Here is an 87,334-nt window from a genome sequence, read left to right as displayed (position 1 = left end):
GAGCCCCAGCTCGATCCGTTGTCGTGCGTCGTCGCGTAGACGAGGTGCTTGCCGTTGTAGACGACGTTGGTGAAGTCCTTCAGCGAGACCCACCCGGACCTCGGCGTCGCCAGCGCACCGGTCGAGCTCCAGCGGTACGTCGACGGGAGATCACAGGTGCCGCCGGGCGGGGGCGTCGGGGAGGCCGTCGGGGAGGGCGTCGAGCCGCCGCCGTGGACGGTCCACTTCTGGTTGGCGCCGCCCCAGCAGCTGTAGAGCTGGATCTGACTGCCGTTGGAGGTGCCGGCGCCGACGACGTCGAGGCACAGCCCCGACTGGACGCCCACGATGGAGCCGTCGGAGTTCTGGCGCCACTTCTGGTTGGTCTGGCCGTTGCAGGACCAGATCACGACCTTGGTGCCGTTGGTGGTGCCCATGTTGTAGGCGTCCACGCACCGGGTGCCGTTGAACGTCCGCAGCTCACCGGAGGAGGTGAACTCGAATGCCTGGTTCGCCTGCCCGTTGCAGTCCCAGATCTGCAGAGCGGTGCCGAGCGCGTCGGTGTTGCCCGACACGTCCAGGCACCGCCCGGACGCCGCGCTCACCAGCGGCGCCGCCGCCGCCGACGCAGGCGCCGACCACGTCACGACGGACGCCAGCACGGTCGTCAGCACTGTGGCCAGGACCGCCACGAGGCGCGTGCGGGCCGGCGAACGACGCCGGCCGCTCGTCACTCGGATGGGGGGTGAATCCATTGTTTCGTTCTCCTTGGGATGAAGGCGTGGCGGGCCACGCCGGGAAAGCGGAGCCGGGCACGGCCGGGCGGCCCATCGGCTGCACCGCGGTGCCCTCGCGCGCCGTTAGCGCTAACATTCAGCGACTGGTTCGGCTCCTCTCCCTCGATGGCGTGGAGTAGTGGTGCACGTATGACCCGGGCGTAAGCCCGTTAAGAATGCGCTCCTTGTCGGCGCCGGCCACGCCCGGGACGCTCCGGGGTGGCGCGCGGCGGCGGACCGTCTCCGATGATGGAGATCCCTCCTTCCCGAGCCGGGGCGTGTTAGCGCTCACATTTCTTGCCGTACGGGAGGTCGCTCCCGCAGGTGTCGATTCCGGTGGCAATCGCGGAGCAAACCCGCATTCACCGGGTCGCGTCAAGAGGGCGACCGATAGCCCGGGTCCGCAGAGAGCTTCCGTAACGCGTCCACCTGGCGACATCGCCCGCGCCCGCACCGTCGGCAGAGTGCGCGCGATGAAACATTCACGACATCTGGGGAGCGGCGATGGCGGCGGCCGCCCGGCCGAGGGCGAGCGATTCGTTCAAGACCGGGGCGGTCTCGTGGTGCGAGCCTGCCGGACATGACCCGACAGGCGTTCACCCCCGCGCTGGGACGCTTCGCGCCCACGCGTTTCTACGATCCCGTCGTCATGCTGACCAGGGAACGGCTGTGGCGGGCGCTGACCGTCATGCATGCCGCTCCGCGTCCGTACGAGGTCATCGTCGACGTGGGGTGCGGCACCGGGTCCACGGCGCTGCTGCTGCACCGCATCGAGCCACGTGCCCGGGTCGTGGCGGTGGACCCGGACCGGGAGGTGCTGGCGATCGCCCGGCGCAAGGCCGAGGCCGCCGGCGCGACGGTGCGGTGGGAGACCGGCATGGGCGACGCGCTGCCCGAGATCGTGGGCCCCGGCGCGGCGGACACGGTGGTGTCCACCCTGGTGTTGCACCAATGCCCGGTTGCGACGAAGCGGGCCGTCCTCTCCTCGATGCACGCGGTGCTGCGGCCGGGCGGCAGGCTCGTCATCGCCGACTATGGGCTGCAGCGCACGCGGCTGATGCGGCTGGGCTTCCGGCTGGTGCAGTTCGCCGACGGCGTCGAGGACACCCGCCCGAACGCCGAGGGCCTGCTGCCCGCGCTGATGACCGAAGCCGGTTTCCGCGAGGTGCGGGAGGCCGAGGTGGTGTCAACGGTCACCGGGTCGATCTCAGTCTACGTCGCCTCGCGTAAGTGAATCGCCTCGCGTAAGTGAGTCGCCTCGCGCACGTGAATCGCCTCGCGCAGGTGAGCCGCCTCGCACGGCTGAGCCGTCTCGCGTAGGTGAACCGCCCCGCGCACGTGCGTCGCCTCGCACGGCTGAGCCGTCTCGCGTAGGTGAACCGCCCCGCGCACGTGCGTCGCCTCGCGCGGGTGAGTCGCCTCGCGCGGGTGAGTCGCCTCGCGCGGGTGAGTCGCCTCGCGCGGGTGAGGGGCGCAGCACCGGCAGCACGGCGGCCGGGGTCAGCCCCACCATCTCCCGCATCCATCGCGTCAGATGCGCCTGGTCGGCGAAGCCGCTCACGGCCGCCGCCTCTGCCGGCGTCCGTCCCGCCCGCAGCTCCTCCACCGTACGGCGAAGCCGGCCCCAGACCCGCCAGCGCGTCAGCGGCATCCCCAGCTGGTCGCGGGCCAGGCCGCGCAGCCGTTGCGGGGATATGCCCACCCGCGCGGCCAGATCCCGCATCGAGATCGGCCCGGCGGTCAGCGCGTCCATCGCGGCGAGCAGCCGGGGGTCGAGCTCGCCGGACGGTCGCGCACCCGCGAGGCGGACGTCGTCCTCGGCGAGCTCGCGCAGGTGAGGAGCCGCGTTGATCCCGGGCCCGCAGCGCTCACGCAGCCGGTCGGCGAAGGCGCACTGCGGTTCCACGAAGAAGACCCGCAGATCCGTCGTCACCGGCATCCGATGCCGCACCATGGGCGGCACCACGAGCGCCACGGCGCGGTGCCGGACCCCGGCCGCGTCCACCAGGGCGGTCTCTCCTTCGAGGGCGACGACGATCTGGAACGCCGCATGACGGTGAAAGCCGCTGTCCCACGACGGTCCCTGATAGAGCGCACAGCCATGGCCGACCTCGAAACGCGGCGTCGCCGCCCGGGCGGAGGCGTCGGCGGCGTTCACGAGGCCGCCCTCTCGTCGTCCGCCTGCGAGCACGGGTCGTACGTCTCCTCGTCAGGCGGTGCGGGCATGGAAGGTGTCGCGGTAGGTCTGCGGGGCCACCCCGAGGATGCGCCGGAAGTGCGGGCGGAGTGCGACGCCGTTGCTGAAGCCGACCCTGCGGGCGATGGCGTCCACACTGAGGTCGGTGGTCTCCAGCAGCCGCTGGGCCTGCATGATCCGCTGGGCCAGCAGCCATTGGAGCGGGGAGGTGCCGGTGAGCCGGCGGAATCGGCGGTCGAAGCTCCGGCGGCTCATCAGGGCGTGCCTGGCAAGGGCGTCCACGTCCAGGCCGGGGTCGTCGAGGTGGCGGATGGCGTGGCTGAGGATCTCGCCGAGCGGGTCGTCGGTGCCCGGGTCGGGCAAGGGGTGCTCGATGTACTGCGCCTGGCCACCGCTGCGTTGCGGAGGCACGACCATGCGGCGGGCGATGGTGTTGGCGACCTGGGCGCCGAACCTGCACCGCACCAGATGCAGGCAGGCGTCGATGCCGGCGGCGGTTCCGGCCGAGGTGATCAGGTCGCCGTCGTCCACGAACAGCACCGAGGCGTCCACCCGTACGTCGGGGTAGGCGGCGGCGAGGGCGGGCGCGAAGAGCCAGTGGGTGGCCGCGCGGCGGCCGTCCAGCAGCCCGGCGGCGGCCAGCACGAACGCGCCGAGACACAGCCCGACGACGGTCGCTCCGTCGGCGTGCGCGGCGCGCAGGGCGTCGAGCACCGGTTCCGGAGGGCGCTGGGCCGGGCTGCGCCAGCTCGGCACGACGACGACGGCGGCGTCGGCCAGCGCGTCCAGCCCGTACGGCGCGTCCAGCCGGATCCCGCCGGTGGTGGTGAGCGGGCCGGGGTCGCCGCCGACCGCACGCAGGTCGAAACGGGGGACGCCCGTGTCGCTGCGGTCCCCGCCGAACACGCTGATCGGGACGCTGGTCTCGAACAGCGGCGCCCGGTCGAACATCACCACCGCGACGGTCAGCGGGTCACGTCGGCTCATCGGTCCCCCTTCGGCTGGCTTGAACCTATCGCAGGACGGCTTTCACGCCACTCTCTCTCCGAGGGCCGTACGGCCGACGATCGTGCGGAGGCGGTCCGCACCGGAACGGCCGCCGGCACCAACACTCCGCACACGAGGACTGTCATGACCAACGCATCGCAGATCAGCGTCCACGCCCTCGGCGGGCCGACCGCGATCCTGGAGATCGGCGGGCTGCGCCTGCTCACCGACCCGACCTTCGACGCTCCCCGCGAATACGTGGCGGGCCCGGGACGGGTCCTGGTCAAGACCGCGCCCACCGCGCTGACGCCCGCGGAGATCGGCCCCGTCGACGCCGTGCTGCTCTCCCACGACCAGCACGTGGACAACCTCGACATCGGTGGTCGCGCCTACCTCGGCCAGGTGCCGCTCGTGCTCACCACCGCGAGCGCGGCGGGCCGGCTGGGCGGCGCCACCCGCGCCGTGCCCGTCTGGGAGCACGTGGACCTGCCCCGGCCGGACGGCTCGGCGCTGCGCGTCACCCGGGTGCCCGCTCTGCACGGCCCCGAAGGCAGCGAACCCCTCGTCGGGGAGGTCGCCGGATTCGTGCTGTCCGGCCCAGAGGCACCGACCGTGTACGTCAGCGGCGACAACGCCTCCCTCGACCTCGTCGCCCGGATCGCCGAGCGGTTCGCCGTCGACGTCGCCGTCCTGTTCGCCGGAGCGGCGAGGACCCCTCTCGTCGGCGACGCCTACCTGACCCTCACCAGCGCGCAGGCGGCCGAAGCCGCCCGGATCCTCGGCGCGTCGCACGTCGTCCCGCTGCACTTCGACAGCTGGGGCCACTTCACCGAAGGGGCCGACGCGCTCACGAAGGCGTTCGCGCAGGCCGGGCTCACCGACCGGCTCACCCTCCTGCACCCGGGCGAGCGCGCCGCGCTCACGACCACCTGAACGGCAGCGGCGGACCGCGACGGCTCGGGACGGCTCAGGGACGGTTCGGGACGGCTCAGGGACGGTTGGCACGGCCCGGGACGGTTCGGGACGGTTCGGGACGGTTCGGGACGGCTCAGGGACGGTTCGAGGACGCTTCAGGAGCCGAGGCAGCGCAGGACGGCCGGCACCCGGCGGCTGTAGCCGGTCGTGTGCGACAGCGCGAGCTTGTCGAACAGGGCGTTGACGTGCTTTTCCACCGCGCTCTGCGACACGTGCATCGACTGGGCGATCGAGGCGTTGGTCAGGCCCTGGGCCATGAGTTCGAGCACCTGGCGCTCGCGGGCGGTGAGCCGGGCCAGCGGGTCGGCACGGCTGGTGCGCGCGAGCGGCCGGCGCACCACCTCCGGGTCGAACGCCGTCCCGCCCTCGCCCACCCGCTCCAGCGCGTCCAGGAAGTCGCCGACCTGGGCCACCCGGTCCTTGAGCAGGTAGCCGACCCCGTCGATGCTGCCGCTCATCAGCTCGGTGGCGTACTTCTTCTCGACGTGCTGCGACAGCACCAGCACCTTGACCTCGGGGCGGCGCCGCCGGATCTCCAGCGCGGCGCGCAGGCCCTCGTCGGTGTGGGTGGGCGGCATCCGCACGTCGACCACCACCGCGTCGGGGCTCTCGCCGTCCACCGCCTCAAGGAGCGCGTCGGCGTCGCCCACCGCGGCCAGGACGCCGTGGCCCTCCTCCTTGAGCAGCCGCACCAGGCCCTCGCGCAGCAGCGCCGAGTCTTCGGCCAGCATCACGCGCACGGCGACCCCGCCTCGATCACGGCCGGTCCTCTCCTGGCGACATCGCCGTCCTTCACTCGCACGATGCCCACGCTGCCTCCCCGGCGTGCCTGTACGCGTGGCAGCGGCAGATGATGTCCGAATCTCAAATCGATTCGTCCCCTGTGACCTGCTGAAAGCGACCGGGCCATCGTGTGGCCCCGGATTCGCCCGCATGGATTCCCCATATAGGGGGAAGGTCTCCCCAATCCCACGAAAGAGGCACGGTTTGGCAACGAAATCGCCGGTCGCTTCGCGTGGGTGCCGGGGCACCCCGCTCCGGCACGACCGCCGCACCGTTCGGCGGAGACCATCGGATCGAAACGATACGGAGGAACGGTGATGCCGACCAACCCCCACCGCCTGAAAAAGGGACCGATGTCCACACCAGGCGGGCAACGCCGGCGTATCTCCCCACCCATGATCCTCGCGACCACGCTCGTACTGACGGCGTCCGGCGGCATCGGAGCGACGGCCGCGGCCGCCTCCTCCGCTCCCGTCAGCCCGCCCGGCGAGACCGCCGATCCCGTCGTGACGGCCACGGTGACGATCACGCCGCCGGCCGACCAGGCCGAGCCCCCTGCCGACGCTTCCACGGACGCCCCTACGACGGCGCCCACTCCCGAGGTGCCCATGGTGGGCCCGTTCCTCGGCGCGCTGCACGGCGAGGTCGTCGTGCCGACCAAGGATGGGTGCGGCACCGTCACGGTGTTCACCCAGACCGGGCAGGCCGTCGCCGTGACGGACGACTCGATCACTGTCAGGAGCCAGGACGGCTTCGAGCGGTCGTACGCGATCGGCGACTCCACTCGGGTGCTCACCGCCCGCAGGGGTGGCGAGATCCGTCAGGACGCCTGGATCTCGGTGATCGCGACCATCCAGCCCGGCACGCCGACGCCCACCCCACCGGTCCCGACGCCGGTGCCGTCCGCCCCGCCGTCGGCGCCCGAAGCCACACCACCCGAAGCCACACCACCCGAGGCGACACCACCCGAGGCGACACCGACGGCACCGGAGACCACACCCTCGGCTCCTCAGGACACACCGACGCCTCCCGAGGCCTCGCCGACGCCCCCAGAGGAAGGCACGCCGCCGTCCTCCGAGAGCACGCCGACGCCTGCGGAAAGCACCCCCGCCCCTCCGGCCGAGACCACGACGGCTCCCCCCGGCGAGGCGAGCTCCACTCCCCCGCAAACCGAGGAGACGACACCCGCCGCCCCTCAGGGGGAGACGGCGGCGGCCGCCTACGTCTTCGACCTCTCGCGGCCGAGCAAGCGGCTGTGGTATCTCGGCAAGAGTTCCCCGTACTCGCTGAAGTGGCACTCGGGGAAGCCCACCTGGCGCGCGCCCAAGCCGTGCCCGACGCCGACGTTCGTCCCCACAGAGCCGCCGGCCACGACGCCCACGGAAACCCCCACGGAGACCCCGGCTCCCACCGAAAGCGCGGTCCCCACGGAGAGCGCGACGCCCTCCACCGAGCCCACGCTCACGGACACGCCGGCCCCGGCTCCCAACTCCTGACCACTTCCGACTCCTGACAGTGCGGCCGGCCCCAGCCTCCCGGCGAGGGCCGGCCTCTCACTGCTCGAACCGCGCGTCAGGGAACCGCCGCACGAGGCGAGCGCCGACGGCTTATTGCAAATAATTCGCAATAGCAAGAGGATTGCGTTCCATCCGAAGTCGTGGCGAGCCGATGCCGCTCGCCACGGCGTACGGCCGGTCGGTCTTCCCGGAGGAACGCATGGACGAGCACGCGGGCGCGGCCCCGCTGCGCCGGATACTCGCGCTCGCCGCGCCCGCGCTCGGAGTCCTGGCCGCCGAGCCGCTCTATCTGCTCGTCAACACGGCGATGGTGGGCCATCTCGGCGCGGTGCCGCTCGCGGCACTGTCGGTCGGCGGCATCGTGCTGGCGCAGATCTCCTCGCAGATGACGTTCCTGTCCTTCGGCACGACCGCCCGCGCCGCCCGGCTGCACGGCGCGGGCCGCCGGGCCGACGCCGTGGCCGAGGGGGTGCAGGCGACCTGGCTCGCGGCGGTCGCCGGGCTGGTGATCACCGTGGCGGGACAACTGCTCGCCACGCCGGTCGCCCATCTCCTCACGGGTGACGGCCGGGTCGCCGACGCCGCGGCGAGCTGGCTCAGGATCGCCCTGCTCGGTGCCCCGCTGATCCTGATCACGATGGCCGGGAACGGCTGGATGCGCGGCGTGCAGGACATGCGGCGCCCGCTGCGCTACGTGCTCGTGGGCAACGCGATCTCCACGGCGCTGTGCCCGGCGCTGGTCTATGGGCTCGGCTGGGGCATCGACGGCTCGGCGGTCGCCAACGTGGCCGGGCAGGCTGTCTCCGCGATCCTGTTCGTGCGGGCGCTGCGGACCGAGGGCGTGCCGCTCGCTCCGGCGCCGGCCGCGATGCGGGCCCAGCTCGGTCTGGCACGCGACCTGGTGCTGCTCGGCCTGGCATTCCAGGCGTGCTGGGTGTCGGCGACGGCGGTCGCCGCGCACACCTCCGCCGCGGCGGCCGGTGCGCACCAGGTGGTGTTCCAACTGTGGATGTTCCTGGCCTTCGTCCTCGACGCGCTGGCCATCTCCGCGCAGGCGCTGGTCGGGGCCGCGCTCGGCGCGAACGACGCGGAACGGGCGCGCCGCCTGGCCTGGCAGGTGACCGGCTGCGGGCTGGTCTTCGGCACCCTGCTCGGCGTGGTGTTCGCGGCGCTGGCCGGTCTCCTCCCCCGCGTGTTCACCGGCGACCCGACGGTGCTGGCCGAGATGCCCGGCGCCTGGTGGTTCTTCGTCGCGCTGCAGCCGGTCGGCGGTGTCGTGTTCACGTTGGACGGGGTGCTGCTCGGCGCCGGGGACGCGGCATATCTCCGCACGGCGACGGCGAGCGGGGCGGTGCTGGGGTTCCTGCCGGTGGTGTGGGCCTCGCTGCGATTCGGCTGGGGACTCGTGGGGATCTGGTCGGGGTTGTCGGCCTTCCTGCTGATTCGAATGATCACCGTGCTGGCCAGGCTGCGCTCCGGCCGCTGGGCGGTGCTCGGCGCCGTACGGTGATCCACCCGCCCCGGCGGACGCGGTCTCGGGGGACGCAGGCTCGGGGGACGCAGGCTCGGCAGACACAGTCCCGGTGGGCACAGGCTCGGCAGACACAGTCTCGGCAAACACTGGCTCGACGGACGCGGTTTCGGCGGATACGGGCCGCGGCCCGGGGACGGCCTACGCGCCCCTCCACGCACACCGCGTACGCGCCGTCGTGGAGGGGCAGGTCGTTCCGCAGGCCGTCAGACCGTCTTCTCGCCGACTCAGCCGAACGATGCGGGGAAGGCGCCGCCACAGTGGCCCGCGACGCAGACGTCCCAGAGGATGTCGTCGAGGTCCGCGCTGGAGCAGCCCCGGGAGCAGCCGCTTCCGAAGGAGTCGGTCAGGAAGGGCGCCGTGTGGAAAGCGGAGTTTTCGAAGGTGTTGTTGAACCCGGCGTCGAATTCGTTGGACGGGTTGCTCCAGCCCCAGCCGGTCGGGGTGGTCGAGGCGCTCGCGGCCGTGGCGCCCACGGCGAGGGCACCACCACCGAGCGCGGTGGAAAGGGCGAGTCCGGCGATGACCTTCTTGAGCTTGGGCATTCAGTCCCCCTCTAAAGGATCAACTGCCTAATATGTGCGCCATTCCTGAATTGATAGGAATAGCGCTTAATGACCGTTAAGCGGTCATTGCCCCACGGCGTCATTGTTTCCGGACAGAACGGGCGACAAACGGCGATCTACGGTATTTAATGCCTATTGTCCCATTCAGGGCCTTCATGGCGCGCTCATGCCGCATTTGTCCCTTAATGTCCGATTTTGTGAGCAGCCTCCGCCGGAGGATGGCAGGCGTCGTCCGATCGCAGCCTGCCGTTCAGCGCGTCCCTGAGCGCGTCGGAGAAGTAGCGGAAGTCGGGCGCCGCGCCCGACGTGGTCGTCGCCACCGGGAGCAGGCAGGATCGGAACACCTGGCTGAACGTCGCATAGTAGGCGGACATGGGACGCGGCCTCGCGTGCTCCACCGCCTGGCGGACCTCACCGGCGAACCTCGCGAGTTGACCACCCGTGATCTCGGTGTCCCGCTCGGCCTGGCGGGCCGCGCCGTCACCGCCGTCGGCCGTGAGCTGCCCGCAGGTCCGCGCGGTCCCCGAGCTCTCGTATCGCTCGTACAGCGCCGTGACCACCGGCGGATAGCCGGCGCAGGCGAACAGCCTCTCCTGGACCTCCTCGGAGATCAGGTAGTAGATGAGCTCCCTGGCCTCCTCCTTGTGCGGCGAGTCCTTGGCGATGGCGAGGTCGACGCCGCCCAGCACGCCGGTGCCCGGGAACGAGAGCACCTGGAACTTCAGCGACCCGTCGTCGTCGCGCATCAGCGGGTCGGCGGCCAGCCGGTTGAAGGCGAACGGCCAGTTGCGCATGTAGCCCACGAGGCCCGTACGGAACGCCTGCAGGCTGCTCTCCTCCCGTAAGACGCTCTCGTTGCTCGGCGTCCGCGCACCGTCGCCGGCCGTGAACAGCGCCTCGCGCCAGGCGCGGAGCGCGTCCATCACCTTCTCGCCGTTGCCGTCCTGGTCGAGGACGACGTTTCCCTTGTCGTCGAAGACGACGTCGTCCCGCGACGCCTTCCCGCTCCGGGCCGAGAAGATCGCTTCGAGCAGGTTGACGGTGCCGCCCTCATAATCGTCGAACTGCGCCGCATAGCCGTGCGCCTTGGCCAGTTCGAGGAACCTCTTCGTGTCCTGCGGCGGCGCCGGCACGTCGGTGCGCCGGTAGAGCAGCGGAGCGTCGGCGGCGAACGGCACCGCGAACTGCTCTCCGTCGACCCGGCCGGTCTCCAGCGACTCGCGCAGGAAGTAGCGCTCCGGGAGGGCGCCCAGCTTGCCGGGATCCAGCTCGAACTTCTCGAGATAGCCGTTCCTGGCGAACTCGGTGATGTAGGCGACATCCAGGAGGAGCACGTCATAGGCACAGCGCTTCGACTGCGCCGCCGCGGCCAGCTCGGAACGCTGCTCGTCGGACGACTCGGAGATCTCGACCAGCGTCGCCTTCAGCGGCTTCGTCTTGAGCTTGCGCTGCTCGTCGTTCCACGCCTTGATCACGTCGTGGCGTACGCCGCCGGCACCGATCTCCGCCCCCGTCCCGATGATCAGGTCGTCGGGGCGCCCGGGGCAGGCGCCCTGCGCGGACGGCGCCCCGGAGTGCTGGCTCACCACGATCACGAACACCGCGCCCGCCAGGAAGCAGGCCGCGGCGAGCCTGAGATGGAACCTCGTGAAGCGTTCGTACCAGCGGCTCCAGAACGACCCGGCGGGACCCGCCGCCATCACGACCACTCCCTGAACTGGAAGATCATCCGTCCGAGCGCTCCCGCGACGTCCGTACCGGCCGTGTCGTCGCACACGACGTGTTTCACGACTGGTTCGGACGGCCCGGAGGTGTCGTTGGACGGCCGCATGGAGCGAGGGGTCTCCAGTCCGTCCGGGCACCTCCCGCCGAACGTGAGGATGTAGAGGTTCGACACGTCCGCGGCCTTCTCCAGTGCGCGCCTGATGGACCGTGCCGCGTTCCCCGGGCCGGGCTCGTCGTTGAACGGGCCGCCGTCGGTGATGACGGCGAGCGAGTTCGCCGGACGGCTCAGCCCGCCGATCAGCGCGGAGATGGGCTCGTCGAAGCCCGACTGCCTGTCGTCCGCGATCCACCGGAGGACCTCGCCGTAGCCCCCCGGGCCCTCCCCGCCGCCGCCGTCGCCCTCCCCCGCCATGGGCGCCTTCGAGGTCCCCTTGTCGTCGGCGAAGAACTTGCCCGCCGAGACCTGGTCGGTGTCCGTCAGGATCTGCCTGACCTCCGCCAGGGCGTCGTGCAGGGCGGAGGCGGACGCCGTGGGAGAGCGGGCCATCGATCCCGATCCGTCGATCATGATCTGGAGATCCACCCGGTGACCCGGCCGGGCGGCGTCCGCGGATATCCGGGCCGGGTACGACGGCTGCGGTCCCTCTCCCGAGGGCTCGAACAGCTTGTTGTGCGCGAGCCACGTGACGAAGGCGTCCAGCGCCGCCCGCCGGGCCGGGTCGTCCGACCAGTTGATCTCCACGAACGGATAGTCGAGCGTGGGCAGGTCCACTGAGGAGACCGCCGTCAGCGCCGCCCGGCCCGCGAGCGGGTTGTGCGCGCATCCCTCGATGCCCATGTCGCCGCCCCGGTTGTATTCGTCGGCGGTGTGCGACGGGACCAGCGCCACCAGCTTCGCCCAGTCGCCGGCCTCCTCCTGGCCGGCCTTCAGATGGCACAGCAGGGCGTTGGCGCTGTTGTCGAACGTCGCGCGCAGTCCGGTGCCGCCGGGCTCGGGTCCGGCCCGGCTCAGCGTCGTGGCCACGATCGCGCCCGAGGTGGAGAACGCGGGCTGCGGATAGACGAGCGACATGCCCTTGCTCCGGGCCCGCTGCACGATCTCGGCGAGCGGATAACCGGCGCTCTCCAGCTCGCCGGTGAGAAGGTCGTTCTTCGCGGCGCCGAAAACGGCGATCGCCATGTGGTCCGTCCCCACCTGCTCGTCCCTCTTGTGCAGGAGAGAACGCAGGCTGCTCGTTTTCCCCGGTACACCGCCGTTTTTCGTCGTTTCCTCGACCGACACGTCCTGGACGACGAGGTCGAACTCCGCGGAACTGGTGGGAATCCACGCGTCCGGAGTCAGGCCGAGCATCCGGCGATAGGGTTCGTCATTCTGCAGCGAATCGTCTCGTAGCCATTCATTGCGAAAGCCGTACCGCATTTCCTCGATCGTGGGTGCGGCGCCGACCGCGATCCGGACCGGTGCGCACCCGTCCGTCCGCTGCTCCTTCGTGTACGCCTCGGCCCTTTCCCGCAGCGCCGTCACGTTCTCCGGAGCGGTGATGACGCGCAGCTCTCGCGGAGGCTCGCACGCGCCGGACGGCGTCACCACCTTGACGACCACCAGCCCCACCAGACCGGTGAACGCGCCCAGGCACGCGGCGATGTAGCCGACCGCGAGGGGCACCAGCAGCCGGCCCGCCCAGCTACGCAGCCCCTGGGGCCACTGGATCCGGTGGAAGGGCCACAGGGCCACCGCGGCGACGGCCGCCGCCCACCGGCCCGGTGTCCTGACCCTGCCCCGCCACAGCGGATAGCAGCAGATGATCACGATCGCCCCGACGGACGCGGGAACGGTGATGAGCGGAGACACCGGCGCCTGCTCGATGAACCTCTGCAGGCTGTTGGAGAAGGGCGCCGCCGCCGCCGTCGCCACCAGCGTCGCCACGGAGGTGACCGCCGCGGTCAGCGCCGTGGTGACCAATCCGGATCGACTGTTGGAGTGCCGATCCTGCTTGTTCCGCTTTTCTTCGTCTATATCCGGACTTTCTCCAGAGGATCGATCCGGAGTTTCTCCTGATGGGGGCACGGGGGCGGACATGAGGACGAGCCTGTTCGACGGGCTGGACGATCCGGCCCGGGCCGGATCACGAAAGATCGACCCCTATTGTGCGCGGCGCTGTCAGGAAATGTAACCCCTTCCTTACAAACAGCCACCGCATCGCTGCTCAGCGTTGTGCGGATCGAGGTCTTCAGCCCGCGCGCAGGAGGGTGACGAGCTCCTGCGCGACGTCGAGGAACCGCTGCCGCGAAGAGGTCGTCGTCTGCACGTCGACGAACGCCTCATGGGCCCCGGCCTCGGCCAGGGTGAGCAGATAGTCGGCGACCTGCCGTACGGTGCCCACACGCGGCACCTCGTCGGCGGGCGCCGGGGAGTCGGTGATCTGCGGGTTGACCCGCACCACCATGCGCAGCGCGGACAGGTCGCGGCCCGCGCCGGACGCGGCCCGCAGCGCGATGTCCCACAAGGCGGTCAGGTACGGCATGGGCATGGCCGTGCCCAGCCAGCCGTCGGCCCGGCGGCCGACCCGGTCCAGCGCCGGAGGCGTGAAACCGGCGAGCAGGACCGGCGGACGCGGCCGCTGGCAGGGCTTGAGGTCGATCCGCGACGGCGGCACCGTCCACAGCGCGCCCTTGTGCTCGACCACCTCACCGGTCCAGACGGCCTCCAGCACGTCGAGCGTCTCCTCCAGCCGGGCTCCCCTCCCCCGCCAGGGCACCCCGGCCGCGGCGTACTCGTCACGAAGCCAGCCGAGACCGATGCCGACATCCAGCCGTCCGTGGCTGAGCAGGTCGAGCGAGGTCAGCGTACGGGCGAGCAGGACGGGCGGCTGCCACAGCGCGTTGAGCGTGCTGGTCCCCAGCCGGATCTCGCGCGTGCCGACCGCGGCCAGGGTCAGTGCGGTGAGCGGGTCGAAGAACGTCCCGAACGCCTCGGGGATCGTCCCTCCTCCCGGGTACGGGTCGCTGGGCGCCAGCGGAAGCAGGATGCGGTCGCCCGCCCACAGGCTGTCGTAGCCCATCACTTCGAGTGCCGTGCTCGTCTGCCGGATGAAATCCGGATCGGCGAACGCGCCGTACTGGGGGACCGCGTATCCGAGTCGCATGAGCGCATCCTTCGCATCGCGCCGGTTGAGGTTCGCCCTCGTCGGGCGTCGGCGGAGACGCCGGGAAAGCCCGCCTGCGGAAAACCGGGCAAGACCGGCTTGTGCCCACGAGCGCCCCACGACTGGGGGTTACCTGTGGCCCGTTGCCGAAACCGGCGGGGTGCAGGTTCCTGCCCGCCGCTCCGCGTACCGCTCCGTGGGCCGCTCTGTGCGCCGCTCCGCGTACCGCTCCGTGGGCCGCTCTGTGCGCCGCTCCGCGTACCGCTCCGTGGGCCGCTCTGTGCGCCGCTCCGCAGGCCGCTCTGTGGGCCGCCGCGCGTGTCAGTCGTCGACTGTCGCAGCGGTCGGGGCGGCGGGCGTACGCCCGGCCCGGCGGCCTGTCGCGAAAGCCGACCGGGCCGGAGCGAGGCTCGATCTTGAAATATCGCAATAAAACGTCGTGAGCGTTCGCCGGGGCATCCGGCGAGCACGCCGGCGGCGGCCTGGAAGACCCATGGCCACGCCGGTCCGCGCTCCAGACGCTCCGGCGAACGCTCCGGATGCTCCGGCGAACGCTTCGTGTGCGCGGCGTGTGCGGCTCAGACGCCGGCGGTCGCCTCCGCGCGCGGGGCGGCCTGCTCCGCGACCTTCTCCGCGGCTTCCGCCACGGCCGCCTCGGCGGCGGCGTCCTCGGCAGCATCCTCGGTGGAGGCATCAGGGTGCGCCGCGATGAACTGCTCGATGACCTCGTCGGCCATCTTCCCCCGCGCGGGCACGTCGAGCCCCTGCTCGCGGGCCCATTCGCGTACGTCCGTCAGGGTGTAGCCGCGCAGCCGCGGGGAGGTGTCGGCGGCCTTCTTGGACCGCGACGCCTGCTTCACCTCACGGGCGTTCTCCAGCACTTCCTCGATGAACGCGAGAGCCTCGCTCAGCCGCTGGTGGTTCGCGTCGGACAGGTCGATGGCGAAGGTCCGGTTCAGCAGCGGGAACTCCCGTCTCGCCACATCGTCGCCCTCGGAGTGGTCGAGGTCGTCAACCAGTATTACCTTCTGCGCCACGTGCAGCCCTTCCAGGGTGGATCTCCGTCTATCTGGACCGTGGCATCCTACTGGTGCTCGCGTCACCGGCCCGCGTTTCCGGCCGCCTCGGCCCCAGCACGAGCGCCACAGCGGCGATGCCATACGCGACGTCGCGAGCACTGCCAAGGGCAGCCATGCGGTCGAGGTCATGGGCGTTCCACTCGGCCACCCAGGTCTCGGCGAAGGCGTGCGCCCGGTCAAGATCCATGACCTGATCCAAGCACATGCCGACGCCTCAGCGTCTGCGCCTCCGCCCGCCCGTGCGGCCCCCGGGCACCGGGTCGCCCTCGGCCACGCGGCGGAGGGTATCCGTAGCTGCGCGAACCGCACGAGGAAAGGCCAAGGCTGTGGATAACCGGCCGAGGAGACGGCGTTCAGGCGACAGCGCTCAGGAGCCGGTATGCAGGCGGCGGTGCAGTGCGCGGACCTCGTCCACCAGCGCGGGCACGGGCCCGGCGACCCGCACGCCGGGCGCGACCTCGTTGACCGGGAGCGTCCGCACCGGCGGGGGCGGCACGTCCCACTCGGCCAGCCATCGGGCGAGCTGCGCCGACGACGCCACGTAGGCGATCCGCCCCAGCCCCACCCACGCGTGCGCCGCCGCGCACATCGGGCAGTGCTCGCCGGAGGTGTAGACGGTGGCCTTCGCGCGTTCCTCCGGCGTCATGTTCGCGGCGGCCCAGCGTGCCAGCTCGAACTCGGGGTGCCGCGTGTGGTCGCCGCCCGCCACCCGGTTGCGGTCTTCGGCCAGCGCCTTCCCGTCCCCGGAGACCAGGACCGAGCCGAACGGCTCGTCGCCGGCCTCCAGCGCCTCCTTCGCCAGCTCGACACAGCGGCGCAGGTGCCGCAGTTCCTCAGAAGTCGGCTCGTACGTCATGATCGAAACGGTAGCTCCGGGCGGAGCGGATAGGCGAAAGGCATGCCGGAGGGGCATCTGGTCCACCGCTACGCGGACGAGCAGCACGAGGCGCTCGCCGGGCGCGTGGTCAGGGCCACGAGCCCGCAGGGCGGGTTCGACGCACGGCCGTACGACGGCAGGGTCGTGGAGGGCGTCGAGGCGCTGCTCTTCCTCACCGGCCTCGATCCCGGCGCCCGCGACATCGGCGCCGAGGCCGCCGGGCGGCTGTGGGACACCGCGGTGCGCCATCTCGCGCTCGGCCGGGACGCGGGGCAGGTGGTCAGCGACCCCGGCGCGCCGGACGGGCGGTGGGTCTACAAACGGGAGCGCTGCCGCCGCTGCGGGGCCGCCGTACGGACCTGGACGCTGGCGTCGAGAACGGCGTACGCGTGCCCGGCCGACCAGCACCTGCATGCCATCTGACCTGGGAAGTCATGCGTTCGACAGGGTGTTATATCCAGGTGAACGAAGGCCGGAGACTGCTGGACATCCGCCGCATCTACGTCGAGCCCGCCGCGGCCGAGCTGCCGCGCGGCAAGGAGATCCTGGAGCGGTTCCCCGAGGCCGAGCGGATCGAGATCGAGGCCCACCACCGCATCCCCGAGCTGTACGGGGACGAGGCGAACGTGGCACGCTGGGTCAGGATCAAGACCGAGGCGCTGGTCCTGGGGGTCAAGAAGTCGCTCACCGCGCGGCCGAACGGCCGGTCGAGCGACTTCATCGCGCCCTCGACGGCCAACGGCTGCGCGATGGCCTGCGCGTACTGCTATGTGCCGCGCCGCAAGGGCTACAGCAACCCGATCACGGTGTTCGCCAACATCGAGCAGATCACGGGCTATCTCGCGCGGCACGCCCGGCGGCAGGGGGTCAAGCCCGAGCCCGACCAGGTGGACCCGCACGCCTGGGTCTACGACATCGGCGAGAACTCCGACTGCTCGGTGGACGCGACCGTCTCCGACAACGTGCGCGATCTCGTCGATCTCTTCCGCGAGCTGCCGAACGCCAAGGCGAGCTTCGCCACCAAATACGTCAACCGCGATCTGCTCGGCTGGGATCCGCGAGGCCGTACGCGTGTCAGGTTCAGCCTGATGCCCGCCGCCGACGCCAGGCTGCTGGACATCCGCACCTCGCCGGTCGCCGACCGCATCGCGGCGGTCGGCGACTTCGTCGAGGCGGGATATGAGGTGCACGTCAACTTCAGCCCGGTGGTCGTCCGCGACGGCTGGCTGGAGGACTGGGCCGAGCTGCTCGGGCAGCTCGACGACGCGCTGAGCCCGGCCGCCCGTGCCCAGCTCGCCGCCGAGGTCATCTTCCTCACGCACAACGACCGGCTGCACGAGGTCAACCTCGGCTGGCATCCCAAGGCCGAGGAGGTGCTGTGGCGTCCCGACCTCCAGCAGCCGAAGCGCTCGCAGACGGGCGGCTGGAACGTCCGCTACAAGACCGGCCACAAGGGCCGCTACGTCACCACGCTCACCGGCCTGATCGCCGAGAAGATCCCGTACTGCCGGGTCCGCTACGCCTTCTGAGCGCGGCCGTCATCCGGGGGTCACCGTCGCGTCGCGGTCAGCACCACCGTGACGTACGACATCGTGAAGCCGCCTCCCATCGCGTCGATCGCGGCCCCGACACCGGCGAGCACCTCGGGCAGCGCGTCGGGCGGAAGCCGCGTGAGGGCGCCGGACGTCGGCATCTGGTCCAGCCACTCGTCACGCGTGTAGTAGCGCTGCCAGTCGTAGTGCCACTCCTCGACGTCGCCGAACGCGCCCGCGTCCCCGATCCCGTCTGCGGCCTTGGTGAACAGCGGCCGGTAGCCGTCGAGGGCCGACTTCACCGGCCGGTCCTGCGACGGGAAGCCGGACATCACCCGCCGGAAGACCTCGGCGTTCGCCTCCGCCACGACCGCCGGGGGCTCGAACACGTGCCAGAACAGCGCCAGCCGGCCGCCGGGACGCAGCACCTCGGCCGCCTTGGCCGCACCGGCGACCGGATCGATCCAGTGCCAGGCCGTCGCGGCGACGACCGCGTCGAACGTACGGGCGGCGGGCTCCCATGCCTCGAAGGTCGCCACCTCGACGTCGAGCCCCCTGCGGCGGGCGAAGTCGGCCATCCGCGCGTCGGGTTCGACGCCGAGCACCGTGCAGCCCGCCGCCTGGAACTGCCGGGCCGCGATGCCGGTGCCGCAGCCGACGTCGAGCACGTCGGGTCCGGGGCTCTCGGCGACGATCCGTTCGATCATCGTGTCGGGATAGGGCGGCCGGGTCCGGTCGTAGCGCTCGGCGTCCACGCCGAACGACTCCGCCATGTCTCTGGCCTTGTGTGATTCGTTCTCGGAAGCTGAAGTGGGCATGCGCCCACTATGAGTGGGCAAGTGCCCACTCGTCAATTCGGATAATCTCGACGCACGGACAGGAGGGATGGAACGGTGCCGACAGGGGTTGCCCTCCGCGACGCGCGGGAGCAGTTGTTCGAGGCCGCGGAGCGCGTCCTGCTCCGCGACGGGGTGAGCGGGCTGACCAGCAGAGCGGTCACCACCGAGGCTGGCTGCGCCAAGGGCGTCCTGCACCGGCACTTCGCCGACTTCGACGCCTTCCTCGCCGAGCTCGTGCTCGACCGCATCGCCAGGCTCGACGCCGAGGCCGACGCCCTTCGCCGCGCCGCCGGGACAGGCACCGTGATCGGCAACCTCACGACCGTGCTGACCGACCTGTTCGGGTCGGTCGCCATGGCGGTCGTCGGCCTGATCATCTCCCGCGACGCCCTGCGCGCCCGGCTGCGTCAGGCCAGGCCGGGCCCCGGCCTCCCGCTCCTGACGGAGGCCGCGGCCATGCTGGCCTCCTACCTCGCCGCCGAGCGCGACCTCGGCCGCATCGCGGCGGACGCCGACGTCGACACGCTCGCCCCCACGCTGCTCGGCGCCTCACACCTGCTGTTCGCCGACCGGGACGGCGGCCCGCCGCAGGCCGACGCCGTACACAAGATGGTCACCACGGTCGTCGCCGGCGTCGTACGGACCGGGTCTCGGGCGTAGGAAGCCACCCCCTTCTCCGACAAGGTCACCGCGAACCGGGCTCGAACTCCCCGGCCCTGACGCCGCCGAGCAACGCGGCCCACCCGGCCGGAGCAGCGGCAACGCCTCCACGCGGACAGCGTCGAACACTTCCGCGGCGGCAACGTCCTCCCGATCGCTCGTGGTCAGCCCCCCGTACGGCCGTCTCCACGTACGCCGCCTCGGGCGGGTAGCGTGATCAGACGTGACGAGGCTGGCGCTCTTCGATCTGGACAACACACTGGTCGACCACGACGAGGCATTCCGCCGGTGGGCCGAGGAGTTCGCGGACGACCACGGCCTGGACGCCGAGGCGGTCGAGCGGCTCGTCGCCCTCAACGGGCACGGCTACCTGCCACGCGAAGCGCTCTTCGCGCAGGTGAAGGAGGATTTCGGGATCGACGGCCAGGTCGAGGACCTTTACGCCGCGTACCGGCGCCGGATGCCGCGCCTCGCCCGCTGCCCGCAGCAGGTGCGCGACGGCCTGACCCGCCTGCGTACGGCGGGCTGGCGGGTGGCCATCGTGACCAACGGGCGCGCGGACAACCAGCTCGGCAAGATCCGGAGCACCGGCCTCGACGAGGTGGTCGACGCGTGGGCCGTCTCCGGGGCGGAAGGCGTCCGCAAGCCCGAGCGGGGGCTGTTCGAGATCGCCGCGACCCGTGCGGGCGCGAGCCTCGGCGCGGGCGGATGGGTGATCGGTGACCACCCGGTGATGGACGTGGCGGGGGGGCGGGCCATCGGGTTCGCCACGATCTGGATCGACCGGGGCACCTGGGCGGGCCAGGAGCCCGCACCGGACCACACCGTCACCGACGTGACCGAGGCGATCGGCATCCTGCTGTCCGGCGTGGAACACCCGATAGCAGAACGCCGATAGCAGAAGCTCGGCCCTCTGTGACCGGACGCGGCCCCGGCTCTCGGGATCGCCCGGCCTCGCCCGGACGAGGGCCGGCCCAGCAGCAGGCGCGCGCCGCTTCCTGCGGCCGGACAACGGCCCGGCTGCCGGAATCCGGCTCTGGGTCAGCCCAGCAGCGGTGCGAGGGCCGTCTCCAGGTCGGGCAGGCCGGTGAACAGGACGGCCGTCATGCCGAGCGCCCTGGCCGCTTCGACGTTCTCCGCACGGTCGTCCACGAACAGGCATCGCCCGAGCGGCACACCCGCACGCTCGGCGGCGATCTCGTAGATGCGGGGGTCGGGCTTGACCACGCCGACCCGGGCGCTGCTGACCACCTCGTCGGCGAAGTGGCTCAGGCCCAGCCAGGCGAGATCGTCCTCCAGGTCCAGCGTCGCGTTGGTGACCAGCACGACCGGCACGTGCGCCTGGGCCCGGCGCAGCAGGTCGAGCACGTCCTCGTCCGCCCGGGCGGGCGCCTTGATGAACGCCGTGACCAGCGCGCGGGCCTGTTCCCGCGGCACCTGGAGGGCAAGGGCGGCCTCGGCCGCCTCCGTCCACTGCTCGACGGTGATCTGTCCCAGCAGCGCGGGCCGGTCCACCTCGGGCGCGAAGACGACCTTCGCGGTGGTGCCTTCGGCCAGGCCCATGGCCCGTTCCAGCTCGGTCAGCTCCGACTGGTCGTGGAAGCGGATGACACCGTCGAAGTCACACAGCACCGCGTCGTACGGCCGGGGGTTCGTCACCGCCCATCCATACCACGCGTGGGCCGAACCCCGAATGACATGATCGATGGGTGACGGTCAGACGGCTGCCCCTCCTCGTCCTGTGCGCGGTGCTGTGCGGAGTCCTGTGCACGGCGCTGTCGGCCTGCGGCCTCGTCCACGCCGGCGCGGGCGGCGAGGGCATGCTGGGCGCGGCGGACCTGTACGGCGCGTGGCCCTCCGAGGTGTCCGGCGCGCACCCGCCGCTCGTGCCCGCGCCCTGCCCGGACGAACCGCTCCGCAGCGACGACGACCGCCTGGACACGCGGGCGATCACCGCGAGCATGGCTCCCGGGGGCGGCGACCGCCGCTTCCAGATCTACGACTACGTGGCCGCCTACCGCCCCGGCGGCGCGCAGACGTACCTCGACGAGCTGGGCGAACGGCTCGGACGCTGCCAGGACGAGGAGGATCATTACTCCCTCGTCGCCAGGGACATCGGCGTGCCCGGCACGATGCTGGTGCAGCACGACCGCCTCAATGACGGCACGGAGACGACGGGCGTCTACCTGGTCGGCCGGGCCGGCGACCAGATCGTCTCCGTCCTGGAGAGCACGGGCGGGGACGCCACGCTGGTGAACGAGCTCGGCGTACGGGCGCTGCGCCGCGCTGGCGCGACCGGGGAGGCCACCCCCTCGATCGTCACGCACGAGGACACCACCCGCTGGGTCACCTACGCCGTGTCCACGGTCACCGAGGTACGCGTCTCGCGCGACGGCAGGGTGCTGACGCTCGACGCCCGGGTGCCCGACGGTCCCGACGGCTGCCTGCGGGGGCCGACCGGCAGGCTGGACGGCTTCGAGCCGAAGCTGGTCCGCGTCGACATCCGCTTCGAGTCCCGGCTCCTGATGGCCGGGAACGGCTGCCCCGGCGAGCGTACGGTGCCGGTGGAGGTGCCGCTGCCCAAGCCGCTCGGCGAGCGCGACGTGGTCGTCAACCTCGACCAGCTCTACACCCTCGACCGGCCGGGCCTGCTGCGCCGCTGCGGCGAGCCGGGCTGTCACCCGGCGCCGACGGGCTGCACCTCCGACTCCTACTACCGGGCGGCCAGGGACGCGGACGCGCCGGAGCACAGCTATCACCATGAGCGGGGATGCGACGGGAAGTGGCTCGTCATGGACATCTCGATCAGCGGCGGGCCGGGGTGCGAGAGGCCGGGCGAGTGTGCGGGCGCGTCCCGGACGACCCGGGACTTCTACCGCGCGACGCCCACCGGCCGGCGGGTGATCGCGGGCACGACCAAGCCCGGGTGCGGCGACGTGCTCACCGCGGAGCCGCGCTTCCCGCGCGAGCTCTGCGCGGCGCTCACCGCACCGTGACCTCGGCCGACCCGGGCAGCCCCGGCCTGAGCACCCATGGACCCGGACGCTCCGACCTGGCCATCCTTGACGACCACACGACCACACGACCACCCCGGCCGCCTCGACCGTCTCGACCACGAGGCCCCGGAGGCCCCCGTAGGCGGCCGGAGGGCAGGCTCCGTCAGCGCAGCATGTCGAGGGACCGGGCGGTGCCGAGGGAGTCATCGGCCGCCGTGTGCCGGGGCTCGGCCTCTCCGCGCAGCACCTCGTGGATGTGGCGGATGCCCCAGGAGAACGCGGTGCCCTCGCCCGGCTCGTGCCGGGCGACCAGACGCCCGTCACGCCACACTTCGAGCCCGTCGTGCGGCCCGGGGTGGAACGGGTTGGTCACCCGGATCTCTCCGCCGGTGCCGACCAGGCGGGGGTACGTCGTGAACGGCAGGGCGAAGCTGCAGCTCATCATCAGCCGGCCGGAGTCGAACTCCAGGACCCCGGCGGTCTCGATGTCCACCCCCGCCTCGCCCTTGACCGAGACGGCGTGCCCGGCCACGGCGTCGCCGCCGAACAGCAGGTGCGCGAGCCGTACGGGATAGCAGCCCACGTCATAGAGCGCACCGCCGCCGAGGGCGGGGTCGAGCCGGATGTCCTCGGTGCCCTCCATCGTGAAGGTGAACGACGACCAGATCTCCCGCAGTTCGCCGATCGCGCCGTCGGCGAGCAGGCCGCGCAGCCGGGCCGTCTGCGGGTGGAACGGGAAGACGAACGCCTCCCAGAGCGGCCGGGCCGAACGGCGCGCCACCTCGATGACGTTCCCGGCCTCTTCGGCCGTGAGGCACAGCGGCTTCTCGCACAGGACCGCCTTGCCCGCTTCCAGGGCGGCGATGGTCCACTGCGCGTGCAGGGCGTTCGGCAGCGGGATGTACACCGCGTCGATCGACGGGTCCTCGATGACGGCCTCGTAGCCGCGTACGGCCCGGGTCACGCCGTTCCGCGCGGCGAACTCCTCGGCCCTGGACAGATCACGGCCCGCCACCACAGCGGCCGTGCCCCCGCCGGCCTCACGCAACGCGGGCAGGAACGCCCGCGCGGCGATGCCCGCCGTCCCGAGGACGCCCCACCGGACAGCCCCACTCATACCGCACCCACTCCTTGCCGCCGTTGCCGACATTTCGCCATTCACCGGGGAATGCCTGCCGGGACCGTAGCACAGCGGTATTGATGGGAACTTTTGCCTCCAAAGTCCGATATCGGGAAGCCTGCCGGGTACGTGACCCGCCGACCGGGACGCCGGCGAGCGGATGAGGGACGCACGAAAATGAGCGAGGAAACACGGCGATTCGCCCATCTGCCAACTGATCGGGCGCCCGGACCCGACTACTCGGGGCCCGGAGTCGAGGCGGAGCTCACCGGCCGGATGCCCGAGGGCCGACCCGCCGAGCGACCCCAGCGGCCAGAACGGCCCGAGCACTTCGAACGGCGCGGCGGATCGTATGACGACCTCTACACGGCCCGGGCCTCGTCCGCGCACGGCACGGTGACGTCGGACGACGGCATGCTCGACGTCCACGTCAAGGCGCCGGGCGAGCTGGGCGGCCCCGGCGGGGCGACCAACCCCGAGCAACTGCTCGCCGCGGCGTACGCCTCCTGTTTCCACAACTCGCTCGCGCTGGTCGCCGGGCGGCAGGGCGTCAACACCTCCGGCGCCACCGTGGACACCGCCGTCACGCTGCGCAAGCGCGGCACCGCCGACGACTACACGATCGCCACCGACCTGGCCGTACGCCTGCCGGGGGTCGAGCCCGAGACGGCCCGCAGGCTGGTGGAGCAGGCCCATGGCGAGTGCCCGTATTCGCGGGCCTTCACGCAGGGCGCCGAGGTGCACGTCCACCTCGCTTGACCACCCGCTACCCGTCCCGGCCGCGGCCGGGACGGGTGCGGAGAGCGGAACGCGCCGCCCTCTGTCTCAGATCCTCTGCCACAGGGCGGGGACGTTCGGCGGCTCCCAGCCCGCGAGCGCCGTGTGGGCCTGGATGCACCGGTACGTCGCACCGCCGTAGGTGACCTGGTCACCCACCTTGTACGCCGTACCGGCGGCCCAGGCGCCCTTGGGAACGGTCGGTGTGGGCGTGGGCGTGCGCGTCGGCGTGGGAGACGGGGTCGGAGTGCGCGTCGGAGTCGGGCTCGGAGTGGGCGTCGGGCTGGGCGTCCCGCCCCCGCCGACCTGGAGGTCGACACAGGCGTAGAACGCGTTGGCGGTGTCGGCGACGTTCCAGATCGCCAGCACCTTCTGCCGGCCCGTCCGTCCGCCCAGGTTCACGGAGTGGCTGACGGTGGCCGGGGGCTGCGCCCCGTGGTCGTCGAAGACGGCGATCCGGGTGCCTCCGATGTAGTACTCCCACGTGCTGGTCGAGTGGCGGGCGGTCAGCGACCACGTGAAGGTGACGGTGTTGCCGACACTGGTGGCCGGCCAGGGCTTGCTCTCGTCGTCGAGCTGGGCGAAGCGGGCGTTGCCGCCGCTGCAACTGCGCAGCCCCTTCGGTCCTTCCACGCTCTGGGGCTCGTAGATGATGTCGCCGCAATTGGGCACGCGGCCCTGGGCGCACATCGCCTGGCGGCTCGCGGGCGACGAGATGTATCCGTGCGCCTGGGCCGGTGAGGCGATGAACACCGTGGCGCCGATACCGATCGTCGCCGTCGCGAGGAAGGTCAGCGTCCTTCGCATGTGTGCTCCTCACTGCTGGGGGGTGGCGCAAATATAAAAGAAAGTTTCCTAACAGTGAAGGCCCAATGACAACGGGAGTCAGGAAGCGGAGGCGGGCCGGCCCAGCATGACGAGGCGACTTGGCAGGGCCCCGAGGGGCTTCCCGCATGCCCTCGTGGTGCACTGAGTTCAGGGGGATGTGCGCCATGTTCAGGGGGATGTGCGCCATGTTCAGGGGGATGTGCGCCATGCCGCGACGTTCGAGCACGGCCCTGCCGGCACCGGTCAACGGTGTCGCCGCCGTGCCGCCGTGTCCGGCGGCGACGTCGATGTGGCTGTTCGCGGATCACCCACTGGCCACCGGCCCGCCCCCGCACAACGACCACACGCCGTGTCCACCCCCACACAAGAGCCGAGCCCCGCATGATGGCCCGCCCCCGCACAAAGGCCGGGCTACGCACAAGCGCCAGGCGCTGTGCCCACCCCCGTACAAGAGCCGAGCCCCGCACGACGGCCCGGCCCCGCACGACGGCCGGGCTACGCACGAGCGCCAGGCGCTGTGTCGGGCCCTGCACAAGGGCTGGGCGCTGTGCAGGACGCCGCACAAGGGGCGGGCGCTGTGCCGGACGCCGTGTCAGCCACCGTGCCTGCCACCGTCTCGTCCACCGCGTCAGACGCTCTGCCGGACGCTGTGTGCGCTCCAACTTGTGCCGGTGCTCCCGGCGTACGGGGACCCGGTGGTGCTCCTGGCGCTGATCTGCGGGGTGCTCCTGCTGGCCGGGACGGTCGCGTATCTCGGCCTCCGCCTGACCGGCCGAATGATCTCGCCGTCACCGGCGCCCCGGACCGAGCCGGACGAGGGTGAGGAGGAGGGCTCGCAGCGGCCGGCCCCGGTGCCCGACGAGGCCGACTGCCTTGCACCCGGCATGAACCGTACGCTCGGGCAACTGGAGGAGGCACTGGAACGGCAGCGCCGTTTCAGCTCCGACGCCTCCCATGAGCTACGCACCCCGATGACCGCCATGCGTACGCAGATCGAGGACGCGCTTCAGGCACCGCAGGAGACCGACGTGACCACCCTGGCCATGGCGCTGCTGCCGAGCCTCGACCGGCTGCAGCGGATCGCGACCGACCTGCTGGCGCTCTCGCAGTTGGAAAGCGACGCGCTGCCCGTCCGGCGGCAGCGGGTGGATCTCGGCAAGCTCGCCGAAGGCGAGCTACAGATGCTGCCCATCACGAAGCGGCTGGTCCCCCTGCTCGACCCGGACGTCGTCGTGCTGGGAGACCCCCACTCGCTCGGCAGCCTCATCAGCAACCTCATCGGCAACGCGCAGCGGCACGCCGCCAGCACGGTCACGGTCACCGTGTGGCGCGAACCACGAGAACCGCGCGAACCCGGGGGATCACCGGACAGATCGCCGGATGCATCACTGAACGGAACGGCCGTGCTCGAAGTGGCCGACGATGGCCCCGGGATCCCCAGCGAGCAGCGGGAGAAGGTCTTCCAGCGGTTCACGCGGCTCGACGCGGCCCGCAGCAGGGACGCGGGAGGAGCCGGGCTGGGGCTGGCCATCGCCCGCCAGGTCGCCCAGAACCACGGCGGCCGGCTGACCATCGAAGACAGCGCCGAGGGGGCGCGCTTCGTGCTGCGGCTGCCGCTCGCCCCCTGAACCCCCGAACCCCCGTATCCCCGCACCCGCCGAACCCCGGAGCCCCAGCACCCGGAATCCCCGAACCGCCGACTTCCGACCCCCGCACCCCATACCCCCGTATTCCCGCACCGCGGAACCCCGGAGCCCCCGAAGCCCCGAACCGCAGAGCTCCGAAGCTCCGTGGCGGGTTCGGCAGAGAACGACCGGGAACGCGTTGACATGACGCGTCCGCGACCTACACTCAAACGAGTGAACGATCGTTCAAGTGTTGTGGATCTCGCGACGGCCGACTCCTGCGCGCTCCCGGTGGTGGACGCCCACCGGGTGGAGACGGTCAGGAGGGCCATGCCGTCCCATGGGACGGTGGAGGACCTGGCACAGGTCTTCGGCCTCCTCGCAGATCCCGGGCGACTGCGGCTGATCGCGGCGCTACTCGAGGGCGGCGAGATGTGCGTCTGCGATCTCGCCGCGGCGACCGGCCACAGCATGTCCGCAGCGTCGCACGCCCTGCGCCTGCTCCGAGTCCACAACGTGGTGAAGGTGCGGCGCGCGGGAAGGATGGCCTATTACCGCCTCGCGGACTCGCACGTGCGGCTGCTGTTCGACCTGGCGATCACGCACATCGGACATGAGGAGAAGGACCGCGACGATGGGTGAAGCCGGTAGGGAGCACGGGCACCACACCGGGACGGGCGACGACCGCGAGCACGGGCACGCGCGCGACCATGACGACGCGCACGGCCGCGGCCGCGGCCGAGACCATGCGCGCGGTGGCGCTCGCGGTCGCGGTCATGGTCATGGTCATGGTCATGGACACGGTCACGGGCACGCGGTCAGCGCCGAGGCCGACCGGCGGCTGCTGACCGGCGCGCTGGCGCTCATCCTCGGTTTCATGGCGGTCGAGGTCGTCATCGGCGTCATCGCGCACTCCCTGGCCCTGGTCTCCGACGCCGGGCACATGCTCACCGACGCCATCGCCATCGCCTTCGCGATCATCGCGATGCGGATCGCCGCCCGCCCGCCGCAGGGCGGCTTCACCTACGGCCTGAAACGCGCCGAGATCATCAGTGCCCAGATCAACGGCATCACGCTGCTGCTGCTCAGCGTCTACTTCGTCTATGAGGCCGTATGCAGGCTGATCGAGCCGCCCGAGGTCCACGGCGCGTACGTCGTCGCGACCGGCATCGCCGGAATCGTCGTGAACCTGGCCGCGACCTGGCTGCTGAGCAGAGCCAACCGCGGCAGCCTGAACGTCGAGGGCGCCTTCCAGCACATCCTCAACGACCTGTTCGCCTTCGTCGCCACGACCATCGCCGGCGCGGTGATCTGGCTGACCGGCTGGGGCCGGGCCGACGCCCTGGCCGCCCTGGTCGTGGCCGCCCTGATGCTGAAGGCCGGGTGGGATTTGGTGCGCGAGTCCGGCCGGGTCTTCATGGAGGCCGCCCCCGCCGGGATGAACCCCGCGGAGATCGGCCGCAAGGCCGCCGCACTGGAACACGTGGTGGAGGTGCACGACCTGCACATCTGGGAGGTCACCAGCGGCTACCCCGCCATGTCGGCGCACATCCTGGTCGCGCCCGGCGCCGACTGCCACGCCGTACGGCAGGCCGCGCAGCGGATGGTCCACGACGAGTACGGCATCGCACACACCACGCTGCAGGTCGACCACGCCCCGCCCGAGCTTCTCGCGATCGGCGAGACGGCGGCCGGGGCGGCCGAGCCCCACTGTGCGGACGCGCACGGCCCCGCGCACGTCAACGGGCAGACGGCGGCCGGGGAGAGCCGTCCTTCGCAGAGCTGCGCCGCCCGCCGCTACATCAGGTTCCCCAGCGCGAGACGCCTCTCCTGACCCCGGCCCCTCAAGGCTGCCCACCGCCCCGCCGATATATCAGGGTTCCCGAGCGCCGGACGCCTCTCCTGACCCCGGCCCCTCAAGGCTGCCCCCCGCCCCGCCGATATATCGGGGTTCCCGAACGCCGGACGCCTCTCCTGACGGACCCCCGGCCTCTCCCAGGGCCGCACCGCCGCCACATCAGGTCTCCCAGCGCTGGATGCCTCTCCTGACCGTCGCCCCTTCCGTCCTCGGCGGGTGTGGTGCTCTAGCCAACTGGGGCGAGGGACATGGCGGAATCCGGACGGCAGGCGGAGGCACGGGGAACGGGAGTGCGGACGGTGCGGCCGATTCCCGGACGGCCCTCATCGGGGGGGCTGCGCGCGGGCTTCGGCTGACGGGCTCCGTTTGCCAACCGACCTCAGGGGTATCAGGCGCGCATGTTCGCCCCGTCCGACCCGGACGTTCTCGTGCCCACCAGGGGCCTCCCGGGCGCGCCGGCCGTCACGTCGGCCGCCCTCGCGGCGCAGACCGTGTCAGAGACGGCATGGGCGCGCTGATCGAGGGCGTACGCCGCGTCGCGGTGCTGCGGGCCAACGCCCTGGGCGACCTGGTGCTCGCGATGCCCGCCCTGGAGTCGCTCCGCCGGGCCTACCCGGGGGCCCGGCTGACCCTCCTCGGCACCCCCTGGCACGCCCGGTTCCTGGACGGCAGGCCGGGGCCGGTCGACGACGTCATCGCCCTGCCCCCGATCTCCGGGGTGTCGACGACGGACGGCGGCTACCCGGCTCCGGAGACGCTGTTCAAGGAACTGCGCGAGCACCGGTTCGACCTGGCCGTACAGATCCACGACGGCGGGCGCCACTCCAACCCCTTCGTCAAGGCGATCGGCGCCCGCGTCACGGCCGGTCTGTGCACGCCGGACGCCGTACGGCTCGACCGGTGGGTGCCGTACGTCCACTACCAGCACGAGACGCTGCGCTACCTGGAGGTGGCCGCGCTGGTCGGCGGGACGGCCGAGGCGTACGAGCCGAGCATCGCGGTGACCGACGCCGACCACGCCGAGCTCGCCCGCGTGTACGGCGAGCCGCCTCCCGGCCTGGTGGCGCTGCATCCGGGGGCGAGCGACCCCCGGCGGCGCTGGCCGGCGCGGGCCTTCGCGGAGGCGGCCGACCGGCTCGGCCGCCCGGTCGTGATCACGGGCGTCGAGAGCGAGCGGGAGGTGGTCGAGGAGGTCGCGGCGGCGATGCGGCGGCCCGCCGTCACGGCGGTCGGCACGCTCGGCATCGGCGGCCTCGCCGCCCTGTACGAGCGCTGCGACCTGGTCATATCCAACGACACCGGCCCCCGCCACCTCGCCGCGGCGGTCGGCACGCCCACAGTCGGCATCTTCTGGTGCGGCGATCTCATCAACTCCGGGCCCTTCGGCCGGGCTCTCCACCGGCCGCTGGTCTCCTGGACGGAGCGGTGCCCGGTCTGCGGCGTGAACGGCCACGATGCGCGGCCGCCGCGGTGCCCGCACGACGAGTCGTGGGTGGCCGACGTTCCGGTCGACGACGTGGTCGAGCAGGCGGAGGACCTGCTCCGCCACCAGAGCCGGACACCCTGACGACCAGACGACAAGCGGACGCCTCCGCGACCGGCAGGACGCCTCGAATCAGCGGGACCGCCCCGGCAATTCAGCAGGACGCCTCGGGTCAGCGGGACCGCCCCGGCAAACCAGCACGACGCCTCGGGCCAGCGGGACGCCGTGACGACCAGCGGGGCTGCCCCGACAACCAGCGGGACACCGGAGGCTCCCGGTGGCGAAGACGACCCGCGCCGCGAGGAAGCCGATCCGGCTGTCGTCGGACGGCCGGATCACGCCGGTGGACGTCAATGTCTGCGTGTACGACCGGCCGCACCGTATAACCCTGAATCGGCCGCGCCGTACGACCCTGAACTGTCACGCCGACGCCATCACCCCGGCCATCATCGCCGGCCGGCCGCGGTGACCGTACTCCCCCGGTCGTAGCGGCGTACGCCCCTGATGCGACGGCGGTAGCACCGGGAGCCTCCCGGCGTGCGACGACGCCGAGGCCCGCCGGCGGCACGATCGAGACACCGCCCGGGGGACGGACGGTGCCCGGGTCCCCGTACTCCCCCGGCGGTAGCCGACGTGTCTCTCGACGAGGGACGACACCGCCGGCCGCGTGGGACACGATCCCCGTGACTCCGGAATTCCCCCGCGACCGAAGGGAGCAAAAACATGCGAAAGGTATACACGGCATTAGCGGGGCTGCTACTCGCCGCCGCCGTCCTCCAGATGTACCTCGCGGCCGTCGGCGCGTTCGACAAGCCGCAGGACGACTCCTCGTTCAGCCTGCACAGCATGAACGGCATGATGGTCATCCCGATCCTGTCACTGGTGGCCACCGCCGCCGCGGCGGCCGCCAAGGCGCCGGGACGCCAGATCGGGCTGACCATCCTGCCCGTCGGCCTCGTCATCGTGCAGTCGCTGATCATCGCGCTGGGCGGCCTGTTCGACGACAGCACCGGCAACACGACGCCGGTCTCCCTGGCGATCCTCGGTCTGCACGCCATCAACGGCATGGCCATCCTCGGCGTCTGCGGCATGGTGTTCCGTAACGCACGGCGGCTCATGTCGGCCGGGCCCGCCTCGTCGGAAGCCGCCGCAGAGGGCCGTCCGGCTCGCGCATCATGACGACCGACCTGCTCATGGCGCTCGACCTGCTCGTCTCGGTGCTGACCGCGGCGACGTGGGTGGGCGCGGGCGTGACCGCCGCGGCCCGTCGTCCGAGGACGGCGGCGGCCCTGTTCGCGGTCGCTCTTGTCGCGTCCCTGGCCCGGGTCTGGTCCGTCCTCGCCCTGGCCGGGGCCGGCTGGTGGTTCGTGCAGGAGAAGATCACCCTCGCGCTGCCACTTCTCGTCGCGGCGAGTCTCGTGGCCACCGCGCTCGCCGGGCCGCGCCTGCTTCGGGCGGCCCGGCGGGCGGACACGGCGTCGCGCGACGCCGTCAAAGCGCCCGTGGTCGTGGTGCCGCTGCTCGGCGCGGGGTACGCCGCGGCGGCCGGGATAGTGCAGACCTTCCTGATCGGATATCCGGCGGATCCGGGCACCGCTCTCCTTCTCCTGGCCGTAGTCGCGGGGGCCGTCCTGGGGACCTGGAGAGCGATGAGCGCGCGCGTACCCGGGCTGCGGTCCGCGACTGCGGCAACCGTCGTGGCCGCCGTGCTCGGCGCCGCTCTCGTGTTCCTTCCTTCCGCGCCGGCCACGGCGGAGGGCTCCGCCCCGGAAGGCGGCGCCGCCATGGGTGCGATGGACATGGGGGCCACGGACCTGGGTGCCATGGACATGGGGGCCACGGACAAGGGGGCCACGGACCTGGGGGCGCAGCCCGTCTCCCACGGCCACTCCGCCTCGGCAGGATCCGCCACGGGTGGGACGCCTCGTCCGGTGACCGACCTGCGCGGCCCGGCCACGCCTCCACCGGGCGGTGCCGTACGCCACTTCGACCTGACGGCCCGCATGGCGACCGTCACGCTGTCTTCGGGACGGAAGGTGTCGGCGTGGACCTTCAACGGCCAGGTCCCCGGGCCGTCGCTCACCGCCGAGCAGGGCGACCTCATCGAGGTGCGGCTGCGCAACGCGGACATCACGTCCGGCGTGACGCTCCACTGGCACGGCTATGACGTGCCCTCGGGCGAGGACGGCGTGCCCGGCCTCACCCAGGACGCCGTGCCGCCCGGCGGGGAGTTCGTCTACCGCTTCGTCGCCGAGCAGGTGGGGACGTACTGGTATCACACCCATGAGGTCTCCGACATCGGCGTCCGCATGGGGCTCTACGGCACGCTCGTCGTCACGCCGAAGGGAGCCGCGCCCACAGGACTGGACCTCACGCTGCCCGTGCACACGCTCGGGGGCGTGCTGGTGACGGGCGATCGCGACCAGTCCCTGGTCAAGCAGGCCGCGCCCGGCACGCCCGTACGGCTGCGCCTGATCAACACCGACAACACGCCGCATCGGTTCACGCTGGCGGGCACGCCCTACCGGCTGGTGGCGGTGGACGGGACGGACCTGAACGGGCCGGGCACGCTCGCCAAGGTCGGCCTGCGACTCGCGGCGGGCGGCCGGTATGACCTCGCGTTCACGATGCCGCCGGACCCCGTCGTCCTGAAGATCGACGACCGCGCCGACTCCGTACGGCTCGTCCCGGAAGGCACCAGCCCCACAACAGCGCAGGACGCGAGCGCCGCGACGGAGAGCCCGAGCACGACGGCGGCACAGGGCGACAGCCCCACAACAACACAGCGCGACAGCCCCACGACCGCGCTGAGCGCGACGGCGGGCGCCGGAGCCGTTCCCGCCGCCGACAGTCAGACGGCGGACTGGCCGGAGCTGGACCTCACCCGATATGGCACCCCCGCGCCCACGCCGTACACGTCCCGCAGCCGGTTCGACCGCGACTTCACGCTCGTCCTCGACCGGGGGCTCGCGCTGACGAACGGGAAGCCGGCGTACGCGCACACGGTGAACGGCCTCGCCTTCCCCAACATCCCCACGGAAGTGGTCAGGGATGGCGACCTGGTGCGGCTCACCGTGGTCAACCGCGGCCGGGACACCCACCCCTGGCATCTCCACGGCCATCGGGTGCTCGTGCTCTCGCGGAACGGCCACTCCGTCACCGGCAGTCCCCTGTGGCTCGACACCTTCGACGTACGGCCCGGCGAGGTATGGGAGGTGGCCTTCCGCGCCGACAACCCGGGACTGTGGATGAACCACTGCCACAACCTGAGCCACGCCGACCTAGGCATGATGCTGCACCTGGCCTACCAGGGGGTGACCTCGCCCTTCCACGGCGCGCACGGCGGGTGACTGAATCACCCTTTTTCCCAAGGCGTCGAGTAAAAAATCACAGCGGGAATTCCACCGAGGTGTAAACGCACGGTAATAAGATCAGAACTTCGGGTGAGCAGAACAGGCCCGGGTCCCCCCGGCCGGGCGTGGACGATGCCGACCGAAGGGAGAGATCGTGACAGTGGCGAAGAGCATCGTTCCCGCGCTGGTGACGTTGGCCGCCACGGGGTGGCTCGTCGCGGGCCGGCCCGCGCCGGCCCTCGCGGGACCGGCCGGTTCCGACACCGGGGGGCACCTCACACCAAGGATCGCGACCGACCCGGCGTCGGGCGTCCGGGGGCATCCCGGCTCGGGGGCCGCGGCGGTCCGGCCTCCCGGCCCCGGTGATCCCACCGCGTCGGGGCCGTACGGGCAGGTCGTGCACCTGGCCCAGCAGGGGCCCGGTCTCGTGTGCACCTACCGGCTCAGGGGCGTACGCAAGGGAGGCTTCCTCAACGTCCGCGACGGCGCCGGCATCCGCCACGCCCCCCTCGCCAAGCTGCGGCCCGCCGACGGAGGATTCTCCGGCGCCTGCACCGCCACCAGCGGCTGGATCGCGGTGAAGACCGCCGACGGGACCTCGGGTTACGCCGCCGCCCGCTACCTCCACCGGCTCGATCTGAGCGGGCGGCCCTCGCTCTCGTGCGTCTACCGCCTCCGGCACGTGCGCAAGGGAAGCTTCCTCAACGTCCGCGAGGGTGCCGGCATCCACCATGCCCGTGTCGGCAAACTGCGGCGGGCCGACGGGAACATCCCCGGGGCGTGTGACGCCACCCACGGCTGGGTGGCCGTGGACACCGGCGACGGCATCCCCGGCTGGGCCTCCGCCCGCTACCTCCGCAAGCTGTGACGACAGGGCCATGAGACCCCGGATGCGCAAATCAGCAGGCCCGAGACATGCCGCTCGGCACGCCCGGGACGCGCCGCCCGGCAGGCCCGGGATGTGACGGCCAAGCCGACCGACTCGGAATACGCAGTCCGGAAAGCCCGGAACGCGCTGACCAGCAAGCCCCGGACGCGCCGGCCGGCACTTGCCGGACGCGGCGAAGCCGCGCTGCCCCCTTCCCCGGTATCCCCCTGGCCGGGGACGGGGGCCGCGGCCTTTCAGCCGAGATCGGGATGCGGGATGTAGCAGTCGAGCCGCATGACGTCCTCGCTGGTCATCAGCGTGTCCATGTCGCCGATGCGCCAGCCGTCCTCCAGCAGCAGGGCGAGCAGCGGATGCGCGCCCGGCACCGCCACATGGATCGGCATGCGGCCCGGCATGCGGCCCGGCCCGTGAACCGGCGCGGGGCCGGGTAGACAGCCCGGCGCATGCACCGGCTTGTGGTCCGGCCCATGAACCGGCCCGTGGATCGGTGCGGTGCGGTGGTGGGCGTTCGCCGCCTCCAGCACGATGTCGGCGCAGTCCTGCGGGGTCACGCCCCCGGCCGGTCCGATGACGACCTGGTCTCCGGCCGTCCTGGCGAACGCGTAACCCGAGTCGCTGACGTGCAGGGTCACCCCGGGCAGCCCGGCGTACCAGGTGAGGGTCGAGGTGCGGTCGCCGCCGGAGACATGGGCGTCCAAGACCGCCGCCGCGTGGACGTCCGCATCTCCCGGCGCCGTCCGCGCATTCGCTACCCCGGGCATCTGAGGGTTCGCATTCCCCGGCACCACCCCGACATCCGCCGCCCCGGGCACCCTAAAGTCCGCACCCCCCGGCGCCACCCCGACATCCGCCGCCCGCATGTCAGCTACCCCAGACGCCGGAAAGTCTGCATCCTCTGGCGTCTCCTGGTCGCCGGGCGGCCTGCGCGTCAGGTAGAAGAGTGGGCAGCGCGGGCGCATCCCGTGCCTGATGTAGAGGGCGAGCGCCCTCCTGTCGGCCGACGCGAAGGTGACCTTGGGCGTGCCGGCGGGCAGCAGGCGGGACAGGATCGTGCGGCCCAGCCTCGACGACTGGTGGCCGGGCAGGACGAAAAGGTCTCCGAGGTGCGTGACCGTCCCCCGGCGCAGCGTGCCGCCGAACCCCGCGATCGTGCCGTCCACCTCGCCGACGAGCACCTCGCCGAACTCGCGTTCCGCGTCCACGAAGTCCGGCCGCTCCGGCCACAGATCCAGGAGGCCGAAGTGGCCGGCGACGGCACGTACGCCGGCCATGTCGGCTCCGGCGGCGGGGCGGACGATCGGTTCCGCCATCGGTCTCCCCCTGCGGTTTCGCCCTATGTCCCGATCACCATAGGGCGCGTGCAGGGGGATCGCGACGTCCGCCCACCCCGTACGGCTGTCCGCTCGGGTCAGCCCTTGATGGCCCCCGCGGTCAGGCCGCTGACGAGCTGGCGCTCGGCCACGGCGTAGAAGCCGAGGGCGGGCAGCATCGCGACCACGATGTAGGCCATGACCCGTGCGACGTCCGTGGCGTACTGCCCCTGGAACTGCTGGACGCCCAGCGGGATGGTGAACAGGCTGTCGTCACTGAACACCACGAGCGGCAGCATGAACTGGTTCCAGCTGTTCACGACCGCGAGCACGGAGACCGTGGCGATCGCGGGCCGGGCCATCGGCAGCAGGATCCGCCAGAAGAACCCGAACGGGGAGCACCCGTCGAGGATCGCCGCCTCCTCGATCTCTCCCGGGATGGCCCGGAAGAAGCCGCGCAGGATGATGATCGTCATCGGCATGCCGAAGGCGGCCTGCGGGAGGATCACGCCGAGCGGGTTGTCGAGCAGCCCGAACATCCGCAGCAGCACGAACAGCGGCAGGATCGCCACCGCGAACGGGAACATCAGCCCGGCGGCGAACATCGTGAACAGCGCCTCACGCCCCCGGAAGGCGAAGCGCGCGAACACGAAGGCCGCCAGCGCGGACACCGCGACGACCACGAGCGTGGTCAGCACGGCGATGTAGGTGCTGTTCCAGAGCATCTGCCAGAACGACGACGAGGCGAGCACGCTGGTGTAGTTTTCCGGCACCCAGGGGCTGGGCAGACCGATCGGGTTGCTCGACAACTGGGCGGTGGTCTTGAACCCGCCGAGCACGCCGTACACCAGCGGGATGCCGACGAACAGCGCCGTGATCACGACGATGGTGTGCAGGGACAGGCTGCGCAGCAGACCGCCCGACGTCGGCGACTGCTTGTGACGGTTGGCGCTCATCGCTGGTCCCTCAGCACGGTGCTCGCTCCTTCGAGGTCGCGGCGCATGACGTATCTCTGGTAGAACACCGCGAACACGAGGCTGATGAGGAACATCACCACGCTGATCGCGCTCGCGTAGCCGACCTGGAAGCGTTTGAAGCCGAACTGGAACATCGTGACGGCCATGGTCTCGGAGGAGTGCGAGGGGCCTCCGCCGGTGATGATCCAGACCAGGTCGAAGAGCTGGATCGCACCGATGACCGACAGGAACACGCTGATGCGGATCGTGGGCCCGAGCAGCGGCAGCGTGACGTAGCGGAAGACCTTCCACCCCGTCGCGCCGTCGATCTGCGCGGCCTCGGTGAGCTCCCTCGGGATGCCCTGGCGGCCGGCGATGTACAAGATCATGTGGAAGCCGAAGTACTTCCAGGTCATGACGATGAACACCGACATCATGACCGACGACGGGTCGGCGAACCAGTCGAGGGGGTCGATGCCGAACCAGCCGAGGATGTAGTTGGCCAGGCCCTCGGTGGGCGACAGGATCATCATGAAGAGGACCGCGGTGATCGCCTCGGACAGCACGTACGGGGCGAAGAACAGCAGGCGGAAGAACGCCCGGCCGCGGATCCTCTGGTTGAGCAGCATGGCGGTGCCCAGCGAGAGGGGAAGCTGGATCACCAGCGACAGGATGATCAGCAGGAGCCCGCGCCACAGGTCCCCGAGGAAGACCTCGTCGGCCAGCAGCTTGGTGAAGTTCGCCAGGCCGATGAAGTCCGTCGGCAGCCCGCGCATGCCGTTCCACTTGAACACGCTCGCGTAGAAGGCGAGCAGGATCGGGGCCACGACGAGCCCGAAGAAGAGCACAAGCGCGGGAAGCAGGAACAGAAGGACAGTGGTGAACCCCCGGAGCCTGAGGCTCCGGGGTCTCGTCGTCTTCACGCGACAGTTACTCCGACTTCGCCGTTTCCGTGATGGCCTGCGCCACCTGCTCCGGCGTCTTGGTGCCGGCGATCAGCTCGGCCACGGAGTCGTTGACCTCCTGGCCGACGGCCGGCGGGAACGCCTGGTCGAGGTAGAGCTGGAAGCCGGTGGCGGTGGCGAGGTTCTTGGCGACCACGCTGAGGTTCGGGTCGGTGACCGCGTCCTCCTCGCCCTTCAGCACCGGGAGCAAGCCGCCGGTCGCGACGGCCTTGCGGTGCTCGGTGCTCTCGGTGAGGAACTTCAGGAACTCGACCGCCTCCGCCGGAGCGTCGGCACCGATCGCGAAGCCGCCGCCGCCGCCGAACGCGTCGGTGACCGCGCCCTGGCCGCCCTCGACCGCCGGGAAGGGGAAGAAGCCGAGGTCGTCGCCCAGGCCCTTGCCGGCGTCGTTCTGGACCGCGGGCGCCCACTGGCCCATCAGCTCCATCGCGGCCTTGCCGTCGCCCATGGTCGCGGCCTGACCGCCCGGGTCGCCGTACGTCGCGCCGAGGTAACCCTTCTGGAACGGCTGGAGGTCGGCCAGTTCCTTGAGCTTCTGCCCCGCCTGCACGAACGCCGGACCCGTGAAGTCCTTGCTGTCACCGGCCTGCTTGAGGGCGTCAAGGCCGCCGATCCGCATTGCGAGGTAGGCCCAGTAGTAGTGACCCGGCCACTTGTCCTTGCCGGCGAGCGCGATCGGGGTGATCCCGGCCGACTTCAGCTTCTTGACGTCCTCGAGGAGCTGCGACCAGGTCGCCGGAGGCTCGGCGATCCCGGCCTTCTTGAAGAGCGCCTTGTTGTACCAGAAGCCCACCATGCCGATGTCGTCGGGGATGGCGTAGGTCTTGCCCTCGACCTGGTAGGCCGACAGCGCGGCGTCCGTGAAGGTGCCGAGCCAGTCACCGGCCTCGGTGCTCAGGTCCCTCACCAGGCCCGCGTCGACCTGCTGGGCGAGCACGCCGCCACCCCAGGTCTGGAAGATGTCCGGCGCCTTGCCCGACTGCGTGAGCGTCGTCAGCTTCGCCTTGAACGCCTCGTTCTCGTAGGGAACGCTCTTGATGGTGATGTTCGGGTGCGAGGCCTGGAAGTCCTTGATCGCCTGAGCGCCGTAGCTCTTCAGGGGATCCGTGGTCCAGATGTTCCAAAACTCGACGGTCACCTTGCCGCCGGCCGAGCTCTTGCCCTCTCCGGCGGCGTCATCCCCCGAACTACCACATCCCCCGAGGACCAGTGCCGACGCCGCCAGGAGCGCCGCACCTCGCCGACTCAACTTCACGGTGGTTTCCCTTCTGGATTCCGACCGAAACTTTCGGCAGTCGCCCGATAGTTTCTGCGATGGGGCAGACGTTACAGCGGGGTTAGGTACATATCAACGGCTGTTGTGCACCTGTTACGCACGGTCGGGGGCGAACGAAAGTACGGCCGATCGACGCAGCTCAAAAGGGATGCATAGGGATCAATCAGGCGGCATTTACGGACAGCCGGAACCCGTCGACCGTCCTGCTCGTACGCGGGACGCGTGAGAACCGTGGTAGGGAAACGTCACCATGCCACGAAACGTAAATCGCATGCAAGGGGTCGAACGCCGCGCATGCCGAAGAACCCGGACGTCCCCGGGTGAGGAGCCGGCGAAAGCGTCAGCGGGCGGCGGCGGTCGGCCGCTTGCCGTACGCGTGCTTGACGAGCTCGATCAGGACTTCCTTGCCCGATTCCCGCTTGCGCGCGTCGCACAGCATGATCGGCACGTCCTGGCTGAGGTTGAGCGCGAGCTTGACCTCGTCCAGCTCGAAGACCGGAGCGCCCTCGAAACAGTTGACCGCGACGACGAACGGCGTGCCGCGGCGCTCGAAGTAGTCCACTGAGGGGAAGCAGTCGGCGAGCCTGCGGGTGTCGGCCAGCACGACCGCGCCGAGCGCCCCCCGGGCGAGCTCGTCCCAGACGAACCAGAACCGCTCCTGGCCGGGGGTGCCGAAGAGATAAAGGACGAAGTCCTGCCCGATGCTGATGCGGCCGAAGTCCATGGCGACCGTCGTGGTCGCCTTCGCCTCGACCCCGGACAGGTCGTCCACGCCGACGCTGCGGTCGGTCAGCGTCTCCTCCGTGCGCAGCGGCCGGATCTCCGACACCGCGCCGACCATCGTGGTCTTGCCCACCCCGAAGCCGCCGGCGATCAGCAGTTTGATCGCCGTGGGCATCTTCGGCGGGGTCGTCCCGGAATCAGAGCGCGCGAAGGCCATCGAGCACCGCCTTGTACATCCGCTCGTCGAGCACGTCCATCTCCGGTTGGGGTTGCTGCACGGCCACGTAGCCCCGGTCGAACAGGTCGCCGAGGAGGACCCGGACGATCCCGGCCGGCAGGTCGAGATGGGCCGCGATCTCCGCGACCGACAGCGGCCTGCGGCACAGCCGCACGATCGCCTGGTGCTCGGGGTCCAGCCCGATCTCGGTCCCCGTGGTGGGACGGACCGTCACCGCGAGCGAGATGAGGTCGAAGCGGTCCTGCGCCTCCGTACGGCCACGCGCGATCACGTACGGCCGGATGGTCGGCGCGTCGAGTAAACGGTCCTCGTCCGGGCTCCACTCGGAGTTCACAGGCGGACCTCTCTCCCCGTCGTCCGGTCGATCGTCGTCCGCGCGGGCGAGGTGAGGTACTGCCCGACGCGCGCGACGAGCATCGCCATCTCGTACGCGACCAGGCCGACGTCGGCGTCACCCGAGCAGAGCACGGCCAGGCAGGCGCCCTGGCCCGCCACGGTCACGAGCAGGTAGGCCGACTTCATCTCGACGATGGTCTGCCGTACGGATCCGCCCTGGAAGCGCTCGCCGACGCCGCGCGCCAGGCTCTGCAGCCCGGAGGCGACGGCCGACAGGTGCTCGGCGTCCTCCGTGCGAAGCCCCTGCGAGCCGGCCAGCAGCAGCCCGTCGGTGGACAGCACGATGCCGTGCTCGACCTCGCGGACCCGTGCTACAAGATCGTCCAGCAGCCACGCGAGGTCCGCGGAGGCCCCGGTCTTCTGCGTCACAGGTTGTCCTCCTCGTCACCCAGCAGCTTCGCGGCCTCGGATCTGCCGCGCCTCGTTCCCGACTGGAACGAGCCCATGATCTTACGGATGTCCTCCGGCGAGCGATCTTCCTCGTCGTCCGCCTCGTCGCCGTTCCTCGACTCCTCGGCGAGCGCGGGGGCGAGGTTGGCCTGCGGCACCCGGAAGGGCAGGCCCGATGGGGTGAACCCGGCCGAGGGCGCGGGCCTGTCGGGATCCGGATCGGCGTCGCCGGGCGGTGGTGGGACGCTCTGCAGAGGCCTGGGCGGCTCGGGAGCCCTCGGCACGGGAACCACCTCCTGAACTGGTGCGGAGACCGCCTCGGGCGCGCCGACAAGCGCGATCTTCCGGGAGCCGGTCCCGCGGCGCGGGAGGCCGGACTCGGTCTCCTCCTCGGGCAGGTCCTCCCCGCCCTCGATGACGAGGTCCCGCGGCAGCAGCACGACCGCGGTCGTGCCGCCGTAAGGCGACGCCTTGAGCGAGACCTTGATCCCGTGCCGCTCGGCCAGGCGGCTGACGACGTACAGGCCGAGCCGGGCGGTGCTCGAGAGGTTGAACTCGGGCGGGTCGGCGATCCGCTGGTTGGTCGCTTCGAGGTCCTCGGCGCTCATCCCGAGGCCGCGGTCCTCGATCTCGATCGCGTAGCCGCTGGCCACCACCTGGCCGCCCACCTGCACCATCGTGTACGGCGGGGAGAACGACACGGCGTTCTCGATCAGCTCGGCGAGCAGGTGGATGACGTCGCCGACCGCGCGTCCGAGGAGCGCGGTCTCTCCCATCGGCATCACGGTGACGCGGGTGTAGTCCTCGACCTCGGCCAGCGCGCCGCGTACGACGTCGACCATAGGCACCGAGCGCCGCCAGGCGCGGGCGGGAGACGCCCCGGACAGGACGATGAGGTTCTCCGCGTTGCGCCGCATGCGGGTGGCGAGGTGGTCGATGCGGAACAGGTCCTTCAGCTCGGCCGGGTCCGACTCGCGCCGCTCCATCACGTCGAGCAGGGTGAGCTGGCGGTGCACCAGCGACTGCGTACGACGGGCGAGGCTGAGCAGGATGTCGCGGATGCTCTGCCGGAGCTGGGCCTCCTCGACGGCGGTGCGGATGGCCGTCTCCTGCACCGTGTTGAACGCCGCGCCCACCTGGCCGATGACGTCGGGCCCGAATTCGAGCGGCGGCGCCTCGGCCTTGACGTCGACCTTCTCGCCCTGGGCGAGGCGGGCGACCACTCCGGGCAGCCGTTCGTTGGCCAGTTCGAGCGCGGCCTCGCGCAGCTTCTCGAGCTGGCGCACCAGGGCGCGGGCCGTGGTGATGGACAGGATGATCGACGCGATGACCGCCACGAGGCCGAGCACACCGGCCAGCACCAGCCGGGTGATGACGCCGACGGCGACGGGCGTCGCCCGATCGACCATCGTCTCGCCCGCGCCGCTGACGACGTCGTGCAACTGGTTCAGGGCGGCCGAGGACGCGGACTGCCACTGCTCCCCGCCGATGGGCGCGCGCAGACCGGGCCGGCCCTGCTGCGCGACCAGATCCTCCAGGCTGTGGAGCTGGCTGAGCGCGGCGCTCTTCTGCAGACGCTGGTAGACGTCGGGAAGCGGCTCCTCCAGGTCGGACTTCGCCAGGTCCATCACGTTGCGCTCGGCGCCGACGAGCTGGGTGAACTGGGCGACCTCCGCCTGGCCGAACCTGCCCGCCGCGATGACGCCGGTCAAAAGTGCATCTTCGCGCGATATAAGTTCTCGTGCCCAGTTCAGGCTGATAAGTGTCCGCGTGTCTTTCGCGAGCTGGTCGTCGTCCAACGTGGCGAGCGAATAGTAGGTCTGGAAAAGAGAGTCGATGGGGCCGTTGTAGGCGCTGATGGCCTTGCCGCGGTCCACCTGGCGCGCGTCCACCGCGTGCCGCACCGAACGGAGCTGGTCGAGCTGCCGGAACGTGCGATCGATCCTTTTCCGCAGCTCGTCGGTCGCCGCGAACCGGAGGGTGTCACTGCTCGCCAGCCTGCGGAACTCACCGGCCGCGGCGTCCGTACGGGAGCGCTGGGCGGAGAGGTCGGCGGACGAGACCAGCACCGGGCTCACCAGGCGGGATACCGTCAGGCGCCGCTCCTTCTGCAGCTCCACCAGCAGCGACTCGCTCGGCTGAGCGACGTTGCTGTTGTAGACCGCCACCCACGCGAGGTTGAGACCGTCCCGCACGGTCACCCAGGCGGCGAAGATCCACAGTGCCGCAAGCGACACGAGCAGGGCCGTGACTTTGGTCCGCACGCGCGAGTTGCGGAAGCGCATAACACCCACCAAGCGACATATGAAAAGCCGTCATAGCGCGTTTCCCGGCGATTAACCAGAAGCTCATCGCTAGGGCGGCGGACATCGCCCAACATTTATAGCCGCGCCACGCCCCGCCACCTTAGCAATGGACAGAAAATCGCTCAAGGCCGCATTATGTACGCCATTTGGGGCAAATGTACGAATGTATGCCTATATAGCGTGATCAAGCGACCCGATGATCATACTTGACGGTGCCTGTCCACAACAAGTCCACTGGACTGTGCGAGGTGCAGGGCCGCGAGGATCGCGGCTCTGACCACCGCCGCCGGCAGGTAGAGATCCTTATCGTGCCACAACGGCGGGTCGTCGGCCTCGCCCGCCCGGAGCAGGTAGTCGTATCCCCTGGCGGCCGCCTCCGCGACGAGCTCGTCCTCCCCCGTGAGCAGCAGCAGTTGCATCGCGTAGGCCGTCTCTTCCCTGGTGCCGCCCCAGCGACCCCAGGATCCGTCGGCCCGCTGGGTCTCCAGCACCCATCGCACGGCCCGCCGTACGGAGGGCGCGCAGCCGGCGCCGCCGAAGGCGTCCAGCGCCAGCGCGCAGGACACGGTCGCGTAGTAGGGCGAGGCGTGCCATCGGTCGTCCCACCACCCCTCCGGCTGCTGGCGCTCGCAGAGCCAGGCCCCGATCGCGTCCATGTCGGGCCGGTAGCGCCCGGCGGCCTCCGGCCGCACCTTCGCGTACTCTCCGAGGGCGTCGAGCACGTGAGCGTTCACACTGACCGACGCCCCCTCCTCCCCCTGCCAGGTGCAGAAATGGGTGTCGGTGCGGAAGGCCCACAGGCTGCCCGGCTCGAACGGCATGCCGAGGAGCGCGAGGGCGTACAGCGCGACCGACGTGGTGTCGGCGTCCGGCGGCAGACCGGCTCCGGCGGGCGTGCCGACCGGCTGGATCGCGGCCCGCAGGTCCGCCAGCATCTCCGGCGGCACGTCGAAGGGGATCCCCGCACGGGCGAGCCAGCTCAGCACCCAGCCGCGCTCGAAGACCGTGATCGGCAGGCCCACGGGGACCGGCCCGCCGTACCGCCGGGCGACCGCCTCCAGGTGCCGCCGGGCCGCGGTGCCGTGATCCGGCAGCGCACGGCCGCCGAGCCAGGCGGCGGTGGCGGCCGGAGATGCGCCGACGGTGCCGATCGAGGTCGGCTGGACGCCCGGGGCCCCATGGGCGGCGGCACCGGCCACCTCCAGCGCGTGCATGAGCTTCTGTGGCAGTTCCGCGCCGGAGCCGACCCTTGACCTGACCGCGGCGAGCACGCGGTCGTTCATGCCCGCGGGCAGCCGCAGCCTCGGACGCCCGGCGAGCCGCGGCACGTCCCGTTCGGCCAGCGTGTCGAGGTGCGCGTTGACCAGCTCGACCAGCGCGGGCACGATCAGCTCGATCGCCGGCATGTCGGGGAACATCGGCGCGGTGCCCTGCGGCGGCCAGCCGAGCAGATAGTCCAGCCCTCGGCCGGCGGCCGTCGCGAGCTTCTCGTCATCGGGCTCTCCCCGCGTCAGCGCGCACAGGAGCGCTTCGGTCGCGCTCAGCGTCGGGACGAGGGAGTATCCCTCCGGCCCGCCCCAGGATCCGTCGGGCCGCTGGCAGTCCACCAGGAACCGCACCCGCTCCGCATGGCCCACCAGCCACGGCGCCAGGCTCACCAGCCGCCCGGTCTCGTACACCGAAGGGGAGACCGTGCCCCATGGCCGGACCATGAGATCGGTTACCAGCTCGGCGGCCGCGGCCGCCACGTCGATCGCCTTGGGATAGGTCAGGCCGCCGACGCTCACAGCCCACCCCAGTAGTCGGTGATCCCGTAGAAGCCCATGCTGTACCCGATCTGCCTTTCCAGATAGACCACCTCGTCCGGGCAGACGTCGCGCAGCGGCTCCAGGAGCTCGCCGCACCCGTCGACCAGGACGCCGACGAGTTCGGCGATCTCCTCCCGGCCCGAGCAGAGCATCCGCGCGTTGAGATCGCCCCAGGCGAGGTCCCGCTCGTACGTGGCGAGGTCGTTGAGCAGGCGGAGAACGCGCTGCACCTGGCCGCTCGCGGCCCTGAGCTCGTCGAGCCGGCCCAGCGCGGCCGGATCCGCGCCCCGGATCCAGTGGGACACGTTGACGAAGGACGAGCCGAAGTTGTCCGCGTTGTCGAGATACTCGTCCAGGGTCGGCAGCGGCGTCCCCTCGCGGGCGGCCGTCTTCCACTCCCACTCCCGGGCCATGGCCGACAGCATCCGCCGCAGTTCCTCCCGCCAGACGGCCTCACGGCCGGCGAACGCGGGCCCCGCCGCGAGCTCGTCCCGGATCTCGGCGAGGAAGCGGCCCAGGGGGAAGTCCTGCGGCGGCGGGGAGCCGTCCGCCACCGCCAGGCAGCCGCGGACGAGAAGGTCCACCTCGTCCCGTGACGTCGCCTTGTAGTCGAGCAGCCAGTCGAGCGCGAAGATCCACAGCGCCGTACGGCTCGCGATGCGCAGCCGGTCGGCGCTCGCCCACGGCGCGCCGAACGCGTTCGCCTGCGCGACCGCGCTGAACAGCGCCGAGTCGAACGGCCGCGCGGGGAAGAGACCGGGGTGGGCGTCCCGGCACTCGCGCAGATCCCGCGTGAGCTCGGCGGACACGGCCGCGGCGGCACCGCACTCCCGTGCCGCCCGGAGCTCGTCTCCTGTCAGCTTCTTCATGTGTGAGGTCCCGATCAGGTGCGAGGAAGGGGGCGCAGGGTGATCTCGACCCGCTGGCGTGGCCGCAGCGAGGCTCCCATCTGGGGCGTGGCCACCTCCGGGGTGCAGGAGAGCAGGTCGAAGCGGCTGAGGATGCCGGCGATGATCAGTTGGGCCTCCAGCATGAAGACGTGCATACCGAGACACTGATGAGGGCCTCCGCCGAACGGGAAGTACGCGTACCTGTGCCGGCCCGATGACCGGCGCCCGGAGAAGCGGCCGGGATCGAACTCCTCCGGCCGCTCCCAGAACGCCTCCATGCGGTGGGTGATGAAGGGGCTGATGACGATCGTCTCGCCCTTCTTGAGCAGCACTCCGCCGAGGACCTCCGGCTCGACGACCATCCGTGGGAACAGCCAGCCCACGGGGAACAACCGCAGCAGTTCCTGCACGACCTGCTTCGTGTACGGCAGGGCCGCCAGGTGGGCGGGCCGTACGGGACCGTCGCCGACCACGTGGCCGATCTCCTGCCGCAAGCTCGCGGCCACCTCGGGATGCGCCTGCAGCAGGGGCCACAGCCAGGTGAGCGCACCCGCCGTGGTCTCGGTGGCGGTGGCCAGCATGGCGACCAGGTTGTCGCGCACCCACCGGGCGGCGTCCGGCCCGCCGCCCGCCGAGCCCGCGGCCCGGCACAGGACGGAGACGATGTCGTCGCCGTCCCCCGGCTTGTCCTTGTGCCGGTCCACGAGCGGGATCACGACGTCGTCGATCGTCCGCACGGCGTTCCCGAAGGCGCGGTCTCCGGGTAGCGGGACGCGATAGGGGACGAACGGCAGCAGGTAGCGGAATATGACGGACGTGCCGACCGCGTCGAACGCCGGGGCGAGCCGCTGGGCGTCCGCCATGCTGATCTTGTCGCCGAAGAAGATCCGCATCACGACCCTGTTGACGATCCGCGCCATCGCCGACGGGACGTCGATCGGCAGGCCCGACCGGGCCGGTGCGGCGAGCTCGTCGATCCCTTCGCCGGCCGCCTCCGCCATGCGGGCGGCGAGCGCCTCGACGTTCTTCGCCGTGAACACGGGCTGCAGAACCCTGCGGCTCTCCTCCCAAGCGGGGCCGTCCGCCATGACGCTCTCCCCGAACAGCCGGTGCAACGGCTTCCAGAGGACGCCGTCACGCCGATAGTTGGCGGAGTTGCCGCGCAGGACGTGCTGCAGGTGATCTGGATGCGTGATCAGGTAAGGCCGGAAGGGGCCGAGGTTCACCCTGACGACGTCGCCGCCGGACTCCCGGCCGATCTGGAGGACAGCGCTCACCGGATCACGGAGGATCGCGGGAAGCACCTGCCGGAGCGGAAGAGTTCTCGGTTGTCGGACCGCGTTCACGTCAACATCGATCGGCATTCCGACTTGCTCCCCACCTGACGATCACACCGCCCGCGAAGTATCACATGATCCACTCCATTTGATCAAGATTGCAGGGGAGTGACACTTTTGTCCTATGGGGCGGGAGATGCGGCGATGGCGCACTTTGCCCCAAAGTGACGTGTGAGAGGTTTTCCGGGGCCTAAATGAGGGAAGGACCGGGCCTTATGGCCCGGCCCTTCTTCAGGACGTGTCGTCAGGCGTGGCTGGTCACCAGCAGCGCGATGCCCACGAGGATGACGATGGGAATCAGCCACACCACGACCTCGCCGAGGAACTCCTTGTACATGGGGACCGAATCCTCTCGGTGACGTGCGAAAAGTAGACCGACGTGCAGCATATTCGGTCGTACGGCGAGGTGGAACCTGGCATCGCCGCAGGCGGTGAAGCCGGGGCGGCTGTGTCTCACGTGCCCGATGGGACCCGGCCGGCCGCCGGGACACGACCGTCTGCGGGCAAGTCATCGGATGAACCGTACATACATAGCCGCTGGTCAGGGCTTTTACCGCATCTCGCCCCTAGGGCGGGCGACCGAGCGCTCTCTACCATCGCGCCGGACAGGACGAGGGAGAGACGCGATGTCGAAGAGAAATGCGGTGGTGGCGGCCCTGCTCGTGGTGCTCGGGTTGCTCGTCGCCCGGCCCGCCGAGGCGGCGCCGGTGCGGATCATGCCCCTGGGCGACTCGATCACCGGGTCGCCCGGCTGCTGGCGGGCCCTGTTGTGGAACAAGCTGCAGAACGGCGGTTTCACCAACATCGACATGGTCGGGACGCTGCCCGCCCAGGGATGCGGCGTGCCGTACGACGGTGACAACGAGGGCCACGGCGGTGCCCTCGTCACGAACGTCGCCGACCAGAACCAGCTCCCGGGCTGGCTCTCGGCGACCCGTCCCGACATCGTGATGATGCACTTCGGCACGAACGACGTGTGGAGCAACAGGTCCACCGACACGATCCTCGCGGCCTACAGCAAGCTCGTGGACCAGATGCGGGCGAGCAACCCGAACATGAAGATCCTGGTCGCCGAGATCATCCCGATGAACCCGAGCACCTGCCCCGAGTGCGCGCAGCGGACCGTCGCCCTGAACAACGCGATCCCGGGCTGGGCCGCTTCGAAGACCACGGCGGCCTCCCCGATCGTGGTCGTCGACCAGTGGACCGGCTTCAGCACGAGCACGGACACCTATGACGGCGTGCACCCCAACGACAGCGGCAACCAGAAGATGGCGGACACGTGGTATCCGGCGCTGGCGGCACTGCTCAGCGGGGCCACGCCGTCACCCAGCCCCTCGCCGACCCGGTCGCCGTCCCCGTCACCCTCACCGACCCGGTCGCCGTCCCCGTCACCCTCACCGACCCGGTCGCCGTCCCCGTCACCCTCACCGACCCGGTCGCCGTCCCCGTCCCCGTCACCCTCGCCGTCCCCGTCGCCGTCGTCCGGCTCCTCGGGCTGCGGCGCGACCTACAAGATCGTCAACCAGTGGGGCGGCGGTTTCCAGGGTGAGGTCACGGTCAACAACACCGGCGCCTCTTCCGTCAGCGCCTGGACCGTGACCTGGACCTACGGCGACGGGCAGCAGATCACCCAGGCGTGGGGCGGCAAGGCCACCCAGAGCGGGGCGAGCGTGACCGTGAAGAACGAGAGCTGGAACGGCTCGCTCGGCGCAGGCGCGAGCACCACCTTCGGCTTCATCGCCTCCTGGAACTCCGCGAACTCGGCCCCCACGCCCGCCTGCACGACCGCCTGACCCCGATCACCCCGGGCCGCCCTCAAGCCGGCGGCCCGGCCCGGCATTCCGCCCCCGGCGCGAGTGGCCCGCCCGACAGGCCATCCCCAGCGGCGGCAAACCGCCCGCCGGACCATCCTCGGCGTGCCGACCGCCCGGCAGGCCGTCTTCCGGCGCGGCAGCCCGGGCCGGCAGGCACATACATCCGATGTTCTCCGGTGCCCCCCTTTCGCGTGCCCGGGGGACACGCATTTTCACCCGGCCGGCCGAGCAGGACCTCGCGTGGACCGGAGGCTCCGGCCGGTGCCGCGCCGCCCGGAAACACCGTGCCGCGCGGAAACACCGTGCTGCCCGGAAATGCCGCGCCGCACGGAAAGCGCGTGGAGCCGCCGGGCCGGACCGCGAGGACGAGCCCGTCCGGAAACCGGCGCCACAGCGACAGCCACCCCGGGCCCCGGAGCCCGGAGCCCGGACCGGCTCCGTCATCGGTAGCCGGTGACGTCGGCGGGGCGGCCGGGGTCCTGGACCTCCACCATGTAGCGCCAGCAGTCGGGGCGGCTGCCGTCCACGTCGGTGAAGCCGTACACCTGGGCCAGTTGACCGCTGGACAGCGACTGCCCGTTCCAGCGGCTCACCTCCGGGTCGGCGGCCAGCGCCGCGACCGCGCGTCCCACGAAGGCCGGGGTCTCGGAGATGGCGAAGTGCGGCACCTTGGCCAGCGCGTCCCGCCAGTTGGCCTCGGTCACGCCGAAGTGTTCCAGCATGAGCTCCGAGCGCAGCCAGCCCGGCGTGAGCGACACCGCGGTCGCGCCGTACGGCGCCAGCTCCTTGGCCTGGGCGAACGCCATGCGGTTGACGGACGTCTTCGCGAGGTCGTAGAAGAACGAGACGCGATAGTTGGCGGCGTTGTATTCCGCCGTGCCGTCGGTGACCTCGACCACCAGACCACCCGGCCTGCGGATCAGCAGCGGCAGCGCGTAATGGCTGGTGATGATGTGCGTGTCGATCGCCAGCCGCAGAATGCGCAGGCCGTCGTCGAGCGAGTGCTCCCAGAGCCGGTCGCTCCAGCTGAACAGCAGCTCGCCGCCCCAGATGTCGTTGACCAGCACGTCGAGCCCGCCCTGCTCGGCGTCGATCCGCGCCACGAGGGCCCGCACCTGCTCGCGGTCGAGGTGGTCGACCGGCACGGCGATCCCCCGCCCGCCGGCGGCGGTCACCAGCTCCGCCGTCTCCTCGATCGTCTCCGGCCGGTTCATCTCCGAGCGCCGCTCGCGCGTGCTGCGGCCGGTCACGTAGACCGTCGCACCCGCCGCGCCCAGCTCGACCGCGATGCCGCGTCCCGCGCCCCGGGTCGCCCCGGCCACCAGTGCGACCTTCCCCTCCAGGCTGCTCGTCATGAGACGACATGCTGGCACCCGCCACCGACAAAATCGCGTCCCGCGGCTTGACCGCGATCCCTGGGGGCAGCAGCGTGCTTTCAGCTAGGGTGCTGATCGCGATCCCGGAGGAGGACGGCATGAGCGAATATGCGGCGACTTTTCAACTTATCGACGCCGACGGGGACGGGCGGATCTCCGCCGAGGAGCTCGTACGCCTGATGGAGGTGCTCAGCCGGCCGCTGACGCCGCAGGGGGCGCAGGGCGCGATCGACCGGGTCGACGCCGACCGCGACGGCCTGATCAACCTGGAAGAGTTCGGCGCCTGGCTGAGCAGCCACCAGCGCTGAGCAGCGGTGAAGAGCAGCAAGCGGCGTCGAGCAGCGGTGAAGAGCAGTGAGCTGCGTTGAGCCGGCGTTCGAGCGGGCGTTCGAGCCGACGTTCGAGCGGGCGTTGAGCGGGCGCTGAAAGGCCACGACGAGTTCTGGGGCGCGGTGCCGGCGGGCGTCGCGAGGCTGCTGCGTCCCCACGTCGGCGAGGTCGCGGACCAGGTGATCGCGGAGATCCAGCGACGGGTGCCCGAATACGCCCGCCCGGAGGACGAGGTCTACATCAAGGTCCTGCGGCTGGCCGTCAACCAGGCGCTGCAGGGGTTCCTCGAACGCATCGAAAACCCGCGTGCGCCGTGGGACCCCGAGATCTTCCGGACGATCGGCAGGGGCGAGGCCGCCGAAGGACGCGACCTCGAACCCTTCCAGACCGCCATGCGGCTGGGCGCGCGGGTCGCATGGCGGCGGCTCACCGAGGAGTCCGAGCGGCTCGGCCTCGATCCGCGCACGCTGTACGACCTGGGCGAGGCCATCTTCGTCTACCTCGACCAGCTCGCCGACGCGGCCGCGGCGGGCTTCGCCGAGGCGCGGGCGCACGCGGCGGGCGAGATGGAGCGCCGCCGCCGGCGGCTGCTCGACCTGGTGCTCACCCGTCCGGCGGCCTCGCCGGAGGCCGTCGCCGACCTGGCGAGGGCGGTCGGCTGGCGGCTCCCCCGCACGGTCGCCGGAGTGGCCCTGGAGGAGCGCGACGGCGGTTCTCCCCTGCCGGTGCTGCCGCCCGACGTGCTGACCGGGCTCGACCGCAACGTCCCGTGTCTCGTGGTGCCGGACCCTGGCGGCCCCGGGCAGGTGCAGGCACTGGAGAAGGCGCTGCGCGGCTGGCGGGCGGCGATCGGCCCCGCCGTGCCGCTCGCCGCCGCCGCGAACTCGCTCGGCTGGGCCAGGGAGGCCCTCGACCTCGGCACCCGCGGCATCCTGCCCAGCCGAGGACTGCTGCGCTGCGCCGACCACATGGCCACGCTGGTCGTCTTCAAGGACGAGGACCTCGTTGCCGCCCTCACGGAGGTGCGCCTCGCGCCCCTCGCCCACCTGCGCCAGACGCAGCAGGACCGCCTGGCCGAGACCCTGCTCGCCTGGCTGCGCCACGGCCGGGGCGTCGCCGAGGTCGCCGCCGCGCTCCACGTCCACCCGCAGACCGTGCGCTATCGCCTGCGCCAGATCGAGCAGTTGTACGGCGACGCGCTCGCCGACCCCGACGTCCGGTTCGAGCTGGAGATCGTCCTGCGCGCCCGCCAGGCCCGCCATAACCCGCCCGGCGCATAGGACCCGGCTTCAGACCCCGGCGTTCAGGACTCGGCGTTCACAACCCGGCATTCAGGACTCGGCGTTCACAACCCGGCATTCAGGACTCGGCGTTCACAACCCGGCATTCAGGACTCGGCGTTCACGACGGCGCCCACGACCCGGCGTTTAGGCCCCAGCATTCGGGACCCGGCCTTCACGACCCGGCGTTCACGACGGCGCCCACGACCCGGCGTTCAGGACAGGGTGCCGCCGCTCGTGCGCAGGCCCCGGGTGGCCTGCCGCTCGTGCAGGCCGAACCGCGCCTCCGGCTCCCGCGTGCCGTCGAGGATCTCCGCGACATATCCGGCCAGGACCGGGGCGTGCTTGAACCCGTGCCCGGAGTCGCCGCCGAGCAGCCAGACGCCGTCGTCGATCTCGGCGATGATCCATTCGGCGTCCCTGGTCAGCGAATACTGGCATCCCTGGCTGAGCCCCCCCGGCGCGCCCACCAGCGAGGGGAACCGCCTGGCCAGGTAGGCGCGGGCCTGTTCCTCGGTGTGCCGCAGCACCCGCCTGCCGCCGCTCTCCGGGTCGTACGGCTCGCCCTCGGCGTCGCCGGTGATCTTCATTCCCATGCCGTCCAGGTCGCCGTGCCCGTACGCCGACAGGTCGTAGTCGCAGAACGCGGGCAGCGGCGGCGTGGTCCAGTCCCTGGGCACCCCGAAGTGGTAGGTGTCCTGCCGCGTCACCTCGATGTGCCCCACCTCGTGCGGGAACAGCCGCGGCAGCCACGCGCCGCACGCCCACACCACGCGGTCCGCCGTCAGCACCTCGCCGTCCGCCACGACCCCGGCCCCTCGTCCGTACGGCACGGCCCGGGCCCGCACCTGCCGTACGCCGGAGGCGGCGGCCAGGCGCGCGGTGACCTGCGTCGCCCGCCGGGCCCGCAGCACGCCGGCGTTCGGCTCCCACAGCACGAAGGCGAGGTCGTCACCCCGCAGGCCGGGGAACCGCCGCGCCGCCTCGGCGGGGTCGAGCAGCTCGTAGGGGATGTCGAGCCGCTCCAGAACGTGGGCGCTGCGCGTCTCCCAGCCGTCCGGGTCACGGGCGAACCACATCAGCCCCGACTCGACGAACAGCTCCTCGCCGGTCCGCTGCTCCAGCCCGCGCCAGGCGTCGCGGGCCTGCCAGGCCAGTCGGGGATACCAGTCGTCGGAGCCGTGCGCGCAGCGCAGCAGGCGGGTCTCCCCGGCGCTGGCCTGACGAACGTGACCCGGCGCGTACTGCTCGACAAGCGTCACGCGCCAGCCCTCGTCGGCCAGCCGCAGCGCCAACGACGCCCCCCAGATCCCCGCCCCCACGACGATCGCCGACTTCATCCACCGCTCCTTGATCGCGGACCGACACGTGCATCCGACGTAGGCTACGTCGAATGCGGGCTCCGTCTACAGAGGCACCTGTGCGGCGATAATCGGAGACATGATGGCGGCCGAATCGGCGCAGACACTCGAACGAGGTTTACGGCTGTTGCGGCTGCTCGCCGACGCGGACCGGGGCCGCACTCCGACCGAGCTCGCCCAGGAGCTCGGCCTGAGCCGGCCGATCGTCTACCGGCTCCTGACGACCCTGCAGGCCGAGGGTTTCGCCCGGCGGGACGCGCAGGGCCGCGTGCATCTGGGTTTCGGGGTGCTCGTGCTGGCCCAGGCCGTACACCCCCTGCTGCGGGCGACGGCGCTGCCCGCGCTGCGCGCGCTCGCGGAGCAGGCCGGGGCGACCGCCCACCTGACCGTGGCCGAGGGTGACGAGGGCCTGGCGATCGCGGTGGTCGAGCCGTCGTGGACCGACTTCCACGTCGCCTATCGGGAGGGCTCCCGCCATCCGCTGACGCGCGGCGCGGCCGGGCTGGCGCTGCTCGCGCTGCGCGAGGGCCGTACGGAGCCGCCGCTGCACACGAGCAGCGGACATCTCCAGGAGGGAGCGCAGGGCATCGCCGCGCCGATCCCTGGTCTGCCGTGGCTGGAGGCGTCCGTGGGCCTGGTCAGCTTCGCCGACCTCGACGCGGACAAGGTGGGCCCGCTGGTCCTTGAGGCCGCCTATCGCCTCACGTCCGCCCTGTCCGAGCCCTCGCGCTGACCCTCACGCCTCACGCCCGCCCCCTTCGAGCCCCCGCGCCGACCGTCACACCTCACGTCCGCCCTGTCCGAGCCCTCACGCCTCACGCCCCGGGCTGACGTTCACCACTCACGCCCGCCCCGTCCGAGCCCTCGCGCGGCGGTCACCACTTCAGCAGCCGCGGTTCGCCGAACAGCGTGTTGTCCACGGCCACGTCGGCGCGCGCCAGCGGATCGGCCTCGGCGATGTAGAGGCGCTCGGCGGGCAGATAGCGGTGCAGGTGCAGCGCCTCCGCCCCGGCCCAGTCCTGGTCGCGTTCGGCCCCGCGGCGCACCGAGGTCTCCGGAGACACCTCGATCCAGACGCGCAGGTCCCAGTACGCGTCGATCTCCGGGCGGAACGCGAACACCCCGTCGACGATCGTGATCGCGCCGGGCGCGGCGGCCGTACGCACCGACGAGTGGTCCACCTGCGTGAGCGGGTCGATGGAGCACAGCGCCACGTCCCCCGAGCCGTCCGGCCCCGCCGGTTCGAGCAGCAGGGCGATCGCGGCGTCGTAGTCGTAGGCGTTGCGGTAGTACCCCTCGCCCGACTCCCGGTCGTACAGGTGCCGGTCGCGCCACGGCCGTTTGAAGTCGTCGAGGCTCGCCCGCAGCACCTGGCGTCCCGCTCCGGCGAGGTGCTCGGCGAGCTCGTGGCCGAAGCTCGTCTTCCCGGCCGCCGTGAGCCCGTCCACACCGACGCGCAGGCGCCCGTCGCCGAGAGCCAGCACGCGTTCCGCCACCCGCCGGACCAACGCCGTACGCGCGGGGGACACGGGCGCCGGCGTCGGCTGCCGCCAGGTCGAGACGGACAGGTGGATCTCCGCGGTTGCGCTCATGCCCCACAGCTTGACATTCCCGGCGGCATGGCGAATCGTCGTACATATATAGGACACTCGCGTCCGATAAACGGACGAGCATGGGAGGTGTCATGCCGTACTACCGCATGGTCGGGGAGGTGCCGCGCAAGCGCCACGTGCAGTTCCGCGCACCCGACGGCGGGCTGTACAAGGAGGAGCTCATGGGAGAGGAGGGCTTCTCCTCCGACTCCTCGCTGCTCTATCACCGCTATGCGCCGACGGCCATCGTCAAGGCCGAGGCCGTGGACGCGGGAGCGCCGGGGCTCACGCCCAACCTGCCGCTGTCCCCGCGCCATTTCCGCACCCGGGACCTGACGCCCGACGGCGACCTGGTCTCCGGGCGCATGCTGCTCGCGGGCAACTCCGACGTCCGCATCTCGTACGCCGCGACGGACGCGCCCAGCGAGCTGTACCGCGACTCGATGGGCGACGAGTGCGTCTACATCGCGAGCGGCCGGGCCCGGTTCGAGTCGGCGTACGGCGCGCTCGACGTGGCCGAGGGCGACTATGTGGTGATCCCGACCGGGACGATCCACCGCTGGGTGCCCGAGGGCCGGGTGACCGCGCTGGTGGTGGAGGCGTCCGGGCACATCAGGCCGCCGAAGCGCTACCTGTCCCAGTTCGGCCAGTTCCTGGAGCACGCGCCCTACTGCGAGCGCGACCTGCGCGCGCCGGACGAGCCGCTGCTCGTGGACGGCGAGGAGATCCCGGTGCTGGTCAGGACGCGGGGCGGGCTGACCAGGCTGACCTACGCCCATCACCCCTTCGACGTGGTGGGCTGGGACGGCTGCCTCTATCCGTACGCGTTCAACATCCAGGACTTCGAACCGATCGTGAAGCGCACCCACGCGCCGCCGCCGGTGCACCAGACGTTCGAGGGCCCGGGGTTCGTCGTCTGCTCGTTCTGCCCCCGGCCGCTGGACTTCCACCCCGAGGCCGTGCCGATCCCGTACAACCACCACAACGTGGACTCCGACGAGTTCATGTTCTACGTGGGCGGCGACTACACGGCCAGGAAGGGATCCGGCATCGACGTCGGCTCGATCTCGCTGCACCCGGCCGGCTTCACGCACGGCCCGCAGCCGGGCGCGGTGGAGGCCGCCGTCGAGGCCGTACGGCAGGGGCACACCGAGACGACCGAGATGGCCGTCATGATCGACACCTTCCGTCCGCTCGACCTCGGCCAGGCCGCCCTCGCGTGCGAGGACACCGACTACGCGTGGACGTGGGCGCGGTGAGCTTCGGGCTCGACAACCTGCCGTACGGGGTGTTCTCCCGGCCCGGGGAGCCCCGCAGGGTCGGCGTCCGGGTCGGGGACCACGTCCTCGACCTGGCGGCGGCCCTCGGCGGGGACGTCTACGCGGCGCCCAGCCTCAACCCGCTGCTGGCCCTGGGCCGCGCGGCCTGGCGGGAGACGCGGGCGCGGGCACGCGACGCGGCGGCAACGGGCGACCACCTGATCCCGCTGTCGGAGGTGACCCTGCACCTGCCGATCGAGGTGGCCGACTACGTCGACTTCTACGCCTCGCTTGAGCACGCCTCGAACCTCGGGCGGATCTTCCGCCCGGACGACGAGCCGCTGAAGCCCAACTGGCGGCACCTGCCCGTCGGCTACCACGGGCGGGCGGGCACCGTCGTCGTCTCCGGGACGCCGATCAGGCGGCCGTGCGGGCAGCGGCCGTCGTTCGGCCCGTCGCGGAAGCTCGACATCGAGGCGGAGGTCGGCTTCGTCGTGGGGGTGCCGACGCGGCTCGGCGAGCGCGCCGGCGCGTTCGAGGACCACGTCTTCGGGGTGGCGCTCGTCAACGACTGGAGCGCCCGCGACATCCAGGCATGGGAGTACGTGCCGCTCGGGCCGTTCCTGGGCAAGTCGTTCGCCCCCTCGATGTCCGCGTGGATCACGCCGCTCGACGCCCTGGAGGAGGCCAGGGTCGAGGGCCGGTCGCAGGAGCCCGAGCCGCCCGCCTATCTGCGCAGGCAGGAGCCCTGGGGGCTCGACCTCACCCTGCGCGTGGAGCTCAACGGCGAGACGATCGCGACGCCGTCGTTCCGCGACATGTACTGGACGCCCGACCAGATGCTCGCCCACATGACGGTGAACGGCGCGAGCCTGCGCACCGGCGACCTGTTCGCGAGCGGAACGGTCTCGTCGGTCGGGCAACCCGGCTCGCTCATCGAGCTGACCTGGAACGGCGCCGACCCGGTCAAACTGCCCGGCGCGACCCGGACCTTCCTGGAGGACGGCGACGTCGTCACGATCACCGCCTGGACCCCGGGCGGGATCAGCCTCGGCGAGGTCTCGGGGAAGGTCCTTCCGGCGACTTAGCGTATTTCTGTCGTCACCCATCGCTATCTTGGGTGCCCGTGAAGCCACGCACCCTGCCTCCCGCCGCCCGCGTCCTGCTCGCGGTGCTGCTCGTGGCCTGTCCCGCGCTCGCCGCGGGCTGTGCCGTACGCGTGCCGCCCGCGCCGCGCATCACGATCAGCCCCGCCGACGGCGCGGTGGCGGTGTCGCCGGACGCGACGCTGGTCGTCAGGGCGGAGGGCGGCAGGCTGACCAGCGTGCTGGCGTTCGCGGGGCGAGATCAGGTGCCCGGCGCGTTCGATCCGGGCCGCACCGTGTGGCGGTCGTCGTGGACGCTGCGCCCGGGCACGCAGTATGTCGTCAACGCCGTCGCGACCGGGCCCCAGAGCGTCACCGCCCAGATCGCCGGCCGGTTCCGCACGCTCACCCCGCGCCACCAGGTCGCCGTCGCCTCCGTCGTCCCGTCCGACGGGGAGACCGTCGGGATCGGCATGCCGGTCATCCTGACGTTCACCCGGCCGGTCGAGGACCGCGCGGCGGTCGAGCGGGCGCTGGAAGTGCAGGGGCCTGCCGAGGGCGCCTGGCACTGGACGAGCCCCACCCAGGTCGCCTACCGGCCGCGCACATGGTGGCCGACCGGCGCCGAGGTGCGCGTCACCGCCCATCTCGCCGGGGTCCGCGCCGCCCCCGCCACGTACGGCTCCGCCGACCGGAGCGTGGCCTTCACCGTGGGGCGGGCCATGATCAGCACGGTCGACACCCGCACGCACCAGATGGTGGTGCGGCAGGACGGCAAGCCGGTCCAGCGCATGCCGATCAGCGCGGGCATGGCGACCACCAGGGAATACACGACCACGAGCGGGATCCACCTGACGATGGACAAGGGCAACCCCGTCCGCATGGTCTCCCCCGGTCGCCACAAGGGCGACCCCGGTTACTACGACATGCTCATCGACTACGCCGTACGGATCTCCAACAGCGGCGAGTACGTCCACGCGCTCGACAACGTGTGGGCCCAGGGCCGGGTGAACGTCAGCCACGGCTGCGTGAACGCCCGCCCCGACCAGGCCAGGTGGTTCTACGAGCACGCGCTGCGCGGCGACCCCGTCATCGTCACCGGCACCACGCGCGAGCTGGAGTGGAACAACGGCTGGGGCTACTGGCAGCTCTCCTGGCCCCGGTGGCTGGCCGGCAGCGCCCTCCGGCACGAGGCCACCTCTCCTGACGCCTCTTGACATAGGGCGTCGCAATCGAGTCAGCGCCCTGCATTACCGTCGAGGCATGGCAGTAGCAATCGACTTGACCCTTTACTGCGAGAACGCGCGGCTCGTCGCCGAGTTCTGGAAGACGGCGCTCGGCTACGTCGACGACATCCCGGCGACCGAGCACGCGGCCAGTGAGGAGTCCCTCGCGCGGTTCGACCTGCCGGCCGGGGGTGCCGAAGACGACGGCGTCTTCCTCCGCGACCCCGAGGGCAACGGCCCCCGGTTCTCCGTCCTCCGGGTCCCCGAGCGGAAGACGGCGCAGAACCGGCTCCACATCGACGTCCGCGTGCCGGGCGACGGCACGCCCGCCGACCGGTGGGAGCGGATCAGGACCGAGGCCGCCCGGCTCGTGCGCGCCGGCGGCACGATCCTGGAGGCGTTCGACGACCACATCCTGATGGCCGATCCCGAGGGCAACGAGTTTCGCGTCACCGCTTTCCCCGCGTGAGACCCCGGGTCCGCCGCGTGAGGCCCGGCCTCTGGGACAACGCGACCTAACGCGTTAGGTTTGAGGAGGAACCCCACCCGAGCGGTGTTCGTTCATCGCTATGGAGGCGGCAATGGACCCCTGGATCATTTGGCTCATCCTGGCGGCGGCGCTGGGCGTGGCGGAGATCTTCACGCTGACCGCGTCATTGGGGCTGCTGTCCGTCGCGGCGCTGCTCACGACCGCCGTCGCGGCCGTCGGGCTGCCGCCCGCGCTCCAACTCGTCGTGTTCGTCATCGCCTCCGCCGCCGGCCTCGCCGGAGTGCGCCCGATCGCGCTCCGGCACATCAAGCAGCCGCCACCGAAACGCTTCGGCGTGTCCGCGCTCGTCGGCAAGTCCGCGTACGTGACCAGGGAGGTCACCGGCAGGGACGGCCGGGTACAGATCGGCAGCGAGGAGTGGTCGGCCCGTGCCTACGACGAGACGCTCGTGATCCCGCCGGGGGCCACGGTCGACGTCATAGAAATCGAGGGCGCCACGGCCCTCGTATATCCCCGGGAGTGAGCATGGACGCTGCACTGATCGCCGGAATCGTCATCGCGTTCGTCGCGATCCTGACGGTGCTGCGAGCGGTCCGGATCGTGCCCCAGGCCAGAGCCGGCAACGTCGAGCGCCTGGGCAGGTACTACCGCACGCTGGGCCCCGGCCTGAACTTCGTCATCCCCTACATCGACCGGGTCCGCCCGCTGCTGGACCTGCGCGAGCAGGTGGTGTCGTTCAAGCCGCAGCCGGTGATCACCGAGGACAACCTCGTCGTGGACATCGACACGGTGCTGTATTTCCAGGTCACCGACCCCCGGGCGGCGGAGTACGAGATCGCCAACTTCATCCAGGGCGTCGAGCAGCTCACCGTGACGACGCTGCGCAACGTGGTCGGCGGCATGGACCTGGAGAAGACGCTCACCTCCCGCGACATGATCAACAGCCAGCTCCGCGGCGTGCTGGACGAGGCCACCGGCAAGTGGGGCATCCGGGTCAACCGGGTCGAGATCAAGGCGATCGACCCGCCGAAGACCATCAAGGACGCCATGGAGAAGCAGATGCGGGCCGAGCGGGACAAGCGCGCGGCGATCCTCACCGCCGAAGGCCAGCGGCAGTCGCAGATCCTCACCGCCGAAGGTGAGAAGCAGAGCGCGATCCTGCGTGCCGAGGGTGAGCGCACCTCCCAGATCCTCAAGGCCCAGGGCCAGTCGCAGGCGATCGACGAGGTGTTCCAGGCCGTCCACCGCAACGACCCCGACCCCAAGCTGCTCGCCTACCAGTACCTCCAGGTGCTGCCCCAGCTCGCCCAGGGCCAGGGCAACACGATGTGGGTGATCCCGAGCGAGGTCACCTCGGCGCTCAACACGTTGTCGAAGGCGTTCACCGAGTCGCTGCCCGCGAGCCGGGCCACCGTGACCGACGGCCGGGAGCACGAGCGGAGGACGGCGGGCAGCGAGGCGGTCGCCGAGGCCGAACGCGCCGCCGCCGAGGCCAAGGCCGCGGCCGAGGACAGCGAGCTGGGGCCGCGCCAGATCGAGGCCGGCCGCCCCGCCCTCGGCACGAACGGCATCCCCTCCCCCGACCCGGCCCACGCCGTACGCCCGGACGAGCAGGCATAACGCCCGGTCGGCCACGCGGCTCTCCAGCCCTCGGGCGGGGGGCCGCCCCGGCTCGTGGGGTGTCCGCTGGGCACGTCGGTCACTGCACCGAAGGAGACCTCGCGGTGATGCCCGGCGGACGTGTCGCCGGATCTTGCGCAAGTCGGTCGCTGTGCCGGCGGAGACTTCGGTCCGCGGTGATGCCTGGCGGACTGCCCACGGGTCTCGGGCAAGTCGGTCACTGCGCCGCAAGGAAGCTCCGGTCCTCGCGAAACCCGCTTCGCCGGGTCTTCGCTGCGGTCCTCGCTCCCTTCCGCTCCGCTCCCTCCACCCCGGTCAACGTCGGGCACCGACCGGGATCGGTCCGGCGGGGTCACACCATGGCCAGGTAGGCGGCGAGCTCCTCGGCCGAGGACGTGGAGATTCCCACGTATCCGTCCGGCCGTACGAGGGTGTGCCGCTCGCCGCCGTACGGCTCGGCCGGCGCGTACGCGCGCACCTCGGGGCCGCCGGGGACGTGCGGAGCGGGGTCGGGGGACAGCAGGGTGAAATGCGGGCCCCGCAGCAGGTCGAACATGCGGGCCCGCGTGCCGTCCGCCAGCGTCAGCGGGCCGTCCGGCACCCGGTCGCCGCCGCGCAGGGCGAGCGAGCCGCCCCGGTAGCTCAGCGAGAGCTGGTAGGTGTCCTCTCCGCGTTTGTAGGACTTCTTGTCGGCGAGATCCACGCTGAGGCCGAGCACCCGGGCGGCGACGGGCCTGCGCTCCTCCTCGTAGGTGTCCAGCAGCGCCTCCGGGGCTCCCGCGAGCACCCTGGCGAGCTTCCAGCCCAGGTTGTAGGCGTCCTGGACACCGGTGTTGAGCCCCTGCCCGCCCGCCGGCGGGTGCACGTGGACGGCGTCCCCTGCGAGGAAGACCCGGCCGGACCGATACCGGTCGGCGAGGCGGATGTTCACCCGATAGAGGGAGGACCACAGCAGCTCGGTCAGGCGCACCCTGCGCAGCATCGACCTCTCGGCGAGGATCCGCTGATACGCGGACAGCGACTCCTCCGGCGTGCTCCCCGGCTTCAGTGAGGCGATCATCTGGAAGGTGTCGGTGCCGGCCATCGGATAGAGCGCCACCATCCCCCGGCCCGGCCGCACCCAGACGTGGATGTGGTCCCGGTCGAGCCCCTCGACCCGTACGTCGCCGAGGGCCATCCGCTGCTCCTCGCGGGTCTCGCCGGCGAAGCCGATGCCGAGGGCCTTGCGCACCGGGCTCCTGCCGCCGTCCGCCGCGACCAGGTAACGCGCCCGCACGCACTCTCCCGTGGCGAGCCTGGCGGTCACGCCGTCCGCGTCCTGCTCGAATCCGGTCATCGCGCTGCCCTGCTCCACCTGCCCGCCCAGCTCGGCCAGGCGCTCGCGCAGCACCGCCTCGGTGCGCCACTGCGGGTGCATCAGCACCGTCGGGTACGGCACGGCGTCCGTGGCCGCGGCGGACCTGTGCATGCGGGCCCGCCAGATCGGCACGGCGCCCACCCTGACCGCCAACGGCGGGTAAGGCGTCGCCGCGGCGAGGATCGGGCCGATCACCCCGAGGTCGTCGAAGACCTCCTGCGTACGCGGTTGCAGGCCCTTCCCCTTGGAGCCGGTGGCGGGCTCGGGCGACTCGTCCACGATGCGGAAGGCGACACCACGGCGGGCCAGGTCCACGGCGAGGGTGAGCCCGGTGGGCCCGGCCCCGACGATCAGTACGTCCGTGTTCTCATGCATGCCCCGACCGTGACAGGCCGCTCTGCCAAATCCCTGTCACGCGCCTGCCGCGCCCCGCTATCCCGGTCCGATCTTGATCTGCCTGGACGACTTCTCGGACTCCGACGGCAGCAAAGAGTAGTGATGTGAATACCCATTGTGGCGTAAGGTCGGCTCGTGTTGTGGGCCTTCGTTGATGAGAGCTGCCGGGTGCGCGCGGACGACGACTGCGTCTATGCCTTGGCTGCGGTTGTCATTCCCTCCAGCGGGCTTGAGCACGTCAGATCGTCGATGGACGCTCTGCGGTACGGGAAAGCCCCGACGGTGCATTGGAGGACGGAGCGGACGCCTCGCAAGTCAGTGATCGCGCAGGCAGTGGCGTCCATTGATTTCGCCTCGGTGGTGGCGGTCAGCCTGCACGACATGGGCAGCCGTCCGGAACGCGCCCGGCGGCACTGCCTGCTTCGATTGCTGCCCGAACTGTCGGCACACAATGTCGGTACGGTGGTCTTCGAGTCACGCAGGACGCAAGACGCGCATGACCGCGCGATCTTGACCGTGCTACGCAGACACGGCCAGGTCGCGGCGGGGATGACGGTCAGGTGGGAGCGAGCCAGCTCGGATGCCGCGTTGTGGGCCGCCGATGTCCTCGCCGGCATCGTGACAGGGTGGCTGGGCGGGGAGAACCTGTGGTGGCCCCTGTTCGAGAAGCGGGTCACTTTCCTGGAAGCAGGAGAAAACCACCGTTGAAAACGCGAACGCCGGGCTCCCGATTCCATCGGGGGGTTCCCGGCGTCACTTCCGCATCCCAGGGGATGCGACACACACAGTATCCGGATACTGCCTTTCCGCTGTCAAGCGCGTCGTCCCGCGGCACACGGCGGCGAGCGCTCCAAATTCCCGTGACGACTGTCGCCGCCGTACGTGAGGAGTGAGTCGACGGGTACCCGATCAGGGGGACTACTGCTGCCGGACGCGTGAGGGGAAGGCTTTGACCGGGTGCGTGGACATCTCCGGGGAAGGGCGAGCGGTTCCCCGCCGCTTCACCGAGACGAGGTGCGCGCACCGGTGCCTGACCCCGTCACAAGGGGGCCAGTCCTGAGGAGATCATGGAGGCGATCTGGGTGGCCGCGGAGATGCGCGCCGGCGGCGCCTACGCGCACTCCACCCTTGCCCTGCACGCGATGAGCGAAGCCACGCCGGACAAGGGTGACTCCCCCGCTCGCTGAAGGGGGCGACCTCTCGCTGGTGCGACGGCACGACCTCTGTCGTGGACGTCGGCGGACAGGCGCCGGGCCGCTTCCGCGGCGGCGCGCGCGTTCAGACGCGTCAGGAAGCGGCGAGGGTGATGCGGTCGGCGAAACGGGCGTAACGCGACAGTTCGTCGCGCGTCGGAGCGACGATCAGCTCCCCGGCGACCTGTTCGATGCCGGCGCGCAACGCCTTGGCGGCTCTGCGGGCCCTGCGCCGCCCTCCGGCCCAGGCGAACACCCGGCACAGCCCCGCGATCAGCAGGCCCGCCAGCGCGCCGCCCAGCAGGAGCACGGTCGGCCACGGCGCGCGGCCGAGCGTGGGGGTGGGCAGCCCGGGCAGCATGAGATAGTCCAGCGCGAAGCGCACGAGCAGCCAGATCGCGCCCACGGCCATCGCGGCGACGGTCAGCCACTGCGCCGTCCCCGCCACGCGCCACCACCGAGGGGCTCTGGAGACACGGCCCGAGGTCGCCGCCGCGACCGTGCGGTCCAGGGCGTCCGTCAGCTCCTGCGACCGCGACCGGGCCGCGTGCCGTACGGCTGTCGCCCACGGCTCGGGCACCGTGGCCGCGGCGGCGGCCCCGACGTCGCGCAGGGCGGTGTCCACGGCGGAGACCTCGACGGCGGTGGCCGCGGGCAGCGAGGAACGGGCGCCCTTGGCCAGGTGGAGACGGCGCAGCGGGTCGGGCCGCAGCTTTCGCAGCCAGCGCGTCACCGGCCAGCCCGTCGCGGCGATCGAGCGGTGCCGATGCGACTTCGCGACCGCCTCGACCACGGCGGGCACCCCCGCCGCCTGTGCCAGCGCCCGCGTGAGAGCCCTGCTCAGGGCGACGTCGGGCACCGCGACCCGTCCCGGCGCGGGCGCCGCCCCGGCCGCCGCATGCGACGCGGCGGGAGACGGCGACGCGGCGGGAGACGGCGACATGGCCGGAGACGGCGGCCCGGTGACCACCCCCGATGCCGCCTCCCGCGCGGCCCGCAGGGCGTCCGAGGGCAGGACGGCCGGAGGCGCGGCGTCCGGGGGCCGGGTTTCGGCCCAGAGGGCGGCGGCGGCCGAGGCCACGTCGGCGGCGAGCCGGGACGACCAGGCGCGGCGGCGGGAGACCTGCCGGTCGAGCAGCGCCCGCAGCTCGGGGACGCCCTCGCCGGTGCGGGCGGAGACGCCGAGCACCGGCACCCCTTCGAGCCCGTCGGCCGCGAGCAGGCCGCGCAGGTCGTCGAGACAGCGCTTGACCGACCGCTCCGGCAGCCGGTCGACCTGGTTGAGCACGACGACCATGACGTCCCGGTGCCGGGCGAGCGGGCGCAGGTAGCGCTCGTGCACGGCCGCGTCGGCGTACTTCTGCGGGTCGAGGACCCAGACCAGCAGGTCGACCGCGGCGACCAGGCGGTCGACCTCCCTGCGGTGGGACAGCTCGATGGAGTCGTGGTCGGGCAGGTCGAGCAGGATCAGCCCCGACGCGTCGCCGTCGACCGTGTGACGCAGCGGGACGTCGAGCCAGTCGAGCAGCGGTCCCGAGCCGGCGGCGCCCCACAGGGCCGCCTGCGCCTTGGCGGTCGTCGGCCGGGTCATCCCCACCGCCGCGAGCTCGGTCCCCGACAGGGCGTTGAAGAGCGACGATTTGCCGCTGCCCGTCGCCCCGGCGAGGGCGACCGCGGTGTGCTCGACCGACAGGCCGCGCCGTACGCCGGCCCGGGCGACCACGGCGCGCGCGTGGTCCACGGCCTCCTGGCCGAGCCGGCCCTCGGCCAGGTCGGCGGCCTCCGCGAGCGCCTCCAGCCGGTCGTCCAGCGACACCTCCGCCTTCCGCAGCGGGAGCTTCACAGGATGCCCCTCTCCTGTACGGCCTTGGCGGCCTCACGCAGCCGGGCGGCCGTCTCCGGAGCCGGGCCAAGCCCCTCCACCAGGGAAACGAAGCGGGCGCGGTCCTCGTCGAGCAGGGCGCGCACACGCTGCCGCAGGTCCTCGCGGGCCCGCTGGGTCAGGGTGCGTACGGCCTGGTCGCCGAAGACGGCTTCGAGCAGCTTCTGGCTGAGCACGCCGGTGCCACCGGCGATGCCCAGCTCGATGCCGGTGATCCCCCCGGTCGTGGAGAACACCGCAAGCATGATCAGCACGCCGAGGCTGTTCACGCCGAACGACGCCGCCCGGGCGAGCGTCCGCCGGTCGGCGCCTTCGGAGCGGACGAGGTCGAGCACGTGCCCCTGCCAGGCGCGTACGGCCGCGCCGGCCCGGGCGGGCAGGTCGGGGGACGCGCGGCCGAGCCGCCCCGAGACGGCGACTCCCGACTTCTCCAGCAGGTCGCGCCCGGCGGGAAGGGCCAGCCACGCCTCCACGGCCCGTTCGGCGGCAGCATCGGCGGTGGCGCGGGTCAGCGACTCCACCCCGCTCTCCAGCGCGATCCGCAGCTCCTTGTCGGGCGCCGGGCGGCCACGGAAGACGGCGACGAGGCGGTCGCGCAGCCAGCCGACGCGGGACTCCAGGGCCCGCATGAGGTCGCCGGTGCCGACGAAGTCCTGCCAGCGGGCCAGCACCTCGCCGCGCAGCAGCCTGCCGTCGCGCATCCCCTCGTCGAACGCCGACATCGCCACGTCGTACGCCTTGACGGCGATGTCGCGCAGCTCGGCGATCCCCGCCCGCTGGCGCTCCACCCGGTCGGCCAGGTCGGGCACCCGGGTGCCGAGGCTGTCCAGGGCGCCGGTCAGGGTCCGCCGTACGACCTCGGCCCGTGCCTTGGCGTCCACGGTCAGGCCGGCGAGCCAGGTCGCGATCGGCTGCACGACGTCGGCGGGCAGCCGGGCGCGCTCCGACGGCAGCTCAAGCTCGGGCACGGCGAACAGTGGTGTGCCGCCCAGGCCGTTCTCGTTCAGGAGCCGGGTCAGGTCGGCGACGACGGGCTCGCGGGCCTCGGCCGGGACCCGCTGGAGGATCACCGCGAGCGCCGTGCTCCGCTCCCGGGCCACGCGCAGGAAGCTCCACGGCACCTCGTCGGCGTACCGCGCGGCGGTCGTGACGAACAGCCACAAATCGGCCGCGGCGAGCAGTTGCGCGGCCAGCTCGCGGTTGGCCGTCACGACCGAGTCGATGTCGGGGGCGTCGAGCAGCGCCAGCCCGGGAGGCAGGGCGTCGACGGGGGCGATCCGCAGGGTGCCCGGCTCGCCGCGTCCGCCGTCGGCCACCCCGCCCGTCACCCGGGCCAGCCCGGGCAGGACGGTGGCGGCGGTGAACCAGGCGACGTCGGCGGGGTTGCACACCAGGGTCGGCGCGAGCGTGGTGGGCCGCAGCACCCCAGGCTCGGTCACGAGCGCCCCGGCCAGCGAGTTGACCAGGGTGGACTTGCCCGCCCCCGTGGAGCCTCCGACCACGGCGAGCAGCGGCGCGTCGATGGCCGACAGGCGGGGCAGCAGGTAGTCGTCGAGCTGCCCGCGCAACTCCGCCAGGACGCGCCTGTCGGCCGCGGCGTCCCCGATTTCCAGGGGAAACAGGTCCTGATCGAGGTGACGCCGCAGGCTCTCCAGGGCGGCGCGCAGCCTGTCGTTCCCCGCCATACCCCCGACCTTCCCTGTGGAAGGCCGCCGAATCAACCGCTCCGGTCGTCAGGAAGCGGGCGTGGCCGCCGGAGTGGGGAGCAGCACCTTGCACTTGTCGTACGCCTTGGCCACCTTGGGGTCGGCCGTGGCCAGGCCGCGTACACCTCCGTTGGCGGGCAGCTCGGCGCCGTTGTCCTTCATGCAGGTGCGGAACGCCTGGAGGGCCTGCGGATCGGCGCCGCGCCGGCCGCCGAACCCGCCACCGCCGGCGGGCATGAGCGAACGGCACGCCTCGAACGCCTTGCTCATGGCGGGGTCCATCGACCGGAAGCCGCCGAAGCCGCCGCCGGGCCGCCCGCTCGGTCGTCCGCTCGGCCAGGCGGTGGGCCTGCCGCTGGGCCTGTCACTGGGCCAGGCGCCGGGTCTGTCGCTCGGCCGTCCGGTGGGCAGCGTGACGCCGTTCTCGCGCAGGCAGTCGGTGAACGCGGTCCGGGAGTCGGCGCCCGAACCACCGGCGGCGGCCTGCGTGGTGGCCGTGGTGGGCGTGGTGGGCGTGGTGGGCGTGGTGGCTGCGGTGTCGTCACCGCCGCCGCAGCCGGTCACCGTGACGGCCAGGGCCGCCGCGGCGACGGCGATGGACAGGTAGCGCAAGGGAGATCACCCTAGCCTTTCGTCGGGAGCCTCTCCGTGAGGAGGGCACGCGGGGAGGCGGACGCGGAACACCGCGCCGCGGCCGGGCTTGCTGTCGGCCGTGATGGTGCCGCCGTGGGCCTGGACGAGTGCGGCGGCGATGGACAGCCCGAGCCCCGTGCCGCCGGCGTCCGACCGGCTGCGCGAGGGATCGGCGCGGTAGAACCTCTCGAAGACCCGCTCGGCGTCGCCGGGGGCCAGGCCGGGCCCGTCGTCGGCCACCTCGATCAGGGCCTGCGACCCGGACACGATCCCCACGCCGACGCGGAACGCGGTGCCCTTGGGGGTGTGCCGCAGCGCGTTGCTGACGAGGTTGCCGACGACCTGGCGCAGCCGCGCCTCGTCGCCGAGCACCCGCACCGGTTCGTCCGAGTCGTCCAGCCGCAGCAGGTCGATCTCCCGGTCCGGCGCGAGCGTCTGCGCGTCGAGCACCGCCCCAGCCGCGAGGCTGAGCACGTCGACCGGGCGGCGTTCGAGGGGACGCTGCTGGTCGAGGCGGGCGAGCAGCAGCAGGTCGTCCACCAGCAGGCCCATCCGTACGGCCTGGTCCTCGATGCGGCGCAGCAGCACGACGGGGTCCTGCGAGTTCTGCTGCCGATAGAGCTCGGCGAAGCCGCGGATCGAGGTGAGCGGGGTGCGCAGCTCGTGGGAGGCGTCGGCCATGAACCGGCGCATGCGCTCCTGCGACGCCTCCCGCTCCCGGAAGGCCGTCTCGATCTGGGTGAGCATGCCGTTGATCGACCGGCCGAGACGGCCCATCTCGGTGCGCCGGTGCCGGAGCGGGACACGCCGCGACAGATCGCCCGCCGCGATGGCCTCCGCCGTCCGTTCGATCTCCCCCAGCGGGCGCAGGCTGCGCCGTACGAGCCAGTAGCAGGCGACCCCGAGCGCGACGAGCACGGCGAGACCGACCCCAAGGACGATCACCGCGAGCCGGGAGACCGTGCCGTCGATATCGTCCAGGCTGATGGCCGCGACGCGGAAGCGGGCGCCGTCGTCCTCGCGTACGGCGATCGCCCGCCACAACCCTCCCGAGGAGCCCTCGACCGTGAAGAGCCACTGCCTGCGGTCCTGCCGGGGGGTGGGCAGCGCGGGCAGCGAATCGGCGTTCGGCGGCTCCTGAACGGTGCGGATGACGGTGCCGTTCCGGTCGAGCAGGACTACGTAGAACGAGCCGAACTGCCGCGGTGGCCGGAACGCGTTGCCCATGACCTGCGGCGGAACCGGTGGCTCCGCCGGCCGCCGCCCGAAGGCCGTGAGCTGCACGTCGACCCGGTCCACCAGGTAGCCCCGCAGGAGCTGTACGGCGAAGCCGCCGGTGAGCGCGATCGCGAGCGCCACGAGCAGCAGCGTCCCCGCCACGAGCCGCAGCCACAGCGGGGTCCTCGCGACCCGCCGCCGCAGCTCGCGGATGCTCAGCAGGCGCAGCGCGCCGAGCGGGCGCGGCGGCCGGGGCCACCGGCGGGTGCGGCCGGACTCGTCCGCCTCCGCATCGCCCTCCACATCGGCCTTCGCGGCGGCCCTTTTACCGGCGCCGCGGGCGTGGATCAGGTCACTGACGCGGCGCACGGAGGACATAGCCCACGCCGCGGAGCGTGTGGATCAGTTTGGGCTCGACCGTGTCGATCTTGCGGCGGAGATAGGAGACGTACGACTCGACCACGTTGCGGTCGCCGCCGAAGTCGTAGTGCCAGACGTGGTCGAGGATCTGCGCCTTCGACACCACCCGGCCCTGGTTGACCATGAAGTAGTGCAGGAGCTTGAACTCGGTGGGCGACAGCCGTACGGGGGCGCCGTCCCGCCAGACCTCGCGGGACTCCTCGTCGAGCTCCAGATCGCCGACGCGCAGCCGGGCGGGAGTCGTGTCGCCGCGGGTGCGCCGCAGCACGGCCCGGATGCGCGCGAGCAGCTCCTCCAGGCTGAACGGCTTGGTGACGTAGTCGTCACCCGAGCCGAGCCCGACGATCTTGTCCTCGTTCGCGTCCCTGGCGGTGAGGAACAGCACGGGGATCCGCCGCCCGGAGGCGTGGAGCCGGTCGGTGACGGCGAAGCCGTCCAGATCGGGCAGCATGACGTCGAGCACGATCAGGTCGGGGCGCATCTTGCCGGCGATCTGCACCGCGTCGCGGCCGGACGACGCGGTGATCACCTCGAATCCGGCGTACCGCAGGCTCGCCGACAGCAGCTCCCTGATGTCGGGCTCGTCGTCGACGACCAGCAGGCGGCCTTCCCTGATCACGATCCCGCCCTCCGGTCCAGGGCCGCGATCACGATCCCGCCCTCCGGCCCAGGGCCGCGCCCTCGGTGACGGACGTCGCCGCCACCTGGCCCTGCGCGTCGGGGGTCCCCGCGACGGTGACGAAGCTGCCGGGCTTGAGGTCGGAGACCTTCCCCGACCGGGTGACCCGCACCTTGGTGTCGCGCGAGGTCGTCACCGTGACCACGCCGCCGCTCACGGTCTGGACGTAGATCTTGTCGCCGTCGACCAGCTTGACGGTGCCGAAGGTCGCGCCGCCCGGCCCCGCTCCCGCCCCGGCGCCTCCGGCCCCTGCGCCGCCGCCCGCACGCCCGGCGCCACCGCCCGCGAAGCCACCGCCTCCGCCCGCGCCCCGGGCGAACCCGCCGTTCGCTCCGCCGCCTCCGGGGGCCTGAGCGTCCGCGAACGCGCCGGCGCCGGCCTCGCGGGACGGGAACCGGCCCGACGTGGAGCCGCCCATGAGCTTCTGCACCTGGATGCCGAGGAGCAGCCCGGCCACGAGCAGGACGCCTCCGGCCAGGGCGAGCGTCAGCTTCGACCCGCCCGCCCGAGCGGGACGCGCGGCCAGGACCTCCTGGAGGTCGTCGTCGTACGGAGAGGCCTCCAGAAGCTCCTCGGTGTCGTGCCTGCTCACATCCATCTCCCTTCCATGGGTCCGGCCATCACTCGAAGCGGAGCGCTTCGATCGGCCGCAGCCCGGCGGCACGGTTGGCGGGATAACTGCCGAAGAACAGGCCGATCGCGACCGAGACGCCGAGCGCCAGCGCGATCGACGTGGGGACGATCACCGGTTGCACGCCCGCGATGGTGAACTGGGCACCGACCACGGCGATCAGCACGCCCAGCAGGCCGCCGACGAGGCTGAGCATCGTCGCCTCGGCGAGGAACTGGCCGAGGATCGCGCCCTTGGGCGCGCCGATCGCCTTGCGGATGCCGATCTCCCTGGTCCGCTCGGTGACCGTGACGAGCATGATGTTGGTGATGCCGATGCCGCCGACGAGCAGGCTGATGGCGGCCACCGCGCCGAGCAGGACCGTGAACGTCCCGATCGCCGCGCCGACCGTTTCCTGCAGGGTCTCCTGGTTGAGGATGCGATAGTCGGCGCTCGCCGTGCCGGTGATGCCGTGCCGCTGGTTGAGCACCTCGGTGACCTCGGCCTGCGCGGCGTCCACCGTCTCGGCGCTCTTGGCCTGGACGAGGATCTGTCCCAGCGGCCCGAAGCCGGTCAGGCTCTGCTGTACGGCGGGCAGCGGGGCGATGGCCACGTCGTCGGCGTCCTGGAAGCCGGACGAGCCGGCCTCCTTGAGCACTCCCACGACGGTGAACGGCACGCCCGACACGGTGATCTGCTTGCCGAGGGGATCGACCGTGCCGAACAGGTCGTCGGCCACCGTCTGCCCGATCACCACGACCTTGCGCGCGGCGAGCACGTCGTCGTTGAAGAAGTACGTCCCCTTGGCCACCGGCTTGTTGGACGCCTCGAAATAGCTCGGGTAGGTGCCCACGAGCTGGCCGATCGCGTGGCTCGCCCCCTCGTACGTCGCGGTCTGGGACTGGGCCGTCACGACGGGCGAGACGCTCTTGACCGAGGGGGCGTTCGCCGGGTCGGCCAGCGCCCGCGCGTCCTCGACGGTCAGGTTCTTGGCCTGGGTGCGGGGGCCGTTGTTCTGCCGCCCGGCCCCGCCGCCGTCTCCGCCGCCGAAGGCCCGGGCGAACCCGCCTCCACCGCCCCCGCCTCCCGAGGTGGAGGGCGTGATGGTCAGCGAGTTGGCCCCGAGCTGCTGGATGTTCGCCTGGATCTGCCGCGAGGACCCCTCGCCGATCGCGACCAGCAGAATCACCGCGGCGACGCCGATCAGGATGCCGAGCATGGTGAGCGCGCTGCGCATCTTGTTGGCGGCCAGGCCGCGCAGGGCGAACCGCAGGACCTCCGCGCCGTTCACGAGGCCACCTCCGCGAGCCGCGGGGGCAGCCCGCCGACCGGCGTGGTGCGCGCGTCCTCCACGATCTGGCCGTCCATGAGGCGGACGACCCGTTTGGCGTGGGCGGCGACCTCCTCCTCGTGCGTGATGACGACCAGGGTCCGGCCGTTCGCGCTGAGGCGGTCGAAGATGTTCATGACGTCCTCGCTGGACTTGCTGTCGAGAGCGCCCGTGGGCTCGTCGGCCAGCAGCAGGGTCGGCGCGGTGACGAGCGCGCGGGCCACCGCCACCCGCTGCTGCTGGCCTCCGGACAGCTCGTTGGGCTGGTGGTGGACGCGCTCGGCGAGCCCGACCCGGTCCAGCGCGGCCAGCGCCCTGCGGCGCCGCTCTGCGGCCTTGACCCCGCCGTACGCCAGGGGAAGCTCGACGTTGGCGAGCGCGCTCATCCGGGGGATGAGGTTGAACGACTGGAAGACGAAGCCGAGCTTGCGGTTGCGGACGATCGCGAGCCGCCGTTCGTCGAGCCCGCCGACGTCGGTGCCGTCGAGGCGGTAGGTCCCGCCGGACGGGATGTCGAGGCAGCCGATGATGTTCATCAGCGTGGACTTGCCGGAGCCGGAGGCGCCCATGATCGCGACGTAGTCGCCGCGCTCCACCCTGAGCGACACGCCGCGCAGCGCGTGCACCGCGGTCTCGCCCTCGCCGTACACCTTGGTGACGTGGCGCAGGTCGAGCACGGGAGGATCGAGCGCCGGAGGGCCGGGCACCCGCGGAGGGCCGGCCCTCATCGGTTGCCTCCGCCGCGGCCGCCGCCGAAGCCACCGCCACCACCGCCGCCGAAGCCGCGGCCGAACCCCCCGCCGCCGGGAAGCTGGATGCCGCCGCCTCCGCCGGTCGTCGACGCCTGTGGCCGCACCACCTGGTCGCCCTCCTGGAGTCCCGACTTGATCTCGGTGGTCGTGTCGCCCTTCAGGCCGACCTCCACCCGCTTCACGACCTGCCTGCCGTTCTCCAGGACGGTCACCGTGGTCTGGCCGCCCGCCGTCGTGACCGCCGAGGAGGCCACCGTGAGCACGTCGTCGGCCTTGCCCACGGTCACCTGCACCGTGGCCGTCTGACCGAGCCGTACGGTGGACGGCACGTCGGTCAGCGAGATCGTCACGGCGTACTGGACGACGTTGTTGTTCGTCTGCGGCTGCGGGTCGACCACCGTCACCTTGCCTGCGGCGGTGACCCCGGGGAGCGCGTCGAAGGACACGGTCGCCGCCTGGCCGACCTTGATCCTGCTGACGTCGGCCTCGGTGAAGTCACCGACGATCTGCAGGCGGGCGGGGTCGGCGATGTCGATGAAGCCGCCGGACCCGCCCGATGCCGACGCGCCGCCCTGCGACTGCCCCAGGCCGCCCTGGGAGGACCCGCCGGACCCACCGGATCCGCCGCCGGACGCGCCCGAGGAGCCGCCCACGGCCCCGTTGACCGCCGTGACGACCCCGGCGAAGGGCGCCCTGATCACCGTGCCCGCCACAGCCCGCTTGGCCGACCGGTAGGCGTTCCTCGCGTTGATGTACTGCGAGTAGCCCGAGGCGGTCGAGGTGTCGGCCTCCTCGGCGGCGTCCAAGCTCGCCTTGGCCGCCTCCAGGCTCTCCTGGGCGGCCGTGTCGTCGATGCGCGCGAGCACCTGACCCTTCTTGACCTTGTCGCCGCTCTGGACCAGGACGGACTCGACGGTGCCGTTCGTACCGAAATCGAGGGCGCGCGTCCTGGCGCTCTCGACGGAACCGGAGGCCGATACCGAGGCGAGCACGGTCCCGCGGGTCACCCGGGTCGTGAGCGGCGCGGGGCCGTCTCCGGAGGAGTCGCCTCCCACGGACGCCCAGGCCGCCGCGATCCCGCCGAGCAGCAGTACCACCAGGACACCGTTGACAATCAATGTCCTGCGCTTCGTCGACAGCTTCACGACGTCGAACCATGGCAAACCCCGCTTCGGGCAACCTAGGCCGATGCTGAGGGTTTGCTGACAGTCCAGGTCGGGACGCGCATTTACAGACAACTCTCAGGTACGGCCAAGCCACCGGTCACGTGACGTCAGCAGGATGTCCGCCATGAGATCGAGCACTCCCATCAGGGTCGGAGGGCTCGCGCTGGCGGGGATCGTCATCGCGAGCGTCGCCGTGATCTCCGCCACCGGCGGCGACACCTCCGTGGCCGACCGGATAGCGCTCGCCTCGGTCAAGCGGGGCACGGTCGCGTCGTACGTCTCGGCCGCCGGCAACACCGTCGACAACGGCGTGCGCGATCTCGCGTTCGGAGCGGAGGGCACGGTCGAGAAGGTCTACGTCAAGGTCGGCCAGAAGGTCCGCCGCGGCAAGGTCCTCGCCCGGATCGACGACACCATCGCCAAGGAGAACTACGAGGCCGCGAAGGCCGCGCTCGCCGCCGCCAAGGAGACCCTCGACAACGTGCAGAACGGCACCGCCACCGCGAGCGGAGCCTCGGTCCCGAGCGCGGGCGGCTCGGGTTCCGGAGGCGGCTCGGGCTTTACGGGCTCCGGTGCCGGGACGACCGGCGGCGGCGGCCCTGTCCCCTGCCCGACCCCTTCCGCCCGGCCATCCGGGCAGGAGCCCACGCGCCCCGCGCAGCCCTCGCCACAGCCGTCCGCGACCGCCCGGCCTTCGTATCGGCCGGCCGCGGCCTCGGCGAACACGGGCGCGAGCGCGGCGAGCATCGAGCTCGTGGCCTACCAGGGTGGTGATCACGGCGGCTCCACGCCCCGGCCCACCCCGACGGTCACGGCACACCCGCACCCGCATCCCCACCCGCATCCGAGACCGTCCTGGACGCACCATCCGGCCCCCACGGGCGGCACGAGCACGCCGGACCCCGGGACGAGCGTCTCGATCCCGCCCACGCCACCGGCGCATCCGTCCGCCACGCCGAACCCCTCCGGTGGTTCCTCCTCCTGCGCACCCGGGCAGGGCGGCCAGGGACAGAACCAGCAGGGACAGAACCCGCAGGGCCAGGGCGGCGGCGCCCAGGGGCGTGCGGGCTTCGGCGGCGGTGCGCAGGGGCGCGGCGGCTTCGGCGGCGGCCAGGGAGGCCAGGCGGGTCGGGGCGGCCAGGGCGGCGGCGCCCGGCTCACCGAGGCACAGGCAGAGGCGCAGGTCAGCCAGGCGACGACCGAGCTGGCCGACGCCAAGGAAGCGCTCGACGGCGTGAAGATCACGGCTCCGGCGGACGGCACGATCCTGTCCATCGCGGGAACCACCGGCTCCCGCTACACCTCGGGCACGTTCATCACCCTCGGCGACCTCGACGACCTGCAGGTGCAGGCGATGTTCACCGAGTCGGACGTCCGCTTCCTCAAGGTCGGTCAGGCGGCCACCGTGACACTGCCCACGCAGCCGGGGCAGGAATACCCGGGAACGGTCTCCCACATCGACCCGACCGCGACCACCACCAACCGCCTGGTCCGTTACGGCGTGACGATCGTCCTGAACAAACGCCCCGCCCGGCTGCTACTGGGCCAGAGCGCCACCGTACGGGTGACGACCGGCGAGGCGGCCGACGCGCTCTACGTCCCCTCCCAGGCCGTACGCACCCAGGGCGACGGCACCGCCGTGGTCACGGTGGCGAACGGCGGCACCCAGACGCGCCGTACGGTCAAGGTCGGCGTGCGCGGCGACAGCTACGTGCAGATCACGGGCGGCCTCTCCGAAGGAGACCAGGTCGTCCTGCCCGGCGCCGCCACCGCCTTCCCCGACGAGGGCTTCCCGGCGGCGACCACCCCGTCCGACGGCCACTGAGCGTCAGCCGTCCAGGCGTGCGGCGGCCTGCTTCTGGCAGCCGTATCGCCTGGACGGCGTCTGCACGCGTAGAAGGTCTGCACGCCTACGAGGCCGGACCGCCTTGCCGCATCCCGCTGAGGCGTGGACGACCGTCCCCGCACGCGTGTCATCCACATTCCTTCAGCAACTCCGGAGCGAACTTCACGCTTCGGAACAACTCCTCAGCCTGGTCCCGCAGATGCCGCGAGATGGGACCGCTCTCGTTCTCGTTGGCCTGCAGGGCCTCCTCCAGCAGGTCCCGCTCGATCCGCCGCTCCACGCTCACAATCCCCGCCGGTCACCCTGCCACAGCCACAACGACGGCTGTAGCTCCCGATTGGGGAACTCGTAACGGCTCTTCAGGAATCTCCCATCGGGCGAGGTTGACACGTCCGTGATCACCACCGCCGAATGGCCGCGTACGGGAGGTACGGCGCGGGGAAGCGCTTGTTCGGCAGCGGGCGTCACGCCGCAGGAGCCCGGGGCGTCAGGCGAACCTCGACATCCGCGTCCAGAGCGCTCGCCAGACGCTCGATGACAGGCAGGGTGGGAACCGTTCCTCCGGCCTCGAACCGCGCCACCGCCGACTGGGTCATGCCGGCGGCACGAGCCAGATCACTCTGGCTCCAGCCTCGCGTCTCTCGCATCGCCCGGATCGTCTTCCCCAGTTCATAAGCGAGACGCGCGGCCTCATAGGCTTCGACCGCTCCGGGCTCGGCCATACGGCGATCCCGGAGCTCCCGCCAGCTCTCCTGCTCGCTCATACCGCTTCTTCTTCCTCATCCACCGTGTGCGCCGCGTCGATACAGCGACGCAGCGCCCGACGCGCCCGATCTATCTCACGCTCGTCGCGTGGCCTGAATTTATAGAAAACCGTCAAGAGCACGATTCGGCGCCCGGGTGCGATCCAGTAGGTGATTCGCACCGCGATGTCGTTGAGATAGAACCGCAGCTCGCGTAACTTGCCGTCGAGTTGCTTGCTGTAAGGCTCCCCGAGCAGAGCCCCCTCCGCCGCGAGCAGATCGACATAGAACGCCACCTTCGCGAACGATGCGGCCGACAGACCTTCAAGCCACCGCCGAACCTCTGGTTCTAGCTCGACTGTACCCCAATCCATAGCATCAATGCTATGGGCTTGAAACACGATCCGCATCAATATCGTCACTTACCGCGACGGCCCCCTGGTGTCCCGCCTAACTCCGCCCGGGCAGCGTCTCAGACAGCGGACAGCGAAAGCGGTTAGTCGCGGGCGAAGGGGACTTCGTAGGCGGGCGGGACGCCCAGCATGGCCGTCAGGTCGTCCTCGGTGACGTCGAGGTGGAAGGCGCAGCCCGGCCGGGCGGGGTCCCAGCCACGACGCAGGGCCGTACGGATGACCTCCGCCCCCCAACCTGCACGCCAGAGCACGCGGGGGTCAGCGGAATCACACGATCAGGCGTTGGCCTCGGAGGCGAGGGGGAGGGTGACGCGGAAGGCGGCGCCGGCGCCCGGGGCCGACTCCACGCCGACCTCGCCTCCGTGGGCCTTGACGAGTGACTCCACGATCGCGAGCCCGAGGCCGCTGCCGCCCGCCGGCCGTGTGCGGGAGGGGTCGGCGCGGTAGAAGCGCTCGAAGACCCGCGCCGCCTGCTCGGGCGTGAGACCGGGCCCTTTGTCGGCCACCTCGATGAACGCCGCGCCGTCCGAGCTGCCGACGCGCACGGTGATCGGCGTTCCCTCGGGCGTGTGGGTCGTGGCGTTGTTCATCAGGTTGCCCACAACCTGCCTCAGCCGCACCTCGTCCCCCGAGACGATCAGCGCCGCGTCCCCCTCGACGACCAGCGACACGTCGCGGTCGGGGCAGAGGGTCCTGGCGTCGTGCACCGCGTCGCCCGCCAGGGCCAGCAGGTCCACGGGCTGCGTACGCAGGGGGCGCTGCTGGTCGAGCCGGGCGAGCAGCAGGAGGTCGTCCACCAGCAGGCCCATGCGGGCGGCCTCGCTCTCGATGCGCGACATCAGCTGGGTGGTGTCGGCGTCCGGCACCTGCCGGTGGAACTCGGCGAAGCCCCTGATCGAGGTGAGCGGCGTACGCAGTTCGTGCGAGGCGTCGGCCACGAAGCGGCGCATGCGCGCCTCCGACTCCCTGGCCGCGGCCTCGGAGGCCGCCCGGGCCTGGAACGCCGCCTCGATCTGGGCGAGCATGCCGTTCAGCGAGCGGGCGAGCCGCCCGACCTCGGTGCGCGGGTCGCGGTCGGGCACCCGGCTGCCGAGGTTTCCCCGGGCGATGGCCTCCGCGGTCGCCTCGATCTCCGCCAGCGGCCGCAGGCTGCGCCGTACGATCACGACGCCGACGACGGCGAGCAGGACCATCAGGGCACCGCCGACCAGCGCCTCGATGAGCGCGAGCCGGGTGGTGATCTGCGTGACCGAGGCCATGTCCACCGCGACGACGACCGTGCCGACGCCCTTCACGGGCACCACCCGGGCCCGCCACTGGCCGTCACCCGACACCGCCGTCACCGTCACGGGCTCCCGGGAGGTCACGGCGCCGGGCCCCGGCAGTGTCTCCGCGCTGACGCCGGCCTGCGCGAGCAGCGTCTTGCCGGCGCCGTCGCGGATCTCCACTCGGCCCTCGGGCGGCACCCTGATCCGGGTGAACGCCGCCGGGCCCTGGGCGAGCCGTCTTTCCGCCTCGTGGGCCAGGATGGCGACCTTCCAGTCGGTGCGGGTGATCAGGTAGTCGCGGAGCACCGAGACGCTGCCCACGCCGATGACCGCGAGGGCGACCGCGACCAGCGCGAGCATGGCCGCGCTGAGCCGGATCCGCAGCGGCGTGCGCCCCGACACGGCTCAGGCGCCGCTGGGTGGTGTCCGCATGACGTAGCCGACGCCGCGCAGCGTGTGGATGAGCCGGGGGTGGCGCCGGGAGTGGGCGTTGTCGAGCTTGCGGCGCAACACCGACACGTACGACTCGACGATCCCGGCGTCGCCGCGGAAGTCGTAGTCCCACACGTGGTCGAGGATCTGCGCCTTGGACAGCACCCGGCCGGCGTTGCACATGAAGTAACGCAGCAGCTTGAACTCCGTCGGCGACAGGGGTACGGCCCGGCCGCCGCGCCAGACCTCGTGGGACTCCTCGTCCAGCTCGATGTCGGCGAAGGTCAGCCGCGGCGGGGTGATCATCGGGTCTCCGGCGGTGCGGCGCAGCACGGCCCGGATCCTGGCGATGACCTCCTCCAGGCTGAACGGCTTGGTCACGTAGTCGTCGCCGCCGAGCGTCAGGCCCCGGATCTTGTCCTCGGTGGCGTCGCGCGCGGTGAGGAAGACGACAGGGGTGAGGGTTCCGCCACTGCGCAGCCTGCGTACGATGTCGAACCCGTCCATGTCGGGCAGCATGACGTCGAGCACGATCAGGTCCGGCCGGTGCCGCTGAGCCGCGGCCACCGCCTCTCCGCCATTGGACGCGGTGTGGACCTCGAATCCGGCATACCGGAGGCTGGCCGCGAGCAGTTCGAGGATGTTCGGCTCGTCCTCGACGATCAGCAGCCGGGCTTCGGGAGATTCAACGACCATGTCGGCAGCACTCTAGCCCTAGGAAGTTAAGGGAACCGTTAAAGCGATGTGCCGGGCGATCGCCAGGCTGCTCGTCGCCGCAGGTGAGGGCGCGTTTCGCACCAGCACGATACGCCCGTGGACGTCGATGACGAAGTCGTCGAGCAGCCTGCCGTCGCGTGCCACGGCCTGGGCGCGCACACCGCCCTGGGTGCGTACGAGGTCGGCCGGGGCCAGCTCGGGCACGTACCGCCGGGCGGCTGCCACGAAGGCCCGCTTGGCCAGCGAGCCGTAGACCTCGCGCAGGCCGGTGCGCCAGTGCTCGGCCGCCATGCGCCGGGCGCCCGGCCAGGCGACGATCCGCCGCAGGTCGCGCAGCGACGCCGTCCCCCAGGAGTAGCCCTCCAGGGCGAGCGCGGGCACGGCGTTGGGCCCGACCAGGACCTCCCCGTCGATCCTGCGGGTCAGGTGGACGCCGAGGAACGGGTAGCGGGGATCGGGCACGGGATAGATGAGCCCTTTCACCAGGCCGCGTGCCGGCCCGGCGAGCCTGTAGTACTCACCGCGGAACGGGACGATCCGCACGTCACCGCCCGCCCGCGCCAGGTCCGCCACACGGTCGGTGCCGAGGCCCGCGCAGGAGATCAGCCGGTCGAAGGTGAGCCTCTCCGGCCCGGCCGCCACCGCCACCTCGTCGGTGGTCTGCCTGATCGCGAGCACGGGACGCGAGAGCCGTACGGACCCGCCCGCCTCGGCCAGGTCGGCGGCGAGGCGGCGCGCGACCGCGGAGAAGTCGGTGATCGCGGTGTGCGGCGAGTGGACGGCGGCGACCCCGACCGCGTGCGGCTCGACCTCACGCAGGCCGATCGCGTCGAGCTCGGCGATGCCGGGCACGCCGTTCTCCCTGGCCCGCTCGGCGATGCGGCGCAGACCGGGCAGCTCGGCCCGGGTGGAGGCCACGACGAGCTTGCCCACCTCGTCGTACGGCAGGCCGTGCTCGGCGCAGTATTCGCGCAGCATCGCCATGCCCTCCCGGCACAGCGTCGCCTTGAGCGAGCCGGGCTGGTAGTAGATCCCGGCGTGCACGACCCCGCTGTTGTGCCCGGTCTGGTGGGCGGCGATCCGGGGCTCCTTCTCCAGGACGGTCACCTCGGCGCCCGCCCGCGCCATCTGCCGGGCCACGGCCAGACCGAGGATCCCGGCGCCGACGATCCCGATCCTCATGGCCGCGTGGTTGTCGACAGCATGTCGGACATTCTCGCAGCCGGAGCCGCTCCACGGTGATCGAACCTGTGTTCGGTATGATGGCGGAGTGTACGTGCCACCCGGCTGGCCACCGGAGGTGCGCCCTCCTGGCAGCCCCGATTGGGAGGTCTCGGCCGTGTCGTGGCTGCTCGACGCGGTGCCGCCCGACTATCGCGCGTACGGCGTGCTGCGCCGCCACCCGCTGGCGCTCGCCCGGATGGCCCGCCAGCAGGTCGCGGCCTCGATCCAGGCGGCCCGGGAGGGATACCGGGGCGCGGCGGTGGAGCTGAAGGAGCACCTGCCCCCGCACGCGATCGAGGCCGTCCTGGACGCCTACCGCCAGGAAGGCCCCCGGCTCGTACGGCTGGCCGAGTCGGTCGCGCTCGTGGAACGGGCCCTGCGCGGCGAGCACTTCCTCCCTCGCCTGTGACTGCGCTCTTAAGTTCGGACATATGGGGCATGTCACCCTAAAAGAAGGAATCGGGGGTTAGCCATGACCACAGAGGGAGCGACCAAGACCGCAGGTCAGGTTATGCACGAGGGCGCGGAATGCATCGGCGAGCACGAGAGCCTGCGCAGGGCCGCGGAGATGATGCGGGACATGAACGTCGGCGCCCTTCCCATCTGCGGCGACGACGACCGGCTCAAGGGCATCATCACCGACCGCGACATCGTGATCAAGTGCTGCGCCGAGGGCAAGGACCTCGACCAGACCACGGCGGGCGAGCTCGCCCGCGGCCTCGTCTGGGTCGACGCCAACGCCAGCGTCGAAGACGCCCTGATGAAGATGGAGGAGCACCAGATCAAGCGCATGCCGGTGATCGAGAACCACCGCATCGTCGGGATGATCACCGAGGCCGATCTGGCCAAGGAACTGCCCGACAGCAAGCTCGCGGAGTTCGTGCACCGCATCTACGCGCGGAGCTGACCGTCGCGGCGATCTCCGGGCCGGTGCCGCCGGGAACGGCCGCACCGGCCCTTCGCCTGCCCCGCCCGCCCCCGCACCACGAGCGACGCCCCGCCGCGTCCCCGCTTCAGGGCAAGCGCGCACCGCTAGCGGCGTCCCGGGGTGACCAGCCCGGACTCGTAGGCGTGCACCACCAGTTGGGCGCGATCACGAGCGCCCAGCTTGGCCATCACCCTGCTGACGTGGGTCTTGACGGTGGCGTGGCTGATCGTGAGGTGGCCGGCGATCTCCTCGTTGGACATCCCCGTCGCGACCAGCGACAGGACCTCGCGCTCCCGGTCGGTCAGCCGGTCGAGGCCGGGCCCCGGCACGGGCCTGGGCGGCGTGGAGACATACTCCTCGATCAGCCGCCTGGTGACCGAGGGGGACAGCAGCGCCTCGCCGTTGGCCGCCACCCGCACCGACTGCAGCAGGTCGGCCGGTTCGATGTCCTTGACCAGGAATCCGCTGGCCCCGGCGCGCAGGGCGGCGAAGACGTACTCGTCGAGGGCGTAGTTGGTGAGGATGACCACGCGCACCGAGTCGAGCTCCGGGTCGGCCCCGATCCTCCTCGTGGCTTGGATGCCGTCGAGCAGCGGCATCCGCACGTCGAGCAACGCCACGTCGGGCCGCAGGGCGCGGCACAGCTCGACGGCCTCGCCGCCGTTGCCCGCCTCCGCGACGACCGTGACGTCCTCGGCCATCTCCAGCAGCGCCCGGAACCCGGCGCGGATCAACGGCTGGTCGTCGGCCAGCAGCACCCGGATCACGGGGCGGCCGCCGTCGGCAGCTCGGCCCGTACGGCGAAGCCTCCCCCGGGTCGCGGCCCGGCGGTGAGCGAGCCGCCGAGGGCGACCGCGCGCTCGCGCATTCCGATCAACCCCATCCCGTTGTCCGTCGTCCCCGTCGTGGTCTGTCCGTCGTCCTCGACGCTCAGTTCGATCATGTCAGCCGCGTATTCGATCGTCACGGTGACGGAGGCGGCCCCGGCGTGCCGCAGCACGTTGGTGAACGCCTCCTGCACGATGCGGTAGGCGGCCCGGTCGACCTCCGGGGGCACCTCCCTGCGCGTGCCGATGGTCAGCGTCGTGACCGGCAGCCCCGCCGCTTCGGCCCGGTCCACCAGCCGGGGCAGCCTGGCCAGCCCCACCTCGGGGCCGTCGGGGTCGGCCTGGCGCAGGACGCCCAGCGTGGCGCGCAGCTCGTGCATCGCCTCCTTGCCCGACTCCTTCACAGCGAGCAGCGCCCGGCGGGTCAGGGCCGGATCCCGCTCCAGCGTCTGCAACGCGACCGAGGTCTGCACGTTGATGACGGAGATGGTGTGCGTGAGCGTGTCGTGGAGCTCCTGGGCGATCCACAGGCGCTCCTCCCCGGCCCTGCGCAGAGCGGCCTCCTCTCTGGTGAGTTCGGCCTGGATCGCCCGTTGTTCGACCTCTCTGAGGTAGGCGCGCCGGTTCTTGGTCACCTCGCCGAGCACCACCATCGCCACCAGCCAGCCGCTGAGCAGGCTGAGGCCGCCGGGCTCCGGATCGGCGTCGGCCAGCGCGACCGGGACGGCGATGCCGGCTGCCAGCGCGATGCCCAGACCGATCGCCAGGCGGCGCCGGCCCAGAGTGGCCGCCGTGTAGATCGCGATCAGGGCGGGCCCGGCGGCGAAGATGCCCGGGTAACGCGCACCGTAGTAGGCGACGGCGCACCCGACCGTGACCACGCCGACCGTCACAGGAGCGCCGCGCCGCCGGACGAGCACCAGAGACGCCACCACGATCAGCATGAGGCCGAGCGGGTCAAGCGGCCGCTCCGTGAGACCCGAGCTCGACAGCCTGCCGTACGTGCCCGCGACGCCGAGCGTGAGCATGGCCGCGGTGATCAGCGCATCGACCTTCCACGGCCGCACGGCCTTCCACGGTGGCACGGTCTGCCAGAGCCGCACGGTTTTCCAAGGCCGCACGGTTTTCCACGGTCGCACGGGCTGCCACGGTCGCGCGGTCTTCCACGGTCGCACGTCTGTCACGCTAGGCCACGACGCGGGCCGCGCCCACCCGCCTGTGGTCGACCCCGCGCCTGCATCCCCGGTCGTACGCGTGCTCCGCGTGGCCGTGTCCTACACCCCGGGATGTACGGCGGAGCCCCGACCACAGCCGGACGATCTTCCGCGCGATCCGCAGCAGCATGCCGGGCATGAGCGTCTCACCTGTTCCGCCGCGGGCGGACCTCGGCCGTGGACCCGGCTGGATCGGCTGGCCGCTGCGGTCGGTCGCCGTGCTGCACCTGTTCGGCGTGCTCGCGCAGGCCGTCTTCGCCGGGCTGTTCGTCACGGGTGACGTGGACATGCTCGCCTGGCATCGCACCAACGGCGGGTTCACCCACGTCACGCTCTATCTCCAGCTGGTGGCCTCGATCCTGCTGTGGCGGCCGGCCCGCGGACCGGCGTGGCCCGCCCTGGCCGCGGCCGGGCTCGTGGCCGCGGAAACCCTCCAGGTCGTGGCCGGGCAGGAGCGCGTCCTGGCGGTGCACTTCCCGCTCGGCATGGCCGTCTTCGGCGCCACGACCGTGCTGACGGCCCTGGTCTGGCGGGTGACGCGATGATCTCCCGTCGTGGTTTCCTCGGGCTGCTCGGCGGGGCCGGCCTCACGGTCGCCGGCTGCGGCGCCCTGACCCACGAGTTGGGCCGCGAGGTGGCCGGTGAGAGCCTGACGAGCGCGTTGCCGCTGCCCGCCCGGTTCGCCGTGCCGCTGCCGATCCCCGCGACCGCCGTTCCCGTACGGCCCGGCCGTTACGAGGTCGTCCAGCGCGCGGCCGAAGTGGAGATCATCCCCGGCACCACGACCGAGATCTGGGGCTACGACGGCATGTTCCCGGGGCCGACCTTCGACCTGAGAGCCGGCAGCCCTGCCGTCATCCGGGTCCGCAACGAGCTGTCCGCGCCCACCTCGACCCATCTGCACGGAGGAGTCACCCCGCCGGAGTCCGACGGCTATCCCACAGACGTGGTGATCGCGCGGGGCCGGGGGTTCCGCCCGCCCCAGGGCGAGCACTCCCACCACGACCTGCGGCAGTGGACCTTCCACGAGGCGGCCAGAGACTACGTCTATCCGCTGGAGCAGCGTGCCGCCACGCTCTGGTATCACGACCATCGGATGGACTTCACCGCGCCGCAGGTGTGGCGCGGCCTGGCCGGTTTCGTCATCGTCCGCGACGACGAGGACGACGCGCTGCCGTTGCCGAAGGGTGAGCGGGACATCCCGCTGATGATCTGCGACAGGGCCTTCGAGGAGGACGGCTCGTTCCGCTATCCGTCCCTCGATCCGACCCTGCTGCTGCGCCCGGGTGTGGACGACGCGTTCATGGAGGGAGTGGAGGGCGACGTCATCCTGGTCAACGGCGCACCCTGGCCCTTTCTGGAGGTCGACGCGGCGCGATATCGCCTGCGGCTGCTCAACGCCTCGAACGCACGCCGCTTCCGGCTGCGGCTGACCCCCGGCGGCCGGTTCGTCCAGGTCGGCAGCGACCAGGGATTGCTGGCCGCTCCCGTGACGCACGACGCGATCACCATCTCCCCGGGAGAACGCTTCGACGTCGTCGTGGACTTCTCCGGCCACCCCGCCGGCGCCGAGGTGACCATGGTCAACACCTTGGGCACGGGCGCCGCACGCGACGTCATGCGGTTCCGCGTTCGGCGCAGGGCCGCCGACGACAGCGCGATCCCGAAACGGCTGTCCCGGACCGCCGAGCCGGTCGACACGCCGGTCGACACGGCGGTCGACACGGCGGTCGCCACCCGCGTCTTCGACTTCCGCCGTACGGGTCAGGGGGGCGGCGGATCCTGGACGATCAACGGACGCAGCTTCCGGCCGGGGCGGCCGCTGGCCACCCCGCGCCTGAACACCAGCGAGGTCTGGAGGTTCACCAGCGACTTCCACCACCCCGTGCACGTCCACCTGGCCCGGTTCCGGGTGCTCTCCCGGAACGGCGGGCCACCGGAGGCGACCGACGCCGGATGGAAGGACACGGTGGACGTGCGCCCCTACGAGGTCGTCGACGTCCTGGTCCGTTTCGAGGGCTACCGGGGCCGCTACATGCTGCACTGCCACAACCTCGAACACGAGGACATGGCGATGATGGTCGATTTCGAGGTCGTTTGAAGGCCCCCAGCGGTCCGCGTAGGACGTCCCCGGCCCGAGCGAAGGCTCTCAGAGGCCCTCAACGGCCCTCAGCGGCCCGTGCGGTAGGCGACGAACCCGATGATCCCGATCGCCCCGAGAGCGACCGCCACCCATAACACCGACATCGGCACGCCGAGGCCCCCGTCCCCGGCGGCCGCCCCGCTCGTCGCCTTGACCGCCCTCGGCCGGGCGGAGGAGGTACGGGCCCGGGTCGGCGACGGAGCAGGCCGGGCGGCGGCGGGCAGCGGCACCCGATAGACCGGGCTGTTCTCCCCCTCGCTCCCGGTCAGCAGGGCCGTGCCGTCCGCCGTGTACGCGATCGACTCGGCCTGGCGCAGCGGCGGCATCGTGACGTGCGCGATCAGCTTGCCGGGCGAGCGATAGACGGACGCCGAGAAGTACGTGCGGATGACGAAGCTCGACCCGTCGGGCGCGTACGCCGCGTCGGTGGCCATGAGGGGCGCGGGCCCCACCCGGCGCAGCACGTTCACCCTGTCGGTGCGCAGCTTCGCGGGAGCGGCGTAGACGCCCCCGGAGAACTCCTTGCTGACGACGTACAGCCGGCCCGTGCGGGGATCGACCATCACCCCCTCGGCGTTGCGGGGGCCGTCGGCGTAGCGGAAGCGATACCGCGTCGCCCGCAGTGTCGCGTCCTTCATCGTCCGGGGTTCGGCGACCTTGTAAACGGACACGTCCGGCCAGGCGCCGTCCAGGTTGTCCCCGATGTCGGCGATCCACAGCACACCGCGCCCGGTCGCGCGGTCGGTGGAGGCCGCGATGGCCTCCCAGTCCCTGGCCTCGGCGTTGCCGATCGTGAACGTCGCCCGGGTGCGGCCGTCCGGGCCGATCGCGTAGATCTGGGGTCCGTGGCCGCTGTCGTTGTGCGTGTAGACGATGCCCTTGTGGGTGGGCGAGACCGCCAGGCCGCTCGACTCACTGATCCGCTCGTCCCTGATCCGGAACAGCATGCGCTCCCGGTCGTCCGCCCGCGCGGCCGTCGGAATCTGGGTCGGCGCTGCCGTCGCCGGTGCGGGAAGCAGCGGGCCCGCGACCGCGAGGAGAGCCAGGGCCGCCCGCGGAATCCTGCTCGTCCGCGTTCGACCCGTCGTGCTCCCCATGCGGCCATCATTCCCGATGCCCGCCGCGCGTGCGGCGGGCGACATGCCCCTGGTCGTCCCGGGATCGGTCAGGAACGGGTATGCGGGCGGCCGGTCCGCAGGGCCGCGTAGAAGTCGCGCAGGTCGGCGGAGAGCACGTCCGGCCGCAGGTGGGCGGCGTAGTGACCACCCGCGTCGTAGGACCGCCAGTGAACGATGTTCCGGTGATCGCGCTCGGCGAAGGTGCGCATCGACACGAAGTCGCCCTCGAACATCGCCAGGCCGAGCGGGACCGTTGTCGGCTCCTTGGGATGCTCGGCGTGCGCGTCCTCGTAATAGAACCGCGTGGCCGAGGTGGCGGTGCCGGTCACCCAATAGAGCATCGTGTTGGTCAGGATGAAGTCGTCGTCGACGTCCTCACCGAACAACTGGGCGTTCCAGCCCAGCAGCCCGGCCGGCGAGTCGAAGATCCCGTACGACAGGGTCTGCGGCTGCTGCGAGTGGACCATGTTGAACGACATCTTGTTCTCGTAGAACCACTGCAGCACCTCCAGGCCCTTCCGCTCCTCGTCGGTGAGGTTCGCCATCTCGGCGGGGTCGCCGGAGGGGAAGGAGAAGATCTGCGTGACATGGACACCGACGACGTGCTCGGGGTCCACCCGCCCCACCTCGGGCGAGACGAACGAGCCGCCGTCGTTGCCCACCGCGCCATACCGGTCGTAGCCGAGCCTGCGCATGAGCTCCGCCCACGCCCGGGCCGTACGGAACCGGTTCCAGCCCCGCTCCCTCGTCGGGCCTGAGAAGCCGAAGCCGGGCAGCGACGGGATCACCAGGTGGAACGCCTGCGCCGGGTCCTCGGGGTTCGTCAGCGGTTGGATGACCTTGAGATACTCCACGATCGAGCCCGGCCAGCCGTGGGTGAGGATCAGCGGGAGGGCGTCCTCGTGCGGCGACCGCACGTGCAGGAAGTGAATGTCCTGCCCGTCGATCTCGGTGACGAACTGCGGATATCGGTTGATCTCGGCCTCGTGG

At 71.6% G+C, this 87,334-nt stretch carries 85 protein-coding genes (1 of these 85 cut by a window edge); 35 read left to right on the top strand and 50 right to left on the bottom strand.

The window, feature by feature from the left end; all coding sequences use genetic code 11:
• Positions 1-734 (bottom strand): non-reducing end alpha-L-arabinofuranosidase family hydrolase (locus tag FLV34_RS12605; protein ID WP_187280618.1); only part of this gene is annotated, 734 nt, incomplete at its 3' end.
• 601 nt (positions 735-1,335) lie between these two features.
• Between FLV34_RS12605 and FLV34_RS12600 the strand changes: the two genes are divergently transcribed.
• Positions 1,336-1,989, top strand: a complete 654-nt coding sequence (locus tag FLV34_RS12600) for a class I SAM-dependent methyltransferase (RefSeq protein WP_147943150.1) — start codon at positions 1,336-1,338, stop codon at positions 1,987-1,989.
• Here FLV34_RS12600 and FLV34_RS12595 read toward each other — a convergent pair.
• Both FLV34_RS12595 and FLV34_RS12590 read right to left on the bottom strand, forming a co-directional pair.
• Positions 1,963-2,946: an AraC family transcriptional regulator gene (locus FLV34_RS12595; protein WP_261985754.1), complete on the bottom strand. Its 984-nt coding sequence runs from the start codon at positions 2,944-2,946 to the stop codon at positions 1,963-1,965. The two genes, FLV34_RS12600 and FLV34_RS12595, sit on opposite strands and share 27 nt — an antisense overlap.
• 18 nt (positions 2,947-2,964) lie before the next feature.
• The gene (locus tag FLV34_RS12590) at positions 2,965-3,939 is read right to left on the bottom strand and encodes a GlxA family transcriptional regulator (protein ID WP_142651525.1); all 975 of its coding nucleotides are present in this window, start codon (positions 3,937-3,939) and stop codon (positions 2,965-2,967) included.
• A 144-nt stretch (positions 3,940-4,083) separates the two neighbouring features.
• On the opposite strand from FLV34_RS12590, the gene FLV34_RS12585 reads away from it, so the two are divergent.
• The gene (locus FLV34_RS12585) at positions 4,084-4,872 is read left to right on the top strand and encodes an MBL fold metallo-hydrolase (protein WP_147943149.1); all 789 of its coding nucleotides are present in this window, start codon (positions 4,084-4,086) and stop codon (positions 4,870-4,872) included.
• 137 nt (positions 4,873-5,009) lie between these two features.
• Here the strand turns inward: FLV34_RS12585 and FLV34_RS12580 are convergent, their stop codons facing one another.
• The gene (locus tag FLV34_RS12580; protein WP_147943148.1) at positions 5,010-5,654 is read right to left on the bottom strand and encodes a response regulator transcription factor; all 645 of its coding nucleotides are present in this window, start codon (positions 5,652-5,654) and stop codon (positions 5,010-5,012) included.
• Positions 5,655-6,092: 438 nt separating this feature from the next.
• On the opposite strand from FLV34_RS12580, the gene FLV34_RS12575 reads away from it, so the two are divergent.
• Both FLV34_RS12575 and FLV34_RS12570 read left to right on the top strand, forming a co-directional pair.
• Positions 6,093-7,193, top strand: a complete 1,101-nt coding sequence (locus FLV34_RS12575; RefSeq protein WP_147943147.1) for a hypothetical protein — start codon at positions 6,093-6,095, stop codon at positions 7,191-7,193.
• 172 nt (positions 7,194-7,365) lie between these two features.
• Complete coding sequence (locus tag FLV34_RS12570; protein WP_187280617.1) at positions 7,366-8,724, top strand: MATE family efflux transporter; 1,359 nt, start codon at positions 7,366-7,368, stop codon at positions 8,722-8,724.
• A gap of 248 nt (positions 8,725-8,972) precedes the next feature.
• Here FLV34_RS12570 and FLV34_RS12565 read toward each other — a convergent pair whose 3' ends face one another.
• From FLV34_RS12565 to FLV34_RS12535, 6 genes are all read right to left on the bottom strand, one after another.
• Positions 8,973-9,290 (bottom strand): hypothetical protein, encoded by a 318-nt coding sequence (locus FLV34_RS12565; protein WP_142651529.1) that lies wholly within the window; start codon positions 9,288-9,290, stop codon positions 8,973-8,975.
• Positions 9,291-9,493: 203 nt separating this feature from the next.
• Complete coding sequence (locus FLV34_RS12560) at positions 9,494-11,011, bottom strand: extracellular solute-binding protein (protein WP_147943146.1); 1,518 nt, start codon at positions 11,009-11,011, stop codon at positions 9,494-9,496.
• Complete coding sequence (locus FLV34_RS12555) at positions 11,011-12,999, bottom strand: hypothetical protein (RefSeq protein WP_147943145.1); 1,989 nt, start codon at positions 12,997-12,999, stop codon at positions 11,011-11,013. Before FLV34_RS12555 ends, FLV34_RS12560 begins: the two co-directional genes overlap by 1 nt.
• A 268-nt stretch (positions 13,000-13,267) precedes the next feature.
• Positions 13,268-14,182, bottom strand: coding sequence for a TIGR03619 family F420-dependent LLM class oxidoreductase (locus FLV34_RS12550; protein WP_142651532.1), 915 nt, complete (start codon positions 14,180-14,182; stop codon positions 13,268-13,270).
• A 578-nt stretch (positions 14,183-14,760) separates the two neighbouring features.
• A complete protein-coding gene (locus tag FLV34_RS12540; RefSeq protein WP_142651533.1) occupies positions 14,761-15,219 on the bottom strand; it encodes an Lsr2 family protein in 459 nt (152 codons plus the stop codon).
• A 409-nt stretch (positions 15,220-15,628) separates the two neighbouring features.
• The gene (locus FLV34_RS12535; protein ID WP_147943143.1) at positions 15,629-16,117 is read right to left on the bottom strand and encodes a nucleoside deaminase; all 489 of its coding nucleotides are present in this window, start codon (positions 16,115-16,117) and stop codon (positions 15,629-15,631) included.
• A gap of 42 nt (positions 16,118-16,159) precedes the next feature.
• Between FLV34_RS12535 and FLV34_RS12530 the strand changes: the two genes are divergently transcribed.
• Together FLV34_RS12530 and FLV34_RS12525 are read left to right on the top strand one after the other, a co-directional pair.
• The gene (locus FLV34_RS12530; RefSeq protein WP_147943142.1) at positions 16,160-16,561 is read left to right on the top strand and encodes a hypothetical protein; all 402 of its coding nucleotides are present in this window, start codon (positions 16,160-16,162) and stop codon (positions 16,559-16,561) included.
• 38 nt (positions 16,562-16,599) lie between these two features.
• Entirely contained in the window at positions 16,600-17,667 is a 1,068-nt protein-coding gene (locus tag FLV34_RS12525; RefSeq protein WP_222709480.1) for a spore photoproduct lyase family protein, read from the top strand.
• 20 nt (positions 17,668-17,687) lie between these two features.
• On the opposite strand, the gene FLV34_RS12520 is transcribed toward FLV34_RS12525, so the two are convergent.
• Positions 17,688-18,488: a class I SAM-dependent methyltransferase gene (locus FLV34_RS12520; protein WP_147943140.1), complete on the bottom strand. Its 801-nt coding sequence runs from the start codon at positions 18,486-18,488 to the stop codon at positions 17,688-17,690.
• Positions 18,489-18,563: 75 nt separating this feature from the next.
• Between FLV34_RS12520 and FLV34_RS12515 the strand changes: the two genes are divergently transcribed.
• Complete coding sequence (locus tag FLV34_RS12515; RefSeq protein WP_142651537.1) at positions 18,564-19,169, top strand: TetR/AcrR family transcriptional regulator; 606 nt, start codon at positions 18,564-18,566, stop codon at positions 19,167-19,169.
• Between the two features lie 223 nt (positions 19,170-19,392).
• On the top strand, positions 19,393-20,067 hold the full coding sequence (locus tag FLV34_RS12510) for an HAD family hydrolase (RefSeq protein WP_142651538.1): 675 nt from the start codon (positions 19,393-19,395) through the stop codon (positions 20,065-20,067).
• 143 nt (positions 20,068-20,210) lie between these two features.
• Here the strand turns inward: FLV34_RS12510 and FLV34_RS12505 are convergent, their stop codons facing one another.
• Positions 20,211-20,828: an HAD family hydrolase gene (locus FLV34_RS12505; protein WP_260617509.1), complete on the bottom strand. Its 618-nt coding sequence runs from the start codon at positions 20,826-20,828 to the stop codon at positions 20,211-20,213.
• A 50-nt stretch (positions 20,829-20,878) separates the two neighbouring features.
• On the opposite strand from FLV34_RS12505, the gene FLV34_RS12500 reads away from it, so the two are divergent.
• The gene (locus tag FLV34_RS12500; RefSeq protein ID WP_147943139.1) at positions 20,879-22,165 is read left to right on the top strand and encodes a hypothetical protein; all 1,287 of its coding nucleotides are present in this window, start codon (positions 20,879-20,881) and stop codon (positions 22,163-22,165) included.
• Between the two features lie 163 nt (positions 22,166-22,328).
• Here the strand turns inward: FLV34_RS12500 and FLV34_RS12495 are convergent, their stop codons facing one another.
• Positions 22,329-23,282: a Gfo/Idh/MocA family protein gene (locus tag FLV34_RS12495; protein WP_187280616.1), complete on the bottom strand. Its 954-nt coding sequence runs from the start codon at positions 23,280-23,282 to the stop codon at positions 22,329-22,331.
• A 180-nt stretch (positions 23,283-23,462) separates the two neighbouring features.
• On the opposite strand from FLV34_RS12495, the gene FLV34_RS12490 reads away from it, so the two are divergent.
• Positions 23,463-24,044, top strand: a complete 582-nt coding sequence (locus FLV34_RS12490; protein WP_222709479.1) for an Ohr family peroxiredoxin — start codon at positions 23,463-23,465, stop codon at positions 24,042-24,044.
• A 66-nt stretch (positions 24,045-24,110) separates the two neighbouring features.
• On the opposite strand, the gene FLV34_RS43250 is transcribed toward FLV34_RS12490, so the two are convergent.
• Complete coding sequence (locus tag FLV34_RS43250; protein ID WP_142651541.1) at positions 24,111-24,869, bottom strand: lytic polysaccharide monooxygenase; 759 nt, start codon at positions 24,867-24,869, stop codon at positions 24,111-24,113.
• Positions 24,870-25,561: 692 nt separating this feature from the next.
• Here FLV34_RS43250 and FLV34_RS12480 point away from each other — a divergent pair.
• The 9 genes from FLV34_RS12480 to FLV34_RS12445 all read left to right on the top strand — a co-directional run bounded on the left by FLV34_RS12480 (position 25,562) and on the right by FLV34_RS12445 (position 34,077).
• A complete protein-coding gene (locus FLV34_RS12480) occupies positions 25,562-26,518 on the top strand; it encodes a cell wall metabolism sensor histidine kinase WalK (RefSeq protein ID WP_168066509.1) in 957 nt (318 codons plus the stop codon).
• A gap of 231 nt (positions 26,519-26,749) precedes the next feature.
• On the top strand, positions 26,750-27,157 hold the full coding sequence (locus FLV34_RS12475) for a helix-turn-helix transcriptional regulator (protein ID WP_260617510.1): 408 nt from the start codon (positions 26,750-26,752) through the stop codon (positions 27,155-27,157).
• Positions 27,154-27,363: a hypothetical protein gene (locus FLV34_RS42335; RefSeq protein WP_261985756.1), complete on the top strand. Its 210-nt coding sequence runs from the start codon at positions 27,154-27,156 to the stop codon at positions 27,361-27,363. Before FLV34_RS12475 ends, FLV34_RS42335 begins: the two co-directional genes overlap by 4 nt.
• Positions 27,357-28,349, top strand: a complete 993-nt coding sequence (locus FLV34_RS12470; protein WP_261985755.1) for a cation diffusion facilitator family transporter — start codon at positions 27,357-27,359, stop codon at positions 28,347-28,349. Before FLV34_RS42335 ends, FLV34_RS12470 begins: the two co-directional genes overlap by 7 nt.
• 529 nt (positions 28,350-28,878) lie before the next feature.
• Complete coding sequence (locus FLV34_RS12465) at positions 28,879-29,940, top strand: glycosyltransferase family 9 protein (RefSeq protein WP_147943135.1); 1,062 nt, start codon at positions 28,879-28,881, stop codon at positions 29,938-29,940.
• 193 nt (positions 29,941-30,133) lie between these two features.
• The gene (locus FLV34_RS12460) at positions 30,134-30,325 is read left to right on the top strand and encodes a hypothetical protein (protein WP_142651546.1); all 192 of its coding nucleotides are present in this window, start codon (positions 30,134-30,136) and stop codon (positions 30,323-30,325) included.
• Positions 30,326-30,579: 254 nt separating this feature from the next.
• Positions 30,580-31,035, top strand: a complete 456-nt coding sequence (locus FLV34_RS12455) for a DUF6220 domain-containing protein (RefSeq protein ID WP_185949091.1) — start codon at positions 30,580-30,582, stop codon at positions 31,033-31,035.
• A complete protein-coding gene (locus FLV34_RS12450) occupies positions 31,032-33,206 on the top strand; it encodes a multicopper oxidase family protein (protein WP_147943134.1) in 2,175 nt (724 codons plus the stop codon). Before FLV34_RS12455 ends, FLV34_RS12450 begins: the two co-directional genes overlap by 4 nt.
• A 157-nt stretch (positions 33,207-33,363) precedes the next feature.
• A complete protein-coding gene (locus FLV34_RS12445; RefSeq protein ID WP_147943133.1) occupies positions 33,364-34,077 on the top strand; it encodes a hypothetical protein in 714 nt (237 codons plus the stop codon).
• A 254-nt stretch (positions 34,078-34,331) separates the two neighbouring features.
• Here the strand turns inward: FLV34_RS12445 and FLV34_RS12440 are convergent, their stop codons facing one another.
• From FLV34_RS12440 to FLV34_RS12390, 11 genes are all read right to left on the bottom strand, one after another.
• Positions 34,332-35,408 carry a GNAT family N-acetyltransferase gene (locus FLV34_RS12440; protein ID WP_147943132.1) on the bottom strand — a complete coding sequence of 359 codons (1,077 nt, stop codon included), beginning with the start codon at positions 35,406-35,408 and terminating at the stop codon, positions 34,332-34,334.
• A 98-nt stretch (positions 35,409-35,506) separates the two neighbouring features.
• On the bottom strand, positions 35,507-36,364 hold the full coding sequence (locus tag FLV34_RS12435) for a carbohydrate ABC transporter permease (RefSeq protein WP_142651550.1): 858 nt from the start codon (positions 36,362-36,364) through the stop codon (positions 35,507-35,509).
• Positions 36,361-37,287: a carbohydrate ABC transporter permease gene (locus FLV34_RS12430; protein WP_142651551.1), complete on the bottom strand. Its 927-nt coding sequence runs from the start codon at positions 37,285-37,287 to the stop codon at positions 36,361-36,363. Before FLV34_RS12430 ends, FLV34_RS12435 begins: the two co-directional genes overlap by 4 nt.
• Positions 37,288-37,294: 7 nt before the next feature.
• Positions 37,295-38,584 carry an extracellular solute-binding protein gene (locus FLV34_RS12425; protein WP_142651552.1) on the bottom strand — a complete coding sequence of 430 codons (1,290 nt, stop codon included), beginning with the start codon at positions 38,582-38,584 and terminating at the stop codon, positions 37,295-37,297.
• Positions 38,585-38,945: 361 nt separating this feature from the next.
• On the bottom strand, positions 38,946-39,545 hold the full coding sequence (locus FLV34_RS12420; protein WP_142651553.1) for an ATP/GTP-binding protein: 600 nt from the start codon (positions 39,543-39,545) through the stop codon (positions 38,946-38,948).
• On the bottom strand, positions 39,526-39,900 hold the full coding sequence (locus FLV34_RS12415; RefSeq protein ID WP_142651554.1) for a DUF742 domain-containing protein: 375 nt from the start codon (positions 39,898-39,900) through the stop codon (positions 39,526-39,528). The genes FLV34_RS12420 and FLV34_RS12415 overlap by 20 nt, the downstream gene beginning before the upstream one ends.
• Positions 39,897-40,331, bottom strand: coding sequence for a roadblock/LC7 domain-containing protein (locus FLV34_RS12410; protein WP_142651555.1), 435 nt, complete (start codon positions 40,329-40,331; stop codon positions 39,897-39,899). Before FLV34_RS12410 ends, FLV34_RS12415 begins: the two co-directional genes overlap by 4 nt.
• Positions 40,328-42,616, bottom strand: a complete 2,289-nt coding sequence (locus FLV34_RS12405) for a sensor histidine kinase (protein WP_261985753.1) — start codon at positions 42,614-42,616, stop codon at positions 40,328-40,330. Before FLV34_RS12405 ends, FLV34_RS12410 begins: the two co-directional genes overlap by 4 nt.
• A gap of 242 nt (positions 42,617-42,858) precedes the next feature.
• Positions 42,859-44,445, bottom strand: coding sequence for a prenyltransferase/squalene oxidase repeat-containing protein (locus tag FLV34_RS12400; protein WP_260617512.1), 1,587 nt, complete (start codon positions 44,443-44,445; stop codon positions 42,859-42,861).
• The gene (locus FLV34_RS12395; RefSeq protein ID WP_142651557.1) at positions 44,442-45,335 is read right to left on the bottom strand and encodes a terpene synthase; all 894 of its coding nucleotides are present in this window, start codon (positions 45,333-45,335) and stop codon (positions 44,442-44,444) included. The genes FLV34_RS12400 and FLV34_RS12395 overlap by 4 nt, the downstream gene beginning before the upstream one ends.
• Positions 45,336-45,349: 14 nt before the next feature.
• A complete protein-coding gene (locus FLV34_RS12390; protein WP_142651558.1) occupies positions 45,350-46,720 on the bottom strand; it encodes a cytochrome P450 in 1,371 nt (456 codons plus the stop codon).
• 599 nt (positions 46,721-47,319) lie between these two features.
• Here FLV34_RS12390 and FLV34_RS12385 point away from each other — a divergent pair.
• Entirely contained in the window at positions 47,320-48,489 is a 1,170-nt protein-coding gene (locus FLV34_RS12385) for a cellulose binding domain-containing protein (protein ID WP_147943130.1), read from the top strand.
• A 461-nt stretch (positions 48,490-48,950) separates the two neighbouring features.
• On the opposite strand, the gene FLV34_RS12380 is transcribed toward FLV34_RS12385, so the two are convergent.
• A complete protein-coding gene (locus FLV34_RS12380) occupies positions 48,951-49,865 on the bottom strand; it encodes an SDR family oxidoreductase (RefSeq protein WP_142651560.1) in 915 nt (304 codons plus the stop codon).
• Positions 49,866-49,984: 119 nt separating this feature from the next.
• Here FLV34_RS12380 and FLV34_RS12375 point away from each other — a divergent pair, with 119 nt between their 5' ends.
• Both FLV34_RS12375 and FLV34_RS12370 read left to right on the top strand, forming a co-directional pair.
• On the top strand, positions 49,985-50,194 hold the full coding sequence (locus tag FLV34_RS12375; RefSeq protein WP_147943129.1) for an EF-hand domain-containing protein: 210 nt from the start codon (positions 49,985-49,987) through the stop codon (positions 50,192-50,194).
• Positions 50,195-50,338: 144 nt separating this feature from the next.
• Positions 50,339-51,496, top strand: coding sequence for a CdaR family transcriptional regulator (locus FLV34_RS12370; RefSeq protein ID WP_260617513.1), 1,158 nt, complete (start codon positions 50,339-50,341; stop codon positions 51,494-51,496).
• Positions 51,497-51,711: 215 nt separating this feature from the next.
• Here FLV34_RS12370 and FLV34_RS12365 read toward each other — a convergent pair whose 3' ends face one another.
• Positions 51,712-52,836, bottom strand: coding sequence for an FAD-binding oxidoreductase (locus FLV34_RS12365; RefSeq protein WP_147943128.1), 1,125 nt, complete (start codon positions 52,834-52,836; stop codon positions 51,712-51,714).
• Between the two features lie 100 nt (positions 52,837-52,936).
• On the opposite strand from FLV34_RS12365, the gene FLV34_RS12360 reads away from it, so the two are divergent.
• The gene (locus tag FLV34_RS12360; protein ID WP_240972088.1) at positions 52,937-53,590 is read left to right on the top strand and encodes a helix-turn-helix domain-containing protein; all 654 of its coding nucleotides are present in this window, start codon (positions 52,937-52,939) and stop codon (positions 53,588-53,590) included.
• 142 nt (positions 53,591-53,732) lie between these two features.
• Here FLV34_RS12360 and FLV34_RS12355 read toward each other — a convergent pair whose 3' ends face one another.
• A complete protein-coding gene (locus tag FLV34_RS12355) occupies positions 53,733-54,449 on the bottom strand; it encodes a uridine kinase (RefSeq protein ID WP_147943127.1) in 717 nt (238 codons plus the stop codon).
• Positions 54,450-54,541: 92 nt separating this feature from the next.
• On the opposite strand from FLV34_RS12355, the gene FLV34_RS12350 reads away from it, so the two are divergent.
• From FLV34_RS12350 to FLV34_RS12325, 6 genes are all read left to right on the top strand, one after another.
• Entirely contained in the window at positions 54,542-55,708 is a 1,167-nt protein-coding gene (locus FLV34_RS12350) for a homogentisate 1,2-dioxygenase (protein ID WP_147943155.1), read from the top strand.
• The gene (gene fahA, locus FLV34_RS12345; RefSeq protein ID WP_261985752.1) at positions 55,690-56,796 is read left to right on the top strand and encodes a fumarylacetoacetase; all 1,107 of its coding nucleotides are present in this window, start codon (positions 55,690-55,692) and stop codon (positions 56,794-56,796) included. Before FLV34_RS12350 ends, fahA begins: the two co-directional genes overlap by 19 nt.
• 38 nt (positions 56,797-56,834) lie before the next feature.
• Positions 56,835-58,010 carry an Ig-like domain-containing protein gene (locus tag FLV34_RS12340; protein ID WP_261985751.1) on the top strand — a complete coding sequence of 392 codons (1,176 nt, stop codon included), beginning with the start codon at positions 56,835-56,837 and terminating at the stop codon, positions 58,008-58,010.
• Positions 58,011-58,056: 46 nt separating this feature from the next.
• Complete coding sequence (locus FLV34_RS12335) at positions 58,057-58,488, top strand: VOC family protein (protein WP_142651563.1); 432 nt, start codon at positions 58,057-58,059, stop codon at positions 58,486-58,488.
• Positions 58,489-58,600: 112 nt separating this feature from the next.
• Positions 58,601-59,032: an NfeD family protein gene (locus FLV34_RS12330; RefSeq protein WP_142650967.1), complete on the top strand. Its 432-nt coding sequence runs from the start codon at positions 58,601-58,603 to the stop codon at positions 59,030-59,032.
• Positions 59,033-59,034: 2 nt separating this feature from the next.
• Positions 59,035-60,129, top strand: a complete 1,095-nt coding sequence (locus tag FLV34_RS12325) for an SPFH domain-containing protein (protein WP_205830933.1) — start codon at positions 59,035-59,037, stop codon at positions 60,127-60,129.
• Between the two features lie 352 nt (positions 60,130-60,481).
• On the opposite strand, the gene FLV34_RS12320 is transcribed toward FLV34_RS12325, so the two are convergent.
• The gene (locus tag FLV34_RS12320) at positions 60,482-61,861 is read right to left on the bottom strand and encodes an FAD-dependent monooxygenase (RefSeq protein ID WP_147943126.1); all 1,380 of its coding nucleotides are present in this window, start codon (positions 61,859-61,861) and stop codon (positions 60,482-60,484) included.
• Positions 61,862-62,017: 156 nt separating this feature from the next.
• Between FLV34_RS12320 and FLV34_RS12315 the strand changes: the two genes are divergently transcribed.
• Positions 62,018-62,590, top strand: a complete 573-nt coding sequence (locus FLV34_RS12315) for a DUF3800 domain-containing protein (protein WP_142650964.1) — start codon at positions 62,018-62,020, stop codon at positions 62,588-62,590.
• A gap of 579 nt (positions 62,591-63,169) precedes the next feature.
• Here FLV34_RS12315 and FLV34_RS12310 read toward each other — a convergent pair.
• Genes FLV34_RS12310 through FLV34_RS12270 form a run of 9 tightly spaced genes read right to left on the bottom strand, consistent with a single transcriptional unit; the run spans position 63,170 to position 73,450 of the window.
• Positions 63,170-64,918, bottom strand: coding sequence for a YfjP family GTPase (locus FLV34_RS12310; protein ID WP_147943125.1), 1,749 nt, complete (start codon positions 64,916-64,918; stop codon positions 63,170-63,172).
• A complete protein-coding gene (locus FLV34_RS12305; RefSeq protein WP_147943124.1) occupies positions 64,915-66,642 on the bottom strand; it encodes an ABC transporter in 1,728 nt (575 codons plus the stop codon). The genes FLV34_RS12310 and FLV34_RS12305 overlap by 4 nt, the downstream gene beginning before the upstream one ends.
• 48 nt (positions 66,643-66,690) lie before the next feature.
• Positions 66,691-67,275 carry a hypothetical protein gene (locus FLV34_RS12300; protein WP_147943123.1) on the bottom strand — a complete coding sequence of 195 codons (585 nt, stop codon included), beginning with the start codon at positions 67,273-67,275 and terminating at the stop codon, positions 66,691-66,693.
• A 6-nt stretch (positions 67,276-67,281) separates the two neighbouring features.
• Entirely contained in the window at positions 67,282-68,883 is a 1,602-nt protein-coding gene (locus FLV34_RS12295; RefSeq protein ID WP_261985750.1) for a cell wall metabolism sensor histidine kinase WalK, read from the bottom strand.
• A complete protein-coding gene (locus FLV34_RS12290; protein WP_147943121.1) occupies positions 68,867-69,556 on the bottom strand; it encodes a response regulator transcription factor in 690 nt (229 codons plus the stop codon). Before FLV34_RS12290 ends, FLV34_RS12295 begins: the two co-directional genes overlap by 17 nt.
• Before the next feature lie 25 nt (positions 69,557-69,581).
• Complete coding sequence (locus FLV34_RS40395) at positions 69,582-70,205, bottom strand: hypothetical protein (protein ID WP_187280615.1); 624 nt, start codon at positions 70,203-70,205, stop codon at positions 69,582-69,584.
• A gap of 28 nt (positions 70,206-70,233) precedes the next feature.
• Positions 70,234-71,514 (bottom strand): ABC transporter permease, encoded by a 1,281-nt coding sequence (locus tag FLV34_RS12280; protein WP_142650957.1) that lies wholly within the window; start codon positions 71,512-71,514, stop codon positions 70,234-70,236.
• Positions 71,511-72,281 (bottom strand): ABC transporter ATP-binding protein, encoded by a 771-nt coding sequence (locus tag FLV34_RS12275; RefSeq protein WP_142650956.1) that lies wholly within the window; start codon positions 72,279-72,281, stop codon positions 71,511-71,513. The genes FLV34_RS12280 and FLV34_RS12275 overlap by 4 nt, the downstream gene beginning before the upstream one ends.
• Positions 72,278-73,450 (bottom strand): efflux RND transporter periplasmic adaptor subunit, encoded by a 1,173-nt coding sequence (locus FLV34_RS12270; RefSeq protein WP_147943119.1) that lies wholly within the window; start codon positions 73,448-73,450, stop codon positions 72,278-72,280. Before FLV34_RS12270 ends, FLV34_RS12275 begins: the two co-directional genes overlap by 4 nt.
• A 145-nt stretch (positions 73,451-73,595) precedes the next feature.
• Here FLV34_RS12270 and FLV34_RS12265 point away from each other — a divergent pair, with 145 nt between their 5' ends.
• Complete coding sequence (locus tag FLV34_RS12265; RefSeq protein ID WP_187280614.1) at positions 73,596-75,296, top strand: efflux RND transporter periplasmic adaptor subunit; 1,701 nt, start codon at positions 73,596-73,598, stop codon at positions 75,294-75,296.
• A gap of 148 nt (positions 75,297-75,444) precedes the next feature.
• Here FLV34_RS12265 and FLV34_RS40390 read toward each other — a convergent pair whose 3' ends face one another.
• From FLV34_RS40390 to lhgO, 7 genes are all read right to left on the bottom strand, one after another.
• A complete protein-coding gene (locus tag FLV34_RS40390) occupies positions 75,445-75,603 on the bottom strand; it encodes a hypothetical protein (RefSeq protein ID WP_187280613.1) in 159 nt (52 codons plus the stop codon).
• 178 nt (positions 75,604-75,781) lie between these two features.
• Positions 75,782-76,081, bottom strand: coding sequence for a helix-turn-helix domain-containing protein (locus FLV34_RS12260; RefSeq protein ID WP_147943117.1), 300 nt, complete (start codon positions 76,079-76,081; stop codon positions 75,782-75,784).
• A complete protein-coding gene (locus tag FLV34_RS12255) occupies positions 76,078-76,434 on the bottom strand; it encodes a type II toxin-antitoxin system RelE/ParE family toxin (RefSeq protein ID WP_147943116.1) in 357 nt (118 codons plus the stop codon). The genes FLV34_RS12260 and FLV34_RS12255 overlap by 4 nt, the downstream gene beginning before the upstream one ends.
• A gap of 122 nt (positions 76,435-76,556) precedes the next feature.
• A complete protein-coding gene (locus FLV34_RS40385; protein WP_187280612.1) occupies positions 76,557-76,724 on the bottom strand; it encodes a hypothetical protein in 168 nt (55 codons plus the stop codon).
• Between the two features lie 24 nt (positions 76,725-76,748).
• Complete coding sequence (locus tag FLV34_RS12250; protein ID WP_315985186.1) at positions 76,749-78,143, bottom strand: HAMP domain-containing sensor histidine kinase; 1,395 nt, start codon at positions 78,141-78,143, stop codon at positions 76,749-76,751.
• Between the two features lie 3 nt (positions 78,144-78,146).
• Positions 78,147-78,869: a response regulator transcription factor gene (locus tag FLV34_RS12245; RefSeq protein ID WP_142650951.1), complete on the bottom strand. Its 723-nt coding sequence runs from the start codon at positions 78,867-78,869 to the stop codon at positions 78,147-78,149.
• Positions 78,870-78,887: 18 nt separating this feature from the next.
• Entirely contained in the window at positions 78,888-80,072 is a 1,185-nt protein-coding gene (gene lhgO / locus FLV34_RS12240) for an L-2-hydroxyglutarate oxidase (protein WP_142650950.1), read from the bottom strand.
• An 88-nt stretch (positions 80,073-80,160) separates the two neighbouring features.
• Here lhgO and FLV34_RS12235 point away from each other — a divergent pair, with 88 nt between their 5' ends.
• Both FLV34_RS12235 and FLV34_RS12230 read left to right on the top strand, forming a co-directional pair.
• On the top strand, positions 80,161-80,523 hold the full coding sequence (locus tag FLV34_RS12235) for a hypothetical protein (RefSeq protein WP_142650949.1): 363 nt from the start codon (positions 80,161-80,163) through the stop codon (positions 80,521-80,523).
• 63 nt (positions 80,524-80,586) lie between these two features.
• Positions 80,587-81,021, top strand: coding sequence for a CBS domain-containing protein (locus FLV34_RS12230; protein WP_142650948.1), 435 nt, complete (start codon positions 80,587-80,589; stop codon positions 81,019-81,021).
• Between the two features lie 125 nt (positions 81,022-81,146).
• Here the strand turns inward: FLV34_RS12230 and FLV34_RS12225 are convergent, their stop codons facing one another.
• The 3 genes from FLV34_RS12225 to FLV34_RS40380 all read right to left on the bottom strand — a co-directional run bounded on the left by FLV34_RS12225 (position 81,147) and on the right by FLV34_RS40380 (position 83,222).
• On the bottom strand, positions 81,147-81,809 hold the full coding sequence (locus FLV34_RS12225; RefSeq protein ID WP_142650947.1) for a response regulator transcription factor: 663 nt from the start codon (positions 81,807-81,809) through the stop codon (positions 81,147-81,149).
• A complete protein-coding gene (locus FLV34_RS12220; protein ID WP_260617477.1) occupies positions 81,806-82,972 on the bottom strand; it encodes a sensor histidine kinase in 1,167 nt (388 codons plus the stop codon). The genes FLV34_RS12225 and FLV34_RS12220 overlap by 4 nt, the downstream gene beginning before the upstream one ends.
• 82 nt (positions 82,973-83,054) lie before the next feature.
• Positions 83,055-83,222 carry a hypothetical protein gene (locus tag FLV34_RS40380; protein ID WP_168066405.1) on the bottom strand — a complete coding sequence of 56 codons (168 nt, stop codon included), beginning with the start codon at positions 83,220-83,222 and terminating at the stop codon, positions 83,055-83,057.
• Here FLV34_RS40380 and FLV34_RS12215 point away from each other — a divergent pair.
• Together FLV34_RS12215 and FLV34_RS12210 are read left to right on the top strand one after the other, a co-directional pair.
• Complete coding sequence (locus tag FLV34_RS12215; protein WP_142650946.1) at positions 83,221-83,628, top strand: hypothetical protein; 408 nt, start codon at positions 83,221-83,223, stop codon at positions 83,626-83,628. The two genes, FLV34_RS40380 and FLV34_RS12215, sit on opposite strands and share 2 nt — an antisense overlap.
• The gene (locus tag FLV34_RS12210) at positions 83,625-85,184 is read left to right on the top strand and encodes a multicopper oxidase family protein (protein WP_142650945.1); all 1,560 of its coding nucleotides are present in this window, start codon (positions 83,625-83,627) and stop codon (positions 85,182-85,184) included. The genes FLV34_RS12215 and FLV34_RS12210 overlap by 4 nt, the downstream gene beginning before the upstream one ends.
• A 68-nt stretch (positions 85,185-85,252) precedes the next feature.
• Here the strand turns inward: FLV34_RS12210 and FLV34_RS12205 are convergent, their stop codons facing one another.
• Together FLV34_RS12205 and FLV34_RS12200 are read right to left on the bottom strand one after the other, a co-directional pair.
• On the bottom strand, positions 85,253-86,323 hold the full coding sequence (locus FLV34_RS12205) for a hypothetical protein (RefSeq protein ID WP_142650944.1): 1,071 nt from the start codon (positions 86,321-86,323) through the stop codon (positions 85,253-85,255).
• Positions 86,324-86,391: 68 nt separating this feature from the next.
• Positions 86,392-87,334 carry the 3' portion of an epoxide hydrolase family protein gene (locus FLV34_RS12200; protein ID WP_142650943.1) on the bottom strand. It continues 203 nt past the right edge of the window, so 943 of the gene's 1,146 nt are visible here — the last part of the coding sequence; its start codon lies off the right edge, out of view — the gene reads right to left on this strand; the stop codon is at positions 86,392-86,394.

It is taken from the genome of Microbispora sp. CSR-4, from assembly GCF_008033685.1.
GTDB lineage: Bacteria > Actinomycetota > Actinomycetes > Streptosporangiales > Streptosporangiaceae > Microbispora.
This window is presented reverse-complemented; position numbering and strand designations above follow the sequence as displayed.

Coding starts and splice junctions, on each gene's coding strand:
- FLV34_RS12600 (WP_147943150.1), top strand. CDS start 1,336: ATGACCCGACAGGCGTTCACCCCCGCGCTGGGACGCTTCGCGCCCACG.
- FLV34_RS12590 (WP_142651525.1), bottom strand. CDS start 3,939: ATGAGCCGACGTGACCCGCTGACCGTCGCGGTGGTGATGTTCGACCGG.
- FLV34_RS12585 (WP_147943149.1), top strand. CDS start 4,084: ATGACCAACGCATCGCAGATCAGCGTCCACGCCCTCGGCGGGCCGACC.
- FLV34_RS12575 (WP_147943147.1), top strand. CDS start 6,093: ATGATCCTCGCGACCACGCTCGTACTGACGGCGTCCGGCGGCATCGGA.
- FLV34_RS12570 (WP_187280617.1), top strand. CDS start 7,366: ATGCCGCTCGCCACGGCGTACGGCCGGTCGGTCTTCCCGGAGGAACGC.
- FLV34_RS12565 (WP_142651529.1), bottom strand. CDS start 9,290: ATGCCCAAGCTCAAGAAGGTCATCGCCGGACTCGCCCTTTCCACCGCG.
- FLV34_RS12560 (WP_147943146.1), bottom strand. CDS start 11,011: ATGGCGGCGGGTCCCGCCGGGTCGTTCTGGAGCCGCTGGTACGAACGC.
- FLV34_RS12550 (WP_142651532.1), bottom strand. CDS start 14,182: ATGCGACTCGGATACGCGGTCCCCCAGTACGGCGCGTTCGCCGATCCG.
- FLV34_RS12535 (WP_147943143.1), bottom strand. CDS start 16,117: ATGACGTACGAGCCGACTTCTGAGGAACTGCGGCACCTGCGCCGCTGT.
- FLV34_RS12530 (WP_147943142.1), top strand. CDS start 16,160: ATGCCGGAGGGGCATCTGGTCCACCGCTACGCGGACGAGCAGCACGAG.
- FLV34_RS12520 (WP_147943140.1), bottom strand. CDS start 18,488: ATGCCCACTTCAGCTTCCGAGAACGAATCACACAAGGCCAGAGACATG.
- FLV34_RS12495 (WP_187280616.1), bottom strand. CDS start 23,282: ATGAGTGGGGCTGTCCGGTGGGGCGTCCTCGGGACGGCGGGCATCGCC.
- FLV34_RS12490 (WP_222709479.1), top strand. CDS start 23,463: ATGAGCGAGGAAACACGGCGATTCGCCCATCTGCCAACTGATCGGGCG.
- FLV34_RS43250 (WP_142651541.1), bottom strand. CDS start 24,869: ATGCGAAGGACGCTGACCTTCCTCGCGACGGCGACGATCGGTATCGGC.
- FLV34_RS12465 (WP_147943135.1), top strand. CDS start 28,879: ATGGGCGCGCTGATCGAGGGCGTACGCCGCGTCGCGGTGCTGCGGGCC.
- FLV34_RS12455 (WP_185949091.1), top strand. CDS start 30,580: ATGCGAAAGGTATACACGGCATTAGCGGGGCTGCTACTCGCCGCCGCC.
- FLV34_RS12450 (WP_147943134.1), top strand. CDS start 31,032: ATGACGACCGACCTGCTCATGGCGCTCGACCTGCTCGTCTCGGTGCTG.
- FLV34_RS12440 (WP_147943132.1), bottom strand. CDS start 35,408: ATGGCGGAACCGATCGTCCGCCCCGCCGCCGGAGCCGACATGGCCGGC.
- FLV34_RS12435 (WP_142651550.1), bottom strand. CDS start 36,364: ATGAGCGCCAACCGTCACAAGCAGTCGCCGACGTCGGGCGGTCTGCTG.
- FLV34_RS12420 (WP_142651553.1), bottom strand. CDS start 39,545: ATGGCCTTCGCGCGCTCTGATTCCGGGACGACCCCGCCGAAGATGCCC.
- FLV34_RS12395 (WP_142651557.1), bottom strand. CDS start 45,335: ATGAAGAAGCTGACAGGAGACGAGCTCCGGGCGGCACGGGAGTGCGGT.
- FLV34_RS12390 (WP_142651558.1), bottom strand. CDS start 46,720: ATGCCGATCGATGTTGACGTGAACGCGGTCCGACAACCGAGAACTCTT.
- FLV34_RS12385 (WP_147943130.1), top strand. CDS start 47,320: ATGTCGAAGAGAAATGCGGTGGTGGCGGCCCTGCTCGTGGTGCTCGGG.
- FLV34_RS12380 (WP_142651560.1), bottom strand. CDS start 49,865: ATGACGAGCAGCCTGGAGGGGAAGGTCGCACTGGTGGCCGGGGCGACC.
- FLV34_RS12375 (WP_147943129.1), top strand. CDS start 49,985: ATGAGCGAATATGCGGCGACTTTTCAACTTATCGACGCCGACGGGGAC.
- FLV34_RS12365 (WP_147943128.1), bottom strand. CDS start 52,836: ATGAAGTCGGCGATCGTCGTGGGGGCGGGGATCTGGGGGGCGTCGTTG.
- FLV34_RS12360 (WP_240972088.1), top strand. CDS start 52,937: ATGATGGCGGCCGAATCGGCGCAGACACTCGAACGAGGTTTACGGCTG.
- FLV34_RS12355 (WP_147943127.1), bottom strand. CDS start 54,449: ATGAGCGCAACCGCGGAGATCCACCTGTCCGTCTCGACCTGGCGGCAG.
- FLV34_RS12350 (WP_147943155.1), top strand. CDS start 54,542: ATGCCGTACTACCGCATGGTCGGGGAGGTGCCGCGCAAGCGCCACGTG.
- FLV34_RS12335 (WP_142651563.1), top strand. CDS start 58,057: ATGGCAGTAGCAATCGACTTGACCCTTTACTGCGAGAACGCGCGGCTC.
- FLV34_RS12330 (WP_142650967.1), top strand. CDS start 58,601: ATGGACCCCTGGATCATTTGGCTCATCCTGGCGGCGGCGCTGGGCGTG.
- FLV34_RS12325 (WP_205830933.1), top strand. CDS start 59,035: ATGGACGCTGCACTGATCGCCGGAATCGTCATCGCGTTCGTCGCGATC.
- FLV34_RS12320 (WP_147943126.1), bottom strand. CDS start 61,861: ATGCATGAGAACACGGACGTACTGATCGTCGGGGCCGGGCCCACCGGG.
- FLV34_RS12305 (WP_147943124.1), bottom strand. CDS start 66,642: ATGGCGGGGAACGACAGGCTGCGCGCCGCCCTGGAGAGCCTGCGGCGT.
- FLV34_RS12275 (WP_142650956.1), bottom strand. CDS start 72,281: ATGAGGGCCGGCCCTCCGCGGGTGCCCGGCCCTCCGGCGCTCGATCCT.
- FLV34_RS12265 (WP_187280614.1), top strand. CDS start 73,596: ATGAGATCGAGCACTCCCATCAGGGTCGGAGGGCTCGCGCTGGCGGGG.
- FLV34_RS12260 (WP_147943117.1), bottom strand. CDS start 76,081: ATGAGCGAGCAGGAGAGCTGGCGGGAGCTCCGGGATCGCCGTATGGCC.
- FLV34_RS12255 (WP_147943116.1), bottom strand. CDS start 76,434: ATGGATTGGGGTACAGTCGAGCTAGAACCAGAGGTTCGGCGGTGGCTT.
- FLV34_RS12245 (WP_142650951.1), bottom strand. CDS start 78,869: ATGGTCGTTGAATCTCCCGAAGCCCGGCTGCTGATCGTCGAGGACGAG.
- lhgO (WP_142650950.1), bottom strand. CDS start 80,072: ATGAGGATCGGGATCGTCGGCGCCGGGATCCTCGGTCTGGCCGTGGCC.
- FLV34_RS12230 (WP_142650948.1), top strand. CDS start 80,587: ATGACCACAGAGGGAGCGACCAAGACCGCAGGTCAGGTTATGCACGAG.
- FLV34_RS12215 (WP_142650946.1), top strand. CDS start 83,221: ATGAGCGTCTCACCTGTTCCGCCGCGGGCGGACCTCGGCCGTGGACCC.
- FLV34_RS40380 (WP_168066405.1), bottom strand. CDS start 83,222: ATGCCCGGCATGCTGCTGCGGATCGCGCGGAAGATCGTCCGGCTGTGG.
- FLV34_RS12210 (WP_142650945.1), top strand. CDS start 83,625: ATGATCTCCCGTCGTGGTTTCCTCGGGCTGCTCGGCGGGGCCGGCCTC.
- FLV34_RS12205 (WP_142650944.1), bottom strand. CDS start 86,323: ATGGGGAGCACGACGGGTCGAACGCGGACGAGCAGGATTCCGCGGGCG.